Raw genomic sequence first — 115,343 nt, forward strand, 5'->3', positions numbered from 1 at the left:
AGGAAACCCCGTTTGATTGTTCTGGGGCTAATGCATCGATTTCTTCCACCCAGATGCCAGCTAACTCACGCAATGGCCCAGGATAGCCCCCTAAGTGAACATTGTCAGATTGATCAACGATACCGCTCATATACGTCGTAAGTAAAGCACCACCTTGCTTAACGTAATCAGTGAGCCGCTCTTGCATCCCTTCTTTGATCATGTAGAGAACCGGTGCTGCGACTAATTTGTATTTTGATAAGTCAGCATCCACGGGAATCAAGTCGACGGCAATATTTTGTTCGTAAAAATACCGATAGTAGCGATGGATCTGTTCTACGTATTTCAGATCAACGGTCGGACCACTGGTGTATTCTAATGCCCAGTAATTGTCCCAATCAAAAATCAAAGCAACTTGTGCTTGAGATTGCGTCCCAATGATGTCTGAAAGCTGCGCTAATTCCGCCCCAAGAGCGGCTGTTTCTCGAAAAACTCGCGTGTCTTCATGACCGACATGTTCGATGACCGCGCCATGGAATTTCTCACAAGCGCCAACGGAACGTCGTAATTGAAAGTATTGGATCGTATCCGCCCCATGCGCGATGGTTTGGTAACTTTGTGCCCGCATTTGTCCCGGTTTTTTCAACGAGTTATAAGGTTGCCAGTTTTGTTGCGAAGGTGTTTGTTCCATCAACATAAAGGGCTGTTGTTTCAAGCCACGCATTAGATCATGGGTCATGGCTACTAAACTCCATGGCGTATTATATGATGGATAATTATCCCACGAAACAAGGTCCATTTCCTTTGCCCACTTGAAATAATCCAGTCCTTTAAAGGTTCCCATCAAATTCGTTGTAATCGGAGTTGTCGGATCAATTTTCCGAATAGCGTCCCGTTCCATCATATAGTTTTTTAAAAGACTATCCGAGTTGAACCGTCGGTAGTCAATGGAAATACCCGCAAATGCTGTCTTCTCATAGCCGATTCCTTCTGACAGCGCATTTGGCAGCACGATTTCATCCCATTCATACACAGTGTGTCCCCAAAATTCCATGTTCCAGGCTTTGTTCACTGCCTCGATCGTTTGATACTTGTCTTTTAGCCAAACACGAAACGCTTTCTCACAGTTTTCGCAATAACATTCGCCACCATATTCATTGTTGATGTGCCAACAAGAGACTTGCGGGTTTTCACCGTAACGTTCGGCTAATTTTGTCGCCAATCGCTCAGCGTATTTTTGATAGACTAAACTGTTAGGACAGGCATTGTGCCGTTGCCCAAACTTATGACGGCGTCCATCATAATCGGTGCGAGCGACTTCCGGATATTTCTTGAACATCCAAGCTGGCAGCGCCGCCGTCGATGTCGCTAAGACGATATCGAACCCTTCCTTGCTTAATCTTTCGATGATTTGATCCAATTCCTCAAAATCATAACAATTTTCAGAAGGCTGGATCTTTGCCCATGAAAAGACGTTGACGGTCGCACTATTGATACTCGCTTTTTTAAAGATTCGAATGTCTTCTTCCCAAATCTCTTTGGGCCATTGATTGGGGTTATAATCGCCGCCAAATAAAATTCGATCGAAAAATTTTGTCATAAGAATGAACGCTCCTTTAAAATAAATTGATTTCTACTCTCTTATTGTAAGGCTTTTCATTCTGTTGTAGTATAATACATGAAACACTATTTTATAACTTTTCGAAACATGGAGGTTGGATATGCCTATTTATTTTTATCAAACAAACCAGCAGCTGCCTTTGTCGCTTGAAAGTATCGGAAATGATTGGCCACAAGATGACGTTGTTCGTCCCGATGGCTACCCTTACTTTCATTGGCTACAGACAGAACAAGGAGAAGGCCGCGTCACCTTTGGTCAAGAATCCTTTATCTTACGTCCCAGTGAAGGCATCTTGATTTTTCCTTTTACTCCACATCGCTACTATCCCTTGTCTGATTGGAAAACCTCCTTTGCCACTTTTCAAGGACCTTTGGCAGCTGAGATCTTAAAAAAATTTACAAGTAAACCTTATCTTTTAGTTGAAGAGTCTGAAACTTTTTCCTATATGACTTGGATCAAACAACGCATTAAAGAAGACCCAAAAATCAGTTGGGATCCGTTACAGGCTTCTAGCGAGTGTTATCGTTTTTTGCTGGCGATCATGCAAGAGAACTCGGGGAATCCAACCGAAAAACACCCCTTGTTTCAACAATATCTGATCCCTGTAATACAAGAAATCGAAACCAATTACGATCAGGCGATCACGATCAGAGACTTGGCTGGTTTAGTCTATGTTTCGCCCCAATATCTCTCGCGGTTGTTCCAGCGTTTTCTAGGACAATCCACCGCCCAATACTTATTAAACTATCGCATGGCCCGCGCCAAAGAACTTTTGGTGGCACAGCCGGATCTGCCCATTCAGCAAGCCGCCTTCGCCGTGGGTTTTCAAGATGCGAGTCACTTTACCGCATTGTTCAAAAAAAGAGTCGGCTTAACTCCATTGAAGTTTCGCCAACTCTATCATTGATTTTTCGGTTTTAAGACGTCTTGCCATTGCCCCATCTGATCGATAAACTTCTTGCTTTTCAAATGGATGCCGACATATTCATCATACAATAGATCGATCACTTGTCGAATCGCTGCTTTCGTTTCTGACTTTAATTTGATCGAAGCAATCTGCTCATAGGATATTTGCGAAAACAAGCGAATAAAATGGATCGCACGAGAATCCGCATGATAGCGACGTTCGTCCATCCTCCAGTGCTGTTCACATAAAATACCGCTATATTTTGAGGAATAGTCAAACCGACCGTCGGTTTTTCCGCAGATGGCACAATGCGTCCAATTTGGAGTAATCCCGAAACGGTGTAAAATCTGAATCTCAAAAATATTGGTGATGATCTCTGCGTCGTTTCCTTGATCCATCAATTGTAACGCCTCGTGCAGAAATTGGTAAAGATGTGGATCATAGACCCGATCATCGATGGCAGAATCAGCCAGATTCAACAGATAAGTCGCATAGCCAGCGATAAAAATATCACTTTGAATCGTACGAAATGAATGGATGTCTTTGGCATTGTTTAAAAAGGACAAGCCTTCCGCTTTGATGGTTCCCATGTAAGTCGCTTCAGTATAGGAGAGCAAGGCTGGTGTCAAGGGGTTGTTTTTCCGATGAGCCCCTTTGACATAAAACATTTGCTTCCCAGCTGACTCCGTAAAGATTTTGACTAACTTGTCCTTTTCTTTATGGTCTTTTGAAAAAAGTAAGATTCCTTTTGTTTCAACAAGATTCATCGTCGTACCCCATTTCTTTAAAAAAACTGATCCAGTTAACTAACTGCATCAGTTTTTCCTTTTTAAAGCAGACCATGATTGATCTAAATTTCCTTAATACTCATCTTTGCGATAGCCGTAGTCTGTTAAGAAGGTTTGCTTGTCGCGCCAATCTTTTTGAACTTTCACCCATAGTTCCAAAAAGACTTTGTCATCTAACAAGTGTTCAATGTCTAAACGAGCTTTCGTCCCGATCTGTTTCAGCATTTTTCCGCCTTTACCGATGATAATGCCTTTTTGACTGTCACGTTCGACAATAATCGTCGCTTGAATATGCACCTTATCATTATGGTCCCGTTTCATGGAGTCAACAACGACCGCTACCGAGTGAGGCACTTCATCTCTGGTCAGTAGCAAGACTTTTTCCCGCACCAATTCGGAAACGATAAAGTATTCTGGATGATCCGTGATTTGATCCTCTGGGAAGTACTGAGGCCCTTCAGGCATTTCATCGATCAGTAGCTTCATTAACGTTTCGAAATTATTGCCTTCTGTTGCGGAAATCGGTACGATCTCAGCAAAGTCCATTTGTGAAGAGTAATCTTCAATGATTGCCAATAAAGCATCCGGATGGACTTTATCTATTTTATTGATCACTAGGAAAACTGGCGTCTGGCTTTGACGCAACCGTTCGATGATAAAATCATCACCCTTGCCGCGCTTTTGATCGGCACTGATCATAAATAGTGTCACGTCAACTTCACGAAGTGCACTATAGGCGGTTTCCACCATAAAATCGCCTAGACGGTGTTTGGGTTTATGGATCCCTGGTGTATCGATAAAGATCAGCTGTGCGTCATCTGTCGTATAGACCCCTTGAATTTTATTACGAGTCGTTTGCGCCTTGTCACTCATGATCGCGATTTTTTGCCCTACGACTCGATTTAGTAGTGTTGATTTCCCAACATTTGGCCGCCCGACGATCGCAACGAAGCCTGATTTGTGTGTTGTCATTGTTGTTCCCCTTTATCTTGTGGTTTTGGTGCATCTTTAGAAGAGCTGTAGCAATTTTGGCAAGAAGATGATCGCGGCGACCACTAATGCAAACACAGCGGTCATCAGCACAGCACCAGCTGCCATATCTTTGATTTTTTTTCCGATAGGATGGAAATGAAAGTCCGTAAACATGTCAACGACATTCTCAAAGACTGTATTGATGATCTCCACGATCCACACTAAGAAAACAGCTAACAGCAGCCAAAGCCATTCCATTTGATTCAAACGGAAAACAAAGCCTGCAATGATCGCAACGATACCTAACGCAACATGTTTACGCATATTACGCTCCTCTTTAAAGACGGTTTTTATACCGGTGAAAGCAAATTCGATTGACGAGATAAACTGTTTGTTTTTCCCAATATTCTTATCTTTTGAGTCCATAGGCATCCAGTATTTCCTTTTGCAATCCAAACATTTCCTTTTCATCTTCTGGTGTCATATGATCATAGCCGTTGATATGCAAGAAACCATGCAGCGCCAAGAAACCAAGTTCCCGATCATAAGTATGCCCATATTCAGCAGCTTGTTCCTTTGCCCGTTCAATGGAGATCATAATGTCTCCTAGATCACGAGGCATCTCTTCAAGGGCTTCATCAAAAATGATCGGCATCTCCTCTGGCGTTTCTTCTTCGAAGGCAAAACTGATGACATCTGTCGGCATATCTTTGCCGCGATACTCCCGATTGATTTCTTGGATGGCTGCATTGTCCATAAACGTGACCGACATTTCCGTATCCTCTGGAAGGTCTAAATGTCCTGCAGCAAATTGTAGAAGGCCTTCGATCTCTTTGATCTTGGTTTCCCCTACTGAATTTGTCTCATCTAAAAAGGTAATCTCCATTAGCGCTCTCTTCTTTCTTGTTCTTCTTTCATTTTCTCTGCTTCCGATTTCATCTTTGGGTATTTGATCCGTGAATGGAAGGTACTGCAAAGTCCATTGACCAGTGATTTTTCAATCATTCGGATTTCTTTCAACGTTAACCCTGTTTCATCCAGTTGACCGTCCAAGATCCGGTCATTGATGAGATTCGCAACAAATTCTTGAATCTTTTGATTGGTCGGATTTTCCATCGCTCGAACCGCTGCTTCACAGCTATCAGCGATACTCACGACACCCGCTTCTCGTGTTTGCGGTTTTGGCCCAGGATAACGGAAATCTTCTTCCGTCACCTCGGGATTACGCTCTTGGGCTTTGACATAGAAATAACGCATCAGGGTCGTGCCATGGTGTTGACGGCAAATATCGATCACCATCCGCGGCATTTTGGCCTCTTCGAGAATTTCCGCTCCATCGATCACGTGACCGAAGATGATTTGTTTGCTGTCTTCAGGTAGCAAGAAATTATGTGGATTCTCAGCACCTGCAGGTAAATTTTCGACGAAGAAATTGGCATGTTTGACTTTACCAATGTCATGGTAATAACAAGCCACGCGGGTCAGTAAGCTTTGCCCACCGATCTCGGCTACAGCATTGGCGCTAAGATTGGCAACCATCATACTGTGATGATAGGTCCCCGGTGCTTCTTCCAACAACTGTTTCAACAACGGATGATTCGGGTTACTCAATTCATTTAAAACGATCATACTTTCGTCCGTTACCAATAGTTCGATATACGGATGCAGCCCCATTGTCAGCAAATAGCTTAAGAGCGAGCCGGCCAATCCACAGACGAGTGTTGTCCATGTGTTGCCGCGGGCCAAATCCATTCCTTGGAAAATGACCAGCATGATGCTTAAGAGTAATGGGAAAACGATCACCCACATGACTGCGATTTTCCCTTGACTGGCAATACGTGCTCGTTTGATCATCGTCCCCATTAAACCAGAGAAAAGGTAGGTCACTAAAACAGTCGTCAACAAGTTGGTCCCACTGGAATCAAAGTAAATGAAGAGTGCACTGACCACTTGGAAAATCGCGGATAATATTCCTAAACGTCTGCTGGAGAAAATGCTCAGAATCAGCGGTGTAAAGGCTGCTGGGAAAAAGAGCGGGATAAAGGTCACTAATTCTGATTGGAACAGTTGGAAGAATTTCATGATCAAAATACTGAATGCCATCGCCAAAATATAAAAAGTGACGGCGTTCATACGTTTTTCAACGTCTTTTGTCTGTCTTGTATAATAAAACAGCATCAGCATTTGTAAGCATGTCGCTAAAACTAAAGCGATCAACGGAAAAACTGAGAAGGTTTGATTGGTCATTCCTAAAAGCTGTAATTTTTCCAATGCGTTGGCATCGATCTGTGAGCCTTCACGAACAATGATTTCTCCTTGATAGATCATTACCGGTGGAACAGCGTCCATGGCGGTTTGTCTCGCTTCTTCCGTCCGCTTTTCATTGGGAATATCATTGACGACGATTCCTTGATTGACAATAAAACGCAATACTGATGCCATGTCTGAAGTAACATCTAGAAATTGGATCTTGTCTTCTGCCTCCGAGCGGAAAGTGCTGAGTTCTGTTTGACGGATCTGCTTGGCCATTTGCTCGTCCACTAGCTGTAAGGCATAGGTTCGTACCGTATTCAATTCATCGCTACTTAAAGAAAACAACGTCGACAAAAAATTATTCGTCAATGACTGATAAAAATCAAGTTCGTCATCACTCATTTTTTCAAACTCTTTTTTTAAGGCTGCGATGTATTCATCCGTACTCGGTTTAGGGATATTTTCATCCTCATCAGCCTCAGCAACTTCTTTAGCGTGGGCATCATCTACCGACTTTTTGACTGAATCAACTAAGTCAAATAAATGGTCGATGCGATCGTGCTGTGTCTGCGCCAGTGTATCTTGATAAGTATACTCTGGTGGGACCGCTTCTGCTGCCAACTTGCGCTTTTGTTCTGTCGCAGCGGTATTTTCAATCGTTTTATTGGCACGGATGTTTTCTTCCGCCACCTGACCTTCGCTATAATCGACATTGTTCTGTTTGACGCTGGTGTACATGATACCAATCGAAAAAAGAAAGAATAGAAACATTAAAACTGGTAAATAGAACTTTCCAAGTCTTTCTCTAAATTTCCGTAGTGGTTGAATGATCATAGTTCTCCTCCTAAAAGACGATCAGCGCTTGTCTTTAAGATCTGCTTCTTCATAAGCTCGAATGATTTCGGCCACAACTGGGTGCCGTACCACATCTCCTGCTTCAAAATTAGCAAAAGCAATTTTGGGGATCTCTTGCAACGTTCGCTCCGCATGGATCAAACCGCTTAAAGTTCCCTTTGGCAAGTCGATCTGACTCGTATCGCCATTGACGATCATTTTGGAGTTGAATCCTAAACGTGTCAGAAACATTTTCATTTGAGCGATCGTCGTGTTTTGGGCTTCATCTAAAATTACAAAGGCATCTTCTAACGTGCGCCCTCGCATATATGCTAATGGAGCGATCTCTATGACGCCACGTTCCATTAAACGATTCGTATGATCCATCCCGAAAATTTGATACAACGCATCATAAACGGGTCGTAAGTAAGGATCGACTTTTTCTTTCAAGTCTCCCGGTAGGAAACCAAGGTTTTCTCCTGCTTCCACAGCGGGCCGTGTCAAAATGATCTTTTGCACTTGGCCTTTCTTTAAAGCAGCGATCGCCATGACAACGGCTAAAAAGGTTTTTCCTGTTCCAGCTGGTCCGACACCAAAAACCACATCATGTTTGCGAACAGCTTCGATATATTTCTTTTGACCGGCATTTTTCGCCCGAATCGGTTTACCATTACGGTCCTTGATGATTTCTTCCTCATACATATCTTTGAAATAATCAAGACTGCCTTTGTTTACCATATTCAACGCTGTGATCACATCAGGGGTACTGATATTGATACCTCGTTTGATCAACTCTTGCAACGCTCGAATCACAGATTGTGCTTTTTCTGCTGCATCCGCTTCGCCGACGATTTGGATTAGCTCACCACGAGTGTGAATGACCGTCCCTGTCGAGTCTTCAATAATTTTAATGTTTTTATCGTGAGCACCTAATAGCAAACGAACATCATCGTTTTCACTAAGTGTTATCTCGATCGTCATAGTTTTGTCTGTCAAATATGTTACAGCTCCTTTTTTGGCGTTCTTATTAATAATAACATAAGATGGAAAAAAGAAAAATTACTTATAAAGCCCAAAGGTAGTTTCCTTTTGTCCTTATGCTTTTTTTAAGTTTTCGAAATCAGAAAAAAGCCGCAAGCATGTCATCCATACTTGCGGCGTGAGCTTACATTTGATCCAATAATTCTTTAACGATTGCATTGACTTGATTGCCGTCTGCTTTGCCTTTGACTTGCGGCATTACAGCACCCATCACTTTTCCAAATTCTTTGGAAGAAGAAGCACCAGTCTTTTCAATCGCTCCAGCAACGATTTGGCGGATTTCCGCTTCATCAAGTTGCGCTGGTAAATATTTTTCAACAACTGCAATTTCAACTTTGACTTTCTCGGCTAAATCTTTTCGGTCAGCTTTCTCAAACTCATTTAAAGAGTCCCGACGTTGCTTCATCTCACGAGATAAAACAGTCAACTCTTCTTCTTCATTCAAGTCAGTACCTTTTTTGATCTGCTCATTTTGAATTGATGCTTTCAACATGCGGATCACCTGCAAGGTTTCCTTGTCTTTGGCTTTCATCGCTGTCTTCATGTCATCATTCAGTGTACTTAGTAGTGTCACACTACCAGCTCCAATTCTCAAAACAGTAGAAAATTAGAATTTTTTGCGTTTTCTAGCTGCTTCAGATTTTTTCTTACGCTTTACGCTAGGTTTTTCGTAAAATTCACGTTTACGAGATTCCTGTAAAGTACCCGCTTTTGACACGGAACGTTTGAAGCGACGAAGAGCATCGTCAAGTGATTCGTTTTTGCGAACGACTGTTTTTGACATGTAAATTCCCTCCCTCCGAGCTTAAAAAGTAACCGTAGTTGTTATTGAAATAAAATCCCAAAAAACACGACTGTCCTTTAAAAATTATAGCTAACCCCTGAAAAAGTGTCAAGGCATTCTGGTAAAAAAGTCTTCGATACTGTCAAGTTTGTTTGGGTTTTCATTGACATTCTTCACAACGCCCCAGAATCTCGAAGCGATGACCCTCGATCAAACAACCAGGAAGCTGTTCTTGAAAGAAGTCCATTGGACAAATATGCAGTTCTTTTGTTTTGCCGCAGACTGTACAAATGAAATGATGGTGGTGATGGTCCTCTAATTCTGCACAGCAGTTATAGCGAAACTTCATCTCACCGTTCAGCTCTGTTTCTTCTAAAATACCGATCTCAGAAAAATCGTGCAAATTCCGGTAGATCGTATCATAACTCAAACCAGGATACTTTTCCGACATGTATTCATGAATTTCTTTTGCTGGTAAATAGCGATTGCGTTTGACTAAATAGGTGATGATCGCTTCTCTTTTTTTGGTGTATTTAAAGCCATTTTCTTTCAATGTTGTCATGGCATGCTCAATAAGTGTTTGATTTTTCATCGTAGGCCCTCCTGATAAATCAAAATCATTCCGATTCTATCGATCTTAAGTATGGTATAATGAAATCAATAAAAAAGCAAGAGAGGATTTTTCTTATGAAGCCAACTGAACCTGAACAACCAGACTTGCAAGAAAAATTGCAAACCAGTGCCGCAGTGACGATGTTCGTATTGTCTGACTCTGCCGGCGAAACGGCATCGAAGCTTGCACAAGCGACAATGGCCCAATACCCCAGCGTCGAATTCAACCTTTTCAGACGCACGTTTATCCATACGAAAGAGCACTTGATCAAAGCATTATCAGATGCAAAAAAACACAATGCCATTATTCTTCATACCTTGATCAAAGAAGAGCTAGTGGACTTGACGAATCATTTTTGTGAAGAAGCGGATCTCTATCATTTTGATGTACTGACACCGCCTGTGAGTGAAGTTGAACGCCGCACTGGGGTGGCACCGTCACGAGAACCCGGCGCTTTGCATCACTTGAATGAAAATTATTTCAAACGCATCAAAGCCATGGAGTTTGCTGTGATGTATGATGACGGGAAAGACCCCCGTGGCTTTTTAGAGGCGGATGTCGTTTTATTGGGTGTTTCTCGGACCTCAAAAACGCCTTTGAGTCTATTTTTAGCGAACAAAAACTTAAAAGTCGCTAATTTGCCTTTGGTTCCGCAAGCCCACATCCCGAAACAGCTCTGGGAAATCGATCCGAAAAAAATCGTTGGGTTAACAAACGATCCGAATGTATTAAACAGTATCCGCAAAGAACGGATGCGCTCCTACGGCTTGAACCCCGATTCTGCGTATTCCGATATCGAAAAAATCAAAGCGGAGCTGACGTTTGCCAATGATCTTTATGAGAAATTAGGTTGTGTCGTGATCAATGTCGCTTCTCTTTCCATCGAAGAAACCGCCTCGATGATTTTAAATGCATTAAACTTAGAAGATCATAGCTATTACACCTCAGAGACGAAAGATTAACCACTATTAAGCAATAAAAAACGATGAGCGGACTCAGTCTGCTCATCGTTTTTGGTATATTTTTCATTTTAAAGCTCTTTAGAAAACTTGTAGCCCTTCACGATCGATTTGCAATTGTTCGATATACGCATTACTTTCCAGCGCATGCAAAAGTTTTGAGATACGTTCTGCCTTGTCTTCTGGGACGATTGCTAAGACAGTGGGACCTGCGCCACTCAAGAAACAGCCATAACCGCCTTCTTCTTCACAAATCTGGCGAATGGTCGACAAGTGTGGAACAAGTTTCTCACGATAGGCTTCATGAAAACGATCTTGCTGCATCAATTTCCCTGCAAGAGGCAGATTGCCATTGATGACTGCTGCGATCATAACATTGGCGATCGCACTGGCTTCGACTGCTTGCTCGTGAGAAAGTGTCTGGGGCAAGACTTGGCGACTTGCTTCCGTCAACAACTCATCGTGAGGAATATACGCGATGATCTCACATTCAGGAAAATGATGTTTGACTAAATACGTATGCTTGTGCTGATGATCATAGGCAGCAATCGCAAAATCTCCATAGATCGCTGGTCCGACGTTGTCAGGATGCCCTTCAATGGCGGTTGCGATCTCAAGTTTTTGTGCTGCACTCAGATTCATATGCGCCATGCGGTTGGCTAGTTCAATCCCAGCAACAATAACAGAAGAACTGCTGCCTAAGCCTCGTGCCAATGGAATATCTGAGCTCATACGAATCTTCAATGGTTTCATGTCTGGTGCTAATTTCAAAGCCACACGCAAAAGCAAGTTGGTTTCATCCGTTGGGATCTCTGAACCTAGCTCATGGATGATTTCCCACGTATCGTTTTCTTTTAAAACTTCAATGAACAAATACTTTGACAGGGCAATCCCGCAGGAATCAAAACCAGGACCTAAGTTCGCACTGGTTGCAGGAACGCGGATCTTCATAGATTGGCAACTCCTTCACGAAGATGCTGACGCATTTCTTCTAAATCACTCATCTTATTGATGGTTACTTCTGTCGCTTTGATAGCTGTATCAGGATCCTTCAGACCATTTCCAGTAAAGACGGCAACGACAGTCTCACCTGGTTTGATTTTCCCTGCTTTCACGTGCTGGATGACACCAGCCAGCGAGGCAGCTGAGCCTGGTTCAATAAACACACCATCTTGCGCAGCGATTTTACGGTAAGCATTCAAAATTTCCTCATCGGTTACTGCATCAATATGTCCTTTTGATTCATCACGAGCGGCTTCTGCCAACTGCCAGCTGGCTGGATTGCCGATCCGAATCGCTGTAGCGATGGTTTCCGGCTGTTCGATGACTTCACCACGGACGATGGCAGCAGCACCTTCAGCTTCAAAGCCATGCATTCTTGGCAACGCGGTGCCTTTTTTCTCATGCCATTCTTTGAACCCTTTCCAATATGCCGAGATATTTCCTGCATTACCGACAGGAATCGCAAGAACATCTGGCGCTTGTCCTAATTGTTCGCATACTTCAAAGGCCGCTGTTTTTTGTCCTTCTAAACGATAAGGATTGACTGAGTTTACTAGCGCCACGGCTTCCGTTTCTGCAATATCCCGGACCGCTTTTAACGCTTCATCAAAGTTTCCTGGAATCGAAATGATATCGGCTCCATAAACGATTGCTTGCGCCAATTTTCCCATAGCGATCTTGCCATCTGGAATTACAACGTAGGCTTTGATCCCCGCTCTGGTGGCATAAGCTGCTGCTGCCGCACTAGTATTTCCTGTCGAGGCACAGACGATTGCTTTGGCGCCTTCTTCCACCGCTTTTGCCACCGCCATGACCATCCCGCGGTCTTTAAATGAGCCTGTTGGATTCAGCCCTTCGTATTTTCCATACAATTGGATCCCTAATTCCTTGGAAAGGCTTGGTAAGGGAATCAACGGCGTGTTACCTTCTGCCAGTGACAATGCTGGGGTATTTTCATTAACTGGGAGATATTCTTTGTATTGATGCAATAATCCTTGATACATGTCTATTCCTCCATCACTTTCATTATTTGAATGCTTTGTGCATCGGTATAAGTTGCGAGTTTTTCTGCTAGCTCATTTTCGCTCATTGAATTGGTGATTCCAACAATTCGTTGGTCTGCTTCGTTGAACACCGTTTGCTCAAACGCAAACCATTCTGGAAGAGCGTTCCCTTTGATCTCTTGACTTGAAAACGACACATAATGTCGGCTGGGAACTTCTCGGACAGTAGCTAATGCTGTTTCTTTTTCAAAGGTTAGAAATGGTTCCACGATCCCATAGCTTTTATTTTTTGCTAGCACGGTTAAATCCGCAACCACGCTGGTGGCCGTCGGTCGCGATCCTGCTCCTGGTCCATAAACCATTGATTGATCAATGCCTTCGCTCTCGATAAAAATACCATTAAACTCGTTTTGGATCGTCGCCAACGCATGGTTTTTCGGTACTAATACAGGTCCGACTGACACAGTAAGGGAACCGTCAACTGTCTTTTGAGCTGCGCCGATCAACTTCACTTCATAACCAAAGGTTTGCGCCTGCTTAATATCTGCCACAGCTAATCCGCGGATGCCTTTCGTTGCAACATCATCAATGCTGATCGTTTTCCCAAAGGCAAATTTCGTCAAAATCACCATTTTGTAAGCAGCATCAATGCCATCGACATCATTGGTAGGATCTGATTCCGCAAAGCCTTTTGCTTGAGCTTGCGACAAAGCATCTTCATAGGTCAGGCCATCTTCCGTCATTTTCGTCAACATGTAATTGGTCGTCCCATTGACGATACCAAAAATTCCTGTGATGGTATCAGGTAGATAGTGGGTGCACAATGTGCGCAAAATCGGAATGCCGCCACCCACACTGGCTTCATAATAAAGAGAAACACCGGCTTTTTCAGCAATTGCCAGCAGTTCAGGTCCATGGGTGGCAATCAAATCTTTATTTGCCGTCACAACATGCTTTTTATTTTCTAAAGCAGCTGAAATAAACGCTTTTGCCGGATCGATCTTCCCGATCAATTCCACAATTACGTCGATAGTCTCATCTTCAAACAACTCATTTGCCTCATTTGTCAAGGCAAACCCATACTTAGCCGCCAACTCAGACTTGTCCTCATAAGGCGATGCTAGTGCTTTCGTGATTTGCACATTGACTCCTGTCCGTGCCAGAATGGCTTCTTTTTGTTCCGCCAGCACTTGACAGACTCCACTGCCGACAACACCCATTCCTAATAATCCAATGTTTAATCGCTTACCCATAATGCCCCCTAACTGAAAACGTTATTAAAAACCGTTCATCTAATTTTAATATTTCCACTAGCATACCAAAAACAATAAGAAAAAACTAGGACTTTTGAGAAATTCTCGCCCTAGTTTTAACGGTGATGGATATGTTCAAATGTTTTTTGCAAAATATCCACAACATGTTTGTCATCGAGACTATAAAGAATCGTTTTTCCTTGTCTCTCTGACTTTACGATCCGATTATCTTTCAAAAGTTTCAACTGATGAGAAACTGCTGATTGTTCCATATGTACTTGTTCCGCAATCGAAGTGACGTTGCGTTCACCTTCTTGAAGGGACAACAAAATTTTTAGTCTGGTGGGATCACTAAGCATCTTAAAAATCTGTGTTACTTGCTGAATTTCCTCTAATTTCGGCGTAGTCATCGCGCCACATCCTCTCTTATTTCCTTTTGCATTTTAGCCCTTGGTTGACGGCTTGTCAATCTACCTTTGATGAGCAAGGGAAAGAAAATAGATAAAAGACACGAATAGATCCAAGTGTCAGAAAATTTCTTCTCGAAGCTTTGATTCCTCAACAGCGGGGTCCTGAGGAATCGAAGCTTCGTTTCTACCACTCGGATCATTCAGTCAGTTGCAATTTCTTGGTATTGGAGACATCAGGTAGTTTTATTCCCCAGTGATCTCTTCGATGGCTGCTTGCAGATCAGCAATTTTTTGTTCTGCCTCATCTGCCGATTCGCCTTTCACACCAATATAAAACTTGATTTTGGGTTCAGTTCCAGAAGGACGCACAGCAATCCAGCTTTCATCTTCTAATGTGTATTTCAAAACATCAGAAGGCGGTGTCGTCATTTTTTGCAGGTGTCCATCTAAGCCCACACGAGTCAACAGTTTAAAGTCTTCTGTTTGAACGACAGGAGTTCCTGCGAAAACAGAAGGAGCTTTTTCACGGAAAGTCTTCATCAAGGCAGCAATCTTAGTTGCCCCCTCCATACCGCTCATCGTTACTGAAATGGTTTTTTCTGCGTAATAACCATATTCTTCAAAAATATCTTGCAGACCATCATAAAGGGTTTTGTCTGATTGTTTGTAAAAAGCCGCCACTTCTGCTAATAAAACGAGCGCTTGGATCGCGTCCTTGTCCCGTACAAATGGTTTCACTAAGTAACCATAACTTTCTTCAAAACCAAACATGAAGGTTTGCGAATGATCTTTTTCAAATTGTTGGATTTTTTCGGCGATGAACTTAAAGCCGGTCAAAACATTGATCATATCCACATTGTAAGATTTGGCGATCGCTGTTGGCAATTCACTAGAAACGATCGATTTTAAGACTGCTGCATTTTCAGGCAAGGTTCCTGCTGTTTTATGAGCTTCTAGAATATAACGGATCATCAATGCGCCTAATTGGTTTCCAGTCAACACTTGGTAGTTGCCATCTGGCATTCTTACTGCAGCCCCCAAGCGATCGGCATCTGGGTCCGTGGCGATCAATAAGTCCGCTCCTTCTTTTTCTCCTAAAGCAATTGCATATTCAAAAGCAGAGTGCTCTTCTGGATTTGGTGATTTTACTGTACTGAAATTTGGATCAGCAACCGCTTGAGAAGGTTCAATAATGAATTGTTGGAAACCAGCTTGTTTCAATGCTTTCTCACCAAGCATCCGTCCCGTTCCGTGAAGTGGTGTATAGACAAGTTTCAAATCTTTCCCCACCGAATCGATCAATTCTTGATTGATGGTAACTTCTTTGATCTCTTTCAGATAGGCAGTGTCGATCTCTTCGCCAATAATAGAGATCAAGCCGCTGTTTTTGGCTTCTTCTTCACTTAATACAGGGATCTCCAATGGATTTTCAATTTCCCGAACGAATTTGGTCAATGCATCCGCATCTGCAGGTGGCATTTGTCCACCATCTTCCCCATATACTTTGTAGCCATTGTATTCGGCTGGATTGTGAGAAGCAGTGATCATGATTCCAGTAAAGGTTTTTAAGTAACGCACAGCAAAAGATAATTCTGGCGTCGGACGTAAGCTTTCAAAGACAAAGGCTGGAATATCATGTTTTGCCAATGTTTTCGCTGCTTCCATCGCAAACTCAGGTGAAAAATGACGGGAATCATAGGCGATCGCTACGCCACGACGTCTTGTTTCAGGATCTTGTGTATCCATAAAGCGAGCCAATCCTTCGGTTGCTTGACGAATCGTATAAATGTTCATCCGGTTGATCCCTGGCCCTAAAATCCCTCGCATACCGGCAGTCCCAAATTCCAAAGGCATATAAAAAGCGTCTTCTAGCATCGCAGGATCTGCTTCTAATGCGGTCAATTGTTCTTTTAATTGTGGATCTAAGTGTTCACTGTTTTTCCATTGATTAAATGTTTGTTCCCATGCCATAAAATAACCTCTCCTTTTTCCGTTAAAATGCTCTAAAATTAGTATAACACTACTTACAGATTTCTCAAAGAATAACCAAACGAAAAATAAAAACAGCTGCTATCAAAAGTGATTGACACTTTAAAAATAACAGCTGATTCCATTAGGTTATTTCGTTAATTGAGCATCTTTTTGTGTTTCGATAAAGTCAAACACTTGTTGACCAGCAATACTGCCATCGCCGACTGCTGTCGTGATTTGACGTAAGCCTTTTTCACGAACATCGCCAACCGCATAGACACCAGGGATTGAAGTTTCCATTTGGTCATTGGTTAAGATCCAGCCAGCATCATTCGTGATACCGCTGGCTTTGAATGGCTCTGTCAACGGATCTAAACCAACATAGATAAAGACACCGCCAGCAGCTTCTTCTGTCACTTCATCCGTTTTTACGTTTCTGATTTGCACGCCAGTTACGACCATCTCATTGCCTTTGATTTCTTCCACAACAGAATCCCAAATAAAAGAGATTTTCTCGTTGGCAAATGCGCGGTCTTGGATGATTTTTTGTGCTCGTAATTCGTCACGACGGTGAACGATCGTTACTTCAGAAGCAAATTGTGTTAAGTAGATAGCTTCTTCGACTGCCGAGTCGCCTCCGCCAACAACAATCAAGCGTTTGTTACGGAAAAAGGCACCGTCACAAACCGCACAGTATGAAACACCGCGTCCAGCAAATTCTTCTTCGCCTTTGACGCCTAACTTTCTATGTACACACCCTGTGGCAATAATGACTGTTTTTCCTTGATAAGTTTTGTCTTCGGTCACAACTTCTTTAAACTCACCTTGGTCAGTGATGTTTTGAACGATTCCATAAGCATTTTCAACACCAAATTTTATGGCACCTTCATACATCTTGAATGCTAGTTCAGGGCCTAAGATTGACTCGTATCCTGGGTAGTTTTCAACTTCAGCCGTATTATTCATTTGACCGCCAGGTGCACCTCGTTCAATCATTAGTACTGATAAATTCGATCTTGACGCATAAAGCGCTGCTGTCATCCCCGCAGGGCCTGCGCCGATGATAATTACATCATACATATATTTCCCTCCAATTTGGACTACCCATACTTTACTTTCAAAAGCAAATTCTTTCAACTCATCTGCTTACAAAAAATAATAAGATATTCCTGCTTTTACTTTTGAAAATTACATTGACTTTCTTTTCAATTTTTGTAAAATTTTCACGATACGTCTATTATATAGAAAATAAGGAGTCCTTACAATTGAATAAGAAAAAACTTTTAGGAAAATCAGATCGCGAACTACTTTTCCTCAGCTGGCCGATTTTTGTTGAGCTATTTTTGCGGGTCGTTATTGGGAATATCAACGTTTGGATGATTTCTCATTACTCCGAGCCAGCAGTAGCGGCTGTCAGTGCCGCCAATCAACTGTTAAATTTAACGGTCTTTATTTACGGTTTCATCACCGTGGGTACTCAGATCATTATTGCCCAATTAATTGGTGCAAAAAAACGGAACCAGATCCCGAAAGTCATCAATACCGCTCTTTTTGGCTCATTATTCATTGGAATTTTAATCAGCTTAATGTTCCTTTTTGGCTCAACCTATCTCTTGCGTTTCATGGGACTGGATGCTGAATTAGTTGCCCTCGGGCATGGGTACTTACAAGTATATGGCGGAAGTCTGTTCCTTTCCTCGATCACGGCGGTCATAATTGCTGTCATGCGTAGCCACAGTTTCACAAAACCTGCGTTATTGGTACCAATGTTTGCTAGTATTCTAGCCGTGATTGGGAATTATTTTGTCTTATACAGCCCCTTCGGATTGCCGAATTTCGGTGTCACTGGATTGGCATTTTCTAGCGTCTTTGGTAATTCGATCGGTTTAGTAATTGCCGCAATATTACTGAAGAAGCACGTGAATTTTTCTGTTTTGTCTGCCCGTTTTTCGAACGTCTCTTGGGGTGTGATGAAAAACATTTTGACTTACGGATTGCCTTCTTCTGGCGAGTCTCTTTCCTATCAAGGTGCGCAAGTCGTGGTGACGATGATCGTGGCTCAACTTGGTGCAAGTGTCTTGATTGCGAAATCTTACGTAACAGCTATCACCCAATTTGTTTATTTGATTGCCTCCGCATTAAGTCAAGGGAATCAAATCATGATTGGCCGCAATGTCGGTGCTGGAGAATTCGATCGCGCGCATCAGCGAGGCATGCGCACGATGGTGATCGGGATCATTGCCTCAGTGACGATCTGTCTATTGACTTACTTGTTTATTGAGCCAATCATGGGAATCTTTACCTCCAACGCGGAAGTGATCGAGATTGCTAAAGGTGTCTTTTTGGTAGAGATCGTCTTAGAAACAGCGCGTGCAGTCAATATGATCCTTGTGGGTTCCTTGAATGCAAGTGGCGACGTGAAGTTCCCATTGATCTGCAGTCTAGTTGTTCTATGGGTCATCAGCTTACCGTTTTCTTACTCATTGGCGATCGTCTTTAAATTCGGTTTGATCGGCGTTTGGATCGCTTATGCCATTGACGAAGCACTCCGCAGTATCTTAATGATCTATCGCTGGCATTCTGGTGTCTGGAAAACCAAAGCTGTCGTTCATCCCCAAGAAGCCGAACCAGAAGTCTTACCAGAAGCATAATTAAAGTCCAGCGGTCTCGGTGACTGCTGGACTTTTTGTTTTCCATAAAAAATAAGATACGCCAAGAAGTTTGCTTGGTTTTTTTGAAGACTTTGCTCTATACTTGTCTCAGAAGCTATCGACTATGATTTACATTAAAAGGAGCGTTTGCTATGTCAATCTATGACTACCAAGCAACATTAGAAAACGGCGAAACGTATTCGCTAGCAAAATACGAAGGTCAACCGCTAGTGATCGTCAATACAGCTACGAAGTGCGGTTTGAGCCCGCAGTTCAAAGAATTACAAGGTCTTTATGAAACCTATAAAGACCAAGGGTTGGTCGTTTTAGGATTTCCTTCTGACCAGTTCAAACAAGAAGTCGGTTCAGCCGAAGAAGCCGCAGCCGCTTGCCGAACCACCTATGGTGTTGATTTTCCGATGCACAAGTTAACGGTGATCAATGGCAAAGACGCGGATCCCTTGTTTCGCTATTTGGAAGAAGAAGCACCGGGCACGCTAGGCAAAGCCATTAAATGGAATTTCACGAAATTTTTGGTGGATCGCCAAGGCAGAGTCGTTGAGCGTTTTGCTCCACAAACCAATCCTCAAAAAATGATTCCTGAAATTGAAAAAGTTCTTTAAAAAATTGATAAAGGCGACCTTAAGGGTAAAATACGTCATCCTTAAGGTCGCCTTTTTGTAATTGCTGCAACGCAAACATTTTACAACACTCTCATTGTCGGTTATCAAAAATATTTGAGCCTCCATTTCTTCTTAAAGAAGCCGTTCGTTACAAAAGTTTTTAAAAAGACTTTAAAAAACTGCCGTTGATCTCTTTAGATTCTCTAAGAGATCAACGGCAGCTTCTTTTGATTAGTTATTCGATAAATCTTCACCGTTTGAAGCAATCACTTGTTTGTACCAATCAAATGATTTTTTCTTTGTTCGTTTCAAGGTGCCGTTTCCTTCATTGTCACGGTCCACATAAATGAAACCATAGCGTTTTTTCATTTCACCGGTTCCAGCTGAAACTAAATCGATACAACCCCATGTGGTGTAGCCCAATAAATCGACACCATCTTGTTCAACCGCATCTTTCATTGCTTGAATATGCTCTGCCAAATATTGGATTCGATAGTCATCTTCCACATAACCATCTGCATCCGGTGTATCGACAGCTCCTAAGCCGTTTTCAACGATGAACAATGGTTTTTGGTAGCGATCATAAATGTCATTCATCGTGATCCGCAAACCAAGTGGATCAATTTGCCACCCCCACTCACTTGCTTCCAAGTATGGGTTTTTCACAGAGGCAAAAATATTGCCAGCCGTTTGTTCTAACAATTCAGCGTCCGTTGTTGATACGCGGGAAGAATAGTAAGAGAAAGAAATAAAGTCAACGGTATGAGCTTTCAACAGCTCAAGGTCGCCTTCTTCCATTTTGATTTCGATCCCATTGCGTTCCATTTCTTTCAGCGCATATTGTGGATATTCCCCACGTGATTGAACATCAATAAAGAAATAGTTTTCGCGATCTGCTTTGCGAGATTCCCAGACATCTTCTGGTTTGCTTGTATATGGATAGTATGCGCCAGCAGCTAACATACAACCTACTTTGTTCTCAGGATCGACTTCATGAGCGATTTTCGTTGCGATCGCAGAGGCCAACAGCTCATGGTGAGCCGCTTGGTATTTCACTTGCTCAACATTATCGCCTTCTTCAAAGTACAAACCAGCTCCCATAAATGGCGCATGTAGAATCATGTTGATCTCGTTAAAGGTCAACCAGTATTTTACTAATCCTTTGTAGCGGTTGAAAATCACGTTACACAAGTTTTCATAGAATCCGACTAATTCACGAGAACGCCATGCGCCGTATTTTTCAACTAAATGCATCGGACAATCAAAGTGAGTGATCGTTACTAACGGTTCGATCCCGTATTTGTGGCATTCTTTGAAAAGATCTTCATAGAATTTCAAGCCGTCTTCATTTGGTTCTGTTTCATCCCCTTTAGGGAAAATCCGACTCCAAGCGATCGACAAGCGGTAGGTTTTAAAGCCCATTTCGCCAAATAATGCGATGTCTTCTTTGTAGCGATGATACATATCGATCGCTTCTTTTGCTGGGTAGAAATGTTCGTCATCAAAATCAAACATTTTCATTTGACCAGTAATCACTGGAAAACGATCTTTGCCGATCGGTACCACGTCTACGTTTGCTAAGCCGCGTCCGCCTTCTTGGTAGCCTCCTTCACATTGATTGGCAGCTGTTGCGCCGCCCCATAAAAAGTCTTTTCTAAATGCCATGTTTCTTTCCTACTTTCTCTTTATTTAACTAGTTCGCGATCAAGTTCGCGGGCTACTTCATCTTGTACTTCGACGCCTTCTTTTTCAAGACGTGCGATTGTTTCCTTAAATTTCGGCAAGTGATCTTTGTGGGCAATAAACAGTTCGTCCATGACACGTTTTGCCGTATCTCCTGATGGAACCAGTGGGTTGATGGTGAATGCTTGTAATGCGATATTGTAATCCCCAGTCACAGCGGCTTCGATCGTCAATAATTCCATTGCTTTCATTACCTGTAACCAACCTTTTTCAGCTGTCGGTAACTCACCAAAGGCAACATTTCTCGCGCCTTGTCCACCAACGTAAGCGGTCACTTCGACTACGCAATCGGCAGGTAGATCAGGAACGGCGCCTTCATTTTTGGTTGAAACAACGATTTGGGTATTTTTATTGGCATAAATGGAAGCAATCGTTTCACACGCTGCATCTGAGTAATACGCACCACCACGTTTTTGCAGCTGTTCAGGTTTATGATCCAATTCAGGATCTTTGTACAACTCAAACAATTCGGCTTCAGTTTGTTTTACTTGCTGTGCGCGTGTACCGACAGTTTTGTACTCTTCAATCGCATGATTCAACATTTCTTCTTGACGATAGTAATAACGGTGATACCCACAAGGGATCATCTTCATTTGTTCCAGCTGTTCTTTGTAAAATGGTACATCAAAGATATTCTTCGGTAAGCCATTGTCTTCTTCATACATTTTATCAATAATGTCCATCGTTACATCGTTGCCGTGTGAATCAGCAACTTTGTGCCAGTGGAAGTGGTTCAATCCTGCAAATTTGTAAATCAATTCATCCGGTTCTTTGCCAATTAAGGCTGGCTCAATCATGGTTGCCATGACTGGCACATTACACAACCCGATGACTTTGTCCCATTTTCCGTAACGCACGATTGCTTCAGTTACCATGCCGCTTGGATTCGCAAAATTGATCAACCAAGCATCCGGACATAAACGTTTCATGTCTTCAACAATTTCAAGAATGATCGGTACCGTACGGAACGCTTTGAACATTCCCCCAGGGCCATTGGTTTCTTGACCAATCATGCCGTAATAGGCAGGAATTCGTTCATCTTTGATGCGGGCATTCAGCAACCCTACTCGGAATTGAGTCGTAACGAAATCGGCATCCTTTAACGCTTCTTCTCGATCCAATGTCATGTGGATTTTTACATCATAAGGCGTGGCGTCCCACATTCGTTGTGCCATCGCACCTACGATTTCTAATTTCTCTTTTCCTGCTTCGATATCTACTAGCCAAATTTCACGAATCGGCAATTCTTCATAGCGTTTGATAAAGCCTTCCATTAACTCCGGGGTATAGCTGCTGCCGCCACCAATGGTTGCAATTTTAATTCCTTTTGTCATTGTATTGCTCCTTTGCTATTTTATTTACATTCTTATTATCATTCATAAAAACATTTGATTCAATGTAAATAGCTTATTTAGAAAAAGCGTTTGCAAATCTCGCTTCTTCTAGCAGGTGTTTTGTAAAAAAGATTTACAAAGAGCATAAAATAAGAAATAATTAGGATGTAAACGATTCGCTAATTACTTAATAAAGAAGAATTTCTGTAAAAAACATTTACAAATAATCATAAAAAATGTAAAAAGGAGCATACATACCATGTTGCTACAAGAAAAAATGCGCCAAATCAAACTAGCACCCGCGGAACGATCGTTGATCGATTATTTATTAGCCAACCCGACTGCGATGGCGGATCAAACCATCAAGGAATTGTCAGAAAAAACCTACGTTCATCCTTCTACTTTTATTCGGATCGCAAAAAAATTAGGCTTCAATGGTTGGCTCGATTTAAAAACGGCCTTTGTGGAAGAGCAAACTTATATGAGCAGCCATTTTACCGATGTGGATGCGAACTTTCCTTTTTCCTCCCACGACGGCATTATGACCATCGCCAAAAAGTTGGCAAAGCTTGAACAAACAACGATTGAAGATACACTTTCCTTGATCCATCATGATGAATTACAAAAAGCGAAACAATCGTTGCTCAATGCCAACCATATCAAGATCTTCGCCAGTAATGCCAATACCTTGATTTCTCAAGACTTTGTTTTGAAAATGCGACGTTTAGGAAAAAACATCCACGTCTGCGATACCTTCGGCGAAAGTGCCTATGAGGCTTCCAACTGTACCTCCGATACGACTGCGATTTTGATCTCTTATACTGGCGAAAATAAAATGGTCAAAGAAATTGGGAAGATCCTTGCCGAACGGCAGGTTTCCATCATTGGCATGACGAGTATCGGGGAGAACTCCTTGGCAAAATTAAGTAATTGTGTTTTGAATATCACGACAAGAGAAAGGCTCTACTCAAAGATCGCCAACTTTACGATCAATACATCGGTTTGCTACTTGCTGGATTTGTTGTATGCAGTCGTTTTTTCGGAGCATTATGAGAAAAATCTGCAGCATTTGATCGATATTGGGATGGCTTACGACAAGCGCCCTACATCATCAACGATTATTGCTGAACCAACCTACGATAAAAATCTCCATTATAAAGACTCACTGTTTCCCAATTAAACAGCTGCCAAAAAGCGATCGCTTCACATGGGCGATCGCTTTTATACTTACTTAGCTCTTGTTAATAAAGTTTTGGCTAAACTAAAGCCGTGATCAAATCATCGGAACAGCCAACTTCTCGTTTGTCAGACTCGATGATATCCAAATAATCGGCGGAGTTGGTAACTAATACTGGCGTCTCAATATTGAATCCAGCTTTGATCAACGCATCTTTATCAAAGCTGATCAGTTTTTGCCCACGAGTGACTTTATCTCCTTGCTTCACATGCGCTTCAAAGAATTCGCCATTTAACTGAACCGTATCCAAACCAATATGAATCAATAGCTCTAAACCGTTATCAGAAATCAAGCCAATGGCATGTTTCGTTGGGAACAAGGTCATTACTGTGCCATCAAAAGGAGCCACAACTTCACCTTTTGAAGGGTGGATCAAGATGCCTTTCCCTAGCACTCCTTGAGCAAAGGCTTCATCTTTTGCGCTGCTTAATGGTGCGATGGTTCCTTCCACTGGAGAAGTGATCACTTCTTTCCGAACAGTCATCGCTGGTTGTCCTTCTGCAATTTCTTCTTCCACTGCATCATCTTTCCAGAAAGCCATCGTCAAACCAAAGCCAATCGCTGCCGAAATGGCGATTGCAATCAGAGAAGTCCACATGCCACTCGCATCTCCATCCGGTGTGATGAAATTAAAAATTCCAAAAATACCAAGTCCGCCCATTGTGTATCCTGTTACACCATTGACCATCAAGAACAGACCCCCAACAGCCCCACCGATCATGGAATAAATGAAAGGTGTTTTTTTAGGAAGAGTGATTCCATAAATTGCTGGTTCAGTTACACCAAAAATACCAGAAATGATTGCTGGAGGGCACAATGCTTTCATCTTTTTGTCTCTTAATTTGAAATACATTGCAACGACAACAGCTGTTTGAGCAAAACTAGCTCCAAATGAACCTGTCAACACTTGACTGAATCCTTGTTGAGTAACTTGCATAATCGCTAGTGGAACAACTGACCAATGTAAGCCGAAAATAACCAAGACTTGCCAGAAGAATCCTAGAATGAGACCATAGATTGCTGGCGAGAAATCCATTAGTGCTTGGAATCCAGCACTCAATAAATCTGTCAACATGCTGATTATTGGACCAATAATCAAGAACCCAACAGGTAAAGCAATCAGCAAAACAAAAAATGGCACCAGGAAAGTTTGTACTACGCTTGGAATCAGTTTTTTTGCAAGCTTCTGAATCTGTGCAGCAAATGCAATAATGAAAATAACTGGTACGACACTACTTGTATAGGTTGCGCCTACCCATGGAATACCTAAGAAAGTTTGGTAGGCTGATTGTCCAAGTAAGCTATAGGGTGCTGCTGCCCCTTCTCCGGAAACTGCAGTAAACGCTGTTTGTAGTGCAGTGCCTTGAATCGTTGGGTAGCATAATGCAGCTCCAATAACGATACCGACCATTGGATTCAAACGGAATTTTTTTGCAGAAGTATAACCTAAAATCACAGGCATGAACATAAATATTGCGTCACCGATCGCATTCAACATCACATATGTTCCTGATTCTGCTGTATAATTGAACCAACCTTGTGTGCCTAAAAAGACTAATAATGCATTGAATCCTTTGATCATACCAGCAGCTGCCAACGCACCTAAGAAAGGCTGAAAACATCCACTGAGGATGTCAATCAGACGATTGAATATATTCCCACCAGAACTTTCTTCTTCAGCATCACCACTGATTCCTGCAACATCGATCACTTCTGCATAGACATCTGGCACATGGTTTCCGATAACCACCTGGTATTGACCGCCACTCTTCATGACCGTCACGACACCATCCATGTTCTTTAAGACTTCATCATTTGCGACGCCTTCATCCTTTAATTTAAAACGCAAGCGTGTGATACAATGTGTCAAGCTATTGATGTTCTCTTTCCCACCGACATTTGCGACGATTTTTTCTGCTAATTCACGATATTTTCCCATTTTTGATTCCTCCAATTTTTTTGTATTGAAGGTTTAGCCAACTGAATGTCACTATCCAAAATGTTTTCTTTTTTTGATTTTTTGCTGCATGGTCAGATGTCTTGAAGCTGATGTTTAGTAAGAATCATTGCGAAGAAATTCTTCTTTTTCGACATCTTCTCATGAATCAAGAAATCCTTCTCCTTTCTTATTTTTTCAATCAACGATTTTTTTGCACAAGTCTGGCAATATGAATCGTTAAATACAAACTTTCGTCACTGGACATTTGATACTGATACTGATTTTCTAATAGTTCAGCGATTTTTTGTACGCATTGATACGCATTTCGGTATTTCACTTTGACCATAGCCAAAAGATCTTCATCAGTTTCATCCGCATGAGGGGTATGGTTTTGCATTCTTGAGACAAAAAACTTCAGATGCGTGGTGAAGCGATAAAAATAAACGGATTCTTCATCAAAGGTTGTTTTAAAAAAATATTTAACAATGTTAATGATGTCTTGCATCGTTTGGGTTAGCTCAGCAATATTGCCTTGGTCACCATTCTCGGTTTGTGCATTGACGAGATGCAGAGCAATAAAGCCAGCTTCGTCATCTGGCAGCTGAATCCCGTAATGTTCTTTGATTTTCTCTACGGTTTTACAGCCTATTTGGTACTCATCGGGGAAAAAACGCTTGATATCCCACAATAAGACATTTTTGACCGTCATTCCTTTTTTCGATCGTTCAATGGCACAGTGCATATGATCTGTCAGCGAGATGTAGATGGAATCATTGATGGGGGATGACAATTCTCGCCGAGCATACTCAATGATCTCATTGGATAATTCAAGGTATTCCAGTGGTAAGTCAGCAAGCAGCTCTTGAAATTGAGATAAGATCGTCTGATTTTCTAAGCGATACACTTTATCGATCGCTTCTGAAGAAATGTCATCCCCCACTTTTTTCTTAAAGGCAATCCCCCGCCCCATAACAATAATCTCGTTTTGACTTTGATCGGTAGTGATCACAACATTATTGTTTAACACTTTACTGATTTTCATGTCCTACCCCCACTTACTTTATCATTGCGGATATGGTTCATTGCTTGTCTTTATTGCTGAGCCAACAGTCAACACAGAAAAAACCTCATGAAAGCAGCGCAAATACCGCAGCTTCATCAGGTTTAGCTTGTTAAAAATCAACAATCACTATCCATTAGAACCAGTTTTATTATCTTTATCATAGCAAAGGTAGAAAGCGCTGTCAATCGTTGTTCGTTATTTTTATATTCATCCCTTCCTTCTTTTTTCATACAAAAAAACCTTAAAAACAAAAGTCTTTAAGGTTAGCGTTACTAATAAAACTATTAAACTTCACTTGCCTGCAAACGATACATATCGGCATACAACCCTTTTTGAGCCAAAAGTTCATCATGGGTGCCTCGTTCCACGATCGAGCCTTTATCAAGCACCAAAATCAACTCAGCATCGCGAATGGTAGACAATCGATGGGCGATCGCGATCGTGGTTCGCCCTTGACGCATATTGGCCAACCCTTCTTGGATCAGTCCTTCTGTTTCAGTATCAATATTGGCAGTCGCCTCATCCAAGACCAGAACTTTCGGATCGGTCACCATCGTGCGAGCAAAGGAGATCAATTGTCGCTGACCGCTTGAATAACTGGCACCCCGTTCAATCACTTTGGCGTGGTATTTACCAGGTAGTTTTTGAATGAAAGCATCTGCTTGAACAAATTTTGCTGCTTTTTCAATCTGTTCCTCATCAATGTCCTGATTTAATAAGCGGATATTATCAGCGATGTCCCCATAAAACATGAAGGCATCTTGTAATACGAGTCCAACTTTTTTCCGAAGCTCTTCCATCGTAAAGTCGCGGATATCTTGATCATCGATCAAAATTTGTCCTTCCCCGAATTCATAAAAACGCATCAGCACATTGATGATCGAGCTCTTGCCACTTCCTGTGTGACCGACTAAAGCCACGGTCTCACCTGGATAGGCGATGAAAGAAATATGATTCAATACGTTGTTTTTTCCATCATAGGAAAAACTGACATCGCGAAATTCGATTTTTCCTTTGGTGATGGTTTGACTGGCATTGGGGTTTTGCTGCGGCGTATATTCTTCATTATCCATAATCTTCAAAATACGGCTGCCGGCGACCATCCCATCAGTAAAAACGCTGAGAAAATCCATCATCTGTGTCATGGGATTAAAAAACCCTTGAATATAGGTCGTAAAGGCGAAAATCAACCCGACTTCAATGGGCGATTCTAAAGCATCAAACCCAAAGACCGTCAATGACAAGGCGATCGCTAAGGCATACAACAAACTAATGATTGGTGATAATAGCAGCGCATTAGTGCGGATCATGGCGTATCTAGTTTTCAAATAATCATCGTTGGTCGCTTCGAATTCTTCATTCAGCCGCGCCTCTTGGCGGAATTGTTGAATGATCTGCATACCAGAAATCGATTCATTCAATTTCGTATTCAGCTGACTCAGTTTTTCCCGCATTTGACGATAGATACGAGAGCTGAATTTTTGATAATACCAGATGACTACCATTAGGATTGGCAGAAAAATCAAGTTTAATAAGGCGATTTTGACGTTGATGCGGAACATGGCGGCAAAAGAAGAAACCACCGCAAAAATTCCTGTCAATACCATCAAGAAGACATACCAAAATTCATACAACGTTTCTGTGTCGTTGCTGACCCGTGAAACGATTGAACCCGCTGGCGTCTGATCGAAATAGCGCATCCCAAGACTATGCAATTTTTCAAATAATTTTGCTCGAATATATTGATAGGTTTTTAAAGAACCCATCGAATAAAGGAACCATTGGAAAAACCAAATCACAGCTTTTACCAACACCCCAAAGAAATACAGCGCAGCAAAGAAATAAATGACTTGCTGGGTCGCCGTTTGATTGGTCAAATAATTATCCATAAAGGTTTGAATGATCAAAGGCAACAAGATATTGACGATCGATAGCACAAAAGCAAAAAAGATCGCTGCATAGAAGGTTTTTCGAAATGGCTTGGCAAAAAGAAACATTCGTTTGATGATGTTTTTTTGCTCTTTAAAGGGAATCGATTTGCTCCATTCTGATTCTTGCATTAGGCTTCACTCCCTTCGATTTTGGCTTCTAATTGCTGTTTGTCCCACATTTTTTTATACCAGCCATTTGCAGCCAATAATTGTTCATGGGTCCCGCGTTCACTGATTTTCCCATTGTCGATCACCAGAATTTCTTCTGCGTGCTTGACACTGCTTAGGCGGTGAGCAGCAATGATTGTCGTTTTATTCTGACGGAAGGTCCGTAACTGTTGTAAAATAGCTTCTTCCGTTTTGGCATCTACTGCTGAAAGGGCGTCATCTAAAATCAATAATTCTGGATCAGTGATCAAGGCACGCGCAATGGATAACCGCTGTTTTTGTCCGCCGGAAAGAGAAACACCACGTTCCCCCACCATCGTTTCGTATCCATCAGGAAACTGACTAATATCCTCATGGATCACTGCTAATCCAGCAGCCGCTTCCACTTCTGCTTGAGAAGCTCGTGGTTGCGCAAAGCGGATATTGTCTCGAATCGTCATGGAAAACAAGAAATGATCTTGCGGAACATAGCCAATCGAACCCAAAAGAGCATTCAAGGAGTATTGCTTGCTATCGATGCCCCCGAAGGTGATCGCCCCGTCAAATGAATCATACTCTCGCAACAAGAGCTTCATCAAAGAGGTTTTTCCAGCACCGGTTTTCCCGACGACACCTAGTGTCTGACCCGCTGGCAAAGTAAAGTGGATGTCTTGCAGGGCAAAATCATCTCCTTGATAGTGAAACTCATTGATTTGAACGTTCACCGTTCCTTGGGCTGGGGCATCGACTGCATCTTTGGCTTCAATGATATGGGTCTTTGCCGCCAACAATTCGGCAACCCGATCATAACTAGCATTGCCTCGTTCCAGCACATTAAACAGACGTCCGATGGCAAACATCGGCCAAACTAACATACCGATATAACTGATGAAGGATACCAATTGACCGATCGAGATGGTACCGTCCATAACATAATTGCCGCCAACGATGATCGTCAGCACATAGGAGATTCCGATGATGATCGTAATAAACGGGTCAAACAAGGCATCCAGAAAATTGACTTTGCGGTTTTTGATGATGGCATGGTCGATTTTGGTTTGAAAATCAGCGATGTCCTCTTTTTCCTGTCCAAAAGTTTTGATGACTTTCATCCCAGTAATACTTTCTTGGGCTTTGTCGTTGATGGAAGAAAAGGCTTCTTGCGAGTCACGAAACGCATCATGCAATTTGCTACCAAGAACCCGTGCCATGACTGCTAAGAAAGGCAGCGGCAATAGAGCAATGATCGTTAACCGCCAGTCGATAAAGAGAACCATCGCAATGATGGTTGCCCCTCCCGAGATGAAGGAATCGGCAAAGGTCAAGATCCCCGCCCCTGCCACATTTTGGATGGCATTCAAGTCATTGGTGGCATGGGCCATCAAATCACCTGTCCGATGCTTTTGATAAAACAACTGATCCATCCTTGTAAAATGTGCAAATAGCTGTCTGCGTAACGTTTTTTCTAGCCGAGCAGCACTGCCCCAGATATGCGTCCGCCAGACGAAACGGAACACGTATTGAGCGATGGCTGAAGCAATCAAGATCATGACCCAAAAAAAGATCGTCTGCATCGAGATCTCTTTTTCCGCAATCTCATCGATGATGATCCCAATAACTTTTGGGGGTGCCAACTGTACCAAGGCGACTAGGACTAAAGAGCCTACGCCTAACAAATAATGTTTCTTTTCTTGTTTAAAAAACCAACCTAACTTCCTAAATATTGACATAACACTCTCCATTTCTTTGTGACATGTTGCCTAAATTTTGCGATTTTTCCGAATATTTATTAGATTCAGATTCGATTGCTACCTCGCTATTCGCAGAACGTAAATAGCAAAAGCAGCATGCGGCCATTTTTTTACTAGTTTCTACATTTTGCCGCAATAAAAAGCGAGCTGATAAAATCAGCCCGCTTCTTAGAAAAAAACCTACTTTTGGTTTTTCATTTGCTGCATCATCTGACGAATTTTTTTCTCAGAAGGTTTTTGACCCATTGACATCATCATCGAGCGAAGCATATCCTCATTAACGGGAGGATTTTTCTTTAGATAATCTTGCATATATTTACGCGCCAAAAAGAAGCCGCCGACAGCGCCTAGTAATGCTGCAACAACAGCGATCACGATTACGATTCCTACACTAACCATTCGAAAACTCTCCTTTCTCTTGTACTCTCAATGAATCATTTTACTAGAAAAAAACACAAAAAGAAAGAGTGAAAGCTGGATTTATCCAAAAACTTTCACTCGTTTCCTCAACTTAATGCGACATCTCTTTTGTTGAATAACCAATTTGTTAAAAGGTAGATTAAAACACTATAAACAATGATCCCGATCGCCATTTCCCAATAGCCCAATCCCGGATCAAAGGCAGTCATCTGCATGTCAGGACTATTTAATAAACTCGGTATCTGCTCTTTGATATTCATAAAATTAAATGGATTCCACTTCAGCCATGGGTATTTTTCTTGCGCAAAAAGCATGATCGAGTTGATGATGCTGCTTCCAAACAACATACCCAAGCCTAAGCCTACCGCCAGGCTTTGAGAGCGAATGACGGCTGAGATAAAGATGGTCAATGCAATATAAAAGACAATCAATAGCAAGTTGGTTCCCGCAAAAACAAGGGCAACGAGAATCGCCGCTAGCCCGTTGTAGCCAGTAGCAGCAAAAGGTGATTCAGCTGCTAAAAATAAATTGGCGGCTGCTAAACTACTGATTAGTAAAACAGCAGTCCCTAAAAGCGCAAATAAAAACGTGTTGATGGCTTTTGCTGCTAAGATTTGGCTTCTGGAAAAAGGCCGAATCAATAAGAACTTGATCGTTCCACGACTGAACTCTTCCGCCACTGAAGAAGCTGCCACAATCACTACAAATAAGTTTAAGAACGAAGTCATATCGCTCAAAGAAGCAAACAAATCATTGGCACCAATTTCTGGACTACCTAAGCGAACCACATAGGTCAACCCAAACGTCATTAAAACCAATAAAAGCAGCATGATCCAAGTAGAACGTTTTTTTGTTAATTTGATCCATTCATTTTTAATCAATGTCAGCATGCTTACAAACCTCCTTCTTCGGTCCAAGCCAAGAATGTATCTTCCAAAGAAGATTGCTTAGTCCGTAGTTCTTTTAAGCCGATACCCGCCGTAACGATCGCTGCAGCGATTGCCGAACGCTGATCTGTTGCTAGTGTGACTTGCAATTCATCTGCAACCTGCAGGACCTCGACCTCAAAGGAAGCTTTTAACAGTGCTTCTGTTTGCGCATTATCATCTGTTTTAATAATCAGTACATTTTTCTCTGCTTTCAACTCTGCCATAGCTACTTGATGAGTGACTTTTCCTTTTTGCACCACGATCAAATGATCGGCAATTTGTTCGATATCGCTTAATTGATGACTGGAAACTAAGACAGAAACTCCTTTTTCTCTCAAAGAAAGAATCATTTCTCGAAACTCCCGCATGCCTTTAGGATCCAGACCATTCATCGGCTCATCTAAAACTAATAAGTCTGGTTGATGGACCAATGCCTGGGCAACACCTAAACGCTGACGCATCCCTAATGAATAGGTTTTGACTTTTTGATGGATATGTCCTTCTAAATGTACCTGACGAATAAGTGCTTCTAATTCTGCTGTCGTACTTTTTTTCTTCGCCATGCGCTGATACTGCATCAAATTTTCATATCCGGTCATGTAATTATAAAACTCAGGATTCTCAACGATCGCTCCGACTGAGGCAATCGCTGTTTTAAACGAAGAATCCAATAAATTTCCCATAATTGCAATCGATCCTGTGTTGTGCTTCATCAAGCCAACGATCATCCGGATGATCGTCGTCTTCCCAGCCCCATTAGGCCCTAATAAACCAACGACTTGTCCTTGGTCCACCACAAAGGAAACATCATCAATGATTCGTTTGGTTCCAATCAATTTGGAAACATTTTGCAGTGCTAATACTTCTGTCAAAGTTACCCCTTCTTCCTAACACCATTTCTGCAACGATTTTAAATAAAAAACGTTATGATAATATGTATACCATGCCATCTCTGTAAAAAAAAGTCAAGAAACGAAAAAGGAACATCAATGCTCCTGTTTTTGCTTCTTGACCTCTTCGTCTATCACTGTCACTTTTCAGGTTTGACCTATTGCTACTGGTCAAAAGCTTGGCAAAATTATAAGTTCTATCTGATCGATCTTATAGCGGGATCACTCCGTTTGGGTGAATGCCAGCTGGGCGAACGCCGCCTTGTTCTTGGCACTTCTGATCTGTTTGATCACTTGCTTGAGCTGTTTCCACTCCTTTGCGCTTGGGTGACCATTCCAATAAAAGAGGTACGGCTGTTCTTCCTCAGGAAATTCCTGATGGATCGGATAATCGCTGATCACCAAATCTGGCTTTTGAGACAGCGAATAATGGGCCATCGCTCGATGCGTGGCGTTCATCAAGCGGTTCTTGATCCAAAGCTCTTGCGTTTTTCCGTATTTCGAATGGATCGAGAACGTGACCGGCTGTTCATATTTTATAAAAATAACTCTCAGTAACATACAGTATTGGAAAATCAAGCGATCATTCATTTGCAGTAATCTACGCAACTCTGGTAAAGAAACAGTCGCTTCAAAAAAAAACGTTTCATGGTTGGATAAAGCACCGGAAAAGCTGCTTGCAGCTCTTGCTCGTCGGTTGTTTTGCCAAAACTATCGCTTTTTTGTCGCGTACCAAAACAGCCAGAGGCGGAATGGATCATTACCAGATTAACCAGTAAATAGTTTTTTTCGGCTTCTGTAAACGTCAACCGAAAATACACGGCTAGTTTTTCAACGAGCTGCGCTTCTTGCTGGTACTGTGGTTGAGTCAGCCACGAGATGTTAGCAGCATCGAGATCCTCCTCAAGATAGGTGTTCAATACGCCAAACATATAATACAAGAAACTGCGTTCATCCTCCGAAATATCAGAAAACGACAGATGATTCCTGTTAAACAATGGTTTCAAAAAGACCTGATCAAACTGATTTTTTTCAATTAATGGGTGCTCAAACGTAAGTACTTCTTTTGGTAAAAATAAAAGCGGATGCTTTTGGTGGATTCTTTGCACGGAGATAGCGAATAGATGAAGAAATTTCTCGATATCGATTTTTCTCATATAAGAAGCATGGTTTTCAAACAGCGCTACAGCCTGCTCTTTCTCCTTGAGCGATGCCAAGACTCGTGAGTCCTTCTCGTCAAAAATTTGCCAATAGGTAAGATGATAAAAATAGCGGATCGCATATTCAGCACCTGCCAAAGGATCACCTTTTTTTAAACTATAGGACAAATGATAGTTCGCCAAAACATGATTTAACTCCTGCAATTTTCGTTGAATCGTGCGGGGACTGCTAAAGGTTTTTTGACTGAGTTGTTCAAGGGAATGATAGTCCCCCTGAAAGAGTGCATCCAGCAAGATAAATCCAACGGTTCCCCGCAACAATACACTATAGGCTTGACTCAATAGGAATCGTGGAGAAAAAGCAATGGACACTTCTTTCTCCAACCGATCATAGGTCAAAGTAAACTGAGGATAGCGTGCACGAAACACCTCTACTTGCTGAACGATCGACTGCATTTTGTTGGTTTTCCTATCGAAAACACTTGAGAGCTCTTTCATTGTATAGTCTTTCTTGTTCGTTTCGTAACAATAACTTAGAAACGCATAAATTTGTTTTTCTGTCGTATCCAAAAGTGCCTGTAACATGAAATTTCCCTCGCTTGTATAATCAGCAAACGCTGTTTTTACCTTAAATTTGTCATCTTACAATATTGTAAGCTGTCAATGTTTGGTGATCGTACCACTGTGCGCTCTTTTCTGTCAAATCACTTTTAACAAATTTTCCTTTCGTTATCTGTGTATTTTCATAAAAAAAGTCTGACGCCTCAAAATGATCGTCAGACATTTTGTTAAAAACGGTAAAACAAAACGTGATTGTGCTTTCTGGGGAAGAAAATTCCAATCGTGGGTTATCAAGTCTCTCATTTTCCTTGGCTTTTTTCTTTACTGCCTCTCATCAGAAAATAACTTTCGATTCAGCCAGTAAAGGAAGACAGCAAGGATAACCACGCCTAGACCAAAGAGGATATAGCGAATACTCGTATTTTTGCTGCCGGTTTTCGGTAGTACATCTGCATTGACCTCCTTAGCACTGCTTGTCTCCGTACGTTGTTCCTGTTCCTTTTTCACTGAAGACGATGCTTTAGCGAGTTGTTTACCTCCGGGATCATTGGAGGAAACACTCCGTTCGCTTGACTGACTTTGATTAGGCGCTAGTTTGTTTGGTTTCGTTTCTGAATCTGAAAGCTCCTCAGATGCAGCTTCACTAACGGTCGTTGTTCCTGTTGTTGCGGTGGTTTCTCGACTCCTAGTTATCTGACTTGATTCGCTCTCACTGACTGGTTGAGTGTTCAAACTTTCTGACTCACTTGAATTGTGACTACTTTCGATCCTTTGAGAATCCTGACTTGTGTTTTCCGTAGTAGAAGTCCTTGGATCCGTGGATTGAGAGTCGCTAAATTTCGGTTCGATACTACTAAAGGAAGAGCCCGTTTCTTCAGTCACCTTAGAGATTGCGCTTATCTCAGAGTTCGTGGTTTCGCTAGAGCTCGGGGGTGTTATTACCTGCCATTGACTGGGCTTCAAATTCTCAGTTATCGTTGTTTCACCATCATATATGACAACTAAATCAACTTTATCCATACTTTTTATCTCATCAATAACCATCTCAGCTTGAATTCTTAAGTAGTTTTCAACACCTGAAAACCAATCGACATTCGTTAAAACTGTTTCGCCGATCACTTTTTCGCTGTGACCGTTCCCATCCCAACCATAAGTTAGTAGGACACGAACCTTTTGTGAAGTTAGTGTTTTGTTCGGACGCACCGGAACCGTAATCAGTTTCAAGGTTTCGTCATAGATCACTCGGTTGGTTTGAACAGAAAACGATAAATTCCCTCCGGCTCGTTCTTTTGCTGAAGTATGATCGAAACCAAACACCAGCAGCAATAATCCTGCTAACAGCAAAATCAACACGATTTCAACCAGTTTTCTCATTTCCTCACTTCCTAAATGAATATTTCAAGATAACTTGATAAGGAAATTATAATAAATTCTCAGAAAAAACATGCGCCGAAAAAAAAAGGAAAGTAGCCATAAAATGGCATCTTCCCTTTAAATAAGTCTTTATTAATTTTTCTTCCTAGTAATAATACTGCCTCCAAAATTTCAGTTTCTTTCTACCTGATAAATTTACACCAACTTAACTTCAACGCGCATCCTGCTAAAACCATTCCTATTGCAATCCATAAATGATTAGACGCTTCATTCGTTTGAGGAAACTGCTGTTTTTCTGACTGATTATGCAAATTATTTGATTGGGATACCTGCATGTTCCCAGGGGTTGAACTTTGATGTGTCATCGCCCCATTATTACTAGAACTACTCCCGTTATTTGATTCTGAACTACTAATCATACTGCTTCCACTACTTGGTTCCGTACTACTGCTAGTACTACTTTCACTACTTGGTTCCGTACTACTACTTGTACTGCTTTCGCTACTTGGTTCCGTGCTACTACTTGTACTACTTCCACTACTTGGTTCGGTTGTACTACTGGTGCTGCTTTCGCTACTTGGTTCCGTGCTGCTGGATTCTCCTGGTTCACCGGTTCCACCACCACCGCCACCATAGCGTGGTGTATAGCCAGTAATACTGCTTGTTCTTGGCACATCATTGACCACGGCATCAAGGATGCCCCGATTGGTATATTGTTCCAATGAACCATCCGTTTCTGTTTTGTAGGTAATGTAGATCCGTTCCTCTGTATCCCGCAAAGGAATTTCAAAGGAGCCATCACTGTTTAAAACGATCAGTACTTCATCAACATATGTTGGGTTGGAAACGCTGGGTCCGTAAACAACTCGAGCAGTCGTACTGACGAGTGTCTGATGGGGACCTAAAATATCAATAAACGTTCCATCTTTGATCGTCACTTGGTTTGTATCAAACGAGTTGATGTACACACGCCAATCAATAATCCGTTTGGGTTCTTGCGTACCTAAATACAGTCCTTGTTTGGTGAGTAAGGCACCCTCCCCTGTATCATCCACTGCTTGAATAAAAATAGGCACCGATTGCGTTCCATTTACTGTTTCGAAGTTAATGTTGTTGATTTGGTTCTCTGTCACTTCATCGCTGAACTTTGTCCAAAAATAAAAGTCCCCATGTACATTGGTATTTTTTTCGACAAATTCCGTGAAAACAAAGGTCAGCTGATTGCCAACTTGGGTAACATTGACCACTAAGTTGTTATTTTCATCGTATAAAGCATACGTATTATTGACGCCTTCAATCTCAACTGGCAAGGTGACTGTTGCTTTGTCACCGGCTTTTACGTCACCCAAATTTTCTAAACTCCACCTCATATCTATTTTAAACGAGTCATCTTTTTCGATACTTGTAATGACTTCATTGTGGCTATTGACGATCGACACATTTGTGATCAGCTTGGCTCCCACATCGGTTTCTCCATAAACAATCCGCATACCGGCAAAAACAGGAAGTAACAGTAGCAAGACAGCAAATGCTTTTCCTAGTCGTTTGATCATTGGTTTCCTCCTTAAGTGAGCGCTTAGCTAAACCTACCGATCACAGCAGTCACTGTGCTCGACATGAATATTGTACTTAACAATTGTCTTTTCGTTTCACGTTGAGAAAATAGACTTCCAGTTGCCACATTCTAGCAGCGAATCGGCGACTGCTTGATAGAATAAGTGTTAACTAATTTTATCTGCATATTAGTGATTTACACAATTAAAACGCTTCATTGCCAAAGGAAAATAACATTGCAGCAAATAAAAAGCCAAATCCCAATCCGTGTTGACTGAAAGGGATTTGACTTAAAAATTAAACTACTCTGTAGGATCGGCGATCCTATCAATTTGCTGGAAGTATCGATATTGACAAATCAAGTAAAAAACGATTTGAAAAATCAAAAAGAGACTAGCGATCACACCGTAGTATTGCCAAACAGGCAATTCTACTAAGATACGCAAAGCGGTCATCGCTACCGCAAAATGGATCATTGCCACGACTGTTGGCAAGAAGTACATCACTTGCAGCTGGCGTCTCAGAACGTTGTGCCGCTCCTTCGGCGACACACCTAAGATATGCAAGGAACGATGGTACGCCCCATCTTTATCTAGATCTGCAAATAAACGGAAATAGATAATTGAAGCGGAGAAAATAAAGAAAACCGAACCCAGTAATACCGTGATCATTAAAATGATGCCATTTCCCTGACGATTTTCTTGGAAAACTTGGTATTTCGAGGTATAAGACGTACGCATCGGAATGTCTTTTGCCGCTTCTGACCACTCTTCATCCGTATAGTCTCCTTTGGCTTCAAACTCCTGACTGAGCTCTTCGTATTGCTGATCGATCAAGGCATTTTCTTTATCTAAATTCCCATTGAAATCAGATACCAATTCAGGTGTTTCAGCCCATTCTGGATAGTCTAACCAAATAAAACCAGATTCCATATCATCGTTAGAGTTTTGTAAGAGGGCTTGCCACTCCTCAAAGGTCTTATCTGTCACAACTGACAGTCCAAAGAAATCCAGAGAAAGCATTGAGGGGCTGTGGACAATCGTAATATCCTTTTTTATACCGGTTTCTGAACCCAATTCAAGTGGGTAGATACTTGTGCGTTCGTTCTCAGGGACTTCTAGGAGCTGTTTTCGACGTGAATAATTAGCACTAAGTGTCATTATTTGATTATCTGCAACGGAATCAGCTTCCTCACCGATTTGTTTCATCATTTTCTGATAGTCGCTTTCTCGCATAATTGAAAAGCCATTCGTCGTATAAAATGAATCATTCATAACTGCAGATTCATCAAGATTCGCATAGGCCCATAGTAAGGAAACACTATCTGATACAGGTGCATACCCTTTTTCTTCTATGGCAGTTTTAATTTCATTCATTTTCCTCTCAGAATGATCGAGGTCTTCTGGCCCAGACCACGGAAATACATAGGCTACACTAATTCCTTGGATCGAAGAAAAAGAAGAACTGCCAATCGCCAGCATTACGGAAATCCCAACGAATGCCACGGAGGTACTAATAGCAATCAGACTATACATCGCCGCATTGTCTCGCATGCGAAAAATCCATTCGCTGATAGTCAGCATCCGAGTCCCTCGTAAGAAGGTCGGGCGTTTCTTTAATCGTTTCAATAGAAATACGCTGAACTGATGGAATGACAAAATCGTGCCCGCAACAGTCAACAAGACTCCTAGCATAAGCGGCAGCATCGAGTACGTTTGGTAGCTAAAATAAAAGACCGATCCATAGCCAATTAGTAACAGCACAATTCCTGAAAAAGCCAATGCCCAATGGCTTTTTGGTTCAGGACGTGGCTTTTCATTTTCCTTGATCAATGAGATGATCTGTTCTCCTTGCAAGGCGCGAGTACTGAAAAAGGAGATCAAGAGAAAAATAAAGACATAGATCCCAAAGGTCAATCCTAAACCTTCCATAGGAACCATAAATTTCAGTCCTTCTGTTAGATACATGACATTTTGCGCAATCAGCAGCAATAATTTCGTCAATAAAATCCCTAACCCAATACCGGTCACTGTGGCGCAGGTTCCTAAAAGGGCATTTTCGACAAACAAAATCTTTCGCAGATCTTTTTCTTCGATCCCCAAAATCAAGTAGATTGCCAGATCACGTTTGCGTCGTTTTAAAAAGACCACAAATGTATACCATAAAAACAACAGCGACAGTAAAGCGATCACCACAAGTGCGACGGATAGACCGACCTTCGCCAATTCTGAAAGTGTACCGCTATTGGACAAATTTTCTTCCAATTGCGGATGAAAGAGCAAAAGACTAAAGATATAAAACACCATCGCCGCAAAGGCGCTACTGACGAAGTAGGCCGCATAGGTTCGAAAATTCCCCCGCAGATTACGAATGATCAACTGTCTGAAATTCATGACGGCGACCTCCTAAATGTGCTAGGACTTCAAGAATTTTTTGATAAAATTGCTGTTGATCAGCCCCGCGATAGACTTCGTTATACAGTTTTCCGTCTTTGATAAAAACGACCCGATCAGAAAAGCTGGCGGAATAAGGATCATGGGTGACCATCATGGTGGTCACCTTGCGCTGCTTGTTCATCTGACTTAGTATTTCCATGACATCTCGTGCTGCCTTTGAATCAAGATTACCTGTCGGTTCATCTGCTAAAAGCAATTCCGGCTGATGGATCAAAGCTCTAGCGATCGCAACCCGCTGCTGCTCCCCACCGGAAAGCTGATAGATGCGTTTGTCTTTTTTCTCATAGATCCCAAGTTCACGTAATAGCTGTTCCGAACGTTCTTTCATCTCAGGAACCGGCACCCGATCCAATGTCAGTGGTAAAATAACATTCTCAAGCACACTCAATGGTGAAAGTAAATTGTAGTTTTGAAAAACAAAGCCCAGTTGCCGACGACGAAACTCTGCGAGTTTTTGCTTAGATAATTCCAGCGGCTGCTCTCCTTTGATGATCACTGAACCTGCAGTCGGTTTATCCAATGTTGCTACCAAATTCAACATAGTAGTCTTTCCACTGCCAGAAGGACCCATTATGCTGATAAATTCTCCTTCTGGCACTTTGAGATCGATTTGTTGCAACACCTCAACAGAAACTTCTCCCGCATAGGTTTTTGTTATATTTTTCAATTCTAGTAAAGCCATCATCTTCACTCCTTTGCTACCAGTTTAGCAGGTGGCAGCGCAATCAGTTATCGATTTCGTGATAGAAAGCTTACAAAATTGTAAGAAAGCCTTTACGTCCGAAACGTTAATGTAACCGTCGTGCCTAGATTCTCCTTAGAGACCAAAGCGATATCGATATCCAATTGCTTGCTGATCGTTTCGACTAAGTAAAGTCCGATTCCAGTTGCCTCGCCTGTTTGCCGACCATTCTGACCTGTATAAAAGGGGCGAAAAACCCTTGGCAGATCCGCTTCCGCAATCCCACATCCTTCATCGGAGATCGTCAAACTTCTAGAAAACGGATCAATTTCAAAACAGACTTTGCTCTCTGGCTTTGAGTACTTAATGGCGTTGCTGATGAGTTGAAACAGCAAGATCCCTAGCCATTTTTTGTCTGTTGTGACCGTGATATCTGCATCACTCAACAGTTTCGGATAGACTTCGCTGCGAATAAAATTCCGCTTCTGTTCACCAATCCCGTGCTTGACCACTTCCAGCAGGGAGACGGACTCAATAACAAAGTCCTCCGTGAAATCTTCCAATCGCACAAAGTTCAAGGCGGTCGCCAAGCCGCTCTTCAAGCGATCTGTCTCAGCCAAAAGATCGTAGCTGTCGACTTCCTCACTTTCAGCCATTAGCGCCAAGACCGAGACAGGTGTTTTCATTTGGTGAACCCATATATTCATAAAACGGATGTGGTTTTGATGATGCTGATTCAGTTCGGTGAGTTTCTCTTGCATTTGCTGTTCTCTTGCATCGAACTGCTTACGCCATTTCTTGGAAAGAGAGCCATTGCTGCCACGAACAGCTTTTCCACTCTTGAGATAGTGATAAAAAGCGGCATTGGATAGATACTCCGCCAAAGAAACAAACAAAAGCAACAAGCAAAATAGTAACAGACCATACCCAATGACTAAATAATTTCGATACCCATCGAGCCAAATCACTAAGACGAACAGTGAAATGGCGAGAACGGTGATCAAAATTCTCGCTATATGAAGCTTGACATATTCTCTCATTGTTCGGTACCTACTACCGATAAGGCGTAACCCTTGCCGCGAATAGTTTGGATTGGATCATTGATGCCCATTGCCGCCAATTTTTTTCGCAAACGGCCAACATTGACAGAAAGTGTATTGTCATCAACGAAACGCTCATCATCCCATAATAGATTTAAGATCCGTTCTCGTTTGACCATCTCTGGGTGTGCTGACATTAAAAGAGTCAATAATTCTCCTTCTCGAACAGTCAGCCATTCACTGGCTTCACGATAGACCATCTTCAATGCTTCCGGATAATAGGTCAATTCGCCAGCTTTCAAGCTTCGCGCACGATCCGACTGCGCATAATCCCCATAAACTCTGCGAATATGGCTCTTCACTTTAGCTAGCAGCAAGTCATAAGAAAAAGGCTTGACCAGATAATCATCGGCCCCGTATTCTAAAGCCATCACTTGATCCATGTTGCCATCGCGCGCCGAGATAAACAGAATCGGAACCAGCGAACGTTCTCTGATTTTTTGACACCAATAGAACCCGTCATAATAAGGCAGATTGACATCTAATAAAACCAAATCTGGTTGAATAGACAAGAATTCATCTAAAACAGCAGCGAAATTTTCTGGAACAAAGGTTTGATAGGCATAGCGGGATAATTGATTTTCCATCATTTTGACTAATGATTTGTCATCCTCGACCACAAATATTTTCATAGAATCCCTCCTGTTTCTCTAAAGTTTACCAAAACCTCGTGAAAAATACTGCAATATCCCAGCTTTTTTTAAAAAAATACACTTATTTATTGTAAGCAAAAATATTTTATAGTATACTACACTTTGTGATTAAAACTTACTTAAAGTAAAGGTGGAAAAAAATGAAAAATATTTTAGTTGTTAAAGCCAATAACCGTCCTGATGGAGTATCTGCAAAAATGTTTGATACCTTTGTTGAAAATCTTGATACCAACAATGTGGACGTTGTAACCTTTGATGTGTACGCACAACCAATGCCTTATATCGGTCAAACGTTATTTGAAGCATTTGGCAAACTTTCACAAGAACAAGAATTAAACCAAGAAGAACAAGAATTGATGACTGTCCGTCAAGACGTGATGAACAAATTCGCAGCAGCAGATACCATCGTTTTCGCTTTCCCAATGTGGAACTTAACGATCCCAGCTGCCTTGCACACCTTTATCGACTACATCTTCCAAGCAGGCTTTACTTTCTCTTATAACGAAGATGGTTCAATGAACCAATTGTTGAAAGACAAAGAAATCGTTCTATTGAATGCCCGTGGTGGTGTTTACTCAGGCGAAATGAGCGCAATGGAAAATGCTGTAACCTTTATGGAAAAAGTTTTCGGTGGTATGTTCGGCATGAACATCACAGAAGAAGTAATCATCGAAGGCCACAATGCAGATCCTTCTAAAACAGCAGAAATCATTGCTGAAGGTTTAGAACGCGTAGCAGCAGCTGCGAAAAAATTCTAATCATTGCTATCGATCAACTCCTCAACAAAGCGCTATTGCTGGTTGAGGAGTTTTTTTATCCAAAAACGTAGCTCGTTTATTGGATTGATAATACAAAGATGCCCCTTCAAACACAGCGGTCTAAGGGGCTAAGTCTCTTTTTATTTTGATGATTTCCAATCACAAGGCAACAGCTCTGCTATCGTCATGATTTTTCCTGCTGCAATCATCACTTGCGTGTTCTGATTGGCAGGATCTAGCTGGCTGATGAATTCACGGCAACGGCCACAAGGTGGGATCAGCTCACCTGCTGAATTGATTGCAACCATCTGTAACACCCGCTGCTGCCCATCGGTGATCATTTGCGCAGCCGCAGCCTGTTCGGCGCAAAAGCCCATGGAACAGCTGGTATCGATACAGATCCCCGTATAGATCTGTCCATCTGCAGTAGCTAGTGCTGCTGCGACACTCCCTGCTTCTGCAAATTGAGAGAGCTGTCTGAATCCCAGTTTTTGTTTCGCGGCATCAATCAGCAACTGAAAGTCCATTTTCTTCCTCCCACAACAAGATAGTTCATATTAAATGAACCGTTTATGCACCGGCCATGATTTTCGTCAAGAGCTCAGGATCAAAGGTCTTTTCCCGCAGCATCGCAATTTCATAACCATAAGGGGCTTTTTTGTTCTTTTTGTCTTCTCCGACATACGGTGTTTCCAATATTTTCGGCAACGCTGTTAATTGCTCATGATGAACGATCTTATTCAACGCTTCAAAACCGATCGTCCCAAAACCAATATTGGCATGTCGGTCTTTATGACTGCCTTGCGGATTTTTAGAATCGTTGACATGGATGACGTTCAAACGATCCAAACCGATAATTTTGTCAAACTCGTTTAAGACGCCGTCAAAGTCTTCTTTGACATTATAGCCGGCATCATTCGTGTGACAAGTATCTAGTGTAACGGATAATTTTTCATTTAAAGTAACGCCATCGATAATTGCTGCCAATTCTTCAAAGCTGCGACCAATCTCGGTGCCTTTCCCCGCCATTGTTTCTAAAGCAATCTGGGCAGTTTGATTTTTTTCAAGGACCTCGTTCAAGCCTTTAATGATCTGTTTGATCCCCGCTTCGGGTCCTGCACCGACATGGGCACCGGGATGCAACGTGATTTGAGTCGCACCTAAAGCTTGCGCTCTTTGGATTTCCTCTTGTAAAAATGAAACGGCAAAGCCAAAGTTTTCAGGCTTGATGGTATTGCCTAAATTAATAATGTAAGGAGCATGGACGACGATATTCGAAATTCCTTTTTCCGTCATAAAATCTTGTCCGGCTGCGATCTGCATCTCTTCGATCGGTTTGCGCCGCGTGTTTTGCGGAGCTCCGGTATAAATCATAAACGTAGTAGCTTGATAGCTAGCCGCCTCTTCTGCTGCTCCTAAAAGCATTTTTTTGCCGCTCATTGAAACGTGTGAACCAATCAACATTTTTCTTTTCCTCCTAAATCTAGTCTTCTCTATTATCGATAAAAGCGCCTTGTAAAGCGATTATTTTGCTCATTGCCGTATTTTTTTATCAAGCGAGTCCAAATAACATCAGGACACCCGTCATTAGCGGCATACTTATCAAAAAGCTAATGGAAGAAACGAACCCTACTGCTTCTTCCTCCATCCCAGCAATCACGGAATTAATAACACCGAACAAGGGAATCGGAGCAAACACTAACAAACAAAGAACTGGCTTTAATAAAACTGGGATTGGTAAAACATAGAAAGCCGCAAACAGCACGAAGGCCAGTCCGTAGCGCAAGCTTAAAATTTTGATTACCGTTGGCGTAGTGTGCTTCGGTAAGCGGAAATCCAAAAATAAGCCAATCATAAACATGGACAAAAACGTATTTGCGGTCCCGATTGGTTGGACAAGCGCCAATGCCGCCTCAGGGATCCTCCAATCCGCACTGCGGATAATCAGCATCACTAGATAAATGGTAAATGTTGGCGAGCGCAGGAGATTCAAAAAGATTTTCCCTGGTTCAAATGTCGTCCGCTTTCCAATCAAGAATTCGATGAAAATCGTCGTTCCCCCTGCCAACATGATACTGTTTCCCATATCAAACAGCGAAATCAGCGGAATCCCTAAAGGATAAAAGCTTTGGGCAAAAGGAATCGCAAAATTGCCGATATTAAAGCCTGACCCGCAGTACATCGCAAACTGCTGCAAGGTACTTGATTCATTTTTGGTCAAGAAAAATGCGAAGAGGATTTGGACGATCGCAATGATCAACGCGATCACAATCAAACTAAGGGCACTGACTTGTACTTGCATTGCAGCTAAATTCAAAATGATTGCCGCCGGTAACGTTACATTCAAAATAATTTTGGATAAGATCGAGCCATCGGCTTTCGAAAGGACTTTCAATTGCTTAAGAAAATATCCTAAGAAAATCATGGCAAATAAGCCGGCGGCATTCAACACTATGTTTCCCATTCCAACAAAAACCCTTCCTCTACAAAAATTTGAAAAAAGCGAACCAACAGGGCGGTTCGCTTTTTGCGATTAAAATGTTAGTAAGAAATATTTTTTCTTGCCACGACGAATCACGACGTATTTCCCACCGATCCGATCACTTGCTTGGATCTCGTACGTTAGGTCTTGGACGCGTTCCCCATTGATGTAGATCGCCCCATTTTGTACGTCTTCTCTTGCTTGACGTTTTGATGGTTCGATTTTAGCAGTTGTCAATACTTCAATGATGTTCAAAGAATCATCAGTTGTTACCTGGTGGCTAGGAACCCCTTTGAAGCCTTGTTCGATCTCTTCAGCGTTCAATTCTTTGATATTGCCACTGAATAAACTTGCTGAGATGCGTAAGACTTGTTCATAAGCCTCTGCCCCATGAACCAAAGTAGTGACTTCTTTTGCCAAAGCTTTTTGTGCTGCTCGAGATTCTGGTGCAGCGTTAAACTCTGCTTCGATCGCAGCGATTTCTTCTAATGATAAGAAGGTGAAATATTTCAAGAATTTGACTGCATCACGATCATCCGTATTGATCCAGAATTGGTAGAACTCGTAAGGCGTCGTTTTCTTGGCATCTAGCCAAACCGCATTGCCTTCTGTTTTCCCAAATTTCGTTCCATCTGCTTTTGTGATCAATGGCATAGTCAAACCGAACCCTTGGACTTCACGCTCACGACGTAATAATTCGATCCCAGAGGTGATATTCCCCCATTGATCGCTACCGCCTAATTGCAACAAGCAACCGTGGTTGTCGTAAAGATTCAAAAAGTCATAGGCTTGTAATAGCTGGTATGCAAATTCCGTGTAGGAGATCCCAGTTTCGATCCGACGTTTGACACTTTCTTTGCTCATCATGTAGTTGATAGTAAAGTTTTTCCCAGTGTCCCGTAAGAAATCAATCAGTTTCAATTCCCCTAGCCACTCATAGTTATTGGCAATGATGGCAGGATTTTCTTGGTCATCAAAATCAATGAAGCGAGATAATTGGCTCTTGATACTTTGTGACCATTCTAAAACGGTATCTAGTGTGTTTAATTGACGTTCTTGATCTTTAAAGGATGGGTCACCGATCATTCCTGTACCGCCACCAACTAATGCGATCGGCACATGTCCGTTTTGTTGGAAACGGCGCAACATCAAAATAGGCAATAAATGACCAATATGCAGGCTATCTGCGGTAGGATCAAAGCCGATATATAGTTTCACAGACTCTTCATTTAATTGTTTGGTCAAGGCTGCTTCGTCTGTGGTCTGATGAACTAATCCGCGTTGCTTTAGCTCTTCAAAAAAGTCTGTACTCATTCTTTCTCCTCCTAATAATTGCTTCATTGTTCATCTTAACTGAAAAAGAGGTCAATGAAAAGTCTTTCTCTCAAAGTCCTTTACCAAAAAAGAAACTTTTAGGCAAATCCGTTCATTTTCCTTTATTATCGCTGGTTCAATACAAACACCAACTGGCATTTTCTCCCACACTTCTTTCGATAACGGATAGGGTGCTACCCAAGCGTCTTGTTTTTTGCTATAATTACACGGAATCTATTCTAATTTATTGAGGTGACTCTTTTTGTCCCAGAAAACGAAAAAACAAAAGAATACAGAAAACAAAAATAGAGGCTGGTTCTATTTCAACATCAGTCTAAGGGTTTTACATGCCTTATTCTTAGTCGCTATTTCTTTGCTGGTGCTTGGCGGCTCTTTAGCCTTAGGGATCGGTGCCGGCTACTTTGCTTTTCTTGTGGAAGATACCGCAGCTCCTTCTAAAGAAGAGTTGCAGAAAGAACTGACCGACATCACAGAGACTTCTCAACTCGCGTACTCAGATGGCAGTAAAATCGCAACGATTCGCTCAGATCTGATGCGAACGTCGGTTAATTCTGATCAAATTTCGGACTACTTGAAAAAAGCAATCATCGCAACCGAAGACGAATATTTTAATATTCACAATGGCGTCGTACCAAAAGCGGTCGTGCGAGCATTATTATCTGAAGCGACAGGTTTTGGAGGCAGCGGGGGTTCCACTTTGACCCAACAGCTGGTAAAACAACAAATCCTTTCCAGTGAAACGACCTTCAAACGCAAAGCCAATGAGATCTTATTAGCCATGGAAGTAGAGAAGTTTTTTGATAAAGACGAGATCGTCACTATGTATCTAAACATCTCTCCTTTTGGTCGGAACAATAAAGGGCAAAATATCGCAGGTGTGCAAGAAGCGGCGCAAGGAATTTTCGGCGTTAATGCAGCTGATCTAACTTTACCACAAGCAGCCTTCATTGCAGGACTGCCACAAAGTCCGATCGTCTACAGCCCTTATACAAATACGGGTGAGATCAAGGAAAACTTGACTGCGGGCTTAGAACGGAAAGACTTTGTCCTCTTCAGTATGTATCGCAACCACGATATTACGAAAGAAGAATACGAAGAAGCACTTAATTATGACTTAAAACAAGACTTCAAAAAGCAAGAAGCTATCGAACAAACGGATCAAAGCTTCCTCTACTATACTGTGTTAAATGAAGCAAAAGATATTATTGCCAAACAACTGGCAGATGAAGATGATGTCAGTGATGAAGAATATGCCAAAGACGAAACCTATCAAAAATACTTCGAATTGGCGCAACAAAAACTCGTTAATGGTGGCTATACCGTCACATCAACGATCGATAAAGACATTTATAATGCGATGCAAGATGCCGTTGATAAATACGGCTCTATGTTAGACAATTGGGGCGACGCCACCATCGAAGTCGGCAATGTTATGATGGATAATGCCACTGGGAAAGTCTTAGGCTTTATTGGTGGTCGTAACTATGCTGAAAATCAATTCAATCATGCCTTTGATGCCAAACGTCAAGCAGGATCAAGTATCAAACCAATGCTGGTTTATGGTCCGGCCATCGAAAGTGGTTTGATGGGCTCAGAATCGATGGTTTCTGACTATGCCGCAAAATGGCGGACGGGAGAAAACGCTGGTGAGTCAATCGTCAATGCCACAAACCGCGGAACCAATACCTTCATGTCGATTCGCGAATCACTAGAAGTTTCCAGTAATATCGCAGCGACAAATATTTTCCAAGATCTTTGGGAAAAAGAAGGCGATCATTTTTACGCCTACACAAATTATTTAAGCAAAATGGGCTATCCGGAAGATAATAGCTGGGCATATGAATCAGCGCCATTAGGGGTTACGGATGTCACAGTGTTGAATCAAACGAATGGCTTCCAAACATTTGCTAATAATGGTGTCTATCAGCAAGGCTACATCATCGAATCCATCAAAGATAATGAAGGCGAAGTGCTTTATCAGCATGAAGCCAAACCAGTACAGGTCTTTTCTGAAGCGACGGCTTCTATCATGACCGACATGATGCGCAGTGTCATCGATGAGCAAAAAACCAGTACCTTCAAAACAGTTATCAGTGGATTAGATTGGAATCTCGGGAATGCCGATTGGGTCGGTAAAACTGGTTCCACCAATAACTGGTCAGACTCTTGGCTAGTCGTTTCCACCCCATCGATCACTATCAGCAGCTGGTCAGGACGGGATGACAACAAAGCTACTGATAGTGCTGCAGGAACTCGGACAGCCAATTACATGGCTTACTTAATCAATCGGATCTATCAAACAAATCAAGAAGTTTTTGGTGTGGATCAGAAGTTTGAGCTTTCAAATGACGTGAAAAAAGTCAAAGTTTCCAAATTTACAGGGACCCAACCAGGAGGCACCGTGCGGGTCGATAATCGAACCTACACGAATCCAAGCGATACCGTCAACTCATATTGGGCCACTGGCGGACCGGATACGGTCGACTTTAAGTTTGGGATCGGCGGTTCGGACGCTAATTACGCTGACTATTGGAAAAAAGCATCGTCTAGCCGTTCAACCAATCGCTCTTCAAATACATCGTCTAATAATACTTCAAACAATGCCACGCCTACAGCAAATGATGATGATGACGATGAACAAGACAATGACCAAGCAAATACAACGAATAATGATGACTGATCAGCCTTGTGCTGATCAGTTTTTTTATGCAAAAAAAGTGTGGGTAAAAAATCCGTAGATTTTCTACCCACACGAACGATCGTAAAAGTAAAAAGCGGAACAACGTAGTGTTGTTCCACTTGTAAAGGTTCCGTGAATCGCTGCTTATTTCGTAGAGCTTTTTTCTGAAATACCGTAAGGCAAGACGATCGTTTTTTGTTCTACATCTTCTTTGTTCATCATTTTTGTCAATAGACGCATCGCAACGGCACCCATATCATACAATGGTTGCGTCACGCTTGATAAGCGTGGACGAGCGGCTTCAGCCAATAATGAATTGTTGCTGGTGATGATCTCGAAATCTTCAGGAACTTTAACACCTTTGTCTAACAAACCATCTAAGACGCCGATGGCTAACTCATCGTCTGTGACATAAGCTGCTGTTGCACCACTGTTGATGATGCGATCAACTAAGGCTAAGCCTTCTTTAAAGCTGTATGGTGATTCAAAGATCAACCCTTCAGAATAGTCAAGGTTGTTTTCTTTCAAGGCTTCTTTGTAGCCTTTCAAGCGGTTTTGGCCATTGATTGGATCGATCAAAGCACCGCTAACAAAAGCGATTTTTTGATTGTTTTTCGCCAATAATGAAACAGCATCTTTGGCAGCTGCTGTGTAATCGATATTGACACTTCCTACTTGTTCATCAGGATCGATCGAACCAGCTAAAACGACTGGTGTTTTTGAGCGAGAGAATTCCCCGCGAATTTCATCCGTGATGCGATGACCCATGAAGATAACGCCGTCCACTTGTTTCGCTAACAAGTTGTTCAATACGTTGACTTCTTTCATTGTATCGCCATCAGAGTTGGCTAAGATGATATTGTATTTATACATGGTCGCTACATCATCGATCCCACGAGCAAGTGATGAAAAGAACATATTGCTGACATCAGGAATGATGACACCAACAGTCGTGGTCTTTTTACTTGCTAACCCTCGAGCAACTGCGTTTGGACGATAATCCAAGCGGTCGATCACTTCCAGCACTTTCTTACGAGTTGCTGGTTTTACATTTGGATTTCCGTTGACTACCCGTGAAACAGTTGCCATCGATACATTCGCTTCCCGTGCAACATCATAAATCGTAATTGTTTGTTTTTCCATGATATATCTCCCTTATTCTATTTTCAGAAAATCTTATTTACATTTCTTTGTTAGAATAGCAAATTTTTTCCGGATTTGCAACCGTTTTAATTTTGTTTTCATGAAAACTTAGCAATTTCCTACTTTCCCCGCCCCTATTCTCTTCCAAAGCATGATAAAATAGAAAAAGAATACTTGAAAGAAGGTTTTTTCAAATGAATGAGAAAAAAATCAATGAGTTAAATGGCTGGTTGAAAACCAATGGCGCCGATGTTGCTTATATTTCTAATCCAGCAACCATCGCTTATTTTTCCGGTTTTAAAAGTGAGCCTCATGAGCGGGTCCTTGCTCTGTTTGTCGCTCCTGGAAAAGATCCCTTTCTTTTCACACCAGCTCTGGAAGTAGAAGAAGCAAAAAATAGCGGCTGGCCTTTTGACATTATCGGTTATCTCGATAGTGAAGACCCTTGGGCGAAAATCTGTCAGGAATTGACCTCTCGTTACCAAGTCTCTTCCTTGGCGTTAGAAAAGAATGATCTTTCCGTCGAGCGTTATGAAGCATTGAAACGATTTTTGCCACAGACCGATTTTTCTTTAGATGTGACTCCGGTCATTCAAAAAATGCAGTTAACCAAAACGGCTGCTGAGATCGACACCTTGCTAGAAGCTGGCAACTGGGCAGATGTTGCTTTTGAGATTGGGTTTGCTGCCATCAAAGAAGGCGTCAGCGAAATGGCAATCGTGGCAGAAATTGAGTACGAGTTGAAAAAACGTGGGGTTTCCCATATGTCCTTCGATACGACCGTATTAGCTGGTGCCAATGCAGCAAGTCCTCATGGCGTACCTGGTGAGCGCAAAGTGACTGCCAATGAACTTGTCTTGTTTGACCTTGGGGTCGTTTGGAAAGGATATTGCAGTGATGCAACCAGAACGGTTGCCTATAAAGAACCGACTGCATTACAAAGAAAAATTTATGACATCGTTCTTGAAGCAGAACTAGCAGCGCAAGCAGCGGTCAAACCTGGGATCACCGCTGGAGAATTAGACAAGATTGCTCGTGATGTGATTACTGGCTATGGCTACGGCGACTACTTCAACCATCGTCTAGGTCACGGCATCGGGACCACGGTTCATGAGTTCCCCTCTTTGATCACTGGCAATGATTTAGTGATCGAAGAAGGTATGTGCTTCTCTATCGAACCGGGCATTTATTTACCAGATCAGGTCGGTGTCCGTATTGAAGACTGTGTGTATGTCACTGCAGATGGCTGTGTACCTTTTACAAAAACAGCAAAAGAATTGCTGGTTTTATCTTGATTTTCTAAAGAAACGGCGCAACATGTTGGAATTACATGAAAAGGAGTGTTCATATGAGTAAAAAAGTGTTGGTTTTAGGCGGTACGCGTTTTTTCGGTAAATATTTGGTCCAATCTTTAGTGGATCAAGGCTGTGATGTCACGATTGCTACCAGAGGAAAGACGACAGATAATTTTGGTGATCAAGTCAACAGACTTATCTTTGATCGCACAGATGAGCAAAGTATCAAAACGACGTTGACACAAGAAACCTATGATGTGATTTACGATAATATTGCTTATACTTCCAACGACATTGAGATCCTACTGCGTCATGTCACACCGAAGCGCTACATCGTTACTAGCTCAATGTCTGCGTACCATGAATTACACTTCGATTTGATTGAAGCGGATTTTGATCCTGCTAAAGAACCCTTCAGACTGGTCAGCTCTGAGGAGGTCGATTATGCACAAGGCAAGCGAACAGTGGAAGAAATTCTGACCCAAAAATACAGTCAGATCCCCTCCGTTTTTGTCCGCTTTCCTTATGTGATTGGTGCAGATGATTACACAAAACGTTTTACCTTTTACATTGACCATCTGATAAAGCAAAAGCCAATGGCTGTCGATAATCTAACGCATCAAATGGGCTTTGTGGATGCCCAAGAAGCTGGTAAATTTTTAGCGTTTCTAGGTACTAGCTCATTCACCGGACCCATCAATGGTGCGTCAAAAGGTACGATCTCTTTAGAAGAAGTACTGCAATACGTATCGAAAAAAACCGATCTTTCCCCGCTCTTTTCAGAAACAGGCGATCAAGGCCCTTACAATGGTACACCTGCTTATTCGATCAATGTGGCGCTCGCTGAAGAAATTGGTTTTTCATTCAGTCAACTGCAGGATTGGATCTACCAACTTTGCGATTGGGAAATCGCCCAAGCATCAAACGAATAACTACTGAAATCACAAAAAAACGTTCGCCGATTTAACTGGCGAACGTTTTTATCTTTTAAAGCAATCAAGTTTTATCCTTACTTATGCTTCTGGGTTGTTTTTTTCTAATGTGTCTTTTAATTCTTCTTTCGCATCTTCCAAGTCAGCTTTGGCTTCTTTTGTTTCTGCTTTCGCTGTTTTTTTGGCATCATCTGCTGCTTTTCCAGCTTCTTTTTTCAAATCAGCTGCTGCTGCTTGACCATCTTTTTTGGCTTCTTCGACAACAGGTTTCGCTTCTTCTGCCCCTTCTTTGACAGTTTGTTTCATATCTGCTGCAGAAGATTTTGCATCAATGATGATATCTTGGACTGTATCATCTGCATCTTCTTTGGCATCTTTGGCTGTTTCTTTTACATCGCTCGCCGATTTTTTGAAGCGTTCTGATAGATCCCCTGCTTGTTTTTTTAATTCTTCAATAGTTTCTTCTGAAGAACCAGCTGCTGTTTCTTTTAAGTCATCAACTTTCGCTGTTAAAGAACCGGTAAAATCAGATGCTTGCTCGCTTAATTTTGCTGCTTTGTCTTTAGCGATATCAACAAGATCCGTACTTCTTTCCTTGGCTAAATCACCATAATCAGATGCTTTATCTAATAAATCGTCTGCTTGTTTTGCTAATTTATTTCTTAATGTTTTACCAGATTCTGGCGCCAACAAAAGTGCTGCTGCTGCTGCCGCTGTTCCTCCGATGATTGCTCCTAATAAAAATCCGCCTTTTTTACTCATTGAAAGTCCTCCTTTTATTTTTGGTTATTTTTGTCTTTGAAAAATTTCATGGCTGTTTGACCGACTTTTCCAGCTACCGTTGCTTTGGCAGTCGTCCGGCCAAGACTACCCACACGCGTAATTAAATTTTTTCCAGAAACATTTAATTCTGAAACACTGGTACTTAGATCTGCGACTGCTGTGAACAAAGGATCGATGGTTGCGACTTTTCCGTTCACATCTTGTAAAAGCTCATTCGTTTTTACCAATAGACCTTCAACCTCTTTTGAAAGAATATCAACATCTTTGGTAATGACACGGATGGTTGTGTTTGCCTCTTCAACCGTTTTGTCGACTTTGGTCATTGTCTTGCTGACTTGCATCAACAAACGAACGACGAAAATAACCAGTACGACAAATGCGATCGCAGCAATTAATGCAGCTAGTTCTCCTCCTGACATAGAATGGCTCCTTTCCCCATTTACTTATATTAAGAATAGCATTTCACTGCACTTTCTACAAATAAAAGACTGCATTTTTAAGAAAATTATCCGCTTTCAACAGGAAATAATAAAAAAACAAAGCAATTTCATCAGAAATTGCCTTGTTTAGGAGTTTGTGTTATTTTTTTGACGCGTTCGGTGCTTCTTTGACTTCTTTTTGAGCCGGAGCTAGTTCTTTTCCTAACTCGATCAAATACTCCTTCAAGCTGTCTTTGACTTCAGGGTGCACTAGACCATACTCAATACTTGTTTTTAAGAAACCGAATTTGTCTCCCACATCGTAACGTTTGCCGGTAAATTGATGGGCAAAGACGCGTTGGGTTTTGTTTAATGTGTCGATGGCATCCGTCAATTGGATTTCGCCACCAGCACCTGGTTCTTGATTGGCTAAAATATCAAAAATTTCAGGGGTCAGCAAGTAGCGGCCAATAATCGCTAAATCACTTGGCGCATTTTCTGGCGCTGGTTTTTCAACAAAGTTTTTGACATTGAACAAGCCTTTTTCAACTTCCATACCAGGATCAATGATTCCGTATTTTGATGTATCTTCATGAGGAACATCCATAACAGCGATCGTTGAGGCATGCGTTTTTTCATAATTATCGATCAGCTGTTTGGTCAATGGCACTTGATCTTCCATCAAGTCATCACCTAGCATGACTACAAATGGTTCGTTGCCAACAAACGCACGGGCTTGTAAAACCGCATGACCTAGTCCTTTCGGATGGGACTGACGAATGAAATGAAGATTTACGTCCGTTGTTTCTTCCACTAATTTTAAAAGCTCTGTCTTGCCTTTTTCTTTTAGATTCATCTCTAATTCTAAATTGGCATCGAAATGGTCTTCGATCGGACGCTTTGCTTTCCCTGTTACGATCAAAATATCTTCGATTCCTGATTGTAAAGCTTCTTCCACGATAAACTGGATCGTTGGTTTGTCAACGATCGGCAACATTTCCTTTGCCATTGCCTTTGTAGCTGGTAAAAATCGGGTACCTAGACCGGCTGCTGGGATAACTGCTTTTTTGACATTCATGTGACTCGCTCCTTTAATCATAATGATTGATCTGCCGTAAATTCGTTTTCTTCTTTGCCGTCTCGCAGCATAATATCTTTCGCTGCTTGCTTGATGTCTTTGCCTTCATACAAGACCGAATAAATTGTTTCTGTGATTGGCATTTCCACCGACAAAGCTTCTGCTAATTCGCGGGCAGCTTTAGTGGTTGAAACTCCTTCAACGATCATCCCCATATTGTCTAACACTTCATCTAAGCTATGGCCTTTTCCTAATAGGTTTCCGGCACGCCAATTCCGTGAATGGACACTGGTACACGTAACGATCAAATCGCCAACCCCACTCAATCCGATAAAGGTTAAAGGATTGGCACCCATTGCCACACCAAGACGACTGATTTCTGCTAACCCCCGGGTCATGATCGCAGCCTTCGCATCATCCCCAAAGCCCAGTCCAGCAATCGCACCAGCACCAATAGCGATGATGTTTTTCAAAGCGGCACCAGTTTCGACACCGATCACATCGTTATTGGTATAGATTCTAAAGTAATCATTCATAAACAGCTCTTGTACATATTTAGCAGCCGTTTCATTTTCTGAAGCTGCCGTGATCGTGGTGATATCATGGACAGCGACTTCTTCAGCATGTGATGGTCCTGACAGGACAACGATTTCTTGGCGTTTATCAGCTGAGATCTCTTCAGCAAGTACTTCTGAGATTCGTTTATGGCTGCCTTGTTCTAATCCTTTTGAGGCATGGATGATAACTGGTTTGCCGGTTGTCTTTTCAGCGAACTCTTGTGCCACGGCACGAATCGCTTTGGTTGGTACCACAAACAAGACAGCATCTGCTCCTTGGATCGCATCTTCTAGATTTTTGCAGCCTAAGATATTTTCAGGTAATTTCAAATCAGGCAAATAATGCCGATTGGTATGATACGTATTGATTTCATCGATTTGGGCGGGATTGTTCCCCCAAATAGTCACTTCATGTCCATTTTCGGACAAGACTTGTGCCAAAGCAGTCCCCCATGATCCGGGACCTAATACGGCGATTTTCTGTTTCACTATGGAAACCTCCTCTATCCTTTTCGCAAATTCATGCACTTTATCATTTTACCATAATTTCAATAAAATAACTGTTTAGATAATCGTTTGGTTTTTGCCAAAGCTACGGTTGTAGTCTTTTAAGGTTTGGTTTTTCCGGCGCCAGATCAATAGTCCGATCGCTCCGAAGAACAATAATGCGGAAAGTGCTTGTGACACACGGATATCCCCAAATAAGTATAAACTATCGGTGCGCATTCCTTCAATAAAGAAGCGTCCGAATCCATACCAAATCAAGTAGCTTAAGAAGACTTCGCCTTCTTTTAATAACCCCGTTTTCTTACGCAAGAAGATCAAAACGATAAATCCAATCACGTTCCAAACCGATTCATAAAGAAAGGTCGGCTGCCGATACGCTTCATCGATATACATATTATCGATAATAAATTTCGGTATATACAAACTTTCTAAGAAGGAGCGGCTGACTTCAGCTCCAAATGCTTCATGGTTCATAAAGTTGCCCCAACGCCCGATTCCTTGTGCCAATAAAACACTTGGTGCGGCGATGTCTAAAAAGGTCCAGGGAGAAATAAAATTTCGTTGGCAGAAAAAGTACAGCCAGATCCCCCCGGCGATCAGAGCGCCGTAGATGGCGATCCCACCAGAGCGAATATTGAAAATTTGACTTGGGTCATCAATGTAGTATTGCAAGTCAAATAGAATATAATAAAGCCGCGCACCAATGATCGATACTGGCAATCCAATCAACATAAAATCAGTCACATCATCTGGCTTGAGCCCGACACGAACCGCTTCTCTCGTACTTAACCACATAGCAATGATCACACCTGATACGATAATGATCGCATACCAATAAATCGGCAAACCAAATAGTTCAAATGCGACTCGATTTACTAAACCTAACATCTATCTTATCCTCTCTAGTTTCCAGAATTTTCTTCGATCAATTGCGTCAATCGATTTTCAAAGGTCTTCGTTGCATCGTAGCCCATCGTTTTCGCTCGGAAATTCATGGCAGCAACTTCGATAATAATCGCAACATTTCGACCCGTTTTTACCGGGATTTTGATTTGTGGTACATCGACGCCACCAATTTCAACCGTCGTATCATCGGTTCCTAGTCGATCATACTTTTTGTCTTTCGCCCAAGCTTCTAAATACACCGCTACTTGAACCTGCATATACCCTCGTACGGCACTGGCACCAAAAAGATTCATGACATCGATGATCCCGATTCCGCGGATCTCGATCAAGTGCTGCAAGATTTTCGGCGGTTCCCCTACCAAAGTCAATTCATCTTGCTTATACACGTCCACCCGATCGTCAGCGATCAACCGATGCCCACGTTTGATCAACTCTAATGCTGTTTCGCTTTTCCCAATTCCGCTATCGCCTTGGATCAAAACGCCTAAGCCATAGACATCCACTAATACCCCATGAACACTGGTTCTTGTTGCTAAACGCCCATCGAGAAAACTGGAAAGCTCTCCTTGCAGACGTGACGTTGAGATGGGCGAACGTAGAATCGTGATCTCATGTTCTTTGCAGGCTTGAATCATTTCTGCTGGCACTTCCAAGCCGCGAGAAACGATAAATCCCGGTGTATCATCGGCACACATTTTGCGCATCACCATCAAGCGTTCTTCTGGCATCATTCGTTCCGCAAAGGTGATCTCTTTGCTGCCGAATAATTGCAGACGATCATGGGAATAGTAATTAAAATAACCCGTCAATTCCAAACCAGGTCGGGAAATATCGCCGGTAATGATTTCTCTTTCTAAACTATTTTCAGTTCCTTCCACTATCTCTAAATTTAAAGCCTCCGCCAGCTCGCTGACTTTGACGGTTTCTGCCATAGGTTTTCCCTCTTTTCTCAATGATTCTTGCCGCTGCTTCTTGTAAACGACACTCTGGTTCTATTTTATCATTCTATCAGTAAAGTTACTACCTTCGCCAATAGAAGTCCTCATTCTTTTTCGTTTGTGTTATTATTTTACTAAGGAGGGATTTTTAATGAAATTTTCAGCATACACGTATCAACGCCCTGATTTTCCAGTCTATCAAGAAACATTCAAAAAAGCCTTAGCAAACCTTCAGTCAGCCGATACCTTCTCGGAGGCGAAGCAAGCTCTTGATGCTTTGAACGAACTAAGAGGAACGATCGATACCGCAATGAACTTGGCTTCGATCCGCTATTCGATCGATACGAACGATGCCTTTTATGAAGCAGAAGACACCTTTTGGAATGAATACCAGCCTCATTTTGAAGCTCTGGATTTTCAATTCTATCAAGCACTCCTGGCGTCACCAGTCTTAGATGAATTAAAAGCCGAATATCCAGAAACACTTTTCTTGTTTGCCGAAAGCCGCGTGAAGCTTTTTGATGATGCCTTGATCGAATTGTTTCAAAAAGAAAACCAATTGGCTTCCGATTACAGCAAATTGGTCGCTTCTGCGCAAATCGACTTCCAAGGAGAAACCTATACCCTCGCACAACTGCGACCATTTACCGAAAACAAAGATCGCGGCGTTCGAAAAGAAGCGTTTGAAAAACAAACGGCTTTCTTCACGGAAAATGAAGACCGTTTTGATCAAATTTATGACGAGATGGTCAAGGTTCGTACCGAGATCGCCCACAAGCTCGGCTTTGAAAATTACGTTGCCTTTGCGGATACCCAAATGAATCGTTGGGACTATGATCGTTCAATGATTGAGACCTATCGTCGGGAAATTTTGGAAAAAGTCGTCCCAATCACCCAAAAATTGTACCAAAGACAGGCACAGCGTAATCAATTGACTCAGGCAACCTTTACCGACTTGCCGCTTGTTTATCCTAGTGGTAACGCAGAGCCTAAAGGAACTCCTGAAGAACTAGTAGAAAAAGCCCGTGTGATGTATCAGGAACTATCCCCTGAAACTGGCGAATTTTTTGATTTTATGGTCGAGCATGACCTACTTGATCTACTAAGCAAAAAAGGCAAACAATCTGGCGGCTATTGTACGTTTATCCAAGACTATCAATCGCCATTTATCTTTGCCAACTTTAACGGCACTTCTGGCGATGTCGATGTTTTGACCCACGAAGCTGGCCACGCCTTTCAAGCCTTTCGCTCTCGTTGGATCAAAGAACCGGAAATTCTCTTTCCCAATTATGAGTCTTGCGAGATCCATTCAATGTCGATGGAGTTTATCGCCTGGCCATGGATGGATGCCTTTTTTGAAGAAGAAACAGAAAAATACAAATTTGCGCATCTTGCTAGTAGCCTGCAATTTCTGCCTTATGGCGTTTTAGTGGATCACTTCCAACAGGACGTTTATGAGCATCCCGAATGGTCACCAGCACAGCGCAAAGCTCGTTGGCGGGAATTAGAACGCCAATATTGTCCTGAGCGGGATTATTCAGAATATCCAGACCTTGATCGTGGCTTGTATTGGTTTAGACAAGGGCATATTTTTGAATCACCTTTCTACTATATCGATTATACATTGGCGCAAGTGTGTGCATTCCAATTTTGGTATCGATTCATCGTGGCAAAAGACGAAACCGCTTGGCAAGATTATTTGGCCATCTGCGAAGTCGGCGGCACGAAAACATTCCTTGAGATCCTGGCTCTTGCTCATTTGCGTTCACCTTTTGAAAAAGGAGCGCTTGATGAAACGTTACAGGCAGTAGATACGTACCTGGCAGCCATCAAAGAAGAACAGTTAAACTAAAAAAAGACGTTTCCGTTTCTCCACTAGCTTCTTAGTTAGTGGAGAAAACGTGAAACGTCTTTTTAACGTGAATATTTTTCGATATGGTGTTCGGTCACGATCATATTGATTACTGACATGATCAACGCCACTAAGAGCGCAGCCCCAAACGAGGAGAAGCCGAAGTTGGCTGACCCAACAAAATACGAAGTCAAATTCAGCATGAGCGCATTGATCACAAAAGTGAAGAAACCAAGCGTCAGTAAAGTCAATGGAAATGAAATGACGATCAGAATTGGTTTAATCAAAGCATTCAGAATCGACAGTACGAAACTGGCGATCACTGCAGTCATAATGCTTTGAACGTGGATCATATTTGGTAATAGAACCGCCAATGTGACAAACGTCAGTGTATTCATGATAAGCCGTTGAAAATAAGACACTAGAAGTCACTCCAGTCCTCATCCTCCACCTTTTCCGCTTCTTTACGGGGACGATTTGCTTCATTGTATTTGTTTTGTTTGTAGTAGTGATTGTCGTGGCCATATCCTGAGGTGCTCTTGCGTCCTGAAGGAATCAAGACCGCCATGATGATATATAAAGTGATTCCAGGGAACCCAGCAGTCACTAAAGATAGAAAGACATAGATCACGCGAACGATGGTTGGATCGATTCGCAAGTATTCTGCCAGACCCCCTAGAGTACCTGTAATGACAACGTTATTGGCTGATTTTGTTAATTTTTTGTTCATTTATCTACACCTTCCTTCTTTTCTTTAATGAGTGTAAACCCAGCGATTCTTATTTGTCTGTATCTTTGATAAAGACATTTCCTGTTGTTGTGGATAGATCGATTTGTGCGACTTTATCGGCAACCCGACGGAATTGCAATAGTTGGTTTAGGCGTTCTTTTTTCTCACGCACAACTTCCATCTCGCTTAAACGATTGTTGATGCTACCTAAACTTGTTTTGGCGATCCCTTCAAAACCGATTCCTGTCGGTAATGCTACTTTGACATTCCCATTTACAGAGCTGGCGTTTAATTTTTGGACCGTTTCTTCTTTGTAGGTCACACGGATATTTCCGTTTACTAAAGAAATACCGGTGTTTTGTGGCGTTGCTGTCAACGTAACGTCTCCGTTCACCGTTTCGATGATGGCATCTAAAATCTCACCATCTTGAACAGTGATCGTTCCATTCACGCCTTCAATCTCTAACATCGATGCATTTACTTTGCGGAAATCGATATTGCCGTTTGTTGACTTTGTATAAACATCTTTCGCATCTAATTCATTGAATGTAACATTGCCGTTCAATAGTTTTACTGCCACATGATCATAGGTACGTTTTGGCAAGTAGAAAACGAGATCGGCACGAATGCGTTTGTTGGGAATTTGGAAAGAGATGCGTTCATCATCAACATTGATTTGGCTTCTTGCTTCAAAAGCATCGAAAGGCTCCGCCGCATCCATTTTACCATATAGTTTGATTTTGGCATCTACTTTGACACCTGGTTCATCCCATAATTGGAAGGAAACATTGCCGTTTGCTAATTTCACATCGATCAATGTCGCTGCCGTTTCGTCATAGCTGAATGTATGCTCAAATTTTGTCGCTGCAACACCGGGAACTTTTAAGTTGATGTCTTTCCATTCCATGTTGTCATTGACTGACTCTGTCACTGCCCGAACCGTTTTCTTCAAGAAATGTCCGAAGTGTGTGCTGGCATCGACCATTTTTTCACTTACTTGATTGATAGTATCGGTCGCTTGTTCTTTCCAATCTTCTGGAATATCTAATTTTTGAGAGATTTTCTCTTTCGTTTGAGACCATTGGTCTTTACGAATATTTTTTAGTTTAGCTTCCAATTCTGCTTTTTCTTCGGTTAAACCATCTAAGGTTTCTTCTAAGCCAGTAATGGTCGCTTCTGTTTCATGACGTGTTGCCAATTCATCTTCTGACAATTGATCCAATTCTTCTTTGGTGTTCAATTGCATCAGTGTTTCTTGTGCTTCTTTTAATTCTTCTTTGACACCAAGAATTTCAGCATTGATTTCGTCCAACTCAGCAGATGCTTGGTTGGCTTCTGTTGCTAAGCCATCGAGAATCTTTTCAAGATTTTCTTTGTCTTGCGCTTCGTTTTGACGAAGCTTTTCTTCGCCGTCAAACGTGAACATCTCATCGTTATTTTCAGTATCATCAAATGGGCTTGTCGCATTCTTATCCGCGGTTACCTCAGCAGCAGCTTTGTTAATTTGTTTTTCGTCTTTGGCTTTTGCCATACCTTCTAGTAAATCTAAGGCTTCTTCTGTAGAAAGCACACCTTTTTTTACTAGATCCAATATACGTTCTCTTTCGTTCATGGAAATTGCCTCCTTCAGCAAATGTGTGATTGCAAGTTTAGCTTACGAACCTATTATGCCTTGTTTTTGCGAAAGTGTCATAGGTCTTAAGTACCAAGTTTTTCTCAATCTGCAGATTGGCAAGCAGAACCGGCACTTCTTCTTGATTACTTTAGGCAGAAAACGATCTTCCTTATCTTAACAGTACCACGAAAAACCATTGGAAACAAAAGTTTCAGCTAGTAACAACTCTGAGGAATAAAACTGCTACTGTGAAGGATTTTCGAGGTCATTCACAACAGTTTTTTCCGCTGTTGGCCGCTACTCAATCAATAATCGACTTTTCAATGCATGGAAGGTCAAAAGCATGCTTACTTCTGTAACTCTTAGTAAAAAACTAACGATCCTTTTCAATGAATCATAATCATCCGTAGCACTTGCTTCACATCAAAAAGACCGCCGAGAGAAGTTGTTTCCCGAAGGTCAACTTCTTTCGACGGTCCGTCCCATCTCTAATAAAAGAGATAAGTGATCAAGAATCTAAGCTGGTTTCTTAGATCATTTCCGTACGGTTGGTATTCAATTCACTGATTTTCCCAGTAGCAAGATACACGATCCATTCACAAATATTCGTTACGTAGTCACCGATACGTTCTAGGTACTGAGCAACAGATAAATAGTCGGTTCCACTAACAACGGTTTCCGGATTTTCTTTCATACTCTCGATCGTTTTGTAATAGATATCTTTGTAATACTCATTGACCCGATCATCCATTTGGGCGATCATACGGGCATCTTCTTGGTCGGTTTTTACATAGGCAACTAAAACATTATCGACCATTTTCTTGACATAATCCGACATATCAGAAATTTCTTTTTCGATTTCGGCGATCCGTGTTTCACCTTTGACCCGAATCGTTGACTTCGCGATCGATACTGCATGGTCTCCCATTCGTTCCAAGTCAGAGCTGGCTTTCATTACAGTAATGATCATTCGTAGATCGGTGGTTACTGGTTGTTGCAAAGCAATCATTTCAAAGCTCTTTTTCTCCAAACGAACTTCCATATTGTTGATCGCCAAATCATTTTCGATCACTTCTTGAGCAATTGCTTTATCATGTCTAACATATGCTCGTACGGATTTGTGGATCGCACTGCTGACTAGCATACCCATCTCATAAAATTGATTGTGTAGATTTAATAATTCTTCTTCAAACTGTGTACGCAACATCCCTTTTCCTCCTAACCAAATCTTCCTGAGATATAATCTTCTGTTTCTTTTTTGCTTGGACTTAGGAACACTTTTTTCGTGTCATTGAACTCGATCAAGTTGCCGTCCAAAAAGAACGCGGTTTTATCTGAGATTCTTGAAGCTTGTGACATGTTGTGAGTCACGATGATCATGGTATAGCGTTCTTTCAGTGCCAAAAGGGTATTCTCGATTTTCCCAGATGAAATTGGGTCTAACGCACTGGTTGGTTCATCCAGCAAAATGATTTCTGGATCGACAGCCAATACCCGAGCGATACATACCCGCTGCTGTTGTCCACCGGATAAAGATAGCGCACTTTGGTGAAGCTTATCTTTGACATCTTCCCAGACAGACGCTGCTTTCAGGCTTTCTTCCACTGTTTTATCAAGAATCGCTTTGTCGGTGACTCCTTTTAATTTTAACCCATAAATCACATTTTCGTAAATTGAAAAGGGAAATGGATTCGGTTGTTGAAAAACCATCCCGATTTCTTTACGCAAATCAACGATGTCTTGCTTCGGACTATAAATGTCTTTCCCTTTATAGACAACACTTCCTGTAATTGTCACACCAGGGATCAAATCATTCATTCGATTAAGAGAACGCAAGTAGGTCGATTTCCCACAACCTGAAGGACCGATCATCGCAGTGATCTCGCCTTGTTTAATGGAAAGGTCGATTCCTTTTAATGCTTCTTTTTTTCCGTAGTATAAATGCAGATCTTTCGATGTAATAATTTCTTCTGCCATTGTTTTGCCTCCGTTTACTGATCGAATCGGCTCAGCCAAAGTGACCGGATACGTAATCTTCTGTTGCTTTAATTTTTGGACGAGTAAATATCTTACGGGTCTCATCGTACTCGATCGCATTTCCTAAGTAGAAAAAGGCAGTATAATCGCTGATCCGAGCAGCTTGCTGCATGTTGTGGGTCACGATGATGATTGAATAGTCGTTTTTCAAGTTGATGAGGGTTTCTTCCACTGTCCCTGTTGAGATTGGATCAAGGGCGCTGGCCGGTTCATCTAGAAGCAAGATATCTGGTTTCATCGCAATTGCTCGAGCGATACACAGACGTTGCTGCTGCCCACCAGATAATGCCAAAGCACTTTTGTCTAAACTGTCTTTTACTTGATCCCAAAGAGCCGCTTGTTTCAAGCTGGTTTCGACTGCTTCATCCAATTTCTTTTTGTTTCTTTCTCCATGACGACGTAAAGCAAAGGCAATATTGTCATAGATCGATTTACTGAAAGGATTTGGTCGTTGGAAAACCATGCCGATCCGCTTGCGCATTTCGAAGACATCGACTTCTTTTGTGTTGACGTCGACTCCCTTATACATGATGTTTCCTGTGACTCTCGTGTTTGCGATCCCGTCATTCATTCGATTCAAAGAACGCAGATACGTTGATTTTCCGCAACCGGAAGGCCCGATCAATGCGGTGATTTTGTTTTTTTCAAATTGTAGATCAATGCCTTTGATGGCTTCATTTGATCCATACCATACATGCAAGTCAGTGGTATAAAGCGCCACATCTTCTGGTTTATCGAAGGTAATGATATTTCGATCGTCCCAATTGTAATCGTTCATACTGTCATTCTCCTTATGCTGACGTCATTTTCTTGTACAACCGTTTGCCAGCTGCACGGGCGCCAAAGTTAAATAGCAAGACGGCAATGATCAATACCGCCGAAGCCCCGGCTGAAACTTGCGCGCCATCAGGCATCGTACCTTCTGTATTGATTTTCCAAATATGGACTGCTAGCGTCTCCGCTTGTCGGAAAAGACCGATCGGGCTGGAAACACTCAATGGATTCCAGTTTGTAAAATCAAGGGCCGGTGCACTTTGTCCTGCAGTGTAGATCAGCGCTGCCGCTTCACCAAAAATCCGACCAGAACTTAGAATGACCCCAGTCAAAATCCCTGGTGTTGCTTCTGGAACAATAATACGTGTGACAGTTTCCCAACGTGATAAGCCTAAAGACAAGCCCGCTTCACGCTGCGTGTAATGAATCGCTTGTAGAGATTCTTCCACATTTCTCGTCAATAGTGGCAAATTAAAGAAAGTCAATGCCAAAGCACCTGAAATGATTGAAAAGCCATAACCAAACTGGATAACAAAGACTAAGAAACCAAAGAGACCGACAACCACAGAAGGCAGTGAACTCAAGATTTCGATCGATGTCCGAATGATATCCGTCAACCAGTTTTTCTTTGCATATTCGGACAAGTAGATCCCCGCTCCTAAAGAAATCGGGAAGCTAATGATCATTGTTACTAAAAGCAAGTAAAGGGAATTGAACAATTGGATGCCGATCCCGCCGCCTTCTTGGTACGCTTTTGAAGAAGAAGTCAGAAACTCCCAATTGATATGGGGAACCCCCCGAACCAAAATGTACAGTAATAAGGAAGCCAAAATCAATACAATGATGCCAGCAACGGCATACAAGACGCCGGTAGCAATTTTATCTGAACGTTTCGCATTCATTATTTCAAGGCTCCTTTCTTCCCAATAAAGCGAATCACAATGTTAAACAGTAAGGACATCAATAACAAGATCAAGGCTAATGACCACAAGACATTATTTTGGACTGTCCCCATGATCGTATTTCCGATACCCATCGTTAGGATAGAAGTCAATGTTGAAGCAGGTGTCACTAAGCTAGTTGGCATCAATGCCGCATTACCGATAACCATTTGGATCGCCAATGCTTCCCCAAATGCGCGAGCCATTCCGAAAACAACTGCCGTTAAAATCCCAGGGACAGCTGCTCGTAAAACAACTTTATAGATCGTTTGCCAGCGTGTTGCACCTAAAGCTAAGGATGCCTCACGGTAGTGCCGAGGGACTGCCCGTAACGCATCGACAGTCATCGTAGTCACTGTCGGCAAAATCATGATAAATAGGACAAAGGTCCCCGCCAAGATCCCAAACCCAGTACCGCCAAAAACGGAGCGGACTGCTGGTACAACGACAGACAAACCGATAAAACCATAAACTACAGAAGGAATACCGACTAATAGTTCGATGACCGGCTGCAAGATCTTCTCTCCGTTACGAGGTGAGATTTCTACCATAAAGACGGCTGCACCAATGGCAAAAGGTGTTGCAACGATTGCTGATAGGAACGTTACGAAGAACGAGCCAAGAATCATCGGTAAAGCACCAACTAAAGGTTGGCCATCAGGACCAACAGCACTTGGATTCCATTGGGTACCAAACAAAAAGTCAAACACATTGACTTTGTCTACAAAGAATGTCGCTAATCCTCGGCTAGCAACGAAATAAAAAATGGAGATCACAACCAATACAATCAACGCGATACATAGAAAGCTGACCAGCTTTCCTCTTTGCTCCATTCTTGCGCGCTTAGATTTTTTTGTTAACACTTCTTTTACATTTTCCACGAGGGTTCCTCCTCAAAAATCAAACTAAACTCATAACCATTAGTTTATCGGTTCAACATCAATTTCTGTTAAAGCTTGTGTAAATTTTGTGTAAAGATTATTCGACAATGTTGCCTTCCCAGTCTCTTTCCACCTGCATGATCGAGATTGGAATATAGCCTAGATCGCCAACGATATGCTCTTGGACTTCGTCAGAAAGCATATATTCTAAAAACTCAGCAGTTAATCCGGTTGGTTCTCCTTTTGTATACATATGCTCATACGCCCAAACTTTCCAATCATTCGTCGTCACATTTTCAATCGTAGGTTCAACACCATCAATTGAAAGGACATTGACTTCATCGGTCACATAAGAAAATGCAACGTAGCTAATAGCCCCTGGTGTATCAGAAACGATCGAGCGAACCATCCCACTAGAATCTTGCTCTTGGGAAGGAATTGCTGTTTCACCATCCATGATCCATTTTTCAAACGTGCTTCTCGTACCACTACCTGTCGCCCGGTTCAATAAAACAATGGGTAGATCATTGCCGCCGACTTCGCTCCAATTGGTGATCTTTCCTAGGAAGATATTTTTTAAATCTTCTGTAGAGATATCTGTGATCCCGACCCCTTTGTTAACGATCGGTGTGATACCCACCGTTGCGACCCGGTGGTCAACGAGGGCATCCGCATCGATTCCCGGCTTTTCTTCTGCAAACAAATCAGAATTCCCGATATCGACTGCACCTGCTTGGACTTGACTTAATCCAGTTCCGCTTCCGCCCCCCTGGACATTAATGAACCGTTCCGGATTTGAGTTTTGAAATTCTTCCGCAACTGTTTCTACGAGTGGCTGCAAGGCAGAAGACCCGACTGCTGTGATCGATTCTCCTCGATCTGCCCAGCTTGCACATCCTGAGAGTAAAATAACCAATCCGATGATAGGACTTAGAAGTTTTAATTTTTTCATCATAACGCTCCTTGTACTTTCGAAAGTCATTGATTGTAAAAATCAATTATTTTCATTTTACCATTAGTTGAATTTAATGAAAATTATTATTTGCTTTTTTTTCTGGGACTACGATTGTCCGTTTATTTAAAACGCTTTTTTTCTTTTACAAAATAACTGTTTTGTAAATAAAATGACAGGATTTCTTAATTAAATTACGTGCATCATGAACGTGTACTATGCTATACTGTGAGAGGAAACGTATTTTAAAAGAACATAATTATTAATCTTGCTTCCCCAATCAAGTACAATATGTTGTTATGTTCAGCGTTTTCACGATTTCATCAACATTTCCCCAAAATGTCTGTTGAATCGAAACGGCAGAAAGAAGCATTTCTATGCATCTTCTGCCGTCTTTTTTACTCTAATTCACTTAACCATGATGCCATCTGCTCAATGATGGCTTTTTGCTGTGCTTCATTTGATAAATCAGCAGCTGCTTCTCCTTTTTGTAACCCATAAGTACCAAAGCCAGCATGATTGCCGCCTTCAATTGTTTCGAAGATGGTCGAATCTGGTAGGAAGCTGCGGGCGGCTTGCCAATTTTCTTGATTTACTACTTGATCTTGACTACCTGATAGTGACAACACAGAAATCGATTGATCAGCTAACGAACCTTTTTCATCGGGATAACTTGCAAAGAAAAAGACCCCTTTTAAATCCTTGTCATTTGCAGCCAACTGATTCGCTGCAAAACGGCTTGCCATGACGCCACCTAATGAATGACCACCTATCACATAGGAGTCATGGGGAATTTCTTTCAAAACGGCTTCTGCACGATTGCCTGCTAAAACAGCCATGTTAAAGGGCATTTTAACGATCGCGACAGGATAGCCTTTTTCCGCTAAACCTGCTGCCCATACACTATAGCTTTCCGCATCGACAAGAGCACCGGGATAGAAAATAACCAATGGCTTTTCTTTATCCCCAGCAAAATAAAGGACATTCTCCTCATCTTCTGCTTCTTTCGCAGCTGTAACTGCAGCATCCACTGCTGGGTAATGCAGTTGTTGCCAACCAACCCAACCGGCAATAGTTAAAATAACAACGGTGATCAATACACCGATCAAAACTTTTGTTCTTTTTCTCATCATATCCTCCTGCAAAAAAGAAGATCAGGAAAGGATGACAGACGAAACTTGCGGGTCCATCATCTCCTGACTCTTTTTACGAATGTTTCCCAATTTTTATCGGTGTGCCAGTGCCAATAGTTCTCGTGCATGTTCGATCGTTAAATCGGTGATTTCTGCACCTGAGAGCATACGGGCAATCTCTGCCACTCGTTCTTCTTTAGATAGTTTACGGACATGGGTTTCCGTCCGTCCTTCTTGAATTGCTTTTTCAATAAAATATTGATTGTCCGCTACAGCAGCTACTTGCGGCAAGTGAGTGATACACAAAACTTGCGAATTGGCTGCGATCTTGGCGATTTTTTCGGCGATTGCCTGAGCTACTCGGCCACTGACCCCAGTATCCACCTCATCAAAGACAATACTAGTGATTCCTTGCTTGCGGGAGAAAATCGATTTAAGCGCTAATAAGATCCGGGAAAGCTCTCCTCCAGAAGCAACTCGCACTAATGGCTTCATGCCTTCACCGGGGTTGGTGGTCAGATAAAACTCCACGGTATCAAAGCCGCTGCTACTCAATTGTTTTGAGCCAGGTGCGAACCGTACTTCAAACTGCGCGTGTTCCATATACAGCTCTTTTAACTCTTGAACGATTTCTTTTTCTAAACGATGAGCCAATTCACGTCGTTTGACGTGCAAGGCTTCCGCCAACTGCCAAACAGCTTCAGCTTTTTGGGCAAGCTCTTCTTCTAATTGCTCCAACTGACCTTCCGTATAGGCTGATTCGCTGATTTCTTTACTGATCTCATCATAATAAGCTAGGATCACAGGAATCGACTCCCCATATTTGCGCTTCAATTGACGAATCGTTTCCAGCCGCGAAATGACTTCTTCCAGTCGGCCTTCATCTAATTCAAGGTTGTCGACTTGTCGCGAAATATCGGTGGCTGCATCTTGCAACAAGTAATACGCGCTTTGGATCGCTTCACTGATTTTTTCATACGCAGGATCAAGATGGGCGATCGACTGGATCTCTGACAATGCCACACTAACCCCATCTAAACTATTGACTTCCTCAGCTGATAGAGCACCATAGCTTTGTCCCAAGGCATCCACGATTTTTTGATAGTTCGTGAGTTTTTCCCGTTCGTCGATCAGCAGTTCTTCTTCATTTTCCATCAATTCGGCTTGGGCGATCTCTTCTTGTTGAAAACGCAGCATGTCCATTCGCTGCACATAGAGCTGTTCATTTTCTTGAATGGTTCGGACATGTTTTTCTAAGGAGCGATAGCTTTGATAGGCTTGACGGTAATCCGCAAGTTCCGCTTTAAAGCTATCATCCCCAAATCCATCCATCAATGCCAAATGTTTTTCCGGTTGCAGCAGCTCTTGATGCTCATTTTGTCCTTGGATATCGACTAAGAATAAACCGATTTGACGCAAAACTGACAAGGTAACGGTTCGACCATTGACACGACAAATAGTTTTCCCCGATTGAGAGATATCTCGTTGTACGATCAAAACTTCTTCTTCATCAATACCTAAATCTGCGGTCAAGTCTTTGAACTCCTGCTGATTCGGCCATTCGAAGATCCCTTCTAAACGGCATTTCTCTGCTCCTTGACGCAAATAGTCGCTGGAACCTCTACCGCCTGCTAGCAAACCCATCGCATCGATAATAATTGATTTCCCGGCACCTGTCTCACCTGTCAGTGCCGTCATTCCCTCATGGAAAGATAAGTGCAAGTTGGAAATAATCGCAAAATTTTGGATCGACAATTCTAAAAGCATCCCTTGCCTCCTCTTCTAAACGTAACGTTGGAAATCCCTGAATAGATTCTCAGTATCTGCTTCTGTTCTAGTGATCATCAAGACGTTGTCATCATCGTTTAACGTGCCAAATAATTCCTTGGCATAACGTTTATCGATTAAATTCGCCAAAGCCGAGGCATTGCCGGGCAGTGTGCGCAGGATCACAAATTTGTCCATTCGATCGACAGAAACAAAAGCTGTTTTTAGGATTTTATCTAGTTTACCACTCACGTCTTCCGTTGTCTCTTGTGGGATACTGTAGCGATAGCCGCCTTTTTGGGAAGGAACTTTCACTAACTTCAATTCCTTGATATCTCTTGATATAGTTGCTTGTGTAACTGAGACGCCGCGATCTTTTAACAACTCCACAAAATCTTCTTGTTTCTGAATATCTTGTTCACTTAACAATCGTGTAATCAAGCGATGCCGTTCTTTTTTTCTCATCTCTTGTTCCTCCTGAATGAATTCCTACTAATTTTATCCTATTTTGCGCAAGAAAGAAAGAGAGCCGACAAGTAAAATGTCCACTCTCTTCCATTCTTTATTTTGGTTGATGAAAGGTCTCATGTGCTGATGCAACAACTTTCGGGATGTCGATCCCTGCTGCGGTACCTTCTTGCAGGCTTTTCTTTAAATGTACGATAAACTCGATATTCCCTTCGCCGCCAGTGATGGGTGAAAAACTTAGATTTAATACATCAAATTTTGTTTCTTGCGCAAAGGTGAGTACTTCCTCCAACACTCGTTCATGGGTTTTGGGATCACGTACGATCCCGTTTTTCCCCACCGCTTCTTTACCTGCTTCAAACTGGGGCTTGATCAGCGCCATCACTTCGCCGCCCGCTACCAAAATATCATACAGCGGGGGTAAAATCAGTTTAAGTGAAATAAAAGAAACATCGATCGTAGCGGCTTCAGGAAGACCGTCTAAGAAATCAGTGGGTTTTGCATAACGAAAGTTGACCCGTTCCATTACGATCACTCGCTCATCTTGCCGCAGCTTCCAGGCTAACTGATTGTAACCGACATCTAGTGCATAGCTTTTTTTGGCACCATTCTGTAACGCCGCATCGGTAAAGCCGCCGGTGGAAGCACCGATGTCTAACATGATTTTATCGGTTACGTCAAAATCAAAGACTTTGAGCGCTTTTTCTAACTTGAGACCACCACGAGAAACATACGGCAGCTTCTTGCCTTTGATCTGCAACAGTGTATCTGCAGCAATTTTTTCTCCCGGTTTATCAAGTCGTTCATTATTTTTTTCTTTGTAAACCAATCCAGCCATCACTCCTCGTTTGGCTTGCTCGCGAGTCTCAAACAGGCCTTGCTGGACAGCTAAAACATCTACTCGTTCTTTCTTCATGCGTTCCCTCGAATCTCAAATCGTTCCACAAATGCCAATAAAACATCCGGCGTAAATTGACCGTATTGACTTAATTGCGCCAGAATTTCTTTAGCCTTGGATAATTCCTCTGTCAACGCTTGCTGCGCCCCTGATAAGCCAAGCAAAGCAGGATAGGTACTTTTCGCCAATTCGTCATCTCGACGGACAACTTTTCCTAGCTCTTCGGTCGTGCTAGTAGCATCCAACAGATCATCGCGAATTTGAAAGGCTAACCCAATATGCTGGGCAAAGCGATCCAATTCTTGCAGAATTTCTTCCGTCTGGTCGGCTAGGACACCTCCGGCAATCACCGCAAAGCGAATCAATTCGCCGGTTTTCCGTTCGTGAACAGACATCAGTTCCTCCAGACTAAGGGCTTGGTTTTCCCCTTGAATATCGGCTGCTTGACCGGCGACCATCCCTTGCGTACCCGCCGCTTTGCTTAACTGCTGTAGCAATAAGACTTTTTGATTGGCTTCGATCTCCGCCATAGCGACTAATTGAAACGCAGCTGTCAAAAGACCATCTCCAGCTAAAATCGCTAAAGCTTCACCAAAAACCTTATGGTTGGTGGGTTTGCCTCGGCGCAGATCATCGTTGTCCATAGCAGGCAGATCGTCATGGATCAGCGAATAGGTATGCACCATTTCTAAGGCTGCCGCACACTGGTACACCGCGGTATTGATAGGTTTGTGAAAAGCGGCGACTGTTGCAGCCAATAAAAGCGGACGAATGCGTTTGCCGCCGGCTTGGATCGAATACTGCATGCTTTCAAACAATCGTTGATCAGAGGTGTGTTCTTTGACAAAGCGTTCCATGACTTCTTCAATCAAAGAGGCGTGCGCTTTTGTGAATTCGGTTAAAGCACTCATTGGTTTTCCTCTTCAAAAGGCACTTCTTCGTTGGATTCAGTCATCATTTTTGTTAAGGACTTTTCTGCTTTACTCAAAGTGTCCTTGCATTGCTTGCTCAAAACCATGCCTTTTTGAAAAGCATCTAACGCTTCTTCCAATGGAACATCGCCTTGTTCCAAACGGGTTACGATTTGTTCTAATTCTTGTAATGATTCTTCAAATGTTGGATTTGCCATGATTAACTCCTTCTGTACTAATAACTTCGACAAGTGCTTGGCCATCTTGGTAATGGATCGTCAGCTGGTCTTCTGGCTCGATCGCATCAATCGACTTGATCACCTGCTCATTTTTCGTGGTATAGCTGTAGCCCCGACCCATGATTTTTAATGGACTGAGCAAATCAAGGGATTGGACTGCATTTGCAAATTGATTTTCTTTTGCTGCATAGATATCTTTCATGGCTTTGGTTAAGCGTTGGGAAAGATAACTGACCTCTTGGTTGCTGGCTTGTAATCGCGCTTTTGGTTGTTGTTGTGCCAACCGTGAAATCAATTGCTGTGCATGGCGATCCTTGTCATAAAGCAAGGCTTGTAAGCCTTGCTGCATCCGCTGCTGCAACTGATCGAGTTTGATGGACTGTGCCTCATACAAGCGCTCTGGTTGCCGAAAAACATACGATCCAATCACTCGCTGATAGCGTTCTTGTTTGTACTGGATCTGGTGCATAAATGCTTGCTCTAATCGGGCTTGTCTTTCTTCGATCCGCAAAATCTCCTCCGACAGCACCGGCACCGCTAATTCGGCTGCGGCGGTCGGAGTTGCCGCCCGCACATCCGCCACTAAATCGGCAATCGTCGTATCGGTTTCATGCCCCACTGAAGAAATAATGGGGGTTTTTGCATCAAAAATGGCTCTTGCCACTCGTTCTTCATTGAAAGGCCAGAGGTCTTCGATCGATCCACCCCCACGTCCGATGATCATAGTATCAAAGGTCCCATCGGCTTCGACTCGTTGGATATTTTTCACCACATCATCCGCAGCTTTGTTGCCTTGTACCACGGTTGGGTACAAAACGATCTGAGCAATGGGATAACGCCGCTGGGTCGTCGTGATGATATCTCTGATCACCGCCCCACTAGGACTGGTCAAGACTGCGATGCGTTTCGGGTATTTCGGCAATGACTGCTTCGGTGCAGAAAATAATCCTTCCGCTGCCAATTTCTGCTTTAATTGTTCATAGGCTTGATAAAGGGCACCGACACCGTCTGGTTCCATGTGATCGATCACCATCTGGTAATTTCCGCTTGCCTCATACAAGGTGATACGTCCAACTGCCATGACTTTCATGCCCTCTTCTGGTTGAAAGCGCAACTTGTCAAAAGCGCCTTTGAACATGACGGTCGAAATCTTTGCACCATCATCTTTCAAACTAAAATATTGGTGATTGGGGCGACGACGAAAATTAGAGATCTCCCCCGTCAAATAAACTCGCTCTAGATACGGATCGACGTCAAACTTACGCTTGATATATTTTGTTAATGCGGTCACCGTTAAATATTCTTGCGCCATTTAGTTTTTCATTGTCTCCTTTGCTGCCTCGATCGTTTGGGCCATCAACATCGTGATCGTCATTGGTCCTACACCTCTAGGTACCGGAGTGATATAGCTAGCGATCGGTTCAACTTCATCAAATTTGACATCGCCGATCAACTTGCCATTGGCATCCCGATTCATTCCTACATCGATCACCACGGCCCCTTCTTTTACGAAGTCTTTTGTGACAAAATGACCGCGGCCGATCGCCACGACTAAAATGTCCGCTTGCTTCGCTAACTCAGGCAGATTTTTGGTTTTTGAATGAGCGATGGTCACAGTGGCATTTGCCCCTAAGAGCAAGTGCGCCATTGGTTTTCCGACAATGTTGCTTCGACCGATCACTAAGGCATTTTTCCCTTCCAATTCGATCCCATACGCAGCAAACATTTTCATGATGCCATAAGGGGTACAAGGAATTCGGTCAGGTACACCGGCGAATAATTTTCCTAAATTGATTGGATGAAAGCCGTCGACATCTTTTTCTGGTTTGATGGCTAACAGTACTTTTTCTTCATTGATATGTTTTGGCAAAGGAAGTTGAACCAAAATGCCATGAAAGGCGTCATCGTTATTGAACTGTTCGATTTCTGCTAATAATTCTGCCTCGGTAATGGATTCAGGATAGCGGGCAACTCGGGAATTGATGCCGATTTTCGCCGCAGCTAGTTCTTTATTTTTCACATAAGTCTGACTTGCTTTGTCTTCTCCAACAAGCAAAACAACTAATCCCGGTGTCACACCTTGCTCTTTTAGTGATGCTGTCTCTGAAAGAAACGCTGCTTGCATTTTTTCAGCCAATTCTTTTCCATTGATCAATGTACCCATTCTGACAACTCCTCCAACCTGATTATACTGACTTAGTTTGTAAAAAGAAACGCACCAATCGTTTGTCGATCTGCTTCTTCATGTGTTCTATCATAGCATTTTCTGAAAAGAAAAACACCGTCTAACGCTCCCTTTTTTCGGAAAATACGAGGGTAATCCGACAAAGTATGTGCGAAAAAACCGAACGATCAAGCAAGACCGTCAAAACAAGGCGGTTGCTCATAAATCGTTCGGTTTCTGACTCGATCGAAAAAAAGCTGTGCTCTTTTGATCGATATGGTTAGGGCTGAAAATTACTCACTTACTTGGTTGTTTTTTGTTTCAAGCTCTTGATTGACTGTCGATAAAATACCGTTGACAAACTTTCTTGACTGATCGTCACTAAAAGTTTTCGCTAATTCGATCGCTTCATTCAATGCCACACGATTCGGCACATTATCCACATAGATCATTTCATACAAAGCGATTCGTAAAATCGTCACGTCCATTTTTGATAAACGCTGGATTTTCCAACCGGCTTTTAAATGACTTTGAATGACTTCATCCAAAGCTTCTTTGTAATGACAAACACCTGCCACTAATTGATCTAAATAAACAGGCACGAAATGCTCTTGTTCTTCATCGATCAATTCATGGTGTTCCAACTCGATGGCATGCATGATGGCATCTTGTTTCGTTAAATCTTTGTTAAAGTCTAGTGGAAATAAAGCTTGTAACGCCATTTTCCGTATTTCATGCCGTGATAATTCTTTACTCATTTTCTTCCTCGTCGTTTCCAAATAATTCTTCGATGTCTGGTAAATCTACTTTTTCTGGCACGACTGCCACAACATGAACATTTACTTCAGCCAGTTGCACATCTGTCATAAATAAGACTTGCTGTTTGACCCGTTCTTGGATCTCCATTGCCACTTTAGGCACTGACATCCCATAAGTAATATAGCAGTAGATATCCACTTTGATCCCTGTTTCATCGATCGTTAAGTAGACCCCTTTGCCATGAGCTGCGCGACCTAATAATTCAGTGACACTGTTTGCCAGTGTTCCTCGCATCCCATAGACACCTTCCACTTTAGAAGCAGCGATCCCAATAATGATCTCGATCACTTCTGGCGCGATGACGATCTCGCCTAATTCAGGACTTGCATTTAATACAAGGTTTTTATCTTCATTCATACGTTTTTGCCTCCATTCTAAACAGCTGTACCGTATTGTTTGTAAAAAAATCGCTCGTTTTTTCCGTTTGAAGCAAACCAACGCTTGATTCAATCAATAACATCCATGGCACAGTGTTTCTTCTCGCTCTAAGTTTATCATTTTCTGCACTGAGAATCTATAATAACCCACTATTCTCAATGAATTTTCTGAAAAACAAGGTCGATGAATCAGAGAATGATCAATTCTTTCGGTGAATGTGTCAACACTGTATTGCCCGTTTCGGTGATCAAAAGATCATCTTCGATACGAACGCCGCCAATTCCTGGAAGATAGATTCCTGGTTCATCTGTAATGACGTTTCCGACAACAAATGCTTTATCAGCGCGGAAAGATACATTTGGTCCTTCGTGGATCTCTAAACCAATCCCATGACCTGTTGAATGTCCAAAGGCATCTCCGTAGCCAAAGGAAGCAATGTGATCCCGAGCGATCGCATCTAGTTCAATTCCGGTCATTCCAGGTTTTGCTGCTGCCAAAACTTTTTCTTGTGCTTCTAGTACGATTTGATAGATTTCTTTCAATTTATCGCCAGGATCGCCTACTGCAAAGGTTCTAGTCATATCAGATACATAGCCTTGATAGTAACAGCCAAAGTCTAACGTGATCAGATCGCCTTGTTCGATCACTTTTTCACTGGCAACCCCATGGGGCATTGCTGAACGTAGACCACTAGCCACGATCGTTTCAAAAGATACGCTTGTAGCACCTAATGAACGCATAAAGAAATCTAACTGATTCGCCACTTCGATTTCCGTCATTCCTGGGCGGATCATTTTCAAAATATGTTCAAATCCTTGATCGGCGATATGGCAAGCTTGTTGGATCAATGCGATCTCTTCCTCATCTTTGACTTCCCGCAATGCCTCGATCATCCCCGATACAGGGGCTAGTGATGATTCCTCGATCAAATCTTCTAAGACGGAGTATTCAGCAAAGCTGACGAAACTTTCTTCAAATGCTAAGACATTGATTTCTTCATTCTGGCAGATGGTTGCAACTTCTTCAAAAATCGGCCCGCTATTTTTTACGATCTCAAATCCTTGGGCTTGAGCAGCTGCTTGTTCTGTATAACGAAAATCTGTTACAAAAAAGGCTTTGTCTAACGTAATGACTGCTAAACCAGTTGTACCAGTAAAGTTTGTCAAGTAACGCAAATTGTATGGGCTGGTGATCAAGAACCCATCAATCGAATCTTTTCTCATTGCTTCGCGTAATTTTTCGACTCTTAACATGTATCGTTCCCTACTTTCTTTTTCTATACGATAGTATTATAACAAACTTCCAGAAAAAGCGGAAAGTAAGCGAAAAGTTTTCTAAAAAATCAAACAATACGAATGAAAAGAATGGTATTTTAAAAAGACTCTAGTTTACTCTCTCGTTATTCTCTTCTAGATAGCTTCAATGCAAAAAAAAAGCAACCCAGTCAATGGATTGCTTCTTTGATAATTATCTTTTCCGTCCCAAAAAGAACGATACGACTGCCACGAAAATGACTGCGCCAATGATTGCCGGCACGATTGCCATTCCTGCCACTTGTGGTCCCCAAGTGCCGAATAAGCCTTGTCCGATTGATGCGCCCACAAGTCCTGCGACGATATCAAAAATGCAACCGCGTTTTTCTCCTGCGATAGCACCGCCGATCGACCCGATGACCGCTCCCACGATCAATGTCCATAAAAAGTGCATAATAACCCCTCCTAAACTTTCTTATAAAAAGGGTAACACATTGAGAATCAATTGGAAAAACATATGCTCTCTTGTTATTTTCTACGGGTAATTGCCCGTTTCAAGATATCGAAAAAGCCAAGAGAATGGACCATATGATCTGGGTCAACGTATTCTCGAATTGCCCGCAGAACTTTTTTTGGTTCTTTCGATGAGAAGGTATACGTCCCATTCTTTTTGGTCCGAATCGCATAACGTGGGATCCAACGTCCTTTGAACAAGACCGAAGCGATCACATAGTCGACGTCTTCCCAAGGAATTTGAATAAACTTGCGTTTGTCACGATCATTGTAAAACTCAAAGGCATTATCGCCGATCATGATTTTGCCGTATTCATTGATACCTAAAAAAGACGTAGCATCGATCGTCAAATCAACTTTTGTATTAAGGGATTGTACCATTTGCGCTTACTCCATTCTATATCGTCTTATTGTTACCTATTATACGTGTTTGCGGCATATTTGGCGAATAAATAAAAAGATGCTTGGGTTTCCCCAAGCACCTATCATTGAAAAGATTATAACAATCCGATCAAGTGTCCACCGATACCGACTAAGAATAGACCGATAATAATGACGATTGGAGAAACTTTTTTCTTCAATAACCACATACATAACAAAGTAAGCAATAGTGCAGCTAAACCAGGAATCAATTGATCCAAGTTGTTTTGCAATGTTGTTACTTTTGTATCAGTCAATGCACGGCCTTCAGCTACTTGTTGGAAGGCTTGTTGCAAACCAGCTGAACCGGAAGGCAAGTTTGCCCAGTCGACATAAGCACCTTCATCAAGTGGCACGCTTGAGACAACTGGTGCAAAGGAGATCGATACCCAACGTTGAACAAGTGACCCTAATACGAACATCCCTAAAATAGAAGCACCTTTTGTTACATCTTGTAGCAAACCACCTGAAAGGTCATCAGTGATTTTAGAACCAGCACGGTAGCCGAATTCTTGTGTGTACCACATAAATGCCCAACGGATGATGTTCCAAGCAACGAAGAAGATGATTGGGCCTAAGATGTTTCCGCCTAAAGCAAGAGAAGCACCTAATGCACCTAACATCGGACGGACAGTAAACCAGAACACAGGGTCACCGACACCGGCTAAAGGACCCATCATCCCAACTTTTACCCCTTGGATCGCTACGTCATCGACAGGCGCGCCATTGGCACGTTCTTCTTCTAACGCTAGTGTTACCCCTAAGATTGGTGATGCGATATATGGGTGAGTATTAAAGAATTCTAAGTGACGCTTCAAAGCAGCGGCACGGTCTTCTTTTGTTTTGTATAATTTTTTGATTGCTGGAATCATTGAGAATGCCCAACCACCATTTTGCATACGTTCATAGTTCCATGAACCTTGAATGAAGGTAGAGCGCCATGCTACGGCTAAACGATCTTTTTTATTTAATTGAATTTTTTCTGCCATTTTTTTCTCCTCCTTCGATTCTAATAGTCATTCAAGATATCGCCTAGAGGGTCGCCAGTGTTGCTGCCGCCGCCTCCATTTGATGATCCGCCCATTTTAGTTAGGTTCAAGTAGATCAATGCGATTGCTACTGCCAAGGCACCGATAGCGATCAATGTCAATTGAGAGATAGCTGCGATAACGAAACCGATAATAAAGAATGGCCATACTTCGCGAGTTGCCATCATGTTGATAACCATTGCGTAACCAACGGCAACAACCATACCACCACCGATAGCCATACCATCAGTTAACCATGCAGGCATTGATTCTAAGAAGTTTTGAACAGTTGCAGCAGGGATAGCCAACAATGCAGCTGCAGGAATCGCAATACGAACCCCTTGCATACATACAGCGATCACGTGCCACATTTCAATTTTACGAATGTTGCCTTCTTCAGCAGCCGCATCCATAAAGTGAACGATTGGCACAGCCAATGTACGAACGATCATTGTCAAGAACAAACCAGCAACAGCTAGAGGGATCGCAACGGCAATCGCTGTATCAACACCAGCAGTTCCTTGTCCACCTAAAACTAAAATAATTGCAGATGCAACAGACGCCAATGCAGCATCAGGTGCAACAGCGGCACCGATGTTTGCCCATCCAAGTGCGATCATTTGTAATGATCCGCCCAAAATGATACATGCTTCCAAATTACCGGTCACTAAACCGATCAAAGTACACGCGATTAGCGGTTGATGGAATTGGAATTCATCCAAGATCCCTTCCATACCAGCTAAAAAGGCAACGAGTACTACTAATACCATAGATATAATAGTCATGATAGACCTCCTATTTAGTTGAATACGTTTCTATTTGTTTGCCAATTCATTTTTGGCTTTGCGTAAGATTTCGTCCATGTTGTCTCGAGAGTCATTTGGTACTTTACGCACATCGAATTTGATGCCGCGTTCTTTTAGATCTTCAAATGTCTTCACATCATCTGTACCCATCGACAATACTTTACTTACAACAACTTTCCCAACAGAGTGAGCCATTGAACCAACGTTCACTTCAGTGATGTCAACGCCACCTTCAACAGCGCGTAATACATCTTGTGGGTTTTCAAATAAAAGTAAAGCTTTCGTATTCCCGAAACGAGGGTCTTTAGAAACTTCAATCATTTTGTCCACTGGAATGACGTTCGCTTTTACTCCTGGAGGAGCTGCTTGTTCGATCAGTTTTTTACGCAAGTCATCTTTTGCCACCGCGTCAGAAACAACGATGATCCGAGATGGATTAACTGATTTTGTCCAAGCTGTTGCGACTTGACCATGCAACAAACGTGAATCGACACGTGCAAGTACGATTTTGATTTTGCCATCGCCTAGAACAGTTCCCGGAGGAAGTGATCCTTTAGGTTGATCGTCTTGCACTGCTTTTGGTGCTGCCGCTTCCTCTGGTTCAAGCTCTTCTGGTTTGACCTTGACCCCTTCTTTAGCTGTTTCAACGATATGCGCAGCGATTTCATGCGCTGTATTCATTGAAAAACGTGAAGCATAGGCTTCGATCACCATTGGTAAATTCATACCAGCAACGATTGCCCATTTGTCTTTGTGATCTTCAAACAAGCTGTTCGCTTGGTTGAAAGGAGTACCACCCCAAAGATCAACTAAGAATAATACTTCTTCTTGATCGTCAAATGTAGCAATTGCTTCTTGCATTTTTGCCTTGATGTCATCTGGACCTTCACTTGGTATCAATGTAACAGCTTTAACATTTTCTTGTTCGCCGAAGATCATTGAACCAGATTGCAAAATGCCGTTAGCAAATTCTCCATGACTTGCTAGGATAATTCCTACCATCTTTTTACCTCCTATATCAAAATTGAAAAATGTGACACGAATACGAAAGAAAAAACAACATCGAAAAACTAAGGGTGACTACCTTCTTTTTCCAAAATATCCTTCAAAAAGATTTTACGATCAGCTGGAACTTTGCGTATCTCCACTTCAATGCCTTGGTTTTGCAAGTAAAGCAATGAAGCAAGATCTTGATCATTGACTGACACGAAATTAGTGATCATCCGTTTTCCCATTGAAAAGCTCATGCCGCCGATATTGACGGAACGAATGTCAATGCCTCCTTTGACCAGAGTCACGACATCTTGAGGGTTGGTAAATAATAACATGACTTTTTGCGTATTAAATAATGTGTTATGCGCCACCTCAAGCATTTTCGCTACTGTCACCACATTGGATTTGATTCCTGGTGGAGCAGCTTCTTTCAAGAGAAACTTCCGTAATTGGTCATTTGCGACTTCATCACTGACCACGATAATTCGATTGATACCAGTCATTTTCGACCAAGCTGTGGCGACCTGACCATGAATCAACCGATCGTCGATTCGGGCAAGACGTATATCCATTCCCATTGTGCAAGCCTCCTACATCCATCGATCCGCTTTTCATATTGAGGATCTGTTCTTTTTTCAATCACCTCCTGTATCCACTTATATAGAAGCAAGAAGCGTGCCAAGTTTTTCCGATACACTATTCTTGAAAAAACCTTAAGAATCAGCATTTGAATAATACACTAAAAAAGACACACTAAAAAATACTGTATCTTTTTTAGTGTATCTGTATTATTTTTCATGATTATTGGTATTGCTCTTTTTCCCGATGGTTCTTTACGAGTTCCATCAAGTAATACTCTTCCGCATCAGGAATCTCAATATTCATCAAACGACTAAACGACTGGACATGAACATGAAGCAGTGCGTAAAGTGGGTCCGAACGCATCGCCTCTAGCTCATTCTCCCCAACTGTCAACGGCTGCCGCAAAATGATTCGTTCCAGCATACCTGCACTATGCATGACAAAGTTGATCAAAAAGCCTTGCTGCGCTTGCACTAATTCAAGATCACGAATGATCTCCTGGCTGAACTTCCATAAAGGATCGACCACTTTTTTCGGATTGATATACGTAAAGTTTTCTTCTAGATACTGGACGCAGATTGCTTTCGCCTGTTGGTCATCCAGCTGAACTTCATCTTCAAAACTCAAATCGTTCTCTAATAGGATATCATCTAACAAAAGATCGACATCTTGGTCAATAAAACGTTCCAGCGAAATAAATGGCGCATCTATATGGGGATCGATGATCCCCGTTGCAGCAATCAATCGATAACGCTGTTGAATCTGTTCCAAATCCGTTCTTAGATCCGCCACCGATAAGGTCACCACTTCAACATTTTGGTTTTGCCGTTTTGACAGTGAACTTTGGATCAATTCTTTGATACGCTGCGCCGTTCCTTTTCCTGAAGCACAGACCGCTAAGATCGCTTTAGGGTGGTGGTTTTGTGTCACTGGTTCTTCCACAGTGACCGCTCCATATCCACGGAACTTCCGTAATGAATCATAGAGCTGATCGAGGTCCGTTCCAATAACCGATGCTTTACGAACGGTCTCCAACACGATGGAGGTGGTCACCATATCGACTGTCCGCACAGCCACGCCTGTTTCCCGCTGGATCTCATTATTAAAGGTCGCTAAAGACCCCATATCGACTAACAGGATCACTCCACTGCCGTCATTGACTGCCCGTACACTATCCACGATTTTTTTCAACGCCACAGCTGGTGGCATATCTAATGGCATGTCCACCGCGGTAACTTGATCGACTTCCAGCAACTGTTTAACCACTTGTACCATGCTACTGGCTGTGCTGTTGCCGTGGGCTGCAACGACGACGCCGATTTTCCCAGAGGAATGAGAGGTTCTAAGAGAAACCAGAAGAACCGCTAAATAATAAGATTCGCTCTCAGGAATCGCCACTTGGAAACTATCACCAATAAAATCGCGGACTTCTTTGGCGACTTCAAACTCTTGCGGATAGTCAGCTACCATCTGACGAATATTGTCATTGGTTTGTCGTTCTTCTCCTAGATGGATTTTTTTCAAAAATGAGCTGATGTGTAAGCTCATGGCATAGATGAAGTTTTGCTGAAAATCGTAATTTAAGCGTTGCCGAACCATCTCATAGATTTGATTTGTTACACTGATCACTTTCTGGTCGACAAATTCACTTAGTTTATTGACCGAGTTAAAGGAAAACCCGTGATCTTTATAAAAAGACTTTAAGTGAACATTAATATCTGTTGAAATAAAATGATTGATCGCCTCTTGATCCAACCCATCTGCTTTTAGCAAAGCAGCCTTGTCGCCGATAATATCGTAAAGATTATAAGGCAATTCATAGGAATCTGATTGGATATTGTTTAAGTTTTGATTCGGCTGAACACTGATTTTCGGTTCAAGGATCTTTGAAAGCTCTGCCAGCTCATTGCGACGATTTCCCAAGACGATCAACCCTGAACGGATCCCTTCTGGAAGATCTAATAAATCGATTTCAATTTCATCCTGCTGCATATGGTTTAGAAATCCACGGGCACAAACAAGCTGCACGTTCGACTTCAATTGCCCGATATTCCCAAAACTAACACTGCCGATCAGTGCTTTGACCACATCTTCTGTCAAGGTGATCGTCCGTTGGATGCGGGTCGCCTCTTGCCCAACTAATACCCGAACAAGGTCGACTTTTTCTGACGCCGGTCGTTTTTCAAAGAAAGGCAATTGAATGTTAATGGGAATCCGCCGGGTGAAGGTATCTAAGAGTGTTGAGTTGGGGTCTTCCGTAGTCGCTCCAACGATTCGGACATTCGCTTGATGGTTTTTGCCCGTCTCTCCTAGACGACTGAAGGTTCCATGATCCATAAAGTAAAAGATCATTTCCTGACCTTCTGGTGGTAAGCGATGGATCTCATCGAGAAATAGCATACTTTCATCTGCTTGATCGATAATACCGATTTTCTCTTGATCGGCACCCGTAAATGCGCCTCGCACATAACCAAACAAATGACTCATCAAAAGTTCCGGATTATTCGCATAGTCCGCACAGTTAAAGACAATCAATTCTTTGTCCTCGGCAATCACCTGATTGCTTTTGGCAAACTGAAACATCGCATGGGCAAAGTAGGTTTTCCCAGAACCTGTAGGACCTGTAATCAAGCAGTTAAGCCCCTTTGGCGGATACAAAATCGCTGCTTTGGCTTGCTCAACGGCGTTTTTCATACTGCCATTGGCACCAATGATTGTCGCAAAAATATCCCGGTCAGAAGGTTTTCCTTGTACTCGCTGAGGGAAAGCTTTTTCCCTTTGGGGACGATTTTCTTTATAGCTTGGGACATACTTTTCAGAACTGATTGCGTCAACACCTGCTGCCCAATAGCGCACAGGACGTGAATCACTTTTTTCAACGCGTCCTTCTTTGACAAGCTGATTTAAATCTTTACTGGCATTACTGCGCTGAATGGCTAAGTGATCGGCAACTTCCGAAGTAGACAACCCCTTTTTCTCCCCTAAGCCGCTCCGCGTGTTTTCAAGGATATATTGATAGATACGTTCGATTCGCTTGCCCAACAGCTTCGCCTCCTTGTTTTTCCACTTGAATACTTTACTCATTTTTCTATAAAAAAGCAACTTTTTTCCACATAGAAAAAACAAAATGCTTTGCATTTAGTAGCAATAGAAAAAATTTCCACCTGTTACTTTCAGCATAAAGCATTTTGCCAAAAAAAGATATTCAAAAGTCAGGATGCGTTAGGCTTTTTCATTAGGAATGAACGCTGGCACCTGGTCTGGAAATCGTTGTAGTTCTTTTTGCATCCATATCACATCGTGCCATTGATTGAACTTATAGCCGACATGCGCAAAATCAGCAACTTTCCGATACCCAAGTTTCTCATGAAAAGCCTCGCTTTGTTGATTGCCTCCTGTAATACACGCAGTCAGATTGACCACGTTTTGCGCTTTTAATTTTCCCTCAAGCGCTTGGTAAAGAGCGGTACCGAGCCCTTTTGCTTTGGCATCTGGGGCTAAATAAACGGTTACTTCAACGGTCCAATCATAGGCTGCTCGTTCTTTATAGGCTGATGCATAGGCATAACCGACGATTTCACCAGCCTCTTCTGCAACGAGATACGGGTAGCGTTTCAAGGTCTTGGCGATGCGTTCCGCGAATTCTTGAACCGTGGGCACCTCCGTTTCAAAGGTAATCGGTGTATTATCTACATAATAAGCATAGATTGCTGTCAAGGCTTGGGCATCTGCAATCGCAGCAGAACGTATCGTCATAGAATCCCTTCTTTCAATAAATTTTTTCCAGTATACTCTTTCTAAAGAAAAAAAACAATCCGCTTTTAACGGATCGTTTCCTAGTTATTGATGATTTAGCGGGCTTTTTCAGCGCCGCAATACACGGTGAGATGTTGTGGCAGCACCTGTACTGTGATTGGCAACGCAGGTCCTGGATCGCCATCGACATTCGTTTCGATCGTTGTTCCATCTGTCAAACGAATCGCAGCTTTAGCAAAGGTTTGATAACCAAGAACATCATTTGATTCCGTAACTCCTTTGAGAAGCTCAGGCACACTTTTGACAGTTTCCCAAAGATTCGTATCCTTCAAGTAGATCAGATGCAATTTTCCGTCATCGGTACTCGCTTTAGGTAAAAGAGATTCAAAACCGCCAATCGTATTCGATGACCCAACGATCATCGTACTACTTTCCACAGCGATCGTCGTTTTTTCACCTTTATTTTCGGCGATCACTTCAAACTGATGACTTTCATTTTTCCGCACTTCCCGTAGACCAGAAACAAAATAGGCCATTTTTCCCAGCTTGGTTTTTTCTTCAGCTTCCACATTGTTGATCGCTGCTGGAATCATACCGATCGCCACCACATTGGTAAAATAAGCTTGATTGACCTGCCCAATATCGATTTTGCGGGTGTGATCCACTGCAAATGATTCGATGGCTTCCTTAGGATCTAGTGGAATCGCTAATGCTCGAGCTAAATCATTCACTGTGCCCAGCGGAAAGAAACCAAATTTTGGTCGTTTGTCATGAGGGGCTAAGCCATTGACCGCTTCATTGACGGTACCATCACCGCCCATTACGAAGACACTGTCAAATTCTGCTGCTGCCTCAGAGGCAAAGCGTGTGGCATCGCCTTCTTTTTCGGTATGTTTGACTACGACTTCCGCAAAGCTTTCCCGCAACTTGTCTGCTGCCATCTTCTCAAATTCTTTCGCTTGTTCACCACCAGAACTTGGATTGACAATCAATAATGCTTTCATAAAACAGCCTCCTTGTTTAGGTTCATTTTCTATAAATCCAGTATAACAAGTTTCACAAAAACTGTCTTAAACAACCTCCACTCCTCCGCTGCAAAAAAACACAGCCTATTTAGACTGTGTTTTTTCGAGTACGCACTTCCTTTTATTAAACCAATCGTTTACGCAAGCGCCCAGAAATAAAATCAATGATCGTGACCGTCACAACGATCCCCAATAAAATGATCCCCACGCGGCTCCATGAACGTGCATTGATAGCAAAGATCATCGGTGTACCGATCCCGCCTGCCCCTACGATCCCTAAGATCGAAGCCGAACGGACAGCCAGTTCAAATCGATACAAGGTAAAAGATAGAAATTCTGGGATCAGTTGCGGCAATGTCGCAAAGCCTAATACATCCCAGCGGCTTCCTCCCGCACTAATGACGGATTCCGAGGGACCATGATCCATGTTTTCGATCGCTTCGCTATAGAGTTTTGCCAACATCCCAATGGAATGGACACTGACCGCCAGCACTCCGGCAAAGGAGCCGGGACCTACCGTTTTAATAAACATGATGGCTAAGACGATTTCTGGAAACGTTCGAATCGCCGTCAGTACGATTTTCCCAACTCCCGATAACCAGCGAGGGCTGTTTTTGCTGCGCGCCGCCCAAAAGGCAAAAGGAATACTTAATAGTGAGGATAAAAACGTACCCACAAAGGCGATCGCAACGGTTTCAATCATCAAACTGATCAAATCTTCGCCATCACCGGTATAAACATAGCCCCAATCAGGATGGATCAGGCCATAAAAGATCGAGCCGACAATTTGACCGACATTTTCTTTGACGCCGGCAAAAGGTACACCAGCGAAAGCCCAAATATAAAGGAGGATAACGACTACTGCGATCAGCCAATTCCGTATTTTTTTCTTTTTCGGTTCTGCTGGCAACATCATAACAATCGCTCCCTTAATCTATTACTGATGGTATCAATCACCAAAACAACTGCAAAAATCACTAAGACGATAATCGACGTCTGGTCATATCGAAACTGGCTTAAAGATCGTTGTAAGAAAACACCGATTCCGCCTGCGCCGATATACCCAAGAATCGTCGATGCCCGCACATTGATCTCAAAGGCATAAAGCAAGTAACTGAGAAAATGGCTCATGACTTGCGGTACGACTGCATAGCGGATGATATCAAACTTCGATCCTCCAGAAGCCGTGATCGCTTCGATCGGACCTTCATCAATCGTTTCAATCGACTCATAAAACAATTTGGTGATCATCCCAAAAGAAAACACAGAGATGGAGATTACCCCGGCTACAGGACCGATTCCGACAATGGCAACAAATAAAGCCGCCAGCATCAAATCAGGTACTGTCCGAATGATATTTAAAACGAAACGGAAACAACCGCTGATCCAATGATTCGTCATGATATTTCGTGCTGCTAAAAGTGAAAACGGAAAGGCCGCCAGTGCACCAAAGGTTGTGCCGATGATCGCCATTTGGATGGTTTGCAAAATCGGCTCAACAATGATTTTGGCATATGCCCAATCAGGATGAGCCATCTTTTGTAAAATGACATTCATTTGACTGCTGTTGCTAAAGAACCGTGCCAAATCAACGCCAGAAATAGAGCCGCTAACGAACAATACCACTAAAAAAATGACGAGCCACAGAACATTTTTCCATAGTCCGCTGCGTTTCGGCAACGTATTTGTCGTCATTGTCCTGCCCCTTCCTGCTCTTCCATGATCTCGCTACCATAAATCTGTTTCAATCGCTGATCGGTCGCTTCACTGACAGGGCCATCAAAAACCAAGCCCCCATCTCGTAACCCGATGATCCGTGTGCCGTATTCTCTTGCCAATTGGACAGAATGTAAATTGACTACGATAGTGATACCCAGATCTTGATTGATCCGTTTTAAGTCATTCATGACTTTTTCAGTGGTTAACGGATCTAATGAAGCAACTGGTTCATCCGCTAAAATAATTTTTGGCTCTTGCGTCAAAGCCCGGGCAATCGAAACCCGCTGCTGCTGACCGCCAGACAATTCATCGGCTCGGGTATAGACTTTTTCTGCTAAATTGACCCGCTGCAGTGATTGATACGCCAACTCTTTGTCCGCTTGCGGAAACAGACCCAGCAGCATTTTGATCGTGGGATGATAAGCCACTCGCCCCGTTAAGACGTTTCGCAAGACACTCGAACGTTTCACCAAATTGAAGCTTTGGAAAATCATGCCAATGTCTCGACGAATCAAGCGTAGCTCTCTTCCTTTTGCTTTTGTGATCGACTTGTCATCGATTAAAATCTCGCCGCTTGTAATCTCGTGCAGTCGATTGATGGAGCGCAACATCGTTGATTTGCCTGCACCGGATAAACCCACGACGATGACAAATTCTCCTTTTTTGATATCGATGTTCAAATCCTTCAACCCCAACACCCCATTTGGGTATTGCTTGGTCACATTTTGAAATGAAATAATCGTTTCGTTCTCTAGAGCCATGATTCTCCTACTTTCTTTCCATTAGATAAAAATTGCTGTCCATTCGAAAAGGGTACCTCAAGTACCGGTACCCTCCCGATCTATTCATCTATTATTGTCCGACTTGTTCCGCATACTCTCTTACAATGTCGAAATTGCTGTCTTTTGAAACAACGTATCCTTCATGCGAGTAAATATCAGAGATGATTTGTTTTCCTTCTTCATCTTTTCCGATCGCGATAAAGGCATCTTGGATTTTTTTGTCCCACTCTTCACTCATATCGCTGCGAACACTGATCGTATCGTTCGGGATCGGTTCGGTAAAGTACATTGGCTCTACCTCATCCATAATTTCAGGGTAATCATTTTTGACCGTGTTACGGGCATCTTCAAAAACGAAGGCCGCGTCAACGTCGCCATTCAAGACAGATAAGACCGCTTGGTCATGGCCTTTGACTTGAACAGTCGTCACATCCGTATTGATGTCGATGCCTGCTTTTTTCATTTCTGCTACTGGCCAAACATAACCGGCAGAAGAAGTAACATCTTGCGTGGCAATCGTTTTGCCTTTTAAATCTTCCAACTCTTTGATGTCACTGCCGCTTTTTACGACGATCATTGAGCGATAGCTATCTACCAATTCATCCGTTGATTCCCCACCAGGCTGCTTGATGCCATAACGCTGCGCTTGCAACAGTACCTTAACATTGCTTTGTTCATTTGCTAAAACGTAGGCATTCGGCGGTAAAAAGCCGACATCTACTTGTTTCGAAGCCATTGCTTCGACGATTGTATTGTAGTCAGTGGAAACACTCACTGTGACTGGAATCCCCAATTCATCACTTAACAATTGCTCAAGTGGTTTTGCTTTTGCTTCTAATGTTTCTGCTGCTTGTGACGGGACAAATTGAACGGTCAACTTTTCTGGTACATATCCTGCTTCCTCAGCCGCCGAGTCAGTGCTTGCTCCACCTGAGCCACATGCCGCCAGCGTAACTGCCGCCACCAAACCTAAACCAAACATTGCCGTTTTCTTCCAAACTTTCATCACTTTTTCTCCTTTTCATTAAAAAAATCGAACTCATGGAATTCCGAACTTTCCTTTTTGATTATAAAAAACCAACGAATTAAAAACAATCTTTTTCGAATTACGAACGTTTTCTTTTTTAATAATGTTCGTGTTTTGACAGAAATCATTCGTGAGCAGATTCTCAATAATCAACGTTTTTCGAAAGTTTCTTTCCATTTGTTCTACTTCCTCAGAGTATCAAATGAATATAAGGTTTATGTTATCAACGTGTAAAGATTCCGTTAATCGCAAAAGGAACTTTGTGAAGAACAAAGCATGGATATACTCGCAATTCTTGCCCTAAGTGCACAAAATTTCTTAAAACGCCTAACCAGAAGATGCCCGCACACTTTTTCGAACGAAACAACACAAAAAAAAGCAGAGAATTCCTTTAAGAACCTCTGCTTTTGAATTCATTCTCTTACTGTAGAAAGAGTACGTTATCCTTGATCCGTTGGCAACTGCAACAAGAGTACATGCTCGTTATCAATCATTTCACCCGTCAAAACAAAGCCATTGCGTTCGTAAAGCTTCGTTGCGATCTCGTTGCCATTCACAGCGGAGATCCTTAATTCTTGCGCTTGGATATGGGTTTTGAACCAATCTAACCCAGCAAGAAACGCCTGAGTGCCTAACCCTTGATTTTGGAATTTTTCTGCGATCATAAACCGCTCGATCCACCATGAAGTTTTTGGATAATCCTCATCCGCCTCGTAAAAACTAAATAGCATAAAGCCGACCATTTCCTCCTCATTGTATAGGGCAAACGCCTGACGAGGTTCCTCATAGATTGCCTCTAACATTGAGTACCAATTGGGCGCAACAAAGTCTTCTTGCTCCTTCGTTGTCTTCAAATTCATGCACGCACGATAGTTTTCCTTTGTGATTTCTTTCAACTGAATCATTGCTTCGCTCCTTTTAAAAGTCATTAATATTGACTACTTTGTTAAAACGGTTTCATTGATGTATAAAAAAACACCCAGGTTACTTTTACGTAATCTGGATGTCATTTTCTTATGCTTCTTGCGCTACTGGATAAACAGATACTTGTTTTTTGTCGCGGCCTTTACGTTCGAAACGAACAACGCCGTCAACTTTTGCAAACAATGTATCATCTCCACCGATACCTACGTTTACCCCTGGGTAAATTTTAGTACCGCGTTGGCGATAAAGGATTGATCCGCCTGAAACGGTTTGACCGTCAGCACGTTTCGCACCTAAACGTTTTGATTGAGAGTCACGTCCGTTAGAAGTAGAACCCCCACCTTTTTTGTGAGCGAAGAATTGCAAATTCATTTTCATCAACATGAGATGCACCTCCTAGTTTTCTTTAGTAGTTTTGATTTGGATATAATCGTTGTACTCTTCTTGAACTGATTGCAAGCCGATCAACAAATTCTCTAAAAGAATTTGTGCGATATTCGACTGCTCTTGGGTCAAACGATAAGGCAGTGTGACTAATAAGTACCCACCATTTTCGTTATCCGCTTCAACTTTTGGCGCAACGCCAGCCAAAGCATCGATCCCATTGACTGCACTGATCGCTAAAGCGGATGCTGCAGCACAGACGATGTCTTTGCCGTATTCTCCTGCTTGTGCGTGTCCAGCCAGTTCAAAAGAAACAATCCGACCAGAGTCATTTCGTTTGAATGTCCCTTTGATCATATTCGTTACCCTGCTTTTCGTAAGAATTAAGCGTTGATCGCGTCAATAACAACTTTTGTGTAAGGTTGACGGTGACCTTGTTTACGGTGTGAATGTTTTTTAGGTTTGTATTTGAAAGTTACGACTTTCTTTTGTTTGCCGTGTTTTTCAACAGTCCCTTCAACAGTTGCTCCTGCAACGATTGGGGCACCTACTTTTGTTGATTCGCCACCTACTAAGATAACTTCATCAAAAGTAACCTTTTGTCCAGCTTCAACGTCTAATTTTTCAACGTAGATTGCTTGACCCACTTCAACTTTTACTTGTTTCCCACCAGTTTTGATAATTGCGTACATGCTCTACAGCACCTCCTTATAATATACTTAGACTCGCCATCCCAAGTGACTTTCGTACTTACTACTTGTTCTGTGCGGTTGTAGCTGTGGAGTCCACAATTACAACAGATTAACTTTATCAAAATGTTTTCCTAAAGTCAATCACTAATTAGGGAAAAGACAGAATTCTTTTGCTACTAGTCATTTCCTTTTGTGCATTTTTTATTTTCTATTACTATAGAAGAAAGAGAACAAGTGAAACAGAATTGGAGGAGTTTTCATGCAATACCCCAAAGAATTAGCCACTGCCGTTCAACAGGCGTCCCGCAGTTATCCGTTGGAAGGATTTGTTCCCGGTCAAGGACCGTTGCAGCCCAAATTGATGATCGTTGGGGAAGCCCCTGGTCGAACCGAAATCGAGAATTTTATTCCTTTTAGCGGACAAGCAGGAAAAGAATTGATGAAATCGTTGGCTTTAGCCGGTTTGACCCGTGAGGATGTCTACATCACCAGTGCTGTCCGCAGCCGCCCATATTCCATCAAAGAACGAATCAACAAACGCAGCGGTGCCCATGAGATCGTCCATCCCAATCGGACACCTACAAAAAAAGAAGTCTTGCTACACGCACCGCTGCTTGACTACGAGTTGTCCGTTGTAGATCCGCCCGTCATTGTAACTGTTGGCAATATCGGACTGCAGCGATTATTAGGCAACGCCTATTATATCAAAGATCACCATGGCGAAGTGATCCGTTCCAAAATACAAGAAAGCAATCCAACAAAAGATGGCTATCAATGGTCGGAAAAAGAATATTTGATCGTGCCGATGTATCATCCCGCTGCGATCTTTTACAATCGAACGTTGACTCCGCAAATCGAAGCTGATTGGCGAGGGTTAAGAAACATTCTCTCACAAATACCAGCCGACGAATAACAACCAGTCCCCTAGCCCTATTGCCAATACGCTGGAATAGTCTGCTCATAGGCGTTGATTTTCGCCTCTTCCTGCAAGGTGATACTGATCTCATCGAGACCGTGGATCAATTTGTGTTTCCAGGTAGCATCGATTGCAAAGAAATGCTCCTCCCCGGCAACGGTCACACATTGCCTTGCCAAGTCAATGCTGATTTTTTCTGAAGCAGGCAGCGAAGCGATCCTTTGGCGAACAGTCAAAGGCAGCTCGATGGGCAGCAGCCCGTTTTTGGTGGCATTCATATAGAAAATATCACCGAAGCTGCCAGCAATCACGGCTTTAAAGCCGTAATCCAACAGCGCCCATGCCGCGTGCTCTCGAGAAGAGCCAGAACCAAAATTATCACCAGTGACGAGGACTTGAGCGGTCTGATATGCTGGATCATTCAAGATAAATGCTGGATTAGGCTTACGTTGCGGCAAATAGCGCCAATCGTCAAATAAAAATTCGCCAAAGCCCGTTTTTTCAACGCGCTTCAAATAATTTTTCGGTAGGATTTGATCGGTATCGATATTGTCATTCATCAAAGGCAGCGTCGTACCTTCAAATTGCGTAAAAGCTTCCATTAACCAACACCTCCAACCACTTCTCGTACATCGACAAAGCGCCCATGAATCGCAGCTGCTGCCGCCATCGCTGGACTACAGAGATGCGTCCGCGCGTTTTTTCCTTGCCGTCCAACAAAATTGCGGTTTGATGTGGAGGCACAATGGACGCCTTCTGGTACTTTATCAGGATTCATTCCTAAGCACATGGAACAGCCAGGCTCCCGCCATTCAAAACCAGCGTCAATAAAGACTTTGTCTAAACCGATCGCTTCCGCTGCTTTACGGACAGGGCGTGAACCAGGAACGATAATACCCGTGACCCCTTTTTTGATAGTTTGCCCTTTCAAAATCGCCGCTGCCTCTTGCAGATCAGACAACCGACCATTGGTACACGATCCAATAAAAATGTATTCAATAGGGATATCAGCAGCTGTCTGTCCAGGTTGCAGCGCCATATATTCATAGGCTTGCTGATCATTGTGATCCCGCACTTCAGGAAACGCTTCGCTGACTGGTACCCCCATTTCTGGATTGGTGCCCCAAGTGATATAGGGTTCTAAGGTTGTTGCGTCTAGGGTGATCAGGGCATCATAGTTGGCATCTTCATCGGTATAAAGGGTTTGCCAATCAGCCACCGCACTGGCAAACGCTCGTGGCGCAAAGCGTCGATCCTTCACATAAGCAAAGGTCGTTTCATCAGGTGCGATCAAGCCCATTTTCGCCCCACCTTCGATCGACATATTGCAAATCGTCATGCGTTCTTCCATCGTCAGGCTACGGATCGTTTCGCCAAAGAATTCTACGGCATAGCCGCCACCAAAATCAGTGCCATGGGTCGCAATCAATGCCAAAATAATATCTTTGGCGTACACCCCCGGCTGCAGCTGACCGGTGATCTCAACGCCCATCCGTTTCGGTTTTGTCTGCCAAATCGTCTGTGTCGCAAAGACATGCTCCACTTCACTCGTACCGATCCCAAACGCGATCGCGCCGAAAGCGCCATGGGTGGCAGTATGGGAATCACCGCAAACGATCGTTTTTCCTGGTTGCGTCAAGCCTACTTCTGGGCCAACCATATGGACAATTCCTTGGTTGGCAGAGCCATTGTCACACAATTCGATCCCAAAATCATGACAGTTTTTACGTAACGTATCCATTTGCTTTTTTGCAACCAGATCGGTGATAGTAAAAATATCTTTGGTAGGCACATTATGATCCATCGTTGCGAAGGTTTTTTCGGGACAACGGACTGTCCGTCCCGCTTGCCGCAACCCTTCAAAGGCTTGCGGTGTCGTCACCTCATGGATCATATGCAGATCGACGTAAAGCAGCTGCGCCTGCCCTTCTTCTCCTGTGATGACATGCCGATCCCATAGTTTATCAAACAGCGTTTTCCCCATAATTGCTCACTCCTAACTGTGCAATAACCGCTTCTGTAAAGGCAGTTGTCGTTGCCGTACCAGCTAAATCGCGGGTCAAGATCCCCGCATCCATTACCTCGTAACAAGCACTTTCGATGGTATCCGCCAGCTCTTCCTCTTGAAAGGACTCTCTTAGCATCATGACGACAGACAAAATCATGGAAACCGGATTGGCGCAATTTTGCCCAGCAATATCCGGTGCCGAGCCATGAATCGGTTCATATAAAGAAACCCCTTCTGCGCCATGACTTGCGCTAGGCAGCACTCCTAATGACCCTGGCAAAACCGAGGCTTCATCACTTAAAATGTCGCCAAAGAGATTTTCTGTCACGATTACATCAAAGTCTTTGGGATTTTGGATGATTTTCATAGCGGCGGAATCAACATATTGATGAGTCAACTGACAATCTGGGAATTCCTGTGCCGTTTCTTCCGCTAACCGGCGCCAAAGTCGGCTAGTCGCCAACACATTTGCTTTATCGACAGAGAGAACCCGCTTCTTCCGCGTGCGGGCGATCTCAAAGGCTTTACGCAAAATCCGTCGAATCTCTGCTTGATGATAATGATTGATGTCGTAGGCTTCTTCAGGTTTTTCTGCTTTTTCGCCAAAATAGATACCGCCAGTCAACTCACGAACGATGACAAAATCTGTCCCCCGAAGGATCGCTTCTTTGATGGGAGACAAAGCAATCACCGCATCAACTACTTTGATGGGTCGAATATTGGCGTATAGCCCTAACGCTTGACGCAAATTCAAAAGTCCTTTCTCGGGTGTTATCGGTGCGTTTTCCCAAACTGGATCACCAATGGCTCCTAAAAGGATCGCATCCGCCTGCTGGCAAGCTTGTAGTGTTTCTTGCGGCAATGGCTCTCCAGTAAGTGCCAGCGCCGCACCACCAAATGGCTGCTGGTCAAAATGAAAGCGTTGGAGATGGTCTGGACAAGCCGCTTTCAATACCGCAAGGGCACTGGCCATAATTTCTGGTCCGATGCCATCTCCTGCTAAAACCACGATCTTTTTCAAACAAGGACACCTCGATTCTTTAGAGCTGCGCTAGCCTGTACATAGGCTTTGGCTGACGCCTGCAAGACATCAAAGTCTAAGCCGATCCCGCTGATTTTTTCATTGGTTTCTTGGCATTCAATAACCACGTGCACTTCGGCTTGCGCATCTTCCCCACTGGTCAAGGCAGTGATCTCATAATTCAACAGCTTCGGCTGCTGCTGGAAAATCTGATCGATCGAGTTGTAGATTGCTTGGATACTGCCGGCACCGATAGCTGATGCCACTTGTTTTTCCTCATCTTTGATGATAGAAACCACCGCTCCTTGATGGCCATTGGACACATATTGTAGCTGAACGGCGTCCAACTCACAGCCGCCTTCTTGACTGCGGCCTTGATCAGCCACCAAAGCCAGCAAATCTTGTTCGGTCACTTGTTTCTTTTTATCTGCTAACTCTTTGAAACGTTTAAACAATTCGTTGGTTTCTTCTTGGTCAAACTGGTACCCCAGTTGCTGCATTTTATCGACGAAGGCATGGCGGCCAGAAAGTTTGCCTAAAGGCAACGAGTTGGTTTCTACCCCCACCAACTGTGGGGTAATGATTTCGTAGGTCTCAGGATTTTTTAAGACGCCATCTTGATGAATCCCAGATTCATGGGCATAGGCATTGCCGCCGACGATCGCTTTGTTTTTCGGTACCGTGATTCCTGACAAACGCGCTACCAAATCGCTGGTGCGTTTCGTTTCATTTAATTTGATGTTGGAGGTAGCCTGATAGAAATCATTGCGAATATGCAACGCCAGCGCCACTTCTTCTAATGCGGTATTGCCCGCTCGCTCGCCGATCCCGTTGATCGTTCCTTCCACCCGATCAGCACCATTTTCGATAGCTGCCAGCGCATTGGCTGTCGCCATTCCCAAGTCATCATGACAATGGGAAGAAAAAATGATCGGCTGCTCGCTTTTGATATTGCCAATCAAATAGGCAAAAAGTGCACCATATTCTGTAGGATTGGTAAACCCTACTGTATCGGGCACATTGATGATCGTCGCTCCGGCATCAATCGCTGTTTGAACCGCCTCAAGTAAGAAAGCCTTATCGGTGCGTGTGGCATCTTCTGGCGAGAATTGAACTTTTTCAAAGCGTTCACGGGCATAAGCCACATGTTCTTTGATGGAAGCGAGTACTTCTGCTTTCGTCATATTCAGCTTGTACTGGCGATGCACCTCACTGGTTGCTAGAAAGACATGGATTTGCGGATCGCTGGCTTGATGAAGAGCTTCATAAGCACGATCAATGTCTTTTTTTTGACAACGGGCAAGTCCTGCAACGGTCATCCTCGTCACCGCCCCAGCAATCGCTTGGACTGCTTGAAAATCTCCTTCTGATGCAATCGGAAAGCCTGCTTCGATCGTATCGATCCCCCATTTTTCTAATTGCAGCGCCAATTGAACCTTTTCTTTCGTATTGAAGTTGACGCCTGGGGTCTGTTCACCGTCTCTCAATGTCGTATCAAAAAACTGGATTTTTCTCATCACTAGTTCCTCCTAAGCTTTTGTAGATGCACGATTGGCTCGATATCATTCAAACACCATTGAAAAAATGGTATAAAAAAAGCACTCCATAAAGGGTTTCCTTCATGCAATGCGAATAGGACTCTTCAAATGATGCCTTAAAAAGGCGGGTCATAGAAAAAGAGTCCTTACGATAATAATAATAAAAATGCTGCTGTTTGTTTCAATCGTTTATCCATCGTCGTCACCTATCACTTTTTTTATCTTGTTATGAAGATACCAAACAGCAGGTTCCTCTGTCAACACTTTTCCCTGAATTTTCTGAATATTTCGATAAAAAGTTCGTTTTCACCCTGATGATGGGTTGCTTTTCTTCCTTGATGAAAATTTAAGCAGAACCTGACGAGATCTTCACAGGATTTTAACCAAACCTCCACATAACACCGTTATGATAGAAATATCCCAAAAATATTTTTTCACCCCTTTATCCTGCCAGTCATATGACTGGTTTTTTTGTTGTTCCCAAAGACTCGAAAAGATTGAACTTAAGGTAAGTTATTCGTATAATAAGGGGCAACGATAAATTAGGAGGATGAAGATGCGCAACGAAATGATGCATCGTCCAGTAGTCAAACCAGAACTAGTGGCGTTTATGCGTGAAAAACAAAAACAATTATCCGGCGAACTTGGTGAAATCGAGCAAGCCGCTCATGAAAAAGAAGTGCCAATCATCCCACATGAAACTGTGGTCTTTTTGCAGTTTTTATTGGGACAGCTCCAGCCAAAAGAAATCCTTGAGATCGGCACAGCGATCGGTTTTTCTTCAAGCTTGATGGCGCAATGTGTGAAAGAGGGGCATGTCACAACGATCGACCGCTTTGACGTCATGATCCGCAAAGCCAAAGAAACCTATGCTCGCTTAGGAAATGAAGACAAAATCACGCTCTTAGAAGGACAAGCGGCAGATGTCCTGCCTACATTGAGTGGCCCTTATGATTTTATCTTCATGGACAGCGCCAAATCGAAATACATTGAATTTTTACCAGAATGTCTGCGTCTATTACGCAAAGGCGGTGTGCTGATGGTGGATGACGTGTTTCAAGCTGGAACGATTCTACAACCCATCGAAGAAATCCCGCGCAACCAGCGAGCGATACATCGCAAATTGAATCTTTTCTTGGATACCGTGATGAACCATCCTCAGTTGACCTCCACCCTCGTCCCTTTAGGAGATGGCGTGATTCTCATTACGAAAGAAGCCGATAGCGTAATACTTGAGGAACCTGAGAAAGGTTGAGGGCAACTGCGCTTCCTTTTTCCAAAGAAAAAATAAGAAAAGGGCGAAAAGCGATTGACATTGCTGCGCCCTTTTTCTATAATGTTATTTGTTGCTGATTGATTTCAACAACTGAGGCGAAGTGAGCATTCGCTAAAAATTATTTGTTCCAGTAGCTCAGCCGGATAGAGCATTCGCCTTCTAAGCGAACGGTCGGGGGTTCGAATCCCTCCTGGAACGTTATATTATCGTGCATAGCGCTAGCAGATCGTTAGGAATCTTGATTCCTAGCGATTTTTTTGACAAATTTTTTAAAAATCACTTTTTTCAAACGTCACTTTTACCACAAATCAGCAGCACGGTGCTTTTCTTTTGCAAACAACCTATTAACTAATTATCTAAAACATCATGAATTATCACATATAGTTTTAACTGCTAAATAAATATGATATTATCCTCTCGAAGAGCGGCTTAATTGCAAAGATCGTTTATGGTTTCCCATAATCCCGTAGCTTCACATTTTTAGATATTATACTTCTCGAACACAACGAACAAAATTTATTCCATAGGAGGAATTTTGATGGAAGAATGTCCTTTTTGTCGCATCGTATCTGGAAAAATAAAAAGCCATGTAATCTATGAAGATGACAGTGTTTGCGCCTTCCTTGATCATGCCAAAGACGTGGATTATCATATGCTGGTTATTCCTAAAAAACATTACACCAGTATTTTAGACTGCGACCCCGTTCTTCTTGCTCACCTCATTCAAACGGTTCAAAAAATAGCAGATCATTGTGTCACTCGCTTAAGATTTGATGGGATTAATTTGCTAAGCGCAGCAAATCAAGCAGCGGGTCAATCAGTCCCTCACTTTCATCTTCACTTGATTCCGAGAAAAAAATGTGACGGTATTAATGCGTGGCCCTCATTCAATGGAGCAGCGCTCTCTTTAGAGGAAGCAGCTGCATTTTTGACCTTTGAAACAGATAATGAAGGAGATTAAACAAGACTCAGTAGAATAAATCTTGCTTAAAAGCGCTTCTTAAAATACTTGATAATGCTTGACTTGTTCTGCTAGCTGATCAGCTGGTAGAGCACCATCCAGTACATAGTCGGCTGTTTCAGCAATGATCTGTTCGTGTAAAACAAATAGCTCCCTTGCATAGCAAAGATAAGTATCTGCCCAAGTCAAAATCGCTTCTTTTGATTCGTTCGTATAATCCCGTTTAATCTGACGAGCAAAAGCAATATCTAGTGGTGTTTTCAAATAAATCACCGTATCGATCAACTGACGCAAGTCTTGGTGTTCATATCCGAAGGGAAAGTCTACAAAAATGATTGGGTAAAGGAGCATCGCTCTCTTCAAATCTTTCAGTAGCAGACTGATGTCATATTGATTGATCGCTGCGCAGGGATCTTGTAAAAAATAATCAAAAGATGGTGCTGAGGGCAATGCATCGATACTATAATCATCAAAAGAGATCACTATTCCATCTGTCAATCTACTCATTTCACGAATCAATGTCGTTTTGCCGGACGCTGTAACGCCACTCACTACAATTACTTTTCCTCTCTTCATGAAGTCCCTCCTCTTTCGTACCTTCAGTATAACACGATCAACTAATCCGTTTTCATCTCCTCGTATGCAAAAAATATGCTATGCTTGACAAGAATAAAGAAAGCAGGTGTCCTATGGAGATAACGGTACATATCGCAAGCGGGTTTAGTAAAAACCAAACGGGTGGCAACAAGGCTGGAGTCGTTTTGCTGGAACAGCCCCTTACACCACACCAAAAGTTAGCCGTCGCAAAAGAGTTAGGCTTTTCAGAAACAGCTTTTTTATCGAAATCCCCGCAGGCCGATTTCCGATTTGACTATTTTACGCCAAAAGAAGAAGTTGACTTATGCGGACATGCAACAATTGCTTCCTTTGCCCTATTATCGTATCTAAACAAACTTTCCAAGCAACAGTATCGCATCGACACCAACGCCGGACGTTTGTCGATCACCATCAAGGACGGTGTTATTTTCATGGAACAGAACAAACCACTGTTTTCAGATGTGCTTTCACTAGAACAATTAGCTGACTGTTTCGATACCAATGCTATCAATGATCAAATTCCTATTCAAATCGTTTCGACTGGATTGAAGGATATCCTTGTTCCAATCAAAACAACGGCACAGTTGCAGCAAGTTGTACCTGATTTTGAGGAAATAAAAAAAGTAAGTGCGCTTCAACAAGTGGTTGGCATGCACTTATATGCAATGGAAAAAGAACGAATCGTTTGCCGTAACTTTGCCCCATTGTTTGACATCAACGAAGAATCTGCCACAGGAACTTCCAATGCCGCTTTGGCTTGCTTCTTATATCAAAAGTGTGCTCTCGAAAAAGAAGTGTATCGCTTTGAGCAAGGCAGCAATTTAGGTGAACCTTCTGAAATTTTTGTCAAACTCGCTACGTCCTCACAAAAGGAAATCCAACGTGTTTACGTTGGGGGCAGAGGGCATTATTGCAAGACAGTCACCATCGACACGGATACACTGGCATAATCATGGTAATTTGGGCTGATCTTCCATCAGCCTTTTTTTCCTCTTCACAGATCGCGTTCTTTTTTCCATAGCAGCCCATCAATATCTCGAATACTAGTTTTCTCAAAAAAAAAGAACCCAAATCGGGTTCTTTCCTCACATTGATTTTCTATGGCTTACCAACAAGTTCTGCTAACAGCTCACTGACTTTAGGCAGTGGCTCGTTTTGAAGCGCTGCTACAATTTTTGAACCGATCACTACCCCATCGCACACTTGGGCAAAGCGCTGCACGTCTGCATGGGTCGAGACCCCGAAACCAGCTAGTACTGGAATCGGACTTTTTTCCGAAATGGCTTGCAAATGCTGATCCAGCTGTTCGTTGTATTGGCGATCTTCTCCAGTGACACCGTTCACTGTCACAGCATAAACGAATCCTTCCGCTTCTTCGATCAGTGTCTGAATTCTGTCTGGCGGACTGGTCAAGGAAACCAATGTGATCAGCGCGAGATCCGCCGCATCAAACGTAGGCGTTACTAGCGATCGATGTTCAAAGGGCAAATCTGGAATAATCAACCCTTTCACATTTGTCGTTTTTAATTCATTTGCTAGCTGTTCAATGCCATAATGAAAGAATGAGTTGGCATACCCCATCAATACCAGTGGAACCTCGGAATGGATGGTATGCAGCGCAGCAATGATCTTTTTTAAAGTGGTGCCATTGGCTAATGCCTGCATTCCAGCTGCTTGGATGATTGGTCCATCTGCGACTGGGTCTGAAAAGGGCACGCCGATTTCAATGGCGGCTGCGCCATGTGTCGTCAACAGTTCGATTTCTGCCGGCAGGCGTTCCAGTCCGTTGGCCCCCGCCATGATATAAGGGACAAACAGTGGCTTGCCTTGTTTTTGGCGCTCCTTTAGTTTCATCGTCAATGTTTTGCTGGTCATTTCGCTGCTCCTTTCCGATCTTTGATTTGTTGAACATCTTTGTCCCCTCGCCCAGACAAACAGATCACTAAGCGTTCTTCTGCTGTCATTGTTGGCGCTAACTTTAAAGCATAGGCAACGGCATGAGCACTTTCCAAAGCGGGAATAATGCCTTCGATTTGAGACAAGAGATAAAAGGCGTCAACAGCTTCTTCATCAGTGACCGCGAAATACTCCGCGCGTGCAATTTCCTTCAAATAAGAATGCTCGGGACCGACCCCTGGGTAATCCAAACCAGCTGAAATCGAATAGGGTTCAATCACTTGCCCATCATCGTCTTGCAGCAAATGCATTTTGGTACCATGTAAAATACCGATACTGCCTTTCGTTAAAGTCGCCGCATGCTCGGTAGTATCCACGCCTTTTCCAGCTGCTTCAACGCCAATCAAACGAACGGTCTGATCGTTGATGAAAGGGTAAAACATTCCCATCGCATTGCTGCCGCCGCCAACACACGCAACGACTGTCGTTGGCAGTTGCCCTTCTTTTTCTAATAGTTGCCGCCGTGTCTCACTGCCAATCACACTTTGAAAATCTCGAACGATCTCTGGAAAAGGATGCGGACCGAGTACGGAACCCATCACGTAATGGGTGTCCTCGACGGTTGCGACCCAGTAGCGCAGCGCTTCATTGACAGCATCTTTCAATGTCTGATTGCCTGAAGTGACTGAAACCACTTTTGCTCCCAATAATTCCATTCGAAAGACGTTTAGTGCTTGCCGCTGAACATCTACTGCGCCCATAAAAATCGTGCATTCCATACCGAACAACGCGGCCGCAGTCGCGGTGGCGACGCCATGCTGCCCAGCACCGGTCTCCGCTACCACTTTCTTTTTCCCCATCCGTTTTGCTAATAAGACTTGCCCTAACGCATTATTGATTTTATGGGCGCCCGTATGATTCAAATCTTCTCGCTTCAGATAAATTTTGGCACCGCCTAAGTGTTGTGACAAGCGCTGGGCATGATAAAGGGGGGTCTCTCTTCCTACATACTCTTGCAAATATTCCTGTAATTCTGCTTGAAAACTTGCGTCCGCTTGTGCTTCACGGTAGACAGTTTCTAATTGCTTGACTGCATACATCAATGTCTCTGGCACAAACTGTCCGCCAAAAGAACCATAAAATCCTGCTTTTGTGGGATACTGAGTCATCTTTTTTTCTCCTTTACTAAGTGAATAAATTGTTCGATTTTCCGACTGTCTTTCTTGCCCTGAGTTTCCACGCCTGAAGAAACATCGACAGCATAGGGCCTAAAAAGTTGGATCGCCTCTTCTACATTTTCCGCGTGCAAACCGCCAGCAATAAAAAATCGCTCAGACAACGGCAACGGTTTTCTCGCCGCTTTTTGCCAATCAAAGGATTGGCCGTTGCCGCCAGCATAAGAGTGATCTCTTACTGGAGCGTCCAATAACCCAAAATCTGCATCGCAGCTTAGGAAATCTTGTTCTAAAGTATCTGCTTCTCCATCAAAGGCTTGAATCACAGCGATGTTTTGATGCGCAAAAGTGCCTGTCTGGATAGCTGTTTGCAAAAATGGCAAGACCTTTCCATGGAGCTGAATCGCTGTCAGCTGGGCGGCTTGAATTGCCGCTTGAACTTCTTCAAAACTTGGAGAAACGAAGACTCCGACTTTCCCTATATTTTGGGGTACTTGCTCCGTTATCTTGCGGACTTGTGTCGGATCGATTCTCCGGCGGCTTTCGGCAAAAACAAAGCCAAGGTAATCTGCTCCAGCATTGATGGCAGCTTCGACATGGAGGCGTTCGGTGAGTCCGCAAATTTTCACTCTGGTCATGGTCGACTCACCTGCAAATCTGCTGCTGTTTCAGCAATTCGATTGCTTCTCATCAACGTTTCTCCAACGAGGACTCCATGATAAAACGGTGCAAGCTGCAGCACATCGGCGGCAGTTCGAATACCAGATTCACTGATGTAAATCGCCTCTGATGGCTGAGGCGCTAGAGCAACACTTACATCCAAGGATACGTCAAAGGTTTTTAGGTCACGATTGTTGACGCCGATGATTTTGGCACCTACTGCTTGGGCTTGTTGAAATTCTGCCGCATTATGGGTCTCAACGAGTACTTCCAACCCTAGTGCTTCGGCTTCTTGATACAGCGCGACGAAACGGGCTGGATCCAACGCAGCCACGATCAATAAAACGATACTGGCACCCGCATTTTTGGCGCGAATCAATTGTTTTTTGTCGATAATGAAGTCTTTGCATAGTATAGGTACCGAGACGGCTTTGCTGACTGCTTTAAGATCTGCCAGCGAGCCTCTAAAAAACTGCTGGTCGGTCAAAACGGAAATCCCGCTGACCCCTGCAGATTCATACGCTTGCGCTTGAGCGACAGGATCGATCCCTTGGTTGATGTCTCCTTTGGAGGGTGAAGCACGCTTGATTTCAGCAATAAGGTGCATCTTCTGTGGTCGGTCCTTGACATGCTGATAAAATGATGGGCGTTTCGCTACGACCTTTTCGGTTTCTTGTGGCATCGCGGCAACTTCTTCAACTTTTTTCTGGATGATCGTTTCTAAAAAATCCATGTTTCTCCTCCTCACAACTTTCGTAGTTATTGACTATTTGACTGACGAATCAGCATCTGCAGTTTGTCGTAAGCGGCGCCCGAAGCGATACACGCTCGTGCCATCTCAAAGCCTTCCGCTAGGGTGGCGGCTTTGCCGTTGGCGTAAAAGCCTAAGCCTGCATTTAAGACCACTGTCTCAAGATAAACGGAAGGTTGATTTTTCAAAACTGCTGTTAAGATCGCGGCGTTTTGAGCGGCATCCCCGCCGACGATCGCCTCGATCGGCGCTGGCGTAAAGCCGTACGCTTGTGGATCCAAAGAAAAATTGGCTACCTCTCCTCCTTGATAAAAGCTGATCGCCGTTTCACCTGCCAAATTGGCTTCATCCATTCCATTGCATCCATGGATCACCATTGCTCTTTGCCGACCAAGACTGCCTAACGCTTGGGCAGTGTCTGCCAAACTTTCACCAGCGTAGGTACCGATCAGTTGAGTGGTCAATGGCACAGGATTGATCAAGGGCCCGAGTAGGTTAAAAATCGTTGGTGTTGCTAATTCTTGCCGTATCTTCATCACTGCTTTCATCCCCGGATGCAACGACGGGGCGAAGAGAAACGCGATGCCGACTGTTGCCAATAGATCAGCGATTTTTTCTGGTGATGCTTGGATCGACACCCCCAAGCAGGCTAAGACATCGGCACTGCCTGAACGACTAGAGATACTGCGATTGCCGTGTTTTGCCATCGTGATTCCCCCGGCGGCTAAAACGAAGGCTGCCGTTGTAGAGACATTAAAACTATTAGAGTGGTCACCGCCAGTGCCACAATTGTCCATGGCGTCTCCTCCTTCATAAGGAAAGGTCACGGCATGCTCTAACATAATTTCTGCTAAAGCAGTCAATTCGGCAGCTGTGATGCCGTTGATCTTCATCGCAACTAACGCTGCCCCCAATTGACTTTCTGAAAACACCCCGCTTAAAATTCCTTGAGCAAAGTGGCGCATCTCCTGATAACTTAAATGACGGCCATTAAATAATTGCTGAGTGATTTGTTGCGGCGGCTGTTTTTTTATTGCTTGCATTTACGATTCCTCCTTTTTTTCATCTTGTGTTTTTTGCTGTATTATCTGAGACGAGTCCAAGAAACTGTTCTATGAAAAATGTCCCCTCGTTTGTTCCCATTGATTCTGGATGGAATTGGAGTCCTACGATTGGTTTTTCGCGATGCTGAATCGCCATGATGATCCCTTCTGTTTCAGCCAATACCTCAAATTCCGCTGGGAGTGTCGCTGGCTCAATGACCAGCGAGTGATAGCGCATGACCGTCATATTTCCTAGGTAGGTTTCGAACACGCCTTTTTTCTGATACGTAAGGCTCGATTGCTTGCCGTGCATAATGGCTGGTGCTTGGACCACTGTGGCACCAAACGCTTCACCAATGGCTTGATGCCCTAAGCAGATACCTAAAAGCGGCTTGCTATCTTGGTAAGTTTTGATCAAAGGAATCATGAATCCTGCCTCTTCGGGCCGTCCTGGTCCTGGAGAAAAAATGATGCCATCTGCTTCTTTAGCAACAATAAAAAGCTCTGGATCGTCATTTCGCAAGACGATCGTATCCGCTGGACATTGCTGGACTAAGTTATACGTAAAGGAATCATAATTATCGACGAGTAAAATCATTGGCTGACACCTCCAATAGTGCTTTGGCTTTGTGTAATGTTTCTTGGTATTCAGATGAAGGATCAGAATCATAGACGACACCCGCCCCTGCCTGGACATAAGCGATCTCGTCTTTCAAAACCATTGTCCGAATCCCGATGGCAAAATCCGCTTGATCATTACGAGAAAAATACCCAACGGCTCCCGCATAGACCCCTCTTCGAACAGCTTCCCACTGATAGATGCGTGTCATGGCACGAATCTTTGGTGCCCCGCTGACCGTGCCTGCTGGCAGGGTTGCTTTCAAGGCATCCATTGCCGTCACACCTGCTCTGCGCTTGGCAGCCACTACCGAAACGATGTGCATGACATAGCGGTATTTCTCGATCACCATGTATAAAGGAACATGAACCGTCCCATGTTCAGCGATCCGCCCTAAATCATTGCGTCCAAGATCGATCAGCATCTGGTGCTCCGCACGCTCTTTTTCATCTGCCAACAGTTCATTTGCCAAAGCTTCGTCTTCCGCTTTGGTCGCCCCTCGTTTGCGGGTACCAGCGATGGGATTTGTGGTGATTTCGTCGCCTTGAACGCGAATCAGGCTTTCAGGTGAGCTACCGATTACTTTGAATCCTTGATCGAAATCAAGATAATAGAGGTAAGCGGAAGGATTTGTCACTCGCAGTTTGCGGTAATAGTCAAAGGGCTCTTGTTTAAATGACGCTTTCAGACGTTGCGAAGGAACAACTTGGAACATGTCTCCCGCCGTAATCCGGGCTTTCGCCTCTTGAACGATCGCTTCATAGGCTTGCTGTGTGACATTGCTGGTAAAATGTAGTTTTTCGTTTGACAATACACGGGTCTCAGCGGCGACTGGTGTCCTTAACTGCTGCTTCACTGCTTGCAGTACCTGCTCCATCTCGACGGTTCCTCTTTGGCTGTAGCAATTTTCAAGAATGATCGTTAAAGTTTCCGTCTGATGGTCCAAAACGAGAAAAGTTTCGAAAAGCCAAAAGGCCATATCAGGCACCTGCAATTCATCTGCGGGCAGTTGTCCAATGTCTTCATAGCAAGCGGCGATATCATAGCCTGCATACCCGATAGCCCCACTTTGCAACGGCAGATCCGGTAAAGCGGTGATTTCTTTTTTGACTACATATCGTTCCATTTCTTTTAAAGGGTCCTGGCAGGGATACTTGTTGACCGTTTTTTTCAAAAGATCCTCCACTTGAAAAACACCATCCTTAAATGTCAGTTTCTGAACGGGATCAAAGGTAAGGATCGAATAGCGTCCGGTATCTTCTTCTCTGGGAATACTTTCCAATAAACATTTGTGCGCCCCTTGAATCCGTAAAAACAATGAGACAGGTGTCAAACAATCGCTGTTGATTCGTTCCATTCGATACATAAGCTGCTCCTTTCTTTGTAAACAAAAAGCCCTCAAGCAAACGCCATAAAAACGTCTGCTTGAGGGCGAATGATCGCGGTACCACCTCAATTGAAGTTGCCCAAATAAACAACTTCATCTCTATCAACCGTCTAACAACGGTCTTCCTCTATAACGGGAGTTCCCGCATTTTCCTACTGCCAAAAAAGGGTTCAAAAAATGATCGGCTAAGGCCATTTCCTTGATTTCTTGGTACCGGACTCTCATCATCGCCGACTTTCTGTAGCCAAAAATATTCAAGTACTTCTCTTAGTTTGATTTTGTTGCTATTTTTCTCATTGATCGAGGGGGAAAAAAACAAAAAAGCCCTCACGCAAACAAACTTGTCTGCCTGAGGGCGATTACTCACGGTGCCACCTCAATTGGTTCTCTCTAGATCGTCTATCAACGATCGCTCTCTGTAACGGGAGTTCCCGGAAAAAGCCTACTGATTTCAGCCTTTCGACACAAAAGTCCATTTCTGAAGCATCCATCTGCTGATTTACACCACCATCAGCTCTCTGCAAGACGAACATCCTCATACTTCTCTTTTGTATGGTCTTAATGAGTTATTGGTAGTTATATTACGTGGCTTTTGCTGATCTGTCAACAGGAAAAGATCATTTTGTTCTTTTATTTTTTAAATTATACTTGAAATCAATCTTATTCACTATTAACAATTATGAAAAATTTCTATAAATCATAGAAAAAAAGGCCATTTTCTTCATTTTCCATAGAAATCCCCGGACATTTCACCAATGCATGAAAAAAGCAATTTGCTTTAGGAAAGGAACTTATGTATGCTTTCTACGAGTAAATAAGAAAGGAAGGTTATATGATAGTAGATAAAAAAGAATTCTCTGCTTTTATATATAAAATGAGTTATTTGGAATATACCTATTCTACAATAAAAAACGGCGATAAAAACATTAGCTTATCTAAACGAGAACAAGACGAAATTGAAACAATTATCAATCATTCTCTTCATAGAAAACTTTTAACTTCTAGTAAGAGAAAATGTTTTGGTTCCAAAGTAAAACTGACAAAAGAAGCTCAAGCACTCTACCGTAAACTTAAAGAATATGAATATCTAATAGATATATAGCTAATAAAGATATAGTCATTTATTTTATGAACGATAATTAAGCATTTTGTTTATTAGTATTAGTTATCTTTTCATTTCAAATAATAACATTTGTCGACGGAGGATACAGATCTTCGTCCATTTCTTGTGCTAATCATCTTACGATTCCTTCGATATAATCACTATACTTCTCACACAAAGAAGTTTTTTTGTTCTATTATACGGTTCGTTTTCTTCTAATTTTCTAAATCGTTACACCTTTCCACTAAATAAGCTTGCTTATTTTCCGCAACAGATCAATTATTTCGCATAGCCAAGTCTTTAACTTTAAGTTAAAATCAAGAGAACAACAGCTAACTTATTTGAATAAGACCTCGGTTCTTTTGATTACTTGTGGGAAAGGAAGTTTTTGTCATGGATGGGATGATGAAAAAAATCATTACGGAGAAAGATTTGTTGCGCCAGATCTTGCTCTTGGAACAGTTGGCCAATCACAAAATAATCACTGCCAAACATTTGGCAGAACTAATCAATACGACGGAACGAACGGTTTTTTCTGATATAACCTATATTCGTCAACAATTACCTGATGGTTGGCAGATCGAAGCTGCCAGTAGTGGCTTTGCTTTGACCCATGATGGCCCATTGCTGATGAGTCAGCTATGGGAAACGTTTTTTCCTCAATCGATCGGAGTTTCTTTAATGAAAGCATTGCTTTTTTCTAGCGAACTCCGTACCCAAGAGATTCTTAACCAAACAGGGACTTCCTATGAAACCCTGCGGCGGCATATCTCAAAATTAAACAAAAGTCTGACGGATTTTTCTTTGCGGATTCGCATCACAAATCGCGTGATTCGTTTTGAAGGAAGTGAGATCAATATTCGCGTCTTCTTCCATCGTCTTTTACTGCCTTATACCCATAACAATTACTTTTTTGAGGAATATACGATTCATGAGTCCCACTATTATCATTTCTTGGATCGCTTGGCAAAAGCCAAGCTGCAAATTGATGTGGAACAAATCTTCGGCACTTGCTGGTTTTTTATCAATTCAATCCGTATCAAAGCCAATTGCCGCATTGATTCCTTCGAATTTAATGAAGATGATCCCCTTTATGGCCTTTTCCAACAGCCATTAAGTCAGCTCTATCAAAAAGAAGGTGTTTATTTAGAGCGCAGCGAACACTTCTTTAGCTTCTATTGCTTTTTAGAAAGTTGGAACTACAATAATGAATGGTCCGAAACAATTCAAACAACCCTTGAAACGTATCAAGCCATTTATAAAAAAACAACCTATTTTGTCGAAAAATTAGCCCGCTTGCTGCATCTACCTCTCGCTAGTGGGACGCAACTGATTGAGAATCTGTTGCTGCTCTTGATCAAAACGCAAGAGTCTGCCAAACTCTCAGAATGGTTTGGGTTAGAATTTCACGAGATCCAGCGCCTGAATCAGCCCTATTCGTTACCGATCGAAGCAACGATCCATGACTTTTTAGAGGAGCAGACAAGCAGCCAAAGGGAGACGAGTTTCCCTTTGTGGTCTACCACCACCTTGTTGATTCAACAAGCAATTTTACACATCAACCCTATCCGAGCAAAGGGATACTTTGTCTTTCAAGGGGAGCCGGCATGGAAAGCTTACCTTTTACAAGAATTGAATGACTTTCTCGGAGCTCGTATCCTTTTATCAGCCATCGAACCAGGTCAACTAGATGGGCTATCGGCAATCGACGTTGATTTTGTCTTATCAAATTTTCCATTAGATGATGCTCCTGTCCCAGTCTTTTATTTATCGATGGTACCAACCAAAAATGAGCTCAATCAAGTGACTGAGCTCATTCAAACCTATTATTTAAGTTATCACTAGAATCATCAAGCTGCCTTTATTGTTTCACTGGGGCAGCTTTTTGACGTCCTTGCAACTTATTTGTAATAAATTTCTCACCTTCGACGACTGTGAAAAGAAGTGCCCCGTTGGCTGCAATACTCAACTGCTGCATCAGCGTCAAAGAACCGATCCCTAAAAGCTGGTGTCCAATAGGTGTTAGGAAAATCGCTGCCTGCAATACGATCAGTAGTGCCAGGGAGACTAAGAGTGCTTTATTGGCAAAGAGTTGGCGATTCAACGCCGGCTTTACCAGCTCACGACAGTTCAACAAGTAGACCGCTTGGGCGAAGACGATACTTTGCAGTAGCATGCTTTGCTGAAGGACCGTTCCTTCAAACTGAATCGCTAAGACGTAGGAAGGAATCATGATTAACAACGAGACATAGAAGATGCGGAACAGACTGTACCAAGATAAGATACCTTCTTTGATTGGCCGTGGTGGTCGATTCATAACATCCGCACTTGCCTTTTCAAAACCGAGTGCGTATGAAAGCGTGATGGTTGTCACCATATTTACCCATAAAATTTGTACAGGTGTCAGTGGCAGTGGTCGGTTCAACAAGAGTGCCGCAATAACGATCAATCCTTGTGCAACGGCCGTTGGTAAGAAGAAGTTGATGGTTTTCTTCAAATTATCATAGATCCGACGACCCACGCGGACGGCATTGGCGATCGTATGAAAATTATCGTCTGCCAAAACCATATCGGCTGCTTGCTTGGTTACTTCACTGCCTTTGATTCCCATAGCGATCCCAATGTCGGCTTTTTTCAGCGCTGGTGCATCGTTTACACCATCGCCGGTCATTCCGACAATCTCTTCATTCGCCTGCAAAGCACTAACGATCCGTAATTTATGCTCTGGGGTCGTTCGAGCAAAGATATCTGTCTTTTGGACTGCTTGCTGCAACTCCTCCTCAGACAGCAGATCGATTTCCAGCCCTTCCAACACGTGATTCGTGTGCTTCAATCCAATTTGCTTGCCGATGGCTTGAGCGGTCTTGCCATGATTTCCTGTGATCATTTTAACTTGGATGCCCGCTTGCAAGCACTCTTTTACTGCTTTGATAGCACTGTCTTTCGGAGGATCAATGATGCCAGCGATCCCAACAAAGGATAAATTGATGAGTGCTTCGTGGGACAAGGACTCCTGTGCCGACAGCGTCAGATGCGCAAAGCCGATCAGCCGCTGCCCTTTCGCTGCTAATTTTGCACTTTCATCTAACCACCATTTCTTTTGATCTGAAGTCAGTTGGCTTTTCTCAAGCAATACTTCGGGCGCACCTTTGACAAAAACTACCGAGGCATTCGACTCTTCTTGATTTTGATGACGGGTTGCCATGTACTTGTAAGAGGAACTAAAAGGAATCTTATTGACTGTTTTACGTAATGGTTGCTGCGCTGATTCTGCGTATTGCAACAAGGCTTTTTCGGTTGGATTTCCAACGAGATCCGCAGCCTTTTGTCCTTCATCCTGCTTCAAATCCTGACAATTTGCCATGATATCAAGCACCATTTCTTTATCCACGTTCGACTCAACCAAGACATCGACAACCGTCATTTCATTTTTTGTCAAGGTTCCTGTTTTATCTGAACAAATCACCGTCATGGCACCTAGCGTCTCCACTGATGGCATCGTTTTGATGATTGCTTGCTCCTCAGACATTTCCTTGACACCCATCGATAAAATCATGGTCAGCACGGCTGGCAAGCCCTCAGGAATCATTGCTACAACTAATGCAATACCTGATGAGAACAAGAGATCAAGATCAAAGCCGTAGCGGAAGGTAGTAAAGAAGATCAAGAAAATCACTAATCCGATAATGCCTTTAAAGATTTGGTGATTCAATTGCTTCATTTTTTTGATCAACGGGGTTTCTTGCGCTTTCACAGACTGAATTGCTTGATTGATCTGGCCGATTTGTGTATCGTCGCCTGTTTCAACGACGATCCCGCTGGCAGTTCCGCTTTCTACATGGGTACCAGAAAACGCCATGTTCCGCTGGTCGCCAATCGTACTTTCTTGAGTAATAGGCTCGGTCATTTTTTGAACAGGCTCAGATTCGCCAGTTAAAATCGACTCTTCAATCACAAGATCATGGGTTTCGATCAAGCGCATATCAGCTGGTACAACATCTCCTGGTCCTAAAACGACTAAATCTCCATTTACTAAGGAAGAAACAGCAATTTTCTTCTTGCGGCCGTGAACATAAATCGTTGCTTCTTGCCCCATGAACTGCTTCAATCCATCCAGTGATTCTTGGGCTTTGCGCTCTTGCCAGTAGCCGACGAATCCATTGATGACGACGACCGCCATAATAATGCCGCTTTCGATATAATCACCAGAAATCCCTTTTAAGACGGCTGCGACGATCAAGACCAACATCAGTAAGTCGGTAAAGTGCTTGCCGACTTTCTTCCATGTGGGGATCTGCGCTGCCTCAGTAATTTTATTTTCACCTTGCTTTGCTAAACGCTGGTTGCGTTCTTCGGAGGAAAGGCCCTGCCGTGTTGTTTGCAACGTGTGTAATAGTTCTTCTGTTGTGTTTTTGTACCAATTCATATTTTTTTCCTCCTTGTTTATTTATTTGATCTGAACATAGTATAAGACATTGAAACCATAAAATTCTGGCGATAATTTCAGTGGAGCCTGAAAAAAATGAGTGTTTTTATTAAAGGGGAAGGGCGGCTTCGTCCCGTGGTTTCACAAAACCAACAGAAAACGTTTGTTGATTGTTTTTGCAGGTGGAATCAAGTAAACTAAGACACACCCAATCAATTGCTATCTGTCCCATCATCCAAAGGCAAGATAAAAGAAAGGAGCCAAATAAATGGCAATCTATACCGATACAAAAATCGCTCAAGGACCATTTCTTTTCATTTCTGGTCAAACGCCGTCGCAAGACGGAGCCACACCTGAGGACCCACAAGAACAAGCAGCCATCGTTTTGAAGAAAATCGAAGAGCATTTATCAGCCAATCAACTGTCTTGGTCATCAGTGGTCAAAATGACCGTCTTTTTAACGGATGCTGCCTACTTATCTGCTGTCCGTACGGCGTTTACAGCTATTTTGGCAGAAAACAAACCGGCTATGAGTCTCGTCATCGTCGCCGGATTGGTTGCACCTGAATTTAAAGTAGAGATTGAAGCACAAGCTACCATGGCTTAAGCATAGAGAAAAACACCAAAAAAACTTCGTACCGGCTGCTGCCTTTTGTACGAAGTTTTTTTGGTGTCATCTTCTTATTCAGTCCCTTCTGAAATGTCTGATTCGATCTTTTTTTGCCACTGCTCCACAAAACCAGCGATCGCTTGAGCAGTCTGTTGAGCATTCACTAAGGTTCGCTTTTTCTCCATCGCTTCTGTCAACGAAATCGGACCTTGCTGGATACAAAAGACGGCAGATAAGAGTTGCGACAGTTTTCCTAGATCGTCGCTTCGAGAGCCGCAGATGGCAACGACTGGGACCTGATGTTTGTGGGCGAGCAACGCGACGCCATAGGGTACTTTTCCCCCAGCGGTTTGCCCATCGATGCGCCCTTCACCGGTGATCAACAAATCTGCGCCTTTGATTTTTTCCTCAAATCCAATCAATGAAGCGATCGTCGCAAATCCTGGAACCAATTGACCACCTGCCAAACGAACAGCACCACCAAGCCCCCCT

General features: G+C 42.7%; 110 protein-coding genes, 1 tRNA gene, 1 pseudogene and 3 other annotated features (2 of these 115 cut by a window edge). Of the genes and pseudogenes, 18 read left to right on the forward strand and 94 right to left on the reverse strand.

Features of this window, described 5'->3' with window-relative positions; genetic code table 11:
* Window positions 1–1,579: the 5' portion of a beta-galactosidase gene (locus IAE45_RS01985; RefSeq protein WP_200124693.1), read on the reverse strand. Its footprint begins 434 nt before the window's first position; only the first 1,579 of its 2,013 coding nucleotides appear in the window; its start codon is at window positions 1,577–1,579; its stop codon lies beyond the left edge, outside the window.
* Between the two features lie 121 nt (window positions 1,580–1,700).
* Here IAE45_RS01985 and IAE45_RS01990 point away from each other — a divergent pair, with 121 nt between their 5' ends.
* A complete protein-coding gene (locus IAE45_RS01990) occupies window positions 1,701–2,507 on the forward strand; it encodes an AraC family transcriptional regulator (protein ID WP_140964889.1) in 807 nt (268 codons plus the stop codon).
* On the opposite strand, the gene recO is transcribed toward IAE45_RS01990, so the two are convergent.
* The 9 genes from recO to IAE45_RS02035 all read right to left on the reverse strand — a co-directional run bounded on the left by recO (window position 2,501) and on the right by IAE45_RS02035 (window position 9,771).
* The gene (gene recO / locus IAE45_RS01995; protein WP_200124695.1) at window positions 2,501–3,274 is read right to left on the reverse strand and encodes a DNA repair protein RecO; all 774 of its coding nucleotides are present in this window, start codon (window positions 3,272–3,274) and stop codon (window positions 2,501–2,503) included. The two genes, IAE45_RS01990 and recO, sit on opposite strands and share 7 nt — an antisense overlap.
* Before the next feature lie 93 nt (window positions 3,275–3,367).
* Window positions 3,368–4,267 carry a GTPase Era gene (gene era / locus IAE45_RS02000; RefSeq protein ID WP_005225846.1) on the reverse strand — a complete coding sequence of 300 codons (900 nt, stop codon included), beginning with the start codon at window positions 4,265–4,267 and terminating at the stop codon, window positions 3,368–3,370.
* 36 nt (window positions 4,268–4,303) lie between these two features.
* Window positions 4,304–4,693: a diacylglycerol kinase family protein gene (locus IAE45_RS02005; protein WP_170920108.1), complete on the reverse strand. Its 390-nt coding sequence runs from the start codon at window positions 4,691–4,693 to the stop codon at window positions 4,304–4,306.
* Window positions 4,677–5,153, reverse strand: a complete 477-nt coding sequence (gene ybeY, locus IAE45_RS02010; RefSeq protein WP_077454286.1) for an rRNA maturation RNase YbeY — start codon at window positions 5,151–5,153, stop codon at window positions 4,677–4,679. Before ybeY ends, IAE45_RS02005 begins: the two co-directional genes overlap by 17 nt.
* On the reverse strand, window positions 5,153–7,354 hold the full coding sequence (locus IAE45_RS02015) for an HD family phosphohydrolase (RefSeq protein ID WP_077454287.1): 2,202 nt from the start codon (window positions 7,352–7,354) through the stop codon (window positions 5,153–5,155). The genes ybeY and IAE45_RS02015 overlap by 1 nt, the downstream gene beginning before the upstream one ends.
* 21 nt (window positions 7,355–7,375) lie before the next feature.
* Window positions 7,376–8,335: a PhoH family protein gene (locus tag IAE45_RS02020; RefSeq protein ID WP_371875354.1), complete on the reverse strand. Its 960-nt coding sequence runs from the start codon at window positions 8,333–8,335 to the stop codon at window positions 7,376–7,378.
* A gap of 184 nt (window positions 8,336–8,519) precedes the next feature.
* Window positions 8,520–8,969 (reverse strand): GatB/YqeY domain-containing protein, encoded by a 450-nt coding sequence (locus tag IAE45_RS02025; protein ID WP_077454289.1) that lies wholly within the window; start codon window positions 8,967–8,969, stop codon window positions 8,520–8,522.
* A 33-nt stretch (window positions 8,970–9,002) separates the two neighbouring features.
* Window positions 9,003–9,179 (reverse strand): 30S ribosomal protein S21, encoded by a 177-nt coding sequence (gene rpsU / locus IAE45_RS02030; protein ID WP_002356740.1) that lies wholly within the window; start codon window positions 9,177–9,179, stop codon window positions 9,003–9,005.
* 160 nt (window positions 9,180–9,339) lie between these two features.
* Window positions 9,340–9,771 carry a Fur family transcriptional regulator gene (locus tag IAE45_RS02035; RefSeq protein WP_005225833.1) on the reverse strand — a complete coding sequence of 144 codons (432 nt, stop codon included), beginning with the start codon at window positions 9,769–9,771 and terminating at the stop codon, window positions 9,340–9,342.
* 95 nt (window positions 9,772–9,866) lie between these two features.
* On the opposite strand from IAE45_RS02035, the gene IAE45_RS02040 reads away from it, so the two are divergent.
* Window positions 9,867–10,754, forward strand: a complete 888-nt coding sequence (locus tag IAE45_RS02040) for a pyruvate, water dikinase regulatory protein (protein WP_010748043.1) — start codon at window positions 9,867–9,869, stop codon at window positions 10,752–10,754.
* A 78-nt stretch (window positions 10,755–10,832) separates the two neighbouring features.
* Here the strand turns inward: IAE45_RS02040 and thrB are convergent, their stop codons facing one another.
* The 6 genes from thrB to trxB all read right to left on the reverse strand — a co-directional run bounded on the left by thrB (window position 10,833) and on the right by trxB (window position 17,471).
* The gene (thrB, locus tag IAE45_RS02045) at window positions 10,833–11,702 is read right to left on the reverse strand and encodes a homoserine kinase (RefSeq protein WP_077454291.1); all 870 of its coding nucleotides are present in this window, start codon (window positions 11,700–11,702) and stop codon (window positions 10,833–10,835) included.
* Window positions 11,699–12,757: a threonine synthase gene (gene thrC, locus IAE45_RS02050; protein ID WP_200124697.1), complete on the reverse strand. Its 1,059-nt coding sequence runs from the start codon at window positions 12,755–12,757 to the stop codon at window positions 11,699–11,701. Before thrC ends, thrB begins: the two co-directional genes overlap by 4 nt.
* Window positions 12,758–12,759: 2 nt before the next feature.
* Window positions 12,760–14,010, reverse strand: a complete 1,251-nt coding sequence (locus IAE45_RS02055) for a homoserine dehydrogenase (protein WP_200124699.1) — start codon at window positions 14,008–14,010, stop codon at window positions 12,760–12,762.
* A 116-nt stretch (window positions 14,011–14,126) separates the two neighbouring features.
* On the reverse strand, window positions 14,127–14,420 hold the full coding sequence (locus tag IAE45_RS02060; RefSeq protein ID WP_005225828.1) for an ArsR/SmtB family transcription factor: 294 nt from the start codon (window positions 14,418–14,420) through the stop codon (window positions 14,127–14,129).
* 243 nt (window positions 14,421–14,663) lie between these two features.
* A complete protein-coding gene (locus tag IAE45_RS02065; RefSeq protein ID WP_200124701.1) occupies window positions 14,664–16,391 on the reverse strand; it encodes a phospho-sugar mutase in 1,728 nt (575 codons plus the stop codon).
* A gap of 147 nt (window positions 16,392–16,538) precedes the next feature.
* Window positions 16,539–17,471: a thioredoxin-disulfide reductase gene (trxB, locus tag IAE45_RS02070; RefSeq protein ID WP_077454294.1), complete on the reverse strand. Its 933-nt coding sequence runs from the start codon at window positions 17,469–17,471 to the stop codon at window positions 16,539–16,541.
* A gap of 185 nt (window positions 17,472–17,656) precedes the next feature.
* On the opposite strand from trxB, the gene IAE45_RS02075 reads away from it, so the two are divergent.
* Window positions 17,657–19,042 (forward strand): MATE family efflux transporter, encoded by a 1,386-nt coding sequence (locus tag IAE45_RS02075; RefSeq protein WP_144771641.1) that lies wholly within the window; start codon window positions 17,657–17,659, stop codon window positions 19,040–19,042.
* Between the two features lie 152 nt (window positions 19,043–19,194).
* A complete protein-coding gene (locus IAE45_RS02080) occupies window positions 19,195–19,665 on the forward strand; it encodes a glutathione peroxidase (protein WP_077454296.1) in 471 nt (156 codons plus the stop codon).
* Between the two features lie 231 nt (window positions 19,666–19,896).
* On the opposite strand, the gene IAE45_RS02085 is transcribed toward IAE45_RS02080, so the two are convergent.
* Window positions 19,897–21,330: a 6-phospho-beta-glucosidase gene (locus IAE45_RS02085; RefSeq protein WP_008378424.1), complete on the reverse strand. Its 1,434-nt coding sequence runs from the start codon at window positions 21,328–21,330 to the stop codon at window positions 19,897–19,899.
* Between the two features lie 20 nt (window positions 21,331–21,350).
* Window positions 21,351–22,742, reverse strand: a complete 1,392-nt coding sequence (locus IAE45_RS02090) for a 6-phospho-beta-glucosidase (protein WP_081118099.1) — start codon at window positions 22,740–22,742, stop codon at window positions 21,351–21,353.
* A gap of 259 nt (window positions 22,743–23,001) precedes the next feature.
* Between IAE45_RS02090 and IAE45_RS02095 the strand changes: the two genes are divergently transcribed.
* Window positions 23,002–23,922 carry a MurR/RpiR family transcriptional regulator gene (locus IAE45_RS02095; protein WP_005235454.1) on the forward strand — a complete coding sequence of 307 codons (921 nt, stop codon included), beginning with the start codon at window positions 23,002–23,004 and terminating at the stop codon, window positions 23,920–23,922.
* Between the two features lie 76 nt (window positions 23,923–23,998).
* On the opposite strand, the gene IAE45_RS02100 is transcribed toward IAE45_RS02095, so the two are convergent.
* From IAE45_RS02100 to IAE45_RS02165, 14 genes and pseudogenes are all read right to left on the reverse strand, one after another.
* Window positions 23,999–25,918: a beta-glucoside-specific PTS transporter subunit IIABC gene (locus IAE45_RS02100; RefSeq protein ID WP_195265026.1), complete on the reverse strand. Its 1,920-nt coding sequence runs from the start codon at window positions 25,916–25,918 to the stop codon at window positions 23,999–24,001.
* Between the two features lie 199 nt (window positions 25,919–26,117).
* Window positions 26,118–26,960, reverse strand: coding sequence for a BglG family transcription antiterminator LicT (licT, locus tag IAE45_RS02105; protein ID WP_081118096.1), 843 nt, complete (start codon window positions 26,958–26,960; stop codon window positions 26,118–26,120).
* 305 nt (window positions 26,961–27,265) lie between these two features.
* Window positions 27,266–29,041: an ABC transporter ATP-binding protein gene (locus IAE45_RS02110; protein ID WP_140964910.1), complete on the reverse strand. Its 1,776-nt coding sequence runs from the start codon at window positions 29,039–29,041 to the stop codon at window positions 27,266–27,268.
* A complete protein-coding gene (locus IAE45_RS02115) occupies window positions 29,041–30,789 on the reverse strand; it encodes an ABC transporter ATP-binding protein (protein WP_086292192.1) in 1,749 nt (582 codons plus the stop codon). Before IAE45_RS02115 ends, IAE45_RS02110 begins: the two co-directional genes overlap by 1 nt.
* A gap of 201 nt (window positions 30,790–30,990) precedes the next feature.
* Window positions 30,991–31,209, reverse strand: coding sequence for a YneF family protein (locus IAE45_RS02120; protein WP_005235432.1), 219 nt, complete (start codon window positions 31,207–31,209; stop codon window positions 30,991–30,993).
* Between the two features lie 107 nt (window positions 31,210–31,316).
* Window positions 31,317–32,120 carry an ABC transporter permease gene (locus tag IAE45_RS02125; RefSeq protein ID WP_200124703.1) on the reverse strand — a complete coding sequence of 268 codons (804 nt, stop codon included), beginning with the start codon at window positions 32,118–32,120 and terminating at the stop codon, window positions 31,317–31,319.
* Between the two features lie 2 nt (window positions 32,121–32,122).
* A complete protein-coding gene (locus IAE45_RS02130; RefSeq protein WP_081118089.1) occupies window positions 32,123–33,031 on the reverse strand; it encodes an ABC transporter ATP-binding protein in 909 nt (302 codons plus the stop codon).
* A 240-nt stretch (window positions 33,032–33,271) separates the two neighbouring features.
* Window positions 33,272–34,794, reverse strand: a pseudogene (locus IAE45_RS02135) (helix-turn-helix domain-containing protein).
* Window positions 34,795–35,091: 297 nt separating this feature from the next.
* The gene (locus tag IAE45_RS02140; RefSeq protein WP_140964914.1) at window positions 35,092–36,144 is read right to left on the reverse strand and encodes an LPXTG cell wall anchor domain-containing protein; all 1,053 of its coding nucleotides are present in this window, start codon (window positions 36,142–36,144) and stop codon (window positions 35,092–35,094) included.
* Between the two features lie 182 nt (window positions 36,145–36,326).
* Window positions 36,327–37,697 carry an Ig-like domain-containing protein gene (locus tag IAE45_RS02145; RefSeq protein ID WP_200124705.1) on the reverse strand — a complete coding sequence of 457 codons (1,371 nt, stop codon included), beginning with the start codon at window positions 37,695–37,697 and terminating at the stop codon, window positions 36,327–36,329.
* A 303-nt stretch (window positions 37,698–38,000) separates the two neighbouring features.
* Complete coding sequence (locus IAE45_RS02150) at window positions 38,001–40,091, reverse strand: ABC transporter permease (protein WP_140964916.1); 2,091 nt, start codon at window positions 40,089–40,091, stop codon at window positions 38,001–38,003.
* Window positions 40,063–40,839 carry an ABC transporter ATP-binding protein gene (locus tag IAE45_RS02155; protein WP_077454307.1) on the reverse strand — a complete coding sequence of 259 codons (777 nt, stop codon included), beginning with the start codon at window positions 40,837–40,839 and terminating at the stop codon, window positions 40,063–40,065. The genes IAE45_RS02150 and IAE45_RS02155 overlap by 29 nt, the downstream gene beginning before the upstream one ends.
* An 89-nt stretch (window positions 40,840–40,928) precedes the next feature.
* Complete coding sequence (locus IAE45_RS02160) at window positions 40,929–41,876, reverse strand: sensor histidine kinase (RefSeq protein WP_077454308.1); 948 nt, start codon at window positions 41,874–41,876, stop codon at window positions 40,929–40,931.
* Window positions 41,873–42,568: a response regulator transcription factor gene (locus IAE45_RS02165; RefSeq protein ID WP_096741293.1), complete on the reverse strand. Its 696-nt coding sequence runs from the start codon at window positions 42,566–42,568 to the stop codon at window positions 41,873–41,875. Before IAE45_RS02165 ends, IAE45_RS02160 begins: the two co-directional genes overlap by 4 nt.
* Window positions 42,569–42,729: 161 nt before the next feature.
* Here IAE45_RS02165 and IAE45_RS02170 point away from each other — a divergent pair, with 161 nt between their 5' ends.
* Complete coding sequence (locus tag IAE45_RS02170) at window positions 42,730–43,347, forward strand: FMN-dependent NADH-azoreductase (RefSeq protein WP_005225804.1); 618 nt, start codon at window positions 42,730–42,732, stop codon at window positions 43,345–43,347.
* 140 nt (window positions 43,348–43,487) lie between these two features.
* On the opposite strand, the gene IAE45_RS02175 is transcribed toward IAE45_RS02170, so the two are convergent.
* The 4 genes from IAE45_RS02175 to tyrS all read right to left on the reverse strand — a co-directional run bounded on the left by IAE45_RS02175 (window position 43,488) and on the right by tyrS (window position 47,143).
* Complete coding sequence (locus IAE45_RS02175; protein ID WP_200124707.1) at window positions 43,488–43,874, reverse strand: cytidine deaminase family protein; 387 nt, start codon at window positions 43,872–43,874, stop codon at window positions 43,488–43,490.
* Window positions 43,875–43,917: 43 nt separating this feature from the next.
* On the reverse strand, window positions 43,918–44,811 hold the full coding sequence (locus tag IAE45_RS02180; RefSeq protein WP_200124709.1) for a deoxyribonuclease IV: 894 nt from the start codon (window positions 44,809–44,811) through the stop codon (window positions 43,918–43,920).
* 88 nt (window positions 44,812–44,899) lie between these two features.
* Window positions 44,900–45,811 (reverse strand): AEC family transporter, encoded by a 912-nt coding sequence (locus IAE45_RS02185; RefSeq protein WP_200124711.1) that lies wholly within the window; start codon window positions 45,809–45,811, stop codon window positions 44,900–44,902.
* Between the two features lie 69 nt (window positions 45,812–45,880).
* Window positions 45,881–47,143: a tyrosine--tRNA ligase gene (tyrS, locus tag IAE45_RS02190; RefSeq protein WP_200124713.1), complete on the reverse strand. Its 1,263-nt coding sequence runs from the start codon at window positions 47,141–47,143 to the stop codon at window positions 45,881–45,883.
* 262 nt (window positions 47,144–47,405) lie between these two features.
* Between tyrS and IAE45_RS02195 the strand changes: the two genes are divergently transcribed.
* Window positions 47,406–49,844, forward strand: coding sequence for a transglycosylase domain-containing protein (locus IAE45_RS02195; protein ID WP_081118078.1), 2,439 nt, complete (start codon window positions 47,406–47,408; stop codon window positions 49,842–49,844).
* A 144-nt stretch (window positions 49,845–49,988) separates the two neighbouring features.
* Here the strand turns inward: IAE45_RS02195 and ccpA are convergent, their stop codons facing one another.
* Complete coding sequence (gene ccpA / locus IAE45_RS02200) at window positions 49,989–50,987, reverse strand: catabolite control protein A (protein ID WP_008378470.1); 999 nt, start codon at window positions 50,985–50,987, stop codon at window positions 49,989–49,991.
* A gap of 194 nt (window positions 50,988–51,181) precedes the next feature.
* Here ccpA and IAE45_RS02205 point away from each other — a divergent pair, with 194 nt between their 5' ends.
* The gene (locus IAE45_RS02205) at window positions 51,182–52,282 is read left to right on the forward strand and encodes a M24 family metallopeptidase (RefSeq protein ID WP_200124715.1); all 1,101 of its coding nucleotides are present in this window, start codon (window positions 51,182–51,184) and stop codon (window positions 52,280–52,282) included.
* Between the two features lie 53 nt (window positions 52,283–52,335).
* Entirely contained in the window at window positions 52,336–53,214 is an 879-nt protein-coding gene (locus tag IAE45_RS02210) for an NAD-dependent epimerase/dehydratase family protein (RefSeq protein ID WP_200124717.1), read from the forward strand.
* Window positions 53,215–53,295: 81 nt separating this feature from the next.
* Here IAE45_RS02210 and IAE45_RS02215 read toward each other — a convergent pair whose 3' ends face one another.
* The 6 genes from IAE45_RS02215 to hprK form a co-directional block, all read right to left on the reverse strand.
* Window positions 53,296–53,976, reverse strand: a complete 681-nt coding sequence (locus IAE45_RS02215; protein WP_194194634.1) for a YtxH domain-containing protein — start codon at window positions 53,974–53,976, stop codon at window positions 53,296–53,298.
* A gap of 14 nt (window positions 53,977–53,990) precedes the next feature.
* Window positions 53,991–54,416 carry a DUF948 domain-containing protein gene (locus tag IAE45_RS02220; protein ID WP_005235398.1) on the reverse strand — a complete coding sequence of 142 codons (426 nt, stop codon included), beginning with the start codon at window positions 54,414–54,416 and terminating at the stop codon, window positions 53,991–53,993.
* 160 nt (window positions 54,417–54,576) lie between these two features.
* Window positions 54,577–55,494 (reverse strand): UTP--glucose-1-phosphate uridylyltransferase GalU, encoded by a 918-nt coding sequence (galU, locus tag IAE45_RS02225; protein WP_200124719.1) that lies wholly within the window; start codon window positions 55,492–55,494, stop codon window positions 54,577–54,579.
* Window positions 55,495–55,511: 17 nt separating this feature from the next.
* Window positions 55,512–56,540, reverse strand: a complete 1,029-nt coding sequence (locus IAE45_RS02230; RefSeq protein WP_200124721.1) for an NAD(P)H-dependent glycerol-3-phosphate dehydrogenase — start codon at window positions 56,538–56,540, stop codon at window positions 55,512–55,514.
* 75 nt (window positions 56,541–56,615) lie between these two features.
* Window positions 56,616–57,446 (reverse strand): prolipoprotein diacylglyceryl transferase, encoded by an 831-nt coding sequence (lgt, locus tag IAE45_RS02235; protein WP_005235390.1) that lies wholly within the window; start codon window positions 57,444–57,446, stop codon window positions 56,616–56,618.
* Window positions 57,447–57,460: 14 nt separating this feature from the next.
* Entirely contained in the window at window positions 57,461–58,396 is a 936-nt protein-coding gene (hprK, locus tag IAE45_RS02240; protein WP_005235388.1) for an HPr(Ser) kinase/phosphatase, read from the reverse strand.
* Window positions 58,397–58,553: 157 nt separating this feature from the next.
* On the opposite strand from hprK, the gene IAE45_RS02245 reads away from it, so the two are divergent.
* Window positions 58,554–60,254 carry a M3 family oligoendopeptidase gene (locus IAE45_RS02245; protein WP_200124723.1) on the forward strand — a complete coding sequence of 567 codons (1,701 nt, stop codon included), beginning with the start codon at window positions 58,554–58,556 and terminating at the stop codon, window positions 60,252–60,254.
* A gap of 62 nt (window positions 60,255–60,316) precedes the next feature.
* Here the strand turns inward: IAE45_RS02245 and IAE45_RS02250 are convergent, their stop codons facing one another.
* The 37 genes from IAE45_RS02250 to rplU form a co-directional block, all read right to left on the reverse strand.
* On the reverse strand, window positions 60,317–60,676 hold the full coding sequence (locus tag IAE45_RS02250) for a phage holin family protein (RefSeq protein ID WP_005225788.1): 360 nt from the start codon (window positions 60,674–60,676) through the stop codon (window positions 60,317–60,319).
* A complete protein-coding gene (locus tag IAE45_RS02255) occupies window positions 60,676–60,984 on the reverse strand; it encodes a PspC domain-containing protein (RefSeq protein ID WP_005225787.1) in 309 nt (102 codons plus the stop codon). Before IAE45_RS02255 ends, IAE45_RS02250 begins: the two co-directional genes overlap by 1 nt.
* 49 nt (window positions 60,985–61,033) lie before the next feature.
* The gene (gene liaX, locus IAE45_RS02260) at window positions 61,034–62,596 is read right to left on the reverse strand and encodes a daptomycin-sensing surface protein LiaX (RefSeq protein WP_086292175.1); all 1,563 of its coding nucleotides are present in this window, start codon (window positions 62,594–62,596) and stop codon (window positions 61,034–61,036) included.
* A 532-nt stretch (window positions 62,597–63,128) separates the two neighbouring features.
* The gene (phoU, locus tag IAE45_RS02265) at window positions 63,129–63,806 is read right to left on the reverse strand and encodes a phosphate signaling complex protein PhoU (protein WP_008378477.1); all 678 of its coding nucleotides are present in this window, start codon (window positions 63,804–63,806) and stop codon (window positions 63,129–63,131) included.
* A gap of 11 nt (window positions 63,807–63,817) precedes the next feature.
* On the reverse strand, window positions 63,818–64,576 hold the full coding sequence (gene pstB / locus IAE45_RS02270) for a phosphate ABC transporter ATP-binding protein PstB (protein ID WP_077454322.1): 759 nt from the start codon (window positions 64,574–64,576) through the stop codon (window positions 63,818–63,820).
* A 31-nt stretch (window positions 64,577–64,607) separates the two neighbouring features.
* Window positions 64,608–65,414, reverse strand: coding sequence for a phosphate ABC transporter ATP-binding protein PstB (pstB, locus tag IAE45_RS02275; protein WP_005225783.1), 807 nt, complete (start codon window positions 65,412–65,414; stop codon window positions 64,608–64,610).
* A 13-nt stretch (window positions 65,415–65,427) separates the two neighbouring features.
* Window positions 65,428–66,312: a phosphate ABC transporter permease PstA gene (gene pstA, locus IAE45_RS02280; RefSeq protein WP_077454323.1), complete on the reverse strand. Its 885-nt coding sequence runs from the start codon at window positions 66,310–66,312 to the stop codon at window positions 65,428–65,430.
* Window positions 66,312–67,232 (reverse strand): phosphate ABC transporter permease subunit PstC, encoded by a 921-nt coding sequence (pstC, locus tag IAE45_RS02285; protein WP_077454324.1) that lies wholly within the window; start codon window positions 67,230–67,232, stop codon window positions 66,312–66,314. Before pstC ends, pstA begins: the two co-directional genes overlap by 1 nt.
* A 97-nt stretch (window positions 67,233–67,329) precedes the next feature.
* Window positions 67,330–68,184 carry a phosphate ABC transporter substrate-binding protein PstS gene (locus tag IAE45_RS02290; RefSeq protein WP_200124725.1) on the reverse strand — a complete coding sequence of 285 codons (855 nt, stop codon included), beginning with the start codon at window positions 68,182–68,184 and terminating at the stop codon, window positions 67,330–67,332.
* Window positions 68,185–68,582: 398 nt separating this feature from the next.
* A complete protein-coding gene (locus tag IAE45_RS02295) occupies window positions 68,583–69,314 on the reverse strand; it encodes an alpha/beta hydrolase (RefSeq protein WP_200124727.1) in 732 nt (243 codons plus the stop codon).
* Between the two features lie 96 nt (window positions 69,315–69,410).
* Window positions 69,411–71,084 (reverse strand): DNA repair protein RecN, encoded by a 1,674-nt coding sequence (gene recN, locus IAE45_RS02300; protein WP_200124729.1) that lies wholly within the window; start codon window positions 71,082–71,084, stop codon window positions 69,411–69,413.
* A gap of 15 nt (window positions 71,085–71,099) precedes the next feature.
* Complete coding sequence (gene argR, locus IAE45_RS02305; protein ID WP_005235362.1) at window positions 71,100–71,549, reverse strand: arginine repressor; 450 nt, start codon at window positions 71,547–71,549, stop codon at window positions 71,100–71,102.
* A gap of 97 nt (window positions 71,550–71,646) precedes the next feature.
* Entirely contained in the window at window positions 71,647–72,468 is an 822-nt protein-coding gene (locus tag IAE45_RS02310) for a TlyA family RNA methyltransferase (protein ID WP_077454328.1), read from the reverse strand.
* Complete coding sequence (locus IAE45_RS02315) at window positions 72,465–73,361, reverse strand: polyprenyl synthetase family protein (RefSeq protein WP_200124731.1); 897 nt, start codon at window positions 73,359–73,361, stop codon at window positions 72,465–72,467. The genes IAE45_RS02310 and IAE45_RS02315 overlap by 4 nt, the downstream gene beginning before the upstream one ends.
* Window positions 73,358–73,579 (reverse strand): exodeoxyribonuclease VII small subunit, encoded by a 222-nt coding sequence (locus tag IAE45_RS02320; protein WP_005235356.1) that lies wholly within the window; start codon window positions 73,577–73,579, stop codon window positions 73,358–73,360. The genes IAE45_RS02315 and IAE45_RS02320 overlap by 4 nt, the downstream gene beginning before the upstream one ends.
* Window positions 73,560–74,912 carry an exodeoxyribonuclease VII large subunit gene (gene xseA / locus IAE45_RS02325; RefSeq protein WP_200124733.1) on the reverse strand — a complete coding sequence of 451 codons (1,353 nt, stop codon included), beginning with the start codon at window positions 74,910–74,912 and terminating at the stop codon, window positions 73,560–73,562. The genes IAE45_RS02320 and xseA overlap by 20 nt, the downstream gene beginning before the upstream one ends.
* The gene (locus IAE45_RS02330; RefSeq protein WP_077454331.1) at window positions 74,913–75,764 is read right to left on the reverse strand and encodes a bifunctional methylenetetrahydrofolate dehydrogenase/methenyltetrahydrofolate cyclohydrolase; all 852 of its coding nucleotides are present in this window, start codon (window positions 75,762–75,764) and stop codon (window positions 74,913–74,915) included. It abuts the gene before it with no gap.
* 293 nt (window positions 75,765–76,057) lie between these two features.
* On the reverse strand, window positions 76,058–76,522 hold the full coding sequence (nusB, locus tag IAE45_RS02335) for a transcription antitermination factor NusB (RefSeq protein WP_005235350.1): 465 nt from the start codon (window positions 76,520–76,522) through the stop codon (window positions 76,058–76,060).
* Window positions 76,515–76,940 (reverse strand): Asp23/Gls24 family envelope stress response protein, encoded by a 426-nt coding sequence (locus IAE45_RS02340; protein ID WP_005225770.1) that lies wholly within the window; start codon window positions 76,938–76,940, stop codon window positions 76,515–76,517. The genes nusB and IAE45_RS02340 overlap by 8 nt, the downstream gene beginning before the upstream one ends.
* Before the next feature lie 209 nt (window positions 76,941–77,149).
* A complete protein-coding gene (locus tag IAE45_RS02345; RefSeq protein WP_200124735.1) occupies window positions 77,150–78,214 on the reverse strand; it encodes a M24 family metallopeptidase in 1,065 nt (354 codons plus the stop codon).
* 214 nt (window positions 78,215–78,428) lie between these two features.
* Complete coding sequence (locus tag IAE45_RS02350) at window positions 78,429–78,668, reverse strand: GlsB/YeaQ/YmgE family stress response membrane protein (protein WP_005225767.1); 240 nt, start codon at window positions 78,666–78,668, stop codon at window positions 78,429–78,431.
* A 74-nt stretch (window positions 78,669–78,742) separates the two neighbouring features.
* On the reverse strand, window positions 78,743–79,108 hold the full coding sequence (locus tag IAE45_RS02355; protein ID WP_005235348.1) for a DUF956 family protein: 366 nt from the start codon (window positions 79,106–79,108) through the stop codon (window positions 78,743–78,745).
* Between the two features lie 116 nt (window positions 79,109–79,224).
* Window positions 79,225–80,136 (reverse strand): PTS system mannose/fructose/sorbose family transporter subunit IID, encoded by a 912-nt coding sequence (locus tag IAE45_RS02360; RefSeq protein ID WP_005235347.1) that lies wholly within the window; start codon window positions 80,134–80,136, stop codon window positions 79,225–79,227.
* Between the two features lie 20 nt (window positions 80,137–80,156).
* Window positions 80,157–80,960 (reverse strand): PTS mannose/fructose/sorbose transporter subunit IIC, encoded by an 804-nt coding sequence (locus IAE45_RS02365; RefSeq protein WP_008378492.1) that lies wholly within the window; start codon window positions 80,958–80,960, stop codon window positions 80,157–80,159.
* Window positions 80,961–80,990: 30 nt separating this feature from the next.
* The gene (locus IAE45_RS02370) at window positions 80,991–81,983 is read right to left on the reverse strand and encodes a mannose/fructose/sorbose PTS transporter subunit IIA (protein WP_200124737.1); all 993 of its coding nucleotides are present in this window, start codon (window positions 81,981–81,983) and stop codon (window positions 80,991–80,993) included.
* A gap of 68 nt (window positions 81,984–82,051) precedes the next feature.
* The gene (locus IAE45_RS02375) at window positions 82,052–82,546 is read right to left on the reverse strand and encodes a PTS system mannose/fructose/N-acetylgalactosamine-transporter subunit IIB (RefSeq protein WP_026008065.1); all 495 of its coding nucleotides are present in this window, start codon (window positions 82,544–82,546) and stop codon (window positions 82,052–82,054) included.
* A gap of 229 nt (window positions 82,547–82,775) precedes the next feature.
* Complete coding sequence (locus IAE45_RS02380; protein WP_200124739.1) at window positions 82,776–85,598, reverse strand: sigma-54-dependent transcriptional regulator; 2,823 nt, start codon at window positions 85,596–85,598, stop codon at window positions 82,776–82,778.
* 180 nt (window positions 85,599–85,778) lie between these two features.
* A complete protein-coding gene (locus IAE45_RS02385; protein WP_200124741.1) occupies window positions 85,779–86,312 on the reverse strand; it encodes a GNAT family N-acetyltransferase in 534 nt (177 codons plus the stop codon).
* 95 nt (window positions 86,313–86,407) lie between these two features.
* Window positions 86,408–87,316 carry a diacylglycerol/lipid kinase family protein gene (locus IAE45_RS02390; RefSeq protein WP_200124743.1) on the reverse strand — a complete coding sequence of 303 codons (909 nt, stop codon included), beginning with the start codon at window positions 87,314–87,316 and terminating at the stop codon, window positions 86,408–86,410.
* Between the two features lie 145 nt (window positions 87,317–87,461).
* Window positions 87,462–88,253: a phosphonate ABC transporter, permease protein PhnE gene (gene phnE, locus IAE45_RS02395; RefSeq protein WP_200124745.1), complete on the reverse strand. Its 792-nt coding sequence runs from the start codon at window positions 88,251–88,253 to the stop codon at window positions 87,462–87,464.
* Complete coding sequence (gene phnE / locus IAE45_RS02400; protein ID WP_005235330.1) at window positions 88,250–89,032, reverse strand: phosphonate ABC transporter, permease protein PhnE; 783 nt, start codon at window positions 89,030–89,032, stop codon at window positions 88,250–88,252. Before phnE (IAE45_RS02400) ends, phnE (IAE45_RS02395) begins: the two co-directional genes overlap by 4 nt.
* Window positions 89,029–89,817 carry a phosphonate ABC transporter ATP-binding protein gene (gene phnC, locus IAE45_RS02405; protein WP_200124747.1) on the reverse strand — a complete coding sequence of 263 codons (789 nt, stop codon included), beginning with the start codon at window positions 89,815–89,817 and terminating at the stop codon, window positions 89,029–89,031. Before phnC ends, phnE (IAE45_RS02400) begins: the two co-directional genes overlap by 4 nt.
* 91 nt (window positions 89,818–89,908) lie before the next feature.
* The gene (gene phnD / locus IAE45_RS02410; RefSeq protein ID WP_081118058.1) at window positions 89,909–90,844 is read right to left on the reverse strand and encodes a phosphate/phosphite/phosphonate ABC transporter substrate-binding protein; all 936 of its coding nucleotides are present in this window, start codon (window positions 90,842–90,844) and stop codon (window positions 89,909–89,911) included.
* 461 nt (window positions 90,845–91,305) lie between these two features.
* Window positions 91,306–91,770: a GNAT family N-acetyltransferase gene (locus tag IAE45_RS02415; protein ID WP_200124749.1), complete on the reverse strand. Its 465-nt coding sequence runs from the start codon at window positions 91,768–91,770 to the stop codon at window positions 91,306–91,308.
* A gap of 109 nt (window positions 91,771–91,879) precedes the next feature.
* On the reverse strand, window positions 91,880–92,173 hold the full coding sequence (gene rpmA / locus IAE45_RS02420) for a 50S ribosomal protein L27 (protein WP_003126181.1): 294 nt from the start codon (window positions 92,171–92,173) through the stop codon (window positions 91,880–91,882).
* Window positions 92,174–92,185: 12 nt separating this feature from the next.
* A complete protein-coding gene (locus IAE45_RS02425) occupies window positions 92,186–92,530 on the reverse strand; it encodes a ribosomal-processing cysteine protease Prp (RefSeq protein ID WP_200124751.1) in 345 nt (114 codons plus the stop codon).
* Between the two features lie 26 nt (window positions 92,531–92,556).
* Window positions 92,557–92,865 (reverse strand): 50S ribosomal protein L21, encoded by a 309-nt coding sequence (rplU, locus tag IAE45_RS02430; protein WP_005225751.1) that lies wholly within the window; start codon window positions 92,863–92,865, stop codon window positions 92,557–92,559.
* 19 nt (window positions 92,866–92,884) lie between these two features.
* Window positions 92,885–92,955, reverse strand: a sequence feature (ribosomal protein L21 leader region).
* 169 nt (window positions 92,956–93,124) lie between these two features.
* Between rplU and IAE45_RS02435 the strand changes: the two genes are divergently transcribed.
* Entirely contained in the window at window positions 93,125–93,778 is a 654-nt protein-coding gene (locus tag IAE45_RS02435; protein ID WP_200124753.1) for a uracil-DNA glycosylase, read from the forward strand.
* A gap of 17 nt (window positions 93,779–93,795) precedes the next feature.
* On the opposite strand, the gene leuD is transcribed toward IAE45_RS02435, so the two are convergent.
* Genes leuD through IAE45_RS02455 form a run of 4 tightly spaced genes read right to left on the reverse strand, consistent with a single transcriptional unit; the run spans window position 93,796 to window position 98,327 of the window.
* Window positions 93,796–94,383, reverse strand: a complete 588-nt coding sequence (gene leuD / locus IAE45_RS02440) for a 3-isopropylmalate dehydratase small subunit (protein ID WP_200124755.1) — start codon at window positions 94,381–94,383, stop codon at window positions 93,796–93,798.
* A complete protein-coding gene (leuC, locus tag IAE45_RS02445) occupies window positions 94,383–95,765 on the reverse strand; it encodes a 3-isopropylmalate dehydratase large subunit (RefSeq protein WP_200124757.1) in 1,383 nt (460 codons plus the stop codon). Before leuC ends, leuD begins: the two co-directional genes overlap by 1 nt.
* The gene (leuB, locus tag IAE45_RS02450; protein WP_200124759.1) at window positions 95,746–96,810 is read right to left on the reverse strand and encodes a 3-isopropylmalate dehydrogenase; all 1,065 of its coding nucleotides are present in this window, start codon (window positions 96,808–96,810) and stop codon (window positions 95,746–95,748) included. Before leuB ends, leuC begins: the two co-directional genes overlap by 20 nt.
* Window positions 96,807–98,327 carry a 2-isopropylmalate synthase gene (locus tag IAE45_RS02455; RefSeq protein ID WP_200124761.1) on the reverse strand — a complete coding sequence of 507 codons (1,521 nt, stop codon included), beginning with the start codon at window positions 98,325–98,327 and terminating at the stop codon, window positions 96,807–96,809. Before IAE45_RS02455 ends, leuB begins: the two co-directional genes overlap by 4 nt.
* A gap of 577 nt (window positions 98,328–98,904) precedes the next feature.
* Here IAE45_RS02455 and IAE45_RS02460 point away from each other — a divergent pair.
* The 3 genes from IAE45_RS02460 to IAE45_RS02470 all read left to right on the forward strand — a co-directional run bounded on the left by IAE45_RS02460 (window position 98,905) and on the right by IAE45_RS02470 (window position 100,585).
* Window positions 98,905–99,603, forward strand: a complete 699-nt coding sequence (locus tag IAE45_RS02460) for an O-methyltransferase (protein ID WP_200124762.1) — start codon at window positions 98,905–98,907, stop codon at window positions 99,601–99,603.
* Between the two features lie 145 nt (window positions 99,604–99,748).
* Window positions 99,749–99,822, forward strand: a tRNA-Arg gene (locus tag IAE45_RS02465).
* Window positions 99,823–100,162: 340 nt separating this feature from the next.
* Window positions 100,163–100,585 (forward strand): HIT family protein, encoded by a 423-nt coding sequence (locus IAE45_RS02470; RefSeq protein ID WP_200124764.1) that lies wholly within the window; start codon window positions 100,163–100,165, stop codon window positions 100,583–100,585.
* A 39-nt stretch (window positions 100,586–100,624) separates the two neighbouring features.
* On the opposite strand, the gene IAE45_RS02475 is transcribed toward IAE45_RS02470, so the two are convergent.
* A complete protein-coding gene (locus IAE45_RS02475; RefSeq protein WP_081118050.1) occupies window positions 100,625–101,161 on the reverse strand; it encodes an AAA family ATPase in 537 nt (178 codons plus the stop codon).
* Between the two features lie 113 nt (window positions 101,162–101,274).
* Between IAE45_RS02475 and IAE45_RS02480 the strand changes: the two genes are divergently transcribed.
* On the forward strand, window positions 101,275–102,132 hold the full coding sequence (locus IAE45_RS02480; protein WP_200124766.1) for a PhzF family phenazine biosynthesis protein: 858 nt from the start codon (window positions 101,275–101,277) through the stop codon (window positions 102,130–102,132).
* A 148-nt stretch (window positions 102,133–102,280) separates the two neighbouring features.
* Here the strand turns inward: IAE45_RS02480 and trpA are convergent, their stop codons facing one another.
* From trpA to trpE, 7 genes are read right to left on the reverse strand one after another with little or no spacing between them, the layout of a single operon-like run.
* The gene (gene trpA / locus IAE45_RS02485) at window positions 102,281–103,057 is read right to left on the reverse strand and encodes a tryptophan synthase subunit alpha (RefSeq protein WP_200124768.1); all 777 of its coding nucleotides are present in this window, start codon (window positions 103,055–103,057) and stop codon (window positions 102,281–102,283) included.
* Complete coding sequence (gene trpB / locus IAE45_RS02490; RefSeq protein WP_142424352.1) at window positions 103,054–104,247, reverse strand: tryptophan synthase subunit beta; 1,194 nt, start codon at window positions 104,245–104,247, stop codon at window positions 103,054–103,056. Before trpB ends, trpA begins: the two co-directional genes overlap by 4 nt.
* Window positions 104,244–104,891: a phosphoribosylanthranilate isomerase gene (locus IAE45_RS02495; protein WP_142424353.1), complete on the reverse strand. Its 648-nt coding sequence runs from the start codon at window positions 104,889–104,891 to the stop codon at window positions 104,244–104,246. Before IAE45_RS02495 ends, trpB begins: the two co-directional genes overlap by 4 nt.
* Window positions 104,888–105,646 (reverse strand): indole-3-glycerol phosphate synthase TrpC, encoded by a 759-nt coding sequence (gene trpC / locus IAE45_RS02500; RefSeq protein ID WP_200124770.1) that lies wholly within the window; start codon window positions 105,644–105,646, stop codon window positions 104,888–104,890. The genes IAE45_RS02495 and trpC overlap by 4 nt, the downstream gene beginning before the upstream one ends.
* A 26-nt stretch (window positions 105,647–105,672) precedes the next feature.
* Window positions 105,673–106,707 carry an anthranilate phosphoribosyltransferase gene (gene trpD, locus IAE45_RS02505; RefSeq protein ID WP_200124773.1) on the reverse strand — a complete coding sequence of 345 codons (1,035 nt, stop codon included), beginning with the start codon at window positions 106,705–106,707 and terminating at the stop codon, window positions 105,673–105,675.
* Between the two features lie 19 nt (window positions 106,708–106,726).
* Window positions 106,727–107,305, reverse strand: coding sequence for an aminodeoxychorismate/anthranilate synthase component II (locus tag IAE45_RS02510; RefSeq protein ID WP_200124775.1), 579 nt, complete (start codon window positions 107,303–107,305; stop codon window positions 106,727–106,729).
* On the reverse strand, window positions 107,286–108,692 hold the full coding sequence (gene trpE / locus IAE45_RS02515; RefSeq protein ID WP_200124777.1) for an anthranilate synthase component I: 1,407 nt from the start codon (window positions 108,690–108,692) through the stop codon (window positions 107,286–107,288). The genes IAE45_RS02510 and trpE overlap by 20 nt, the downstream gene beginning before the upstream one ends.
* A 58-nt stretch (window positions 108,693–108,750) precedes the next feature.
* Window positions 108,751–108,995 (reverse strand) — a binding site (T-box leader).
* Window positions 108,996–109,061: 66 nt separating this feature from the next.
* Window positions 109,062–109,276: a binding site (T-box leader), on the reverse strand.
* A gap of 269 nt (window positions 109,277–109,545) precedes the next feature.
* Here trpE and IAE45_RS02520 point away from each other — a divergent pair.
* Window positions 109,546–109,815, forward strand: a complete 270-nt coding sequence (locus tag IAE45_RS02520) for a hypothetical protein (RefSeq protein ID WP_200124779.1) — start codon at window positions 109,546–109,548, stop codon at window positions 109,813–109,815.
* A 393-nt stretch (window positions 109,816–110,208) separates the two neighbouring features.
* The gene (locus tag IAE45_RS02525; RefSeq protein ID WP_200124781.1) at window positions 110,209–111,660 is read left to right on the forward strand and encodes a helix-turn-helix domain-containing protein; all 1,452 of its coding nucleotides are present in this window, start codon (window positions 110,209–110,211) and stop codon (window positions 111,658–111,660) included.
* Window positions 111,661–111,676: 16 nt separating this feature from the next.
* Here the strand turns inward: IAE45_RS02525 and IAE45_RS02530 are convergent, their stop codons facing one another.
* Window positions 111,677–114,241 carry an HAD-IC family P-type ATPase gene (locus IAE45_RS02530; RefSeq protein WP_200124783.1) on the reverse strand — a complete coding sequence of 855 codons (2,565 nt, stop codon included), beginning with the start codon at window positions 114,239–114,241 and terminating at the stop codon, window positions 111,677–111,679.
* 268 nt (window positions 114,242–114,509) lie between these two features.
* Here IAE45_RS02530 and IAE45_RS02535 point away from each other — a divergent pair, with 268 nt between their 5' ends.
* Window positions 114,510–114,848: a RidA family protein gene (locus IAE45_RS02535; RefSeq protein ID WP_081118037.1), complete on the forward strand. Its 339-nt coding sequence runs from the start codon at window positions 114,510–114,512 to the stop codon at window positions 114,846–114,848.
* A 74-nt stretch (window positions 114,849–114,922) separates the two neighbouring features.
* On the opposite strand, the gene IAE45_RS02540 is transcribed toward IAE45_RS02535, so the two are convergent.
* Window positions 114,923–115,343, reverse strand: partial view of a glycerate kinase family protein gene (locus IAE45_RS02540; protein WP_200124785.1) — the end only. 731 nt of this gene lie beyond the right edge of the window; the window shows 421 of its 1,152 coding nt (coding positions 732–1,152); the start codon falls outside the window, past its right edge; the stop codon is at window positions 114,923–114,925.

It is taken from the genome of Enterococcus sp. S53, assembly GCF_016516865.1.
Lineage (GTDB): Bacteria > Bacillota > Bacilli > Lactobacillales > Enterococcaceae > Enterococcus_D > Enterococcus_D innesii.

Bases quoted from the DNA above. Each gene is read 5' to 3' on its own strand.
- IAE45_RS02525 (WP_200124781.1), top strand. From the start codon at position 110,209: ATGGATGGGATGATGAAAAAAATCATTACGGAGAAAGATTTGTTGCGC.
- IAE45_RS02090 (WP_081118099.1), bottom strand. From the start codon at position 22,742: ATGACAAAAGGAATTAAAATTGCAACCATTGGTGGCGGCAGCAGCTAT.
- IAE45_RS02255 (WP_005225787.1), bottom strand. From the start codon at position 60,984: ATGAACAAAAAATTAACAAAATCAGCCAATAACGTTGTCATTACAGGT.
- phoU (WP_008378477.1), bottom strand. From the start codon at position 63,806: ATGTTGCGTACACAGTTTGAAGAAGAATTATTAAATCTACACAATCAA.
- IAE45_RS02115 (WP_086292192.1), bottom strand. From the start codon at position 30,789: ATGTCAATATTTAGGAAGTTAGGTTGGTTTTTTAAACAAGAAAAGAAA.
- trpC (WP_200124770.1), bottom strand. From the start codon at position 105,646: ATGGATTTTTTAGAAACGATCATCCAGAAAAAAGTTGAAGAAGTTGCC.
- thrB (WP_077454291.1), bottom strand. From the start codon at position 11,702: ATGAAGATCCGCGTTCCTGCAACCAGTGCGAACTTAGGTCCTGGTTTT.
- IAE45_RS02390 (WP_200124743.1), bottom strand. From the start codon at position 87,316: ATGAAAGCATTATTGATTGTCAATCCAAGTTCTGGTGGTGAACAAGCG.
- era (WP_005225846.1), bottom strand. From the start codon at position 4,267: ATGACAACACACAAATCAGGCTTCGTTGCGATCGTCGGGCGGCCAAAT.
- IAE45_RS02340 (WP_005225770.1), bottom strand. From the start codon at position 76,940: ATGAATGAAGATAAAAACCTTGTATTAAATGCAAGTCCTGAATTAGGC.
- IAE45_RS02345 (WP_200124735.1), bottom strand. From the start codon at position 78,214: ATGTTAAGAGTCGAAAAATTACGCGAAGCAATGAGAAAAGATTCGATT.
- trpA (WP_200124768.1), bottom strand. From the start codon at position 103,057: ATGACCAGCAAAACATTGACGATGAAACTAAAGGAGCGCCAAAAACAA.
- IAE45_RS02185 (WP_200124711.1), bottom strand. From the start codon at position 45,811: ATGGGAAACATAGTGTTGAATGCCGCCGGCTTATTTGCCATGATTTTC.
- IAE45_RS02480 (WP_200124766.1), top strand. From the start codon at position 101,275: ATGGAGATAACGGTACATATCGCAAGCGGGTTTAGTAAAAACCAAACG.
- licT (WP_081118096.1), bottom strand. From the start codon at position 26,960: ATGAAAATCAGTAAAGTGTTAAACAATAATGTTGTGATCACTACCGAT.
- IAE45_RS02085 (WP_008378424.1), bottom strand. From the start codon at position 21,330: ATGGCATTTAGAAAAGACTTTTTATGGGGCGGCGCAACAGCTGCCAAT.
- IAE45_RS02120 (WP_005235432.1), bottom strand. From the start codon at position 31,209: ATGGTTAGTGTAGGAATCGTAATCGTGATCGCTGTTGTTGCAGCATTA.
- pstB (WP_077454322.1), bottom strand. From the start codon at position 64,576: ATGGCAGAAGAAATTATTACATCGAAAGATCTGCATTTATACTACGGA.
- galU (WP_200124719.1), bottom strand. From the start codon at position 55,494: ATGAATGTCAAAAAAGCAGTTATCCCAGCAGCCGGTCTAGGTACCCGA.
- IAE45_RS02165 (WP_096741293.1), bottom strand. From the start codon at position 42,568: ATGAAAATATTTGTGGTCGAGGATGACAAATCATTAGTCAAAATGATG.
- rpmA (WP_003126181.1), bottom strand. From the start codon at position 92,173: ATGTTGATGAAAATGAATTTGCAATTCTTCGCTCACAAAAAAGGTGGG.
- IAE45_RS02310 (WP_077454328.1), bottom strand. From the start codon at position 72,468: ATGAAGAAAGAACGAGTAGATGTTTTAGCTGTCCAGCAAGGCCTGTTT.
- pstA (WP_077454323.1), bottom strand. From the start codon at position 66,312: ATGAATGCGAAACGTTCAGATAAAATTGCTACCGGCGTCTTGTATGCC.
- IAE45_RS02145 (WP_200124705.1), bottom strand. From the start codon at position 37,697: ATGATCAAACGACTAGGAAAAGCATTTGCTGTCTTGCTACTGTTACTT.
- IAE45_RS02245 (WP_200124723.1), top strand. From the start codon at position 58,554: ATGAAATTTTCAGCATACACGTATCAACGCCCTGATTTTCCAGTCTAT.
- IAE45_RS02155 (WP_077454307.1), bottom strand. From the start codon at position 40,839: ATGATGGCTTTACTAGAATTGAAAAATATAACAAAAACCTATGCGGGA.
- nusB (WP_005235350.1), bottom strand. From the start codon at position 76,522: ATGAGTAAAGAATTATCACGGCATGAAATACGGAAAATGGCGTTACAA.
- IAE45_RS02435 (WP_200124753.1), top strand. From the start codon at position 93,125: ATGCAATACCCCAAAGAATTAGCCACTGCCGTTCAACAGGCGTCCCGC.
- IAE45_RS02065 (WP_200124701.1), bottom strand. From the start codon at position 16,391: ATGGCATGGGAACAAACATTTAATCAATGGAAAAACAGTGAACACTTA.
- trpE (WP_200124777.1), bottom strand. From the start codon at position 108,692: ATGTATCGAATGGAACGAATCAACAGCGATTGTTTGACACCTGTCTCA.
- IAE45_RS02020 (WP_371875354.1), bottom strand. From the start codon at position 8,335: ATGACGATCGAGATAACACTTAGTGAAAACGATGATGTTCGTTTGCTA.
- IAE45_RS02095 (WP_005235454.1), top strand. From the start codon at position 23,002: ATGTTGCTACAAGAAAAAATGCGCCAAATCAAACTAGCACCCGCGGAA.
- IAE45_RS02140 (WP_140964914.1), bottom strand. From the start codon at position 36,144: ATGAGAAAACTGGTTGAAATCGTGTTGATTTTGCTGTTAGCAGGATTA.
- IAE45_RS02060 (WP_005225828.1), bottom strand. From the start codon at position 14,420: ATGACTACGCCGAAATTAGAGGAAATTCAGCAAGTAACACAGATTTTT.
- IAE45_RS02470 (WP_200124764.1), top strand. From the start codon at position 100,163: ATGGAAGAATGTCCTTTTTGTCGCATCGTATCTGGAAAAATAAAAAGC.
- lgt (WP_005235390.1), bottom strand. From the start codon at position 57,446: ATGTTAGGTTTAGTAAATCGAGTCGCATTTGAACTATTTGGTTTGCCG.
- IAE45_RS02520 (WP_200124779.1), top strand. From the start codon at position 109,546: ATGATAGTAGATAAAAAAGAATTCTCTGCTTTTATATATAAAATGAGT.
- IAE45_RS02320 (WP_005235356.1), bottom strand. From the start codon at position 73,579: ATGGCAAATCCAACATTTGAAGAATCATTACAAGAATTAGAACAAATC.
- IAE45_RS02015 (WP_077454287.1), bottom strand. From the start codon at position 7,354: ATGATCATTCAACCACTACGGAAATTTAGAGAAAGACTTGGAAAGTTC.
- IAE45_RS02535 (WP_081118037.1), top strand. From the start codon at position 114,510: ATGGCAATCTATACCGATACAAAAATCGCTCAAGGACCATTTCTTTTC.
- liaX (WP_086292175.1), bottom strand. From the start codon at position 62,596: ATGAACGAAAGAGAACGTATATTGGATCTAGTAAAAAAAGGTGTGCTT.
- phnE (WP_005235330.1), bottom strand. From the start codon at position 89,032: ATGACGACAAATACGTTGCCGAAACGCAGCGGACTATGGAAAAATGTT.
- IAE45_RS02385 (WP_200124741.1), bottom strand. From the start codon at position 86,312: ATGACGATACGTTCTGCTGCGATTGCAGATGCCCAAGCCTTGACAGCA.
- IAE45_RS02125 (WP_200124703.1), bottom strand. From the start codon at position 32,120: ATGCTGACATTGATTAAAAATGAATGGATCAAATTAACAAAAAAACGT.
- recO (WP_200124695.1), bottom strand. From the start codon at position 3,274: ATGAATCTTGTTGAAACAAAAGGAATCTTACTTTTTTCAAAAGACCAT.
- IAE45_RS02295 (WP_200124727.1), bottom strand. From the start codon at position 69,314: ATGAGAAAAAGAACAAAAGTTTTGATCGGTGTATTGATCACCGTTGTT.
- rplU (WP_005225751.1), bottom strand. From the start codon at position 92,865: ATGTACGCAATTATCAAAACTGGTGGGAAACAAGTAAAAGTTGAAGTG.
- trxB (WP_077454294.1), bottom strand. From the start codon at position 17,471: ATGTATGATGTAATTATCATCGGCGCAGGCCCTGCGGGGATGACAGCA.
- recN (WP_200124729.1), bottom strand. From the start codon at position 71,084: ATGCTTTTAGAATTGTCGATCCAAAATTTTGCGATTATTTCCAACTTG.
- hprK (WP_005235388.1), bottom strand. From the start codon at position 58,396: ATGGCAGAAACCGTCAAAGTCAGCGAGCTGGCGGAGGCTTTAAATTTA.
- phnD (WP_081118058.1), bottom strand. From the start codon at position 90,844: ATGAAAGTTTGGAAGAAAACGGCAATGTTTGGTTTAGGTTTGGTGGCG.
- IAE45_RS02205 (WP_200124715.1), top strand. From the start codon at position 51,182: ATGAATGAGAAAAAAATCAATGAGTTAAATGGCTGGTTGAAAACCAAT.
- IAE45_RS02330 (WP_077454331.1), bottom strand. From the start codon at position 75,764: ATGGGTACATTGATCAATGGAAAAGAATTGGCTGAAAAAATGCAAGCA.
- IAE45_RS02100 (WP_195265026.1), bottom strand. From the start codon at position 25,918: ATGGGAAAATATCGTGAATTAGCAGAAAAAATCGTCGCAAATGTCGGT.
- IAE45_RS02455 (WP_200124761.1), bottom strand. From the start codon at position 98,327: ATGAGAAAAATCCAGTTTTTTGATACGACATTGAGAGACGGTGAACAG.
- tyrS (WP_200124713.1), bottom strand. From the start codon at position 47,143: ATGAGTACAGACTTTTTTGAAGAGCTAAAGCAACGCGGATTAGTTCAT.
- IAE45_RS02220 (WP_005235398.1), bottom strand. From the start codon at position 54,416: ATGTCAGGAGGAGAACTAGCTGCATTAATTGCTGCGATCGCATTTGTC.
- phnE (WP_200124745.1), bottom strand. From the start codon at position 88,253: ATGATGTTGCCAGCAGAACCGAAAAAGAAAAAAATACGGAATTGGCTG.
- trpD (WP_200124773.1), bottom strand. From the start codon at position 106,707: ATGCAAGCAATAAAAAAACAGCCGCCGCAACAAATCACTCAGCAATTA.
- IAE45_RS02080 (WP_077454296.1), top strand. From the start codon at position 19,195: ATGTCAATCTATGACTACCAAGCAACATTAGAAAACGGCGAAACGTAT.
- IAE45_RS02415 (WP_200124749.1), bottom strand. From the start codon at position 91,770: ATGATTCAGTTGAAAGAAATCACAAAGGAAAACTATCGTGCGTGCATG.
- argR (WP_005235362.1), bottom strand. From the start codon at position 71,549: ATGAGAAAAAAAGAACGGCATCGCTTGATTACACGATTGTTAAGTGAA.
- IAE45_RS02290 (WP_200124725.1), bottom strand. From the start codon at position 68,184: ATGAAAAAATTAAAACTTCTAAGTCCTATCATCGGATTGGTTATTTTA.
- IAE45_RS02110 (WP_140964910.1), bottom strand. From the start codon at position 29,041: ATGCAAGAATCAGAATGGAGCAAATCGATTCCCTTTAAAGAGCAAAAA.
- IAE45_RS02210 (WP_200124717.1), top strand. From the start codon at position 52,336: ATGAGTAAAAAAGTGTTGGTTTTAGGCGGTACGCGTTTTTTCGGTAAA.
- IAE45_RS02530 (WP_200124783.1), bottom strand. From the start codon at position 114,241: ATGAATTGGTACAAAAACACAACAGAAGAACTATTACACACGTTGCAA.
- rpsU (WP_002356740.1), bottom strand. From the start codon at position 9,179: ATGTCAAAAACAGTCGTTCGCAAAAACGAATCACTTGACGATGCTCTT.
- IAE45_RS02175 (WP_200124707.1), bottom strand. From the start codon at position 43,874: ATGGACTTTCAGTTGCTGATTGATGCCGCGAAACAAAAACTGGGATTC.
- IAE45_RS02170 (WP_005225804.1), top strand. From the start codon at position 42,730: ATGAAAAATATTTTAGTTGTTAAAGCCAATAACCGTCCTGATGGAGTA.
- thrC (WP_200124697.1), bottom strand. From the start codon at position 12,757: ATGTATCAAGGATTATTGCATCAATACAAAGAATATCTCCCAGTTAAT.
- IAE45_RS02475 (WP_081118050.1), bottom strand. From the start codon at position 101,161: ATGAAGAGAGGAAAAGTAATTGTAGTGAGTGGCGTTACAGCGTCCGGC.
- phnC (WP_200124747.1), bottom strand. From the start codon at position 89,817: ATGGCTCTAGAGAACGAAACGATTATTTCATTTCAAAATGTGACCAAG.
- IAE45_RS02150 (WP_140964916.1), bottom strand. From the start codon at position 40,091: ATGAATTTCAGACAGTTGATCATTCGTAATCTGCGGGGGAATTTTCGA.
- IAE45_RS02355 (WP_005235348.1), bottom strand. From the start codon at position 79,108: ATGGTACAATCCCTTAATACAAAAGTTGATTTGACGATCGATGCTACG.
- leuC (WP_200124757.1), bottom strand. From the start codon at position 95,765: ATGGGGAAAACGCTGTTTGATAAACTATGGGATCGGCATGTCATCACA.
- IAE45_RS02350 (WP_005225767.1), bottom strand. From the start codon at position 78,668: ATGCACTTTTTATGGACATTGATCGTGGGAGCGGTCATCGGGTCGATC.
- IAE45_RS02495 (WP_142424353.1), bottom strand. From the start codon at position 104,891: ATGACCAGAGTGAAAATTTGCGGACTCACCGAACGCCTCCATGTCGAA.
- IAE45_RS02160 (WP_077454308.1), bottom strand. From the start codon at position 41,876: ATGAGAGAATATGTCAAGCTTCATATAGCGAGAATTTTGATCACCGTT.
- IAE45_RS02375 (WP_026008065.1), bottom strand. From the start codon at position 82,546: ATGGATATACGTCTTGCCCGAATCGACGATCGGTTGATTCATGGTCAG.
- IAE45_RS02370 (WP_200124737.1), bottom strand. From the start codon at position 81,983: ATGGTAGGAATTATCCTAGCAAGTCATGGAGAATTTGCTAACGGCATT.
- IAE45_RS02215 (WP_194194634.1), bottom strand. From the start codon at position 53,976: ATGAGTAAAAAAGGCGGATTTTTATTAGGAGCAATCATCGGAGGAACA.
- IAE45_RS02315 (WP_200124731.1), bottom strand. From the start codon at position 73,361: ATGAGTGCTTTAACCGAATTCACAAAAGCGCACGCCTCTTTGATTGAA.
- ybeY (WP_077454286.1), bottom strand. From the start codon at position 5,153: ATGGAGATTACCTTTTTAGATGAGACAAATTCAGTAGGGGAAACCAAG.
- IAE45_RS02365 (WP_008378492.1), bottom strand. From the start codon at position 80,960: ATGACTATTATATCTATGGTATTAGTAGTACTCGTTGCCTTTTTAGCT.
- IAE45_RS02055 (WP_200124699.1), bottom strand. From the start codon at position 14,010: ATGGGTAAGCGATTAAACATTGGATTATTAGGAATGGGTGTTGTCGGC.
- xseA (WP_200124733.1), bottom strand. From the start codon at position 74,912: ATGGCGCAAGAATATTTAACGGTGACCGCATTAACAAAATATATCAAG.
- IAE45_RS02425 (WP_200124751.1), bottom strand. From the start codon at position 92,530: ATGATCAAAGGGACATTCAAACGAAATGACTCTGGTCGGATTGTTTCT.
- IAE45_RS02180 (WP_200124709.1), bottom strand. From the start codon at position 44,811: ATGTTGATTGGTTCACACGTTTCAATGAGCGGCAAAAAAATGCTTTTA.
- IAE45_RS02035 (WP_005225833.1), bottom strand. From the start codon at position 9,771: ATGAAAAATCAAACACTTATTGAGCATGCCATGACAACATTGAAAGAA.
- IAE45_RS01990 (WP_140964889.1), top strand. From the start codon at position 1,701: ATGCCTATTTATTTTTATCAAACAAACCAGCAGCTGCCTTTGTCGCTT.
- IAE45_RS02510 (WP_200124775.1), bottom strand. From the start codon at position 107,305: ATGATTTTACTCGTCGATAATTATGATTCCTTTACGTATAACTTAGTC.
- leuD (WP_200124755.1), bottom strand. From the start codon at position 94,383: ATGGAAGCTTTTACGCAATTTGAAGGTACGACGCTGCCTTTGATGAAT.
- IAE45_RS02040 (WP_010748043.1), top strand. From the start codon at position 9,867: ATGAAGCCAACTGAACCTGAACAACCAGACTTGCAAGAAAAATTGCAA.
- trpB (WP_142424352.1), bottom strand. From the start codon at position 104,247: ATGACTCAGTATCCCACAAAAGCAGGATTTTATGGTTCTTTTGGCGGA.
- ccpA (WP_008378470.1), bottom strand. From the start codon at position 50,987: ATGGAAAAACAAACAATTACGATTTATGATGTTGCACGGGAAGCGAAT.
- IAE45_RS02460 (WP_200124762.1), top strand. From the start codon at position 98,905: ATGCGCAACGAAATGATGCATCGTCCAGTAGTCAAACCAGAACTAGTG.
- IAE45_RS02005 (WP_170920108.1), bottom strand. From the start codon at position 4,693: ATGGACTCAAAAGATAAGAATATTGGGAAAAACAAACAGTTTATCTCG.
- pstB (WP_005225783.1), bottom strand. From the start codon at position 65,414: ATGAACGATTACAATTGGGACGATCGAAATATCATTACCTTCGATAAA.
- IAE45_RS02360 (WP_005235347.1), bottom strand. From the start codon at position 80,136: ATGGCAGAAAAAATTCAATTAAATAAAAAAGATCGTTTAGCCGTAGCA.